Genomic DNA, 115,343 nt, shown 5'->3' with positions numbered 1-115,343 from the left:
TGGATATTTTGTCACATTAAATCCTGGTATCATTTTATATCTGACAAGTAATTTACTGTCGCTATAGAAGTTGCGGTGTTCAGGTTCAAGAATCCATTTTATAGTATTGGTAAAACCTGACAATTCTTCAACAGGCATAACTGTAATAGCCATTTTAACAATTGCTTTGAAAACGGCAATTGGGCAACATTTACCAACTGGTTTGGAGATCGTGATGGAGTTATTTGAAAACCTTATATATTTGTTTTCAACTTCTTTACATCTGCGTATCTGAGGTTTATTGCCGTCAAGAGAAATTTCAACGCAGTATTTAGCACATTCATCAGTACGAGCTTTGCAAGGTACTTTGAATTTACACTTTGGAACGCCACTTTTCCCATCAATTTGCATTATACTGTGATATAGATTAAAGAAATTGGCATAGTCATTTTCTGTCGTATTTCCAAAAAACTGATTACAGGTGTCGCACTCATAATTTGATGCTAAGGCATTGTTGCCAATAGATTCTGGGAATACGTGAGCTATTTTTGTAAAATGGACTTCTGGCTCATTCTTTTGGCAAAACCGGCATCTTTGATTCTTCTTTGATCCGATTATTTGTATGCCATGTTGAGGGCGTAGCAATCGTAAGTGATCATCAAAATTGGGAGTACGCAAAACATCATAGAATAAATCGTAATATCGAATTGTCGATTCGTCTAATTGTGTGTTAATACCGACATTCATTCGAGCACCTCCTTTTTACTGCAATGCTATCTATTTAATAATTGTGACGTTTCTGCAAGTAAGGCAGCCTGTCCCATCTCTTTTTCATAATCGCCCTTGGCATAAGCCACATTGCTCAATGCCCGGAGCATCTTATCTTTTGCCAGCTTTTTCATAGCTTCTGTAAGATCTTCGTCCAGAGTACCACGCTTTACATAGCGGTTTATGGTGTTCAGACGCTTTTCGTGTATCTGATTCACCGGATGATCGTCCGCAAGCTCCCGCTGTTCTCTGCCTTTCAGATTGCCGATCTGCCGGCAAGTGCGGTGCAGTTTATCGCCCGATGCAAAGCCACCACAGTATTTGGTGTGCCGTGCGTTGGTTGTCAGAAACCATTTGCCGCAGATGCGGCATTTCTTCGGTGCATGACCCACGCACAGTCCCTCAAAGAGATCAGAACGGAACATCCCGACAAAAGAAACATAGTGTACTCGCTTGACCAGCTTTGCTACATTTTCTCCGGGGCGAATGGTAGATACATACTGAACAGAGTTGTTCAAGGTAGACATCCAGGCATTTCCATCCGAGATGGAGAACTCCGGCGGGAAATAGCTTCCGAACATTTTTGCGAAGCCCTCTGCGGTGCGGTCTGCTTCGTTGCCATCTGATTTTTCCACAAAATCAAGCATTGCCTTTTGGTATTCCCCAAGGGAGTATGCCAGATGCCCGAATACGGCGGTATAGCGTTGTAGCATCATTGCATCCGCATATTTCGGAACTTCTTCAAACTGCAAGGAGTTGGTTGCGGCTTTTATAGCAAACTCCACATATTTCAGCACATTGTCGGCAGTAAAGACTGTTTCTATCCGTTCTCGGTGCTGTGATATGTTCATGTAGGAGAACGGCGGCGTTTTGCTGAGAATATCCAACATTATCAGAGCAGCTTCCCTTGCCATAGGAAAGAGTGCAGAAGCGTCCTGCCCTGCGTTCAGCAGACCAAGCAGCAGATTGATTTTCTCGCATTGCTTATTCATTTTTGCAATGGTATTCGCAGGAACATTCAGCGCATCACAGGCAAGAGTGCCGACAGGAAATGTTTTGCCCTCATATATGACCGTATTCTGCCAAAAATCCAGTGTCATCAGTTCTTGATTCATACTTGCCCTCCTGTCCTGTTTTTTCATTTCTTTCATTATACCATGCAAATGTGAAGAAATCTACATCCTCCGAAAAGTTGTCCTGTTTTTTGAAATGGGGTTGTCCTCCGATTAGCCTGTTTTTTCAAAAATTCGGCATAACCATAGTAGAAGGAGCGAAGCACCTGCCAATCACGGCGGGTGTTTTATGCTTTCTGAATACTATGAACGGAGGTTTTTCTATGACGATCTATGAAACCATCAAGGCGGCAATCAGCGTAAAGCAAGCCGCCGAACACTATGGGCTGAAAGTGAGCCGCAACGGCATGGCTTGCTGCCCGTTCCACAATGACCGGCATCCGAGCCTGAAGCTGAACGAGGAATATTTCTTCTGCTTCGGCTGCGGAGCCAAGGGGGATGTGATCGACTTCGTGGCAAGGCTGTTCGATCTGAGCAGCTATGATGCGGCGCAGAAACTGGCTGCGGATTTTGGACTTGACCCGAAACCGCCTACTGCCGCTGCATTGCCCAAACTGAAACGTCCCTACATCCGTCAGTTTCGGGAGGACGAAATGCTGTGCTTCCGAAACTGACGGATTATCTGCATCTGCTGGAAGATTGGAAAGTGCGGTATGCACCAAAGACACCGGACAATGCTCTGGATGACCGTTTTGTGGAAGCCTGCCAGATGCTCGATTATATCGAATATCTGGCAGGTATTTTGACCGTGGGTGATCTGGAAGAACGGGTTGCCATGGTGGATGAGCTGATGAAGGAGGGCAAGATGGCTTTCCTTCGGGACTATGTGGCACGGAAACGAAAGGAGGGGATGTCCCATGGGGAAGAAAGGTAAAATGCCGGATATGAATCTGCCAATCTGGTTTGATGTGCAGAACATCAACGAAGCTCTGTTCTGTGAAGAATTTCTGCATGAGCGCAGGATCATCTTTGCAAACGGAGCTTTTTTCACGCCTGATGGTCGGGTGACAGACGATCTCCCTCTGCGTGGGGAGATTTACGACAAGCTGATACTAAAAACCCTTTAAAAAGCCAATTATTTATGGTATAATTATAAAGGGTGATAAAAATGAGTGCATAGCAGTCAATACTTTATACACAATTTTGGAATATTTTTTTGTAAAAATATACATACTTATATCACACCTATATCAAAACTCTTTTCCAATATTGTTCTTCAACTTCATCAGGTGTTAAATAATTAAGCGAACCATGGGGTCTTTTCTTATTGTATCTTTGTATATACTCAAAACAAGATAAATATAAATCTTTTATACCATTATATATTCTCCTTTGTATTTCTTCTCTTTTCATCTGCTTAAAGAAACTCTCTAAACAAGCATTATCATATGGATAGCCTTTCTTAGAAAATGATTGACAAACTCCATAATTTTCTAATAATTTCCTGAATATATCACTATTATACTCACTGCCTCTATCTGAATGAAACATCAAACCTTTTGGATATTTTCTATTTACATAGGCTTTTTCAAATGCCTCTATTACAAAATTTACATCATGCTTAGATGATAAACTCTATCCTACTACTTTCCTTGAAAACAAGTCCATTACTATACATAGATACTTCCATTTTCCATTTACTTTTATATAAGTAAAATCGCTTGCCCACACTTTATTGAGTGCATCTTGATTAAAGTTTTGCTTTAGATGGTTTTCGTATGTTTTATTTTCACTTTTTGTACTTCTCCACTTTGCCTTAGGTTTTGTCATCCTTGGTAGATTCATCTGATTCATAAGCCTGTATACTTTACCTACACTTATTTTTATGCCATAATCACGCTGTAGTATTGTTTTGATTTTATAACCGCCTATGCTTTTTTTGAAGTTTACATATATCTCAAAAATCTTAGATTTTATCTTTTTATTTTCTATTTCTCTATTAGAAGGTTTTGAGAAAAAATGTTTGTAATAGGTGCTTCTATTAATATTTAGTACTCTGCAAAGAGTATTTATATTGTGTTCATTTCTAAGAGTATATACAGCATCTAATCTTTGACTTAGTGAGGCGTGAATATGGCAATGGCTTTTTTTAATTTTAGGTTTACAATATAAGTGCAACACTTAATAAAAAAATAATGACTCATAAAACAAAAACTTGTATAATAGAGTTTACCACAACAAATAATACAAGGAGCCTAAATTTTATGAGTCATTACACTCATCTTAGCATAGAAGAAAGAGAAAAGTCAAGAGTTATGTTTAAGCAAGGTTCAAGTATACGTGCTATAGCACGTATACTTGGTCGCTCGCCCTCAACTATATCTTGTGAATTTAATCGTAATTCATACGCTAACGGCTCTTGCGCCGCTCATCATGCTCAAAAAAAGTATCTTAAAAGAAAATCTAATTGTGGTAAAAAAGCTATATTACAATCTAATGAACAAGTTAAAAACTATGTTATTGATAGACTTAAGTCTATGTGGACTCCTGAACAAATATCAGGTAGAGCAAAGTTAGAAAAACGACCTTTTAGTATTTCATATAACACTATTTATAGAGCTGTCCATTCAGGTATTTTACCTATAGATATAAAGAAGAAAATGAGATTTATGAATAAACATAAAAAACGTAAATCTTCTAATGATAACAGAGGTAAAATACCCAACACCATTAATATTTCTCAAAGACCAAATGGATGTACTAACAGAAGCAGATTTGGTCACTTTGAAAGTGATACAGTGCTTGGTATGAGAAAAACAGGTCTACTTGGAACTCATGTAGAAAGAAAGTCCAGTTTTCTTGTAGCTTTTAAGTTAGAAACTAAAACAGACACTGAGTTTAGTTATAAAACCATACAAGCTTTTGAAACTATACCTGATAAACTCAAAAAGAGCTTCACCGTAGATAATGGTAAAGAGGTACAAATGAAAATACAAACGGACTACTTAGACAATTTTTCCAAAAAGGCAGTTCATTTAAAAATATTACTGATGAATCTCTAAAAGAAGTTGTTGACATGATTAACAACAGACCAAGAAAGAGATTAGGTTATAAAACTCCATTAGAAGTTTTAAGTAAGTTTTTTGAGTAATTAAAAAAAGTGTTGCACTTAACTTGACAATCTATCTTTATAAAACATAAAAATAAGAAGTATGCATATATGTATTTGATTAAAAAAATATAAATAATTCTGATATATATTGCTTTTATATGAAATCATTGTATGAAATTAAATATTAATTGCATATAATGATTTATTGTGTTATAATCTCTTTTGCTAAAAAGTTATAGATACATATTTTTATAAAATTATATCGTCAAAGAAATTTTGCTTAGTTAAATGTTATTATAAAAATTTGTATATCTTAGAGTATTTGCAAATTAATTTAAGAAATGAGAAAGGAAGTAAAAATGAAGAGAAATATGCAATTAGTTCTTGCCTTATCAATGATTATGGCTGTTTCTACAGCGGCAATATCATCATCTTATGCACAAAATGACAGTGCAAAGACTGAGCAGACAACAACAGTAAATAAAACTGATGACAGCAAGAAAAAAGAAGAAAGCAAATATGTAGACGGAGTATATGAAGGTACGGCGAGAGGATATTCATCAGACATAAAAGTTAAAGTTACTGTATCAGGCGGAGCTATAAAATCAGTAGATCTTTTAAGTCAAAATGATACACCTATTTATTTTAATGCGGAAAAAGCAAAAATATTGGCAGATAACATAGTAAAAACACAATCTATAAAAGTTGATGCTTTAGCGGGAGCAACAATATCATCAAACGGATTTATGAAGGCGGTTTCAAATGCTCTTGAAAGTGTTCAGGCGCCGCTTACAGTGGAATCAAATAAAGATTCTGAAGAAAAATCACTTGATGCACAAGAAAAAACATATCCAAGTATGGAAATAACAAATCCTGAAAGAACAAATGAAAAACCTAAAGTAAAAATAAGAAATGCAAAAGTTTCAAAAAATGCTTTAATATCAGACACTTTAAGAGACGGAGCGGTTGTTCTTGAAAATATAACAATAGACGGAGACCTTGTAATAAGAGGAGCGGAAGAAGTTTCTCTTAACAATTGCAAAATAACAGGAAAAGTAATAATAGACAAACAAATTAGAAAAAGAATAAATGTAGTTTTAGACGATAAAACAAAATTGAACAGATTGGTTGTAAAAACACCTGCAAAAATACAAACAAAAGGTGCAGGAGAAATAGCAACATTAGAATTGTCAGATATACTCGGCAGTGAATACCAAACAGTTATAGACGCCAAAGTCAAAGAACTTGACATAAAAACTGTAAATGCTGACATATCGGTAGAAAAAAACAGCAAAGTGGACAGCATAAAACTTCCTAATAATGTAGATAAATTTGAAAAAACTAAAAAAACTTATAAAAATAAAGAAAACACATTCAAGTTGGAAGTGAATTCATCTATATCAAAAGGTTCAAATACAAATGTGCCTTATAAAGTTGTATATGGATATTCAAATGTGGATCAAGCGGAATATCCGAATTTAAAATTATTTTTACGTCCGCCATTTTACGATATGAGAGTAAAAGTAGTACTTGACAAAAATAACAAAATCGTGGAAGTAGCCAATGATTCTACACAAATAAAAGGACTTATGCCTGGAGCGCAGGAAAAAGACTGGATGAAACATGAGCGTTATTGGAACAGAATGACAGCAGGGAATATATATGATAAGTTTGCAGGAAAAACATTAGAACAAGTAAAAGCTATGAAAATGAGAAAAGGTGAGGCTGACGTAGTTTCAGGAGCTACAGCTGACAGCATAGCGATAAAACAGGCGGTTATAAACGCAATAGAAGGTAGAAAAGGCAAAATGTTCCTTACAGATAAACAAACATTGACACCTATTACACCTATAATAGAGATAGGAACAACAACTGTTAAATTTACAAATACACTTCCTAAAGATTTTAAATTAAAACTTCTAAATGTATCACAGGGAGTATTTAATGGTGAAGATATAATAAAAGATGTAAAATTAAGTGAAGACGGAACTGTTCTTACAATACCAAATGATTTAAAACCTGGACATTACTATGTAAACATAGTTGATGAAAGCGGTGCTTATCGTTCACCTGATTTTGTTTCCGGTGAAAGAGATAAAGAAAGAACAAATATGCACTATCCGTATTTTGTTGTAAAGAGTAAAGAAACTTTGAAATTTGAAGGCAATAAACTTTCAGTAAGCGACAACGACCTTGCAAACATATATAAAAATATAGAAAGCATAACAATAACAGATAAAAAAGCAAAAGAAAGTGACAGCAAATACAAACCTGTAAAAGTTGAACCGGTAACTGTAGAAGGAAGACTTAGAATAAAAGCTACAGAAGTATTTGATGAAAACGGCAAGATAAAAGAAACAGCTAAGGATTTAGGAAAAGCGAATATATTTGAAAACGGAAAAGAATATGAAATAGAAGTTAAAGTTTGGGGATTTGATGAGTCTCTTAAATTTAACTATGTAGCCGGAAAATAAAATAATAAAAAAAGCAATCAATGTTTTTGTTGATTGCTTTTTTTTACAATTTTTATTCATTTCTTAAACTTTCAAGTGCTGATAGAGACATAGCTTTTTTAGCAGGTATATATCCGGATACGATTCCTATAAATGTTGAAAATAATATTCCGAACATAACAAGCCATGGCGGGATGTAAGATATATATACGGATGATTGTTCTGCGCCCATTCCCATATAACCGTAAGAATACATATCCATCATTCCCATAGCGCCTCCTCCAAATGTAGAGTATAGAAAATTAAGCACATATGAGATTATTAAGCTCAGTACGGTTCCAAGTATACCGCCGATTAATCCTATAGATGCCGCTTCACACAAGAACAATCTTTTTATATCATATAGACTTGCGCCTATTACTTTCATGACGCCTATTTCTCTTGTACGCTCATAGATTGACATTATCATGGTGTTTGTTATACCTATTGCGGCAACAAGTAGTGATATGGCACCTATTCCTCCAAGAGCGCCTTGTATCATGGCATATGTTTTTTGAGCCTCTTTTATCTCATCCATAATGGAATAGAACTCAAAACCTTCTTCTCTAAGTTTTTTCGTTATATCTGATATTAGATTTATGTCTTCTATATATATCATTATGCTTTGGTATTGGTCGTTATTTCTGCTTTCGTATCTGCTGTTTTTTTGTCCTACGGCATTTTCAGCTCTTTTATTGGATTTTTCTATTAAATTTAAAGTTTCAAGTGTGGTGTATGCTGAAAAAGAATATTCTCCTTCTCCTCTTATAACGCCGACTCCTCCTGCTCTGAACACTTCGTATTTAGGAGGATTTTCACTTTGCTCTCGAGTAATTCCATATCTTCTGCCGGTAACTTTCGCTTTTTTATATTCAGGATCATTTGTAAGTTCTATTTTCGGTACTACAAAATTTATCGGTGTTTTTCCGTCAGGAGAGTAATCTATATATCTGCCTGTTTTATAGTTTTGAAAATTAAAAGCTGTCATAGAACCGAATATAAATTTGAATTTATCTCCTGTTTTTAAATTATGTCCGCTTTGAAATTCTATATGAGCTTTATCAAAAAATTCAGGGTCAATTCCGGTTATATTCATATCTGCAACATAGTCGCCTATTATAACTCTTGTATTAAGATTTTTTACAGGTGTGGCAAATGTAACTCCTTTTATATTTTTTAGATATTTTATGGCTTTATCGTCCATTTTCATAGTTTGACTTCCAGGAGTCTGATTTCTTTTGCTTATACCGAATATCTGTATTACGTGAAGACTTTCATTTTTTTTCATTGTATCCGTAAAATTTTTACTTATTCCAAGACCTATGGATACCATAGTTATGATTGATGCCGTTCCTATCAGCACACCGAGTATTGCCAATATACTTCTGGCTTTTCTCCTAAATAAGTTGGTAAAAGCCATTTTTAAAAGCTGTATTTTATTCATCTAAATCAAGCTCCTGACTTTTTTTGCGCTTATTATGTCTCTTTTTAAGAATTATGCCGATTATTATAACGACTGCTATACCTACACCTATATAAATAATTTTGTTATCATGTTTAGGAGGCTGTATATCATCCATATTGTTATTATCAGGCATTGGAGATATAGGATTAAGAGTGAAATTGAATTTTTTTTGTGCAGTTTCTATTGAACCGTCCAATTTTTCATAAGTGAAGTCTATAACACCTGATATTTTGTTTGGATCGTTTGGCATAGCACTTATTGAAAATGAATCATTTTTTCCGGGCTCTAAATTTCCTACAAAGTATGAATTTTCACCTTGTACTGTAAAATCTCCGCTTGCTACCATTTTCAAATTTGATATTTTAGTTTTACCTAAGTTATAAAAGTTAAGGCTGATATTTACAGGCTCGCCCTCCATTACATCTTGAGGTTGAGCGACATCATCTATGCTTAAGAGAGTTTTTTGCATAACGGGAATTGAGATGCTGTCTTTTGCTGTAAGAGCGGTACCTTTTGTGTCTTCGTAAGTGTAATCTATTGTCATAGCAACAGTTTTTGTGGTTGCATCAGGCTTTGTAACGAAATTTATAGTTTTAGTAACGGATGAGTTTGGAGACATACTGTCAATGTAAAAAGAGTTTGACGAATTTACAGCTATAAATGTCCCTTCTTCTGCATTGAGAGATATTTTTATATTTCTGAGTACCTTTTGTGAGCTTGTATTTACAAAGCTCATAGTAAGAGGGAATTGTTGATTCGGTTCGACATATGTGCCTCCGTATGAATAACTTGATATTATTATTTGCGGATTTTTGACACCGTCAACTTCATCTTTGTCGGGTGCATTATAAAATATACCTGTGTACTGTGTAGATGTAGGCAATATTTTCGGTGTTTCATTTGAATCTTCTGATGATTTTGAATCTGTTTGCTCAGTAGGATTTGTAGGCTCTACAGTCAATTTTATAGAGTAATTTTTCTTTTCTGCCTTGTCCTGTGCGAATAATTTTACATTGAAAGTTTTTTCGCCGTTTGCAGGAAAATTATTTTCTACGAATACTCCTTGAGTTTGATTGACTATACCTTCATCAGGGCTGACGCTTACTTTTATTGAACTCATAGGTTTGTCGTTCGGGTTTTTGATGCTGAATGTCAAGTCGGCTACATCACCTTTGTTTATTATTGCGGGATGTTTGATATTTTGTATTAAAAACGGTTTATATTGTGATTTATCTTTTTCTTTTTCTGTCTTTGTTATATTCAAGTAGAAAGTTTTTGAATAGCTATATGCTTTATAATTGTCTACACTTGTACCGTAGTTACCTGTAAACTCAAATGTTATAGGATATGTGCCTGTCTTTGCGTCTTTGCTTACTTGTACTTCGTAGTTTATGGAAGTTTGGTTACCTACATATATAGTGCCGACATCTTGGGTTGTACTGCTACCGCCTGTAAGTGATATTTCTCCGGGCAATGCGCTTACTTTTATCTTTGATTTTTCTAAATGCGAACCGCCTGTATTTTTTATTTGTAGTGTCAATGTATTTTGTGTATCATTTTTAAGCTTTGGAAAATCTGAGTACATTTCTACTGCTACATAGTAATCACGTTCCTTTTGTCTTCTTTGTTCTTCCTGTCTTTCTCGTTCTTCTTGCTCTCTTTTGTCCTCTTCATTGTCTATGCTTGTTGTTTCTGCATAAGAGTGTATATTTACTAAAAATGGTGTAAATATAAGTGCAGTTGATAATATAAAACAAGCAATTTTTTTATTTATTTTCATTATTCTCCTCTTTATTTATTAAGTATTTTATTTTTTTGGTTAACTAAATTACAATATTATTTATATTCTTGAATACAATCTCAATATATATTATTTGATGATTAATACTCCAACCTTATTGCCTTTTTCCAATATAATCATATTATTTTTAAGCTCGCTGGCTTTATCATATATAGGCTTTATTATTTCTTTTCCGTTCTCATCAATAAAGCCATATTTGTAATCGTTCATCACTCTTGCCAACCCTTTTGAAAATTTATCGACAAAATCATATTTAGGCGGTACAATCTCTTTTCCGTTTTTATTTACAAATCCCCATTTTTCATCTTTTTGCACTTTCGCCAAGCCATCTGAAAATTCATATGCGAAATAATATTTAGGACTTATTATCTCTTTGCCTGTTTTATCAATAAAGCCGTATTTTTTATTTACGGATATAGCTGCAAAACCTTCTGAAAATTCGTGTACAATTTCGTATTTAGCGCTTATCACTTCCTTGCCTGTTTTGTCAATAAATCCCCATTTTTCGTTTTTTTGTATTGCTGCCAATCCTTCAGAGAAAGAAGATGTAATCTGATACTGTGGTTTTATTATTTCTTTGCCTGTTTTATCTATAAATCCCCATTTGTCACCCTTTTGTACTGTAGCTAAGCCTTCTGAAAAGTCAAAAGCATAATCATATTTAGGTGTTACTATTTCTTTGCCTGTTTTGTCCATAAAGCCCCACTTGTAGTCTTTTTGTACTCTCGCTAAGCCTTCACAAAAATTAGGTGCACGTTCATACATAGGTTTTATTATTTCTTTGCCAGTTTTATCAACAAATCCCCATTTATTATCTTTTTGTACTGCTGCCAAGCCCTCGGAAAAATCCAATTCGTAATCGTATTTAAGGCTTATTATCTCCTTGCCTGTTTTATCAATAAATCCCCATTTATCATCTTTTTGTACTCTCGCTAAACCTTCTGAAAACTCATATGCGTCATCGTATTTCGGCTTTACTATTTCTTTTCCGGTTTTATCTATATATCCGTATTTATTATCTTTCGGTACAGGCACTGAGTCTTGCAAAAAGCCCCAATCATCAATAAAACCTGAAATTAAAAACTCTTTATCTGCATATTTATAGTTTATTATAGTTTTTAAGTTATTATCCATAAAATCTAATCTGACGTGTTTAATATTTTCATCTTTTAAAACTCCGACAATAGTTTCGCCTAAATTAAGATATGTATCGTATTTTTTATCGATCCAAACTATATTTTTTTTTGCTTTTTCAATTTTTTCTGCTAAACTTGGACTATCGGCTGATGCTGATTTTGTCTGTAAGATAAAGGATGAAAGTATTGTAATTGCAAAAAATATAATAACTGTTTTATTATTTGGACAAAAATTTTGCCGTTCATTTCGTTTTTTTTGATATTTTGAGCAATACATAATCATTTCCTCCTTGAAAATTTTGTTTTATATTTTCTAATATTATTCATATATCATTGTATATGGATACAACTAAGATTACAGGTTCTAAATCAGGTTTATTTCTCATTAGTTGTATAGTGTTTGATATGGTTATGCAAGAGATTAGTAGAATTTTGTGTTTATTGGTTTTGCTTAGGTCTTGAGACATTTATTATATCTCCGTCTTTTAATTCAACTATGGTGTCTGCATAATCGGCTATCATATTATCGTGTGTTACGAGTATGATTGTCTGGTTATTTTTTTTTGCGATGTCAACTATTATATTCATTACGTCCAAAGTGGTGTTGGAGTCCAAATTTCCTGTAGGCTCATCAGCAAAAATAATTTTGGAGTTACCTACAAGAGCTCTTGCAATTCCAACTCTTTGCTGTTGTCCTCCACTCATTTGGCTCGGTTTTCTATTATAATAGCCTTTAAGCCCAACGTCATCAAGATATTTTTTGGCTACTTTTTGTGACTGTTTTGCCGACATACCTCTAAATACTAATGGGAGTGCTACGTTTTCTATGGCATTAAGAGAGGGTATGAGTTGATATGCTTGAAATATGAAACCTATATTTTTTTGTCTGAACAACGTGACTTCCTCTTCGTCTAACTTTTCTAAGTGTACACCGCCTATGATTATTTCTCCTTTAGTGGGCTTTTCAAGTCCGGCGACCATATTTAAAAATGTCGATTTACCGGAGCCGGATTTACCCAAAAAACAAACAAACTCTCCTCTTTTTATATCAAGCGAGACATCGTTTAATGCAACCACTTTTTCATTACCCATTCGATATACTTTTCTTATATGCTTTATTTGTATAAATGGAGATTTTACAATATCTTGAGACAAATTATCACCTACTTGCTTTTATATTAATGTTCTTTGCTTTATATAACTTGTTTTTTAAAAAAAACATAAATTTTCAGATATATAGTTATAGTTCAGTTTTAATTGGTATTCAGTATAAAAATGTAAATAATAATATGAAAATTTTTTTGAAAACTTTGTTGTTATAGGTTTGTTGGTCTATAGACTACTGATTTAATAATATGTATGAAATTTGTTGTTTACATTATATCAGCAATTTTTCCCCAAAACATTAATATTCAATTACAATTATTTACATATTTGTTATGTTATGTTACACTTATATCATATTTTGCAAGGTCTGTGGTTGCAAGTTCATGCCAGATGCAGGCGAAGGAATCCACGTAAGCTATACAAAAATGATATAGTGAGCATAGTGCATCTTAGGTGTAAGTCCTGCCGTAAATTACGAGAGAATGATTAGTGAGGCAAACCCAAGCAAAAGTTCCAGCAGGCGAGTGTGGGGGTAAAGACCAGTGTCAGCTTGCAAAATAATTATCTATTTAAATTATATTATGTATTTCTTAAACAAAGCTTTATAAAAACATTACAAATATGTTATGAATTAGTAAAATAATAGAAATATTAATAAACAGATTTTTAGGATAAACTCTATTATAAAATTATAATATTTCTAAACTTTATATACTTATTGTTTTTGAAAAAGTACAACTCTTTAAGGAAGTGGGTATAATATAGTTTTAGTTCGTGTTTAGTATTAAATTAAGATATTTTGAAATGTTTTGTGATAAAAGTTATTTAAACATAATATTAATCTATATTTAATCGGATGATAGTATTTATGTAATCGAGGAGAAATAATGTCATATAAGGAAGATTTGGCTATTAAAATAGCTACAGGCAATTCTTGTGAGCTTGTGGCGCTTCAGTATCAGGCTCTAATTGAAAATGTACAAGATTTGGGGAAATATATAAATAAAAATGATAAAGAAAAAACTTTCGCCGCATCAGATAAGATAAGGGATATATTGTCCAATCTCATAGCTACCCTCGGAGATGACAACAATGATTTCAAAAACGCAAGTATTGACTTATATCTATATATAAACAGAGTCGTAAATAATGCAGTGATAAAAAAAGATACAAGTGAGATAAGCGGCATTATAAAGATATTTGAAACGCTAAGAGATGCGTGGTACAGTGCCGGTGCAAATATGAGCGACAAAAATGAACATAAAAACTTGTCCAAGGGTATAACTTATGGCAAGACTGATGTTAATATAAGTGGAAGTACCAGTGATTTGGGCAGAGGATAAAATAATATTAACTAAAATTTATTATATTTTTAATTTTAAATTAAACATTACTGTATATAATTAAATTAAGATATGCTCAAATTATTTTGAAAGAGTGCTTGTTAACAATATTTGTAAAAAAGTGTATCAAGAAAAATAGATTGAGTATCATATTAAAAAATATTCGTGCTTGATTATATAATAGTATAAAATACTATTTTGGCAGAAAGAAGGTAATGATTAATGAGAATAAATATAAAAACTGGAGTTTTTAGAAAATCTTTAGGGGTATTTTTTATAATTCTCGGAATAATTGGAGGAATGTTGCCCATAATGCCGGGATTTATATTTTTTATGACAGGACTGTCGCTTATATCTCTTGATTTTGAGAGAGATGTAAGAAAGAGTATTAGAAAATATAAATGCCATAAAAATAGGTTTAAATTTTTAAAAGAAGTTGTTTTTTCTGCTTTTATAAACATGAAAAAATCCTTGTTAAGTTTGTTTGTGCAAAAACGAGTTTAGACGATATGATTATATAGAAAGGGGAAGAAAATATGCCATATTACTACGGATTCGGATATGATTGGACATTTATACTTATAATTATAGGCGGAATTATATCAATGCTTGCAAGCGGAAGATTAAAATCTACCTTTTCAAGATATTCTATGATAAGAAGTGCATCAGGTATGACAGGTGCTCAAACTGCAAGAGCTATATTGGATGCAAACGGACTTTCGAATATAAGAATTGTACCTATAGCAGGAGAGCTTACAGATCATTATGATCCGAGAAATAAAACGATAGCCTTGTCACAGTCGGTTATAAATTCTACATCTATTGCAGCAGTAAGTGTAGCGGCTCATGAATGTGGACATGCTGTGCAAGACTTGAAGGATTATAAACCTTATCTTTTAAGAGCGGGCATAGTTCCCGTTGTAAATATAGGACAAAATTTGGCTATGCCGATATTTATAGCAGGTATAATATTTGGAAGTTTTAATTTTCTTGTTCCTATAGGTATAGGATTGTTTTCGCTCACACTTTTATTTCAAATAATAACACTACCTGTTGAGTTTGACGCATCAAACAGAGCGTTTGACTTGCTTAGGGAATGTAATGTTCTGAAAGTTCAAGAAATAGACGGTTCAAAAAAGGTATTAAAAGCTGCGGCGTTGACTTATGTGGCAGGAGTTGCGGCATCTTTGTTATCTGTACTCAGACTTATTATGATAGCTAACTCTGGGAGAAGAAGAAATTAATTTAACAAGGAGGACTTATGATTGAAAAAATTGAAATCAGAAGGTTCTCCTTTTTTGTTTTTATAATAATATTATTTACATCAGCTTTCATCACATATAATAATTCAAAAAATATAAATTATACAAAAGAATATACTGAATTTAAAGGAGAGCTTATTGATAAGATAGAAATTCGAAACTCCAAATATTATATATACTCCAAAAATTTTGTTATGGTGAACAATTATATATCAGATGAATATAAAGTCGGAGATTTGATATGTGCAGGCGGATACGGACAGGATTTGCTAAGCATGGGGGATTATGGCTTATATCTTAAAAGCAAAGGCTACGATTATATAATGTATATAGATTATATTGAAAAAATTGGGCACAAAATATCTTTAGCAAGTATTGTGTATGATATAAGGCAAAATTTAAAAAGCGGTATAGATTTTTTGTATAAAGAGTATTCGCCTATAATAAGAGCGCTCATAATTGCTGACAGAGAGTTTATTTCAAAAGATGAGACCATGTTGTTTTCGAGAGCCGGAATAAGCCATATAATAAGCATATCCGGATTTCATATAGTCCTTATTGCCGGAATATTTTTCAATATAACATTTTTTCTTTCTAAAAAATACAGATACATAATTTCTGTTTTGTGCACACTTTTTTATGTGATACTTACAGGTGCAAATCCACCGGCTGTAAGGGCTTATATATTTTATATAACATTTATAGCGAGCATATTTTTAGAAGAGAGATACGATATATTCTCTATAGGTTTCTTGTTGTCGGCATTTTATATGATATTAAATCCTTATGTCATATATGATTTCGGATTTTGTATGTCATTTATGTCGGTGTTTTCCATAGCTATGTTTTATAAAATCATCTTTGAACATTTGGAAAAATTTGTGAAAAATAATTTAGGTAAATTGATTTTGTCTATGATATGTGTAACTTTATCAGCGCAGATACTTACAATTCCGTATGTGTATTACAACTTTGGGATAGTGAGTTTGATAAGTGTAATTGCCAATATCATAAGCGTTCCGCTTATATCATTGGCGTATCCTTTCATATTACTGTCAATGATTTTTGTTAAAGTCCCGTTTTTAAGAGATGTTTTTTGCAATATAGTCAATTTTATGATGTTCTTATTTTATAAATCTAATGAAGTTTTGACATCGCTGTCTTATTCGTATATAAGCTTTGAGCATAAGAGTTTGATTTTTGTAGTTATATCATACATAATAATATTGTTTTTATATACTCTATATATAAATATACAGATTATGAGAAATTATATTTCAAATGGACAAGGTAAGAAAAGAGTTGTATAATTATATCTATAAATTTTAGCTTTTTTTGTGTGGAGGATATGTATGGATAAAAAAGATGGCCAATATTCAAAAAAAGAAATTAGCTATTATTGGATTATATTTTTAGGGCTGGTATTGCATATTTTAGCTGAAGTGGTTTTTATATATGCGAAAGTGCCTGTGTTGATACACTATAATCTGTTCAGTATAGCGTTATTTATCGTACTTTTGACAAAGGCAAAAAATAATAAAGAAATTACCGCATTAGTGGGATTTATTGAAGTTACTATATATTGTATAGTATCTACAACTATTATGGGCTGGGGATACGGTTTTCAAAATTGGCTTATAGTAGTCGTAGTGTTGGCGCTTACAGTTCCGTTTTCAGCAAGACGTAAATTTTATATGCTTGCAATAATTATGGCATTGACATATCTTGTATTATATTTTGCAAAGGGATTGGAAGGAAATATAAACAAACTTACATTTTTGGATATTTTTTTAATTTTAGCAAACAGAGTTGGATTGTTTATTTTGCTTTTCTTTTCGGAAAAAGCACTCGGTTGGTCCAATATAATTGAAAATTTCTTTTTGCAAAATGAAGTAAAAAAGATGAAAGAAATAGTCGGAACGGATGAGCTTACAGGTTTGATAAATAGACATAAGATGAATCTGATACTTGAAGATATGAATAAATCCATAGGTAAAGATAACAGTATATTTTATATAGCGTTTGCAGACTTGGATGATTTTAAATATATAAACGACACATATGGACATGATGTGGGAGACAAAATACTTATACTCATAGCCAATGTGTTGAAACAGGAATTTCGTAATGATGATGTTGTTGCAAGATGGGGCGGAGAGGAATTTTTAATACTTTTAAGAAATGAAAGAGATGACATGGGACAATTAGATTCAAGTAAAGTAATGTCAATATTGAATAGAGTCAGAATAAAGATTGAAAATATGAAGATGAAATATAAGGAGCATAATATCGGAGTTACCATGACGTTTGGAAGTGTAGGCTCAAAAAATTATAAAAGTGTTGCAGATATGATAAATGATGCCGATGCACAGATGTATGAGGGTAAACGTACAGGAAAAAATAAAGTAGTGGTCTTATAAAATATACTTGACAAGAAGAAAAAAAGTGATATAATACTATGAGTATTAAAAAGAAGAAATATCCGTTTCTCACCTTATGGTAATGCTTATAAGGTTTTGATATGAATGTAGTTTTGACGATTCATTATTACATAGTATTGATTTATCATTAAATTAGTAGTGTGAGCGGATAGTATTCTATCCGTTTTTTTATTGTAAAAATTACCCTAAATGGAGGTGTATGATTATTAAAGAGCAACAAATAAATGAGCAAATTCGTGATAAAGAAATAAGGCTTATCGGAGAAGAAGGAGAACAGCTTGGAATAATGTCGGCGAAGGACGCTCAGAATTTGGCTTCAAGCAAAAATCTTGATTTGGTGAAAATATCACCTAATTCAAACCCGCCTGTGTGCAAGATAATGGACTATGGTAAGTACAAATATGAAATTGCCAAAAAAGAAAAAGAGTCCAAGAAAAAACAAAAAGTCATATCTATGAAAGAGGTAAGATTAAGGCCTGTAATAGAAAAGCATGATTTGGAAACTAAAGCTAATATGGCGATAAAGTTTTTGGCAGCCGGAGATAAGGTGAAAGTTGCTGTAAGGTTTAGAGGTAGAGAGCTTGGACACAAGGAAATGGGAGTTCAGGTAATAGAGAAATTTATGGAAATTATAAAAGACCATGGAACAGCAGGAGAAAATAAACCGCGTCTTGAGGGTAACACTATGGTTTTAATGGTAGATCCTGTAAAAAAATAACTATGTTAATTTAAAATTTATATTTTTTGATTGTATTAAGTATTGTTAAAAAATTAGATATTCAAATAATATAATCTATTTGATTATTTAATATAAAAAATAAAAATAATTTGGAGGGAAAGAAAAATGCCAAAGATGAAAACTCACAGAGGTGCCGCAAAAAGAATAAAAGTTACCGGCACTGGAAAACTTAAAAGATTTAAAGCTTTCAAATCACATATATTAACTAAAAAATCACAAAAGAGAAAAAGAAACTTCAGAAAAGCTGCCATTGTGTCAAGTGGAGATACAGCAAGAATTTCTCAATTACTACCATATAAATAAAAACTAAGGAGGATTAACAATGGCAAGAGTAAAAAAGGCAGTAAATGCTAAGAAAAAACATAAAAAGATTCTAAAATTAGCTAAAGGATTCAGAGGAGCGAGATCAAAACTTTTCAGAACAGCTAATCAGTTTGTTATGAAAGCACTTGCTTATTCATATATAGGAAGAAAACAAAAGAAGAGAAACTTTAGAGCGCTATGGATAGCAAGAATAAATGCCGGAACAAGACAATACGGTTTGAGTTATTCTAACTTTATGCATGGACTTAAATTGTCAAACATAGATATAAACAGAAAAATGTTGTCAGAAATGGCTATAAAAGATCCAAGCGGATTTGAAGCATTGGTAAAAGTTTCAAAACAAGCATTAGGAAAATAAATTTTTAAGGTTTTCGGTATTTTAAACAGATGTCGGAAACCTTATTGTTTTTTTAGGGGAGAAAAGTATGATGTCTGTGATATATAGAAAACTTTCTCAAAGTCAAATACTTGCGGGAGGCTTTTTGCTCATAGCGGTAATAGGAGGTCTTATACTTAATTTGCCCATATCAAGTGCAAATAACGAATCTGTCGGTCTGTTAAATGCAATGTTCACGTCTATATCGGCAGTTTGTGTAACCGGACTTATTGCAGTAGACACAGGAACATATTGGTCATTATTCGGTAAAACTGTAATAATAATACTTATTCAGATAGGCGGACTCGGATTTATGACCATAGCTACTATGGGAATCAAATTTATGGGTAAAAAAATTTCTTTTTCTGAAAGACTGGTAATACAAGAGTCACTTAATTCAGGAAAAATCTCCGGAGTTATACGATTGAGCAAAAATATTGTGATAATATCTTTTATTATAGAATTGATTGGGATGTTTTTTCTTTCGTTTGTATTCATCCCTGAAATGGGTATTATAAAAGGGATTGCATACTCAATATTTCATTCAATATCAGCATTTTGCAATGCAGGCTTTGATATTATGGGAAATTTTTCATCGCTTGTAAAGTATTACAACAATATGATTGTAAATTTTACAATAATGTTTCTAATAATATTTGGAGGTTTGGGTTTTTCGACTATTTTGGATATAAAAGATAAAAAGAATTTTTACAAATTGGCATTACATACAAAAATAGTTATAATAACCACATCGTTGCTCATATTAATACCTTCAATAATATTTTTTCTGATTGAAATGAATAACCCTCAAACAATGGGCGAAATGAAATTATGGGAGAAAGTGCTGGTTTCGTTATTTCAAATAGTAAGCCCACGAACAGCGGGATTTAACACGATAGATATAAACGCTATGAGAGACAGCAGCAAATTTTTGACTATAATATTGATGTTTATAGGAGGCTCTCCGGCATCAACCGCAGGAGGTTTAAAGACCACTACATTTGCTATTATATTAATATCAGTTATATCTCTTATAAAAGAAAGAGAAAATATAGAGGCATTTGGAAGAAGAATATCATATAATGTATTGAATAAGGCGCTTGTAATACTTGTGATAGGCTTTTTTCTGGTTTTTACAGGCACGATGATAATATCGCTTACAAATCCTCAGTTTGATTTTTTGACTATATTATATGAAGTTACATCGGCATATGGAACTGTAGGTCTTACTCTCGGTATAACTACAAAATTGAATGCTGTTGCTAAAATAGTGCTTATGATAATAATGTTTTCTGGAAGAGTAGGCTCGCTTACTGTTTTATATACATTTATAACAGATTTGGGACAAAAAAAATATATATATCCGAAAGAAGATATAGCGGTAGGATAGACATATTTGAAAGGAGTATGGATTATGAAGAGTTTTGCAGTTATAGGCTGTGGAAGATTCGGCTCATCTGTTGCAAAGACATTATACAAACTCGGATATGATGTGCTTGCGATAGATTACAGCGAAGAGGTTACTCAAAATATAGCTGATTATGTTACAAAAGCTGTTACTGTAAGCAGTTTTGACGAAAATGTGCTTAGAGAAGTAGGGGTAGCTAATTGTGATGTTGTAATAGTAGGAATAGGTTCAGATATAGAAGCGTCAGTTATAACAACTCTCGCAGTAAAAGAATTGGGAGTCGGATATATATTATGTAAAGCAGGAAGTGAAATACAAGAAAAGATACTTTATAAGATAGGTGCTAATAAAGTTATAACGCCGGAAAAAGAAATGGGTATGAAAATAGCTAATAATCTCGTATCGGAAAATATATTAGATAAGATAGATTTAGATCCTAATTATACAATAGTAGAGATAGGAATTCCTGAAATTTGGGTTGGAAAAACCTTGGCAGAACTTGAAATCAGAAAGAGATATTTGCTAAATGTAGTGGCTACCAAAAAAGATGATGAGCTTAATATAGTTCCTAATCCAAATGAAATATTAGAAGAAGATACTGCAATATTATTGGTCGGAAAAAATGAAGATTTGCAAAAATTTGAAAACAGTTTAAAAAATTGATAAATATAAATAAAGAGATAAAATATTTGAAAAACTTGATATTACAAATAATTAAGAGGTTTTAATCTTAAAAGTTGTAAAATAAAGTATCAGAAAATAAAAAATATATTGACGCTTGTAATTTGAAGTGATATAATTGTAAGGTATGTAAAATATACATTCAAGCTATGGACATAGCTGTTGGCAAACATTAAAAATAAAGGAGGTGCTATAATGCCAACTATTAGCCAATTAATAAGAAGTGGTAGAGAAAAAGTTGAAAAGAAATCAACTTCTCCGGCACTACAAAAAGGATTTAATTCACTAAGAAAAAAACCTACAGATATATCAGCTCCACAAAAAAGAGGGGTTTGCACATCTGTAAAGACAGTTACACCGAAAAAACCTAACTCAGCGCTTAGAAAAGTTGCCAGAGTAAGACTTACAAACTCTATGGAAGTTTCAGCGTATATTCCGGGTGAAGGTCACAATCTTCAAGAGCATAGCGTTGTGCTTATAAGAGGCGGTAGAGTAAAAGACTTACCAGGGGTTAGATACCACATCATAAGAGGTACTCTTGATACAGCAGGAGTAGAAAAAAGAAGACAGGCAAGATCAAAATACGGTACAAAGAAACCTAAAGAAGCTAAAAAGTAGACACCCCGTGTTTACCAAACAGATGTCCACGCTTTTTATAAATAATAGATATAAAAGGCAAGCGGCATAAGTTTCAGTGTCGAGTACCGATGAATTAATTATTATTAAGGAGGGAAGTTAATGCCAAGAAAAGGGAAAATATCAAAAAGAGAAGTCTTACCTGATCCTATTTATTCAAGCAGAGTTGTAACGAAACTTATAAATAAAGTAATGCTTGACGGAAAGAAAGGTACATCTCAAAGAATAGTATACGGAGCATTTGATTTAATAAAAGAAAGAACCGACCAAGATCCTTTAGAGGTTTTTGAAAAAGCTATGAGCAATATAATGCCGGTTCTTGAAGTAAAAGCAAGAAGAGTCGGTGGAGCTAACTACCAAGTGCCTATAGAAGTAAGAGCTGACAGAAGGGAAACTCTTGGACTTAGATGGCTTGTAAGATATTCAAGACTAAGAGGCGAAAAGGGAATGACTGAAAAACTTGCTAAAGAAATAATGGATGCAGCAAACAATACAGGTGCATCTGTTAAAAAGAGAGAAGACACTCATAAAATGGCAGAAGCAAACAGAGCATTCGCACATTATCGTTGGTAATTAACTCTAAAGTAGAGATTGGAAGGAGAGAATCAGTGGGTAGAGAATATCCTTTAGAAAGAACCAGAAATATTGGTATAATGGCTCATATAGATGCCGGTAAAACTACAACTACCGAAAGAATACTTTATTATACAGGTATAACTCATAAGCTTGGAGAAACTCATGAGGGGGCGTCTCAAATGGACTGGATGGAGCAGGAAAAAGAAAGAGGTATAACAATTACTTCTGCTGCTACAACAGCTCATTGGAAAGATAATAGAATAAACATAATAGATACTCCGGGACACGTTGACTTCACTGTTGAAGTTGAGCGTTCACTTAGAGTACTTGACGGAGCGGTTGCAGTATTTTGTGCAAAAGGCGGAGTTGAGCCTCAATCAGAAAATGTATGGCGTCAAGCGGACAACTATAAAGTTCCAAGAATAGCATATGTAAACAAGATGGATATTACAGGTGCTGACTTTTATAGAGTTATAGGCATGATGAAAGACAGACTCGGTTCAAATGCTGTAGCTATGCAAATACCGATAGGAGCCGAAGATTCATTTGAAGGAATGATAGATCTTCTTGAAATGAAAGCTATCATATACAAAGATGATCAAGGTAAAGATATAGAAATAACTGAAATACCGGCTGAATATAAAGAAAAAGCTGAAGAATATAGAGAAAAAATGATAGAATCAATTTCTGAAACTGATGAAGAATTGATGATGAAATACCTTGAGGGTGAAGAAATAACTATAGATGAGTTAAAAACAGCTCTTAGAAAAGCAGTAATTAACACTACTATAAATCCTGTTTTCTGTGGAACTTCATACAGAAACAAGGGGGTTCAATTACTTTTGGATGCAGTAGTTGACTATATGCCTGCTCCGACAGATATAGAAGCTATAAAAGGAGTTCTTCCAAACGGAGAAGAAGCTGTAAGACATTCATCAGATGAAGAGCCGTTTTCAGCCTTAGCATTTAAAATAATGGCAGACCCGTTTGTAGGTAAATTGGCTTTCTTTAGAGTTTATTCAGGAATATTGAACTCAGGTTCTTATGTTTTGAACTCAACTAAGAACAAAAAAGAAAGAATAGGTCGTATACTGCAAATGCACGCCAATACAAGAAAAGAAATAACAGAAGTTTATGCAGGAGATATAGCTGCGGCTGTAGGTCTTAAAGATACTACAACAGGAGATACTCTTTGTGATCCATCAGCACCTATAGTGCTTGAATCTATGGAATTCCCTGAACCGGTTATATCAGTAGCGATAGAGCCTAAATCAAAAGCTGCTCAAGAAAAAATGGGTACAGCACTTGCAAGACTTTCTGAAGAAGATCCTACATTCAGAGTCAGAACTGATGAAGAAACAGGACAAACAATAATCTCAGGTATGGGAGAGTTGCACCTTGAAATAATAGTAGACAGATTGCTGAGAGAATTTAAGGTAGAAGCCAATGTAGGTGCACCACAAGTTGCTTACAGAGAAACAATCAGAAAAGCTGTTGATATAGAAAACAAATATGCTAAACAATCAGGTGGTAGAGGACAATATGGTCATGTTAAGATAAGAATGACACCTCAAGAACCTGGTAAAGGATATGAATTTGTCAATGCTATAGTCGGTGGAGCTATTCCGAAGGAATATATAGGACCGGTAGATGCAGGTATACAAGGTGCTATGCAGTCAGGTGTTGTTGCAGGATATCCTGTTGTTGACGTAAAAGTAGAGCTTTATGATGGTTCTTACCACGAAGTCGATTCATCTGAAATGGCGTTTAAAGTTGCAGCATCAATGGCATTCAAAGATGGTATGAGAAAAGCTGACCCTGTTATATTGGAGCCTGTATTCAAGGTAGAAGTAATAACACCTGAAGATTATATGGGTGATGTTATGGGTGACCTTAACTCAAGAAGAGGAAGAATAGAAGGTATGGAGGCAAGAGTAGGTGGAGCTCAAGCAATATCTGCATATGTTCCGCTTTCAGAAATGTTCGGATATACAACCGATCTTCGTTCAACTACTCAAGGTAGAGCAACACATACAATGATATTTGACCACTATGAAGAAGTGCCGGCATCTATAGCGGCTAAGATAACTGAAAAAGGAAAATAATTTTGAAAATATAAAAAAATTAAAAATTAAAAAAGGAGAATAACAATGGCTAAAGCAAAATTTGAAAGAACAAAACCACACGTTAATATTGGAACAATAGGTCACGTTGACCATGGTAAGACTACATTAACAGCAGCAATAACAAAAACATTACATGAAAGATACGGTACAGGAGAAGCTGTTGCATTTGACAATATAGATAAAGCTCCAGAAGAAAGAGAAAGAGGAATCACAATATCAACAGCTCACGTTGAATATGAAACTCCAAACAGACACTACGCTCACGTTGACTGCCCGGGACACGCCGACTATGTAAAGAACATGATAACAGGAGCTGCACAAATGGACGGTGCAATACTTGTTTGCTCTGCAGCAGACGGTCCTATGCCTCAAACAAGAGAACATATACTTCTATCAAGACAAGTTGGTGTGCCTAAAATAGTAGTATTCTTGAACAAATGCGATATGGTAGACGACGAAGAACTTTTAGAATTAGTTGAAATGGAAGTAAGAGAACTTCTAAATGAATATGAATTCCCTGGAGATGATACTCCAATAGTAAGAGGTTCAGCTCTTAAAGCGTTAGAAGATCCTTCAAGCGAATGGGGAGACAGAATAGTAGAACTATTTGAACAAATAGATTCATATATAGAAGAACCTGTAAGAGATACAGATAAACCATTCTTAATGCCTGTAGAAGACGTATTTACAATAACAGGTAGAGGAACAGTTGCAACAGGTAAAGTAGAACGTGGAGTACTAAAAGTACAAGACGAAGTAGAAATAGTAGGTCTACAAGACGAATCAAGAAAAGTAGTAGTAACAGGAATAGAAATGTTCAGAAAACTACTTGACCAAGCTCAAGCAGGAGATAACATAGGAGCGCTTTTAAGAGGTGTAAACAGAGATGAAATAGAAAGAGGACAAGTTTTAGCAAAACCGGGTTCTATTCATCCAAAAAAGAAATTCTCAGGCGAAATATACGTTCTTAAAAAAGATGAAGGTGGTAGACATACTCCATTCTTCAAAGGTTACAGACCTCAATTCTATTTCAGAACAACAGATGTTACAGGAGATATCCAATTACCTGAAGGAGTAGAAATGGTAATGCCTGGAGATAACGTAACAATAACTGTTGAGCTTATAACACCGGTAGCTATGGAAGAAGGAATGAGATTTGCCATAAGAGAAGGTGGAAGAACAGTAGGTTCAGGCGTTGTATCAAAAATATTAGACTAATTTAAAACTCATATTAAAAATATATAATAATATTTTAATAAAACAAAAAGGTATCTATTTCATATAGGTACCTTTTTTTATGAACAAGATATATTTTTAATTATTATAAAAAATCAAGGACATATGGCACGAATTATACCTATATATTTTATATAAAATGTTGTAATTTTAAATAAAAAGTTTTAAAATTAAATAGATATGATTTTTTATTATATATAAAAACGTTATTCAAAAATTTAATTTTAAGGAGGTTTTTTTATGAATTTAAAAAAACAAATTTTACCTATGGCACTTGCCTTTACAATGGTTATGCCTGTATACGCAATAGCTGATACAAAAACAGAAGTAAAAACTGAAAAAACTGTTGTAGCAAGTGAAAAACCAGCAGTAACAAACGAAACTCTAAGCAGAGAAAATCTTATGGGAACTTTGTGGTATCAATCATCAGTAGAAGCAAAAGCATTGTATTATCAAGGATATAATGTGGCTAAAACTGTACTTGATGCAAAAATTAAAGAAAAGAGCGATAAAACTTATGCTATAGCTCTTGATATTGATGAAACCGTGTTGGATAATTCGCCTCAACAAGCATACTTTGCTTATGCTATGAAGATGTATCCTGAAGGTTGGAAAGAGTGGGTAGATGAAGCAAAGGCAGATCCTGTTGCAGGAGCAAAAGAGTTTTTAAATTATGCAAAATCAAAAGGTGTTGAAGTATTTTATATATCAGATAGAAAAGTAGACCAATTAAAAGCTACAATAAAAAATCTTGAAGATAAGGGCTTGCCTTATGCAGATGAAAAACACGTATTGCTTAAATCAAAAGAAGACAAGAGCAAAGAGGCAAGAAGACAAAAAATTGCAAAAGAATACAATCTTATAATGCTTTTCGGTGATAACATAGTTGACTTCGAAGAGTTTGAAGGACTTACATTAGAACAAAGAGATGAAAAACTTAAAGGTATAGCAGATAAGTTCGGAGAAAAATATATAATATTCCCTAACCCTATGTATGGTAGCTGGGAAAGTGCGATTTATAATCATGACTTCAAAAAATCACCACAAGAGAAAGAAGACTTGAGATTAAACACATTAAAAGTATTTGATTATCAAAAAGATGTTAAAAAAGACGTAAAAAAAGATACGAACAATAAAGAAACAAAGGAAGTAAAAGAAACAAAAGAAGTAAAATAGATAAAAAAATACCTTAAAATTTTATAATTTTAGGGTATTTTTTATAAAAGTTTTAAATTTACACTTCTTTAAATTGTAATTTTCCGTTTTCCATAGATTCTATTATACATAGTGATTGTACGTTTAATCCTAAACCTCTTAGATCTTTTCCTCCTGTTTGGAAGCCTTTTTCAATTACTATGCCTACACCTTCAATTATTGCACCTGCCTGATTTATTACGTCTATTAAACCTCTTACAGCTTTACCTTCTGCAAGAAAATCGTCTATTATAAGTATTCTTTCTCCTTCTTTCAAAAACTTTTCAGCAACTGTGATTGTGAAAGATTTCTTATAAGTGAAGGATTCTACAACACTTGTGTAGCAATCGCCATCTAAGTTTTGACTTTTTGCTTTTTTTGCAAATACTACAGGTACATTGTCAAAATATTGTGCAGCAATACAAGCTATAGCGATACCTGATGCTTCTATTGTAAGTATTTTGTCTATTTTTTTGTCTGCGAATATTCTTTTGAACTCTTTTCCAATTTCGTTCAAGAATGCTATGTCGAGCTTGTGGTTTAAAAATTCATCAACTTTGAGGATATTACCATCTTTTACACGTCCTTCAGATAGAATTTTTTGCTCTAATAATTTCATATACAAACCTCCAAATACAGATACAAATTTTTATGTAATAGATTATTCTGTTTCAAATTTTGTAATTGATATAATAATTTGAAAGATACAGTAATTAGTATACTATAAAATTTGATAAAAAACAATGAAAAGCTATAATAATATAAACTATAAATGATAAAAATATAATAATGTTCTGTTTTTATAAGCTTATATACTTTAGCGGTGTAACTGTATTTAAAAATTAATGCTAATACTATTGCTTAATCAAATGGATATATTTTATTGTTGAAATGGATTTTAGTATAGAAACTACATTTAATACTATAAAATTCATCAAAAAACTTGTTGTTATGTGTAAACTATCTTATAATATAAGAGATAATTGATGGGAAATTTGATTTTATACTAAATACTATATATTAAGATATGCTAAAATATATTTTGGTCTATGCACTTTTTTATAAATACCTATAAAGCGAATATTTATAAAAAATTTGGCAATCCTGCTTGCAAAATAGTTTGAACATAATATCATAATCAGACAATAATATTACAAATAATAGAATTACCATATAAAATCTTATGATATGTATAGTAAAAGTTTTTGATATTTATTTTTTTATATGAAGGTAGAGATATGATAAAGACAATGTTGAGCGAAACTCTAAGACCGAGTACACTTGCTGATGTATTCGGACAAGAGCATATAACATCAAAAAATATGATTATAGATAGGGCGATAAGAACGCAAAACATACCCAATATGGTATTTTACGGTCCGCCGGGAGTAGGCAAGACGACAGTAGCAAAAATAATAGCGGATAATTGCAATACAGATATACATATGTTCAACGCCACTCATACAAAAACTGAGGAGATAAAAAAAATAATATCATCTTATGTGAATGACATAAGGCGTGTAAAACCTGTTATTTATATAGACGAATTGCAGAATTTCAACAAAAAACAACAGCAGATATTGCTAGAATACATAGAAACAGGTGTAATCACATTTATAGCTGCTACCACTGAAAATCCCTACCAATATGTGTATAAAGCGCTTCTTAGCAGGCTTATAATATTGGAATTTAAAGAAGTGTCTTATGAAAAAATAGAGCAGAATATATTACATTGCATAGAAAAATTGAAAAATAATTTTAAAAAAATAGATATATCTCAAAATGCAATAAAACTTATAAGCTCATATGCAAATGGAGATGTAAGACGCTCAATTAATTTGCTGGAGCTTATAATAGATTTGTATTCAGATGATGATGAGCTTATAATAGACGAAAATATTCTAAAGTCTCTTAATATATCAAAACAACTCTTATATGATATAAACTCCGACAGCTATTATGATCTTTTGAGTGCTTTTCAAAAATCTATAAGAGGCTCTGACGAGAATGCAGCGCTACATTATTTATCAAGAGCGATAAAAGCGGGGGATATAAAGCCTATATGCAGAAGACTTCTCGTTATTGCAAGCGAAGATATAGGTTTGGCGCATCCAAGTGCAATATCAATAGTGAAAAATTGTGTGGACAGTGCATTATTCTTGGGATTGCCTGAAGCAAGGATACCCCTTGCTCAAGCAGTGATATTGCTTGCTACTTCACCTAAATCAAATTCTGTAATACTTGCAATAGACGAGGCGTTATCAGATATTGACAATAAAAGCACAGGAGATATACCTAAGCATTTAAAAGATGCACATTACAGCGGTGCAAAAAAAATGGGTAGGGGAATAGAGTATAAATATCCGCACAACTATGAAAATAACTATGTTGAGCAACAATATTTACCTAACGAATTAAAAGATAGAGTTTACTATAAACCTCAGAATAATAAATACGAAAGTCAAATAGAAATATATAGAAGGAAAATAAAAAATAGTTAAAGAACAAAACGTTTATGAAAGTAATAATATAATGTTAATGTACAAGATTTATATAAGTAATTTATTTTAAATATACTTAATTTCACTTAGCTAAATAAATTTTAGTATAAGTTAGTTAATCCCCATTTGAAATGAGAATTAACTAACTTAAATTAAAGTTTCTTAAATATCAAGTGCTATTTCTATCATATTTGAAAAGCCTAATTGTCTTTCTTCGGCTGACAGATTTTCATCCAAATATATATGGTCTGATATTGTGAGTATGCAAAGTGCTTTTTTATTAAGAAGTGCAGCGTTCATATAAAGTGCAGCGGCTTCCATTTCTACGGCTATTACTCCCATTTTTTTCCAAGAGTCGTTTGCAGTAGTATCATTACTATAAAATGTATCTGATGACAATATATTACCTACTACAGCTTTTTTGCCTTGAAGTTTTGCAACTTCTACAGCTTTGTTTAACAACTCATAATTTGCTATAGGTGCAAATGTTCCGTTTAATTTGTATTGTGATACATAGTTTGAGTTTGTGCATGCTCCCATTCCTATAACTATATCCATAACGTGAACATCATCTCTTAATGAGCCTGCTGAGCCTATTCTTATTATTGAGTCTACATCATAAAATTTATATAGTTCGTATGAATATATACCGATTGACGGCATACCCATACCGCTACCCATTATTGATACTTTTTCGCCTTTATATGTGCCTGTATATCCGAACATATTTCTAACTGTGTTGAAGCATACTATGTCTTGAAGGTATTTTTCGGCTATAAATTTTGCTCTTAACGGATCTCCCGGCATTAATACTTTTTTTGCTATTTCTCCATATTTTGCTGTGATATGAGGTGTTGGAATACTCATGTTTTTAGTCCTCCTTAATCTATTTTTTCTGATATATAATTTAACATTTTTTCATATTGTTTTTTTGTTATTAATATTTTTGAATTTTCCTTATTTATAAGTCCTTCTTCTTGCATTTTTCTGATTGAACGGTTGATGGTTCTTATGCTTATACCTGTTCTGTCAGATAATTCCAAACGTGTGAGTTTTACAAGGCATCTGTCGTTTTTGGAATATTTTTCATAGTATTGCATCAATAGGACAAAAAGCCTGTCTCTTCCCTGTAAAAATAGAAATAATCTGTTTTGTCTGTCTTCTTCTAAAAGATATGTTCCTATTGTTTTCATCTCCATTTTTATGGCGTTTAGATCGTTTAATATCCAATTTGAAAACTCTTTTGCAGGGCATACCAATATAGTGCAGGACGTTTCTGTTATAAGCGTGGTGCAGTATTTTTCTATATCTAATACTATTTCCATTGCTCCGAGCATTTTTACAGGATAAAATCGCATAAATTCATACGAAATTCCGTGCATTCGATAATCTACCGCTCTTACAACTCCGTCTAAAAGAATATATACATTGTTTACACTCTCATTTTCTCTTATGAATATGGTGTCTTTGGGTAATTTTTCTACTTTTAGATTTTTTAACATATTTTCAGGAGCGGTTTTTATATAGTTTAAAAAATATTCTTTATTCTCTTTGGGAATATTAGGAAAGTTATCTATGTTAATCATATTTCTCCTTAAAGCAGATGTCTTATACTATAATACTGTTAACTGATTAAAATAAAAAATATTATAAGCAATACACCATTAATCCCAAATATTTTTTATTGCGTTATTTTTAATAGTTTATATAATTTTCTAAATATGATTTAGTAATTAAACTTAAAAATTGATAGTATAATTTTTTTAAAACTAATAAACGAAAACAAATTTGTTGATAAAGTTATTTTGAGGTATAAAGCTATTAACAATAAGTAAAGGTATAATATATAAATTGTAGCTGTATATTTATAAAAAAACCGCCCTCAAATCAGGACGGTTTTTAATTGTTGTATATTATTGTATATTTTCAACTTTTACCAATTCAGTAGGTACTTCTGCAGCGTTTTCTGCGATATCGTCTTTGTTTACAACTACTTTACCATCAACTATGTCTTGATATATTTTATCGTATTCTTCTTTTGTGAAGTTTTTGAATCTTGCTGTATCCATAGCTAATAGCACGTTGCCTGTATCTGCGCCAAGTACAACTGATTTTCCGCCTTCAAATTTATCATCATATACAGTTTTTAATGTTTCATATACTGAGTTTTTAAGGTTTTTCATTGCTGATGTTATAACTGTTTCTGATTCGCCTGATTGGTCAACGTCAACACCTATAACTGCTTTTTTAGATTTTTCTGCGGCTTTCATTACAGAGTTTCCAACTGCTCCACCACAAGCAAATATTACTTCTGTTCCGTCTGTGAACCAAGAAGATGCTTTTGTTTCATTTTCAGGAGTTGCGTCGAAATTTCCAACGTAAGTATATTTTATTTTTACCTCATCTTTTGCTAAGTTAAGTTCTTTAGCAGCTGCGTCTGCACCTTGTATATATCCGTATCCGAATCTTATAACAGCCGGTACGGCTATTCCACCCATAAATCCTAATTGTCTGTATCCTTCTTTAACTGCTGCATAACCTGCAAGGTATCCTGATTGTTCTTCTGCATAGAATATAGATGCTGTGTTTTCAGTGATTTCTGCGTCTTTATTCAAATCATGTGGTGCACCGTCTAATATTATGAATTTTGTATCAGGGTATTTTGTTTGCATTTTATAAATTGGTACTTCAAATAAAAATCCTGGACAAACCACAACTTTTGCTCCACCTTTTATTGCAAGCTCAATTGCTGTTATACAAGCTGCATCTGATTTTTCAGTCGGTTTGTAGTATTTATGAGTTTTTCCGGCTTCTTTTGCAAATTGTTCAACGCCTTCCCAAGCTCCTTGGTTGAATGATTTGTCATCAATTGTTCCAACGTCTGTTATTAGAGCTATTTCTGCTCCATCAGCTGATTGTTCGTCATTTTTTGCGTCTGATTGCTCAGTTTTTGTTTCCTCTTTTTTCTCAGCAGTTTGGTTTGAACCACCGCAACCTACTAATAGTGTAGATGCCATAACAACTGAAAGCAAAACACTAAAAAGTTTCTTTTTCATAATAAATTGCCTCCTAAAATAAAAAATATTTTTTTAATCTATCAGTGAAATAGCTGAACTTGTACCTATTCTGCTACAGCCTGCGTTAATATAGTTCTCCATATCAGATTTTGTCTTTATTCCACCTGAGGCTTTCATTTTGACATCATTTGATATGTGTTTTTTAAACAGTGCTATGTCTTGCAAATTTGCACCGCTTGTTCCAAAACCTGTGCTTGTTTTGATGTAATCCGCCTTTGCATCGCTTACTATCTTACATAGCTTTTCTTTTTCTTCATCAGTTAAATAGCAAGTTTCCACTATTACTTTAAGTATTACATCTTTGGCAGCCAGTCTTATTTGTTTTATTTCGTTTTCTATGTAAGAAAAGTTGTTGTTTTTTACTTCACAGATGTTTATTACCATATCAACTTCGCCCGCTCCGTCTTCAATAGCTTTTTTTGTTTCAAAAACTTTGACATCTGTTGTATTGTACCCAAGTGGAAATCCTATAACTGTGCATACATTTATTTTATCTCCATAGGTATCTTTTATTTTTTTTATGTAACAAGGTGGTACACAAACACTTGCCATACCATATTTTATAGCTTCATCACACAACTTTGCTATATCGCTCCAAGTTGTGAAAGCTTTTAATACAGTATGGTCTATTTTGGGAAATATTTCTTCATTTTTCATAAACTCTTCTCCTTTAATAATAGTACAATTTGGTGTAATGGTCAACATTTAATTTTGATTTATCATCTTGTCTAACTTTGTTAGACTTAACGTATTTCTTAAGCTAAGTAATATAAGTACGCTCATTTGTCTTTCGTTCGTCTATCTCCACTATACAAGTGATAAATCAAAATTGATATTCTCTTTAACAAGTGTAAATTGTAAGTTATTTCTTGATAAATTGAAACTAAAAAATTTAATATTCAGACAATATAAATTATAATGTTTTTTTAATATTTTGATTTTTTATATTATTTATTTCTACTTGAGTAAAATTTGTTCTATAAAACGTGTAGAACGAGGCGGACAAGTAGAGCTTGAGTGCGTGTACTGAAGTTATACAAGCGAAAGTTCTGCGAAGTTAGGCGAAGTAAATTCACAGTTTTAGGGCAAATTTGGGTAAATTAAAATTTAGTGATATTATCCTTTTCAATTCTTGCCAATACAAGTTTTTCTTCTTTTGGTTTATCTTTGCTGAATTGTAGAGCTTTTATATAGTTTTGCTCTACAGAATTTATGCAGTTTTCATCATTTGTGTAAAACTTAGCAAGTACATCGCCTTTATTTACATAATCTCCCACTTTTTTTGACAGTATTATCCCTGCTGAATAATCTATCGGAGAATCTTTTGTCATTCTGCCGGCTCCTAAGTGCGAAGAGCATAATCCTATTTGTTGCGTATTCATTTTTGATATATAACCGCTTTCAGTTGATTTTACTTCATAGATTATTTTTGATTTTTCAAAATTGTCTGTATTTTCTATTACAGATACATCTCCACCTTGAAGTGCTACCATTTTTTTGAGATATTCATAGGCTGATTTATTTTTTATTGCGTCAGTTGCCATTTGTCTGCACTTATCCAAATCACCTTTTTGTGCTAAGTAAAGCATATTAGCTGATAATTCTATGCAGACGTCAGTTAAGTCTTTTGCACCTTTTCCAAGTAAAACATCTACTGCTTCAATTACTTCAAGTGAGTTGCCTATATTATTTCCAAGAGGTATATCCATGTCGGTTATAAGCGCTACTGTTCTTTTTCCTGAACGCTCACCTATGTCAACCATAGCTTCTGATAATTCAATCGAACCGTCCAATGTTTTCATAAATGCACCACTTCCGGTCTTTACATCAAGAAGTATGCAATCTGAACCTGCTGCCAATTTTTTGCTCATAATTGATGATGCAATTAGAGGTATAGAGTCTACAGTTGCGGTTACATCTCTAAGTGCATATAATTTTTTATCGCAAGGTGCTAAATTTCCGGATTGTCCTATCACAGAAAATCCAGCTTTATTTACTACATCGAAAAATTCTTTTTGTGTCAGTGTAGTTTTCATATTAGGTATGGCTTCAAGTTTATCTATTGTTCCGCCTGTATGGCCAAGTCCTCTTCCTGACATCTTTGCAACTTTTACACCATAAGATGCTACTATAGGAGAAATTATTAGAGTTGTTTTATCTCCAACTCCGCCTGTAGAGTGCTTATCAATTTTTATGCCTTGTATTGCGGATAAATCAACTATATCGCCTGAATGTGCCATTGCATCTGTCAATACAAATGTTTCTTGACTGTTCATACCTTTAAAATATATAGCCATAAGCATTGCAGACATCTGATAATCGGGTATATTTCCCTCTACATATTCACTTACCATTTCTCTTATTTCTTTTTCACTTAATACATTTCCATCACGTTTTTTCATAATTAAATCATACATATACATCGGTATCACCCCTTTTTTATAGGTTGTTGTAAATTTAATTAAGCGAATTTTTTATATAGAATATTTGAATTGTAATGCTAAAAACTATTTAAAATAATGAGATTTTTAAAATGTTGTATTTCCTTAACTTTATAAACGAATTAAATAAGTCATGGTTTTTAGTTGTAAATATATTTATTTAATAAATAAAGGTATTGCTCTTAACCAACTAAATTATGAATATTTTTTTGTTTTTTGTAAGTTTATAAACTTAGTTTTATCTCACTGATTTATCATATGGGATACCTTCTGCTTTAGGGGCTTGAGAGTTTTTGGACATAAATACAAGCACGAGCAGTGTTATTATATATGGTATCATCTTGAACACATTGGCTGATATAGGTAAGTCTTTTAAAATTGGTATGCCTGAGTATGCAGCCGCAAAAGTCTTCATAATACCAAAGAAAAATGCTGAGAAGAATATTTTTTGACATCTCCATTGACCGAATATCAAAACCGCAAGTGCCAAGAAGCCATAACCTGCAACTGTTGCATTGAAATTTGTAGAAGTAGGTACTACAAAAACTATTCCACCAATACCTGCCAATATTCCTGATATTAAAACTCCCATATATCTTATGAAATATACATTTATACCGACAGAATCAGCTGCTTGAGGATGCTCTCCGCAAGCTCTCAACCTTAAGCCGAATCTTGTGTGTGTGATAAGTATATAAGATATTACATATATTATCAAACCTACATAAGTAGTTATATAAGCGTTTTTGAAGAACATTGAGCCTATTATAGGTATGCCTGACAGAACAGGTACTTCTGTTATGTGAAATTTATCTGCAAATTGTACTTGTTGTACGCTTTGTAATATTCTTGCTGTAAATATTACAGCAGCAGGTGCAAACATATTAAGTGCTGTGCCTGATATTGTTTGATCGGCTTTTAGATTTATTGAGGCAAAAGCATGAAGTAGGGAAAAAATTCCACCGGCAATGCCTGCAATAATTATAGCTACTAACAGCATAAGCTGAGGATTCATAGGAGAATCATTCATTTGCATTAAAGCTATAAATCCTATGCCGAAGAATGCACCGATTACCATTATTCCTTCAAGTGCTATATTTATAATTCCGCTTCTTTCTGAGAACATACCTGCGAGAGCGACTATTAAAAGAGGAATTGCAAAAAACATTGTCTGTTGAACTATATAATAGATTGTGTTCATTATTGTTTATCCTCCTTTTTGTCTTTTTTATCAAAAAATAATTTTAATATTATAGTTTTAAATACTAAAGAGAACGCACCGCAATATATTATAGCAGCAACTATCATATCTATTACTTCCGGAACAAAACTTAAAAGTTGTAAATTATATCCGCCTACTGTTATGTGTGCAATGAATAGGCCTGCGAATAATATACCTATAGGGTTTGATACGCCGAGCAATGCGACTGATATACCGTTAAAGCCTTCAGGAGCTATTACGTCAAGCACCTGCATATATTTACCTGTAGAGCCAAGATACATAAGTGCTCCACCGATTCCTGCAAGTACACCTGATATTGACATTGCAAGTATGATATTTTTTTTGTCATTTATACCTGCATATCTACTCGCATCTTTGTTCATACCACAGGCTTTTAATTCAAAGCCGAAAGTAGTTTTTTCGATAATTATATATATTATTACTACTGCCATTATTACTATTAAAAGTGCCATATCCAAGTTTGCATCAGGAAACAGTATATCAAGACCGATCCTTGGTGTTTTTGCAGATTCTGCTACAGGCAGTGTTTGGTTTTTTAACTGGTCATATAATTTTAGTTTAGGAATCATCATATTTACGAAAAATATTCCTATATAATTTGTCATAATAGATGATATAACTTCATTTACATTTGCTACGGCTTTTAAAAATCCCGGTATGAATCCCCATAATCCTCCGGCAATTCCTGCAAGTATAAGAGCTACAATAAAATGTATTACAGGAGGCAAAAATGTAAATTTTATACCGACTAAAACAGCTACAAATGAACCTAATGTAAATTGTCCTGCCGCCCCTATGTTAAAAAGTCCGGTTCTAAAAGCAAAACCTACAGCAAGACCTGTCATTATAATAGGTACTGCTAAATTTACTGTTTGACCTATTCCTGTCATACCGTTTACAAGTCCGCCTTGTAATATTGTGATAAAACCTGCACTCGCTTGCTTGGCATTTGATACCAAAAGAATTATAAGTCCGAAGAGCAAACCGGCAAGTATAGCCATTATAGATGAAGAAAAACTTATTATTGATTTTTGAAAATTTTTGTTATTGTTTTTCATATCCTATACCTCTCTTTGTTCCAGCCATATATAATCCAAGTTCTTGTGTAGTAGTAGTTTTAGGATCTATGTCTGCAACTATCTCGCCCTCATACATTACAAGTATCCTATCACTTAAATTCATAACTTCATCCAATTCAAAAGATACTAATAAGACTACTTTTCCTTTATCTCTTTGCTCAACCAATTTTTTGTGAATGTACTCTATTGCACCTACGTCTAATCCTCTTACAGGTTGTACTGCTATTACAATATCAGGATCTCTGTCAAGTTCTCTTGCTATTATCGCTTTTTGCTGATTGCCTCCGGACATTCCTCTTACGATTGACTCTTCTCCCTGTCCGCTTCTTACGTCATATTGCTCTATAAGTTTTTTTGCATATTTTGATATTTCGTCAAATTTTATAAAACCGTTTTTTTGAAACCTGTCATCATAATAAGTTTGTAGGACAAGATTTTGGGCAAGAGTATAATCAAGTACAAGACCGAATTTATGTCTATCTTCAGGAATATGAGCCATTCCGTCCAAACATCTTTTTCTTATACTCTCGTTAGTTATATCTTTTCCGTTTAAAATAATTTGACCTGATTCCACATGTATAAGACCTGTTATTCCGTATACAAGTTCCGACTGTCCGTTTCCGTCTATACCGGCAATTGTTATTATTTCACCTTTTCTTGCTGTAAATGATACATTGGATACCGCATTTTTTCCTGCGTGTATTTGGTCTTTTATAGTGAGGTTTTTTACTTCAAGGACTGTATCGCCGGCTTGCTGTTCTTTTTTATCAACATTCAGATTGACTTTTCTGCCTACCATCATTTCCGACATTTCTTCTTTTGAGGTAGATTTTACATCAACAGTTCCTATATATTTGCCTTTTCTCAGTACGCTACATCTGTCTGCAACAGCCTTTATTTCATTGAGTTTGTGAGTTATAAAAACTATTGATTTACCTTCTTTTGCCATTTGCTTCATAATTTCCATGAGCTCATCTATTTCTTGTGGAGTAAGTACAGCTGTAGGCTCATCAAATATTAATATATCATTGTCGCAGTACAACATTTTGAGAATTTCAACTTTTTGTTGCATGCCTACCGTTATATCTGATATGTACGCATCAGGATTTATGTTGAATTTATAATTTTCAGAAAGCTCAACTACTTTTTTTCTTGCCTCTGTCATCTTTAAAAATCCGGCATTTACAGTTTCGTGACCTAATACAATGTTTTCAAGCACAGTAAAATTATGAACAAGCTTGAAATGTTGATGTACCATACCTATACCGAGATCATTGGCTATATTTGGGTTGTTTATATCTTCTTTTTTTCCATTTATATATATTTCACCTTCTTCAGGCTGATATAGACCGAATAATACACTCATAAGAGTAGATTTTCCGGCGCCATTTTCACCCAACAAGGCATGGATTTCACCCTTTTCAATATGCAATGTAACATCGTCCAGTGCTTTGAAATCACCAAATTTTTTGGTAATATGATTCATTTCAATTACATTACTCAATTAGTGTTCGCCTCCTTATTTTATATTTCAAATTAATAATTTATATGGTTTGAATACTAAATTATTTAGTTTGAATTTAATAAAAAATAATTTCCAATTTATAGTTATAAATATAGTATTAATTTTAATTTAGCACTTGGATAACGAGACAGACAAATGAAAGGCGAAGGAGTGTACTAATGTTACGTGACTGAGCCTTGATATGAAGTCTAACGAAGTTAGGCAAGCTGATAAATTAAAATTTAGTTGTTTAAATTATTTTTATTAAAGCCAAGTGGCATTATTTCACTTAACTTATACTCCTTATAATCTTGCTCTGATTTTGCAAGGATTATGATAAAATTATTATAATCACAAAATTCCATCATAACCTGCCTGCATACACCGCAAGGAGGAGTATATTCAAATTCACCTTCCTTTGTAGTTTCAAGACCTCCTACAATGGCAATAGCGTCAAACTCTCGTACACCTTCAGAGACAGCTTTGAAAAAAGCTGTTCTTTCTGCACAATTGGTAGGTGAATATGTTGCATTTTCTACGTTGCAACCTTGATATATTTTTCCATTTTTTGCGAGCAGAGCTGCACCTACTTTAAAATTGGAATAAGGGGTGTATGCGTTTTCCCTTGCTTTAAACGCAAGTCGTATTAATTCACTTTTATTCATAATCATTTCCTTTCGATTGGAAAATATAATTATATTTTATTTATATATTGAAACATACAAATTAATTACATCTATTATAACAATTGTATTATAATTTAATTACAAAAAACAAAAAAGGACATATGGCATATTTGGGAATAATTATACCATATTTTTTAAGAGTTTTGAAGTAATTTACTATAAAATAGTCAACGTATATACAGATAAATTTGAATAAATGAAAAAAGTATGGAAGTAAAATATGTTATTTACAATATACTATACAATAAGTATTTATGATATAATAATATTATAAAATCAAATAATAAATACATATAAACAATATATTTTAAATAATAAAAATTGCAATTTTTTTTAACAAGGAATCAGTATTATAAAAAAGACGAGGAAGGAGCGAGAGATATGTGTAGAATATCAGAGATGTTGAGAGAAGAAGGCAGATTGGAAGGAATGGCTGAAGGTAGATTGGAAGGAGAGGAAAAAGGAATACAAAATATAATAGAAGTATATAGAAATGAATTATTTTTAGATAAAGAAGAGATAGTGTCAAGAATAAAGGCGAAGTTTGATTTGACATATGATAATGCACAAAGTTATGTAGATAGATTTTATAAAAAATAGACATAGGGATAAAAGTGAAAAATATTTGGATATTAAAATATTAAAAACCGCTCATATTTATAAATAATACTAAAAATCAATAGAATTATAGAAAAATAGTGTTGTGTAAATTTCATTAAAATATAACACTGTTTATAGAGTTTTCAGATAAATTATCTATTATTCTATTATGGATTAGTATAAAATATAGATGTTGAGCGGTTTTTTACACTTATTCTTTATCTTCTCTCCATACGTCTGCTGATTTTTTCCAACCGAATACTTTTGGGGATATGGAGTATGCAACACCTATGCCCATACCTATAGAGAGTGCCAATTTTATGCTTTCAAAGCCTTTGCGTATTGCTTCTGTTTCATTTCCTATTATTCCATAATATGCCGTATAATAAATCCAAGCACCAGGAACTATTGTAAATATACCACAAAGCAAAAACATAGTGGTCGTTGCTTTATACTGTACAGATAAATATCTTGATACTACGGTAAGCACCAAACTTGTCATAAATGTTGCTATTATAGGTCTGTGAAAATTAAGGTTTACAGCGAGATATACAGCCCATCCTATACTGCCAACAAAACCGCAATGTAGATAATATTTTTTCGGAACGCTGAAAAGTACGGAAAAAGCACTTGTTCCTATAAAAGCGGCAATGAGCTGAAGTACTACATAACTCATATAAGACCTCCTATAATAATCCAAATTCTAAGAGCAACACCTACACCGGCAGCTATACAAGTGGCGGTTATAAGTGCATCTACCATTCTGATAAGTCCTGATACATGATCGTTTTCCAAAAAATTTCTTATTGCATTGGTTATAGGGATACCAGGTACCAATGGGAATATCGCTCCTATTATTATTTTATCCAGATAGTTTCCGATGCCGAGGCTGTATAATATATGACAAAGCAGTGTTACCAGAGCACTTCCGGCAATATAACTCATAATTTTAGGTATATATAATTTCGGAACTATATACAATAAGAAAAAATAAAGTGCAACTCCGGCTATAAAAGATACAAAAGTATCATAAAAACTTCCTCCGAACAAATAACAGAAACTTCCGCTTCCAAGACCGGAGCATACAACTTTTGTCAGCTTTGATGATGATTCCAAATTTTCTATATGTTTAAGCTCATCTTTTATATCTTCGTATTTGAAATTTTGGCTTGCCAGTTTTCTTGAAAGCTCGTTTAGAGCTTCTACTCTGCATAAATTTGTGGATGCCAAGGGTACATAGCATATGCGAGTTGAGTATAGTTCACCGTCTATAGTTATTGATGCAAATATAGCATTTGCGATAACATAAGCATTAAAATCGTTTAAACCGAGACTTTTTGCACCATAATTCATAGCGGCATTAATTCTAAAAATTTCACCGCCGTTGGACAGCATAAGAGAACCCATATGGGTAACAGTTTTGAAATATTCAAGTTGTCTTTTGCTATCAGTCATATGTCTACCTCTTTTATATTAATACTGATATTTGTTTAATTAATGGATAAAATGTATATAGTTTTTTTACTTTGAATATACTTATACTAAAACTCAATAGAGCTATAGAAAATATCATTGTGAAAATTCATTAAAATATAATACCGTTTATGGACTTCTTGTATAAATTATCTATTATTTCATTAGGGATTATAGTAACTTTTAGTATAAGCTTATAAAAAATCAGGCTTATTGATAATTATTGTATAAAATATCAACAAGCCGAAATTAAAAGTTTGATGTGATACAGTTATTTTTTCAATAACTCATCAGAGTCCAGCATTATAGTTACTGGACCATGATTTTCTATATTTACGAGCATATCTGCGCCGAAGATGCCGGTTTTGACTACTATGCCATTTTCTTTCAGCTTAGATGCAAATTTTTCATACATTTCGTTGGCATATTCTGGTTTTCCTGCCTCTATAAAGCTCGGTCTGTTGCCGTGTTTGCAGTTTGCGTATAGAGTGAATTGAGATATGAGAAGTATTTCTCCATTGTAATCAGCTATAGATAAATTCATTTTGCCGTTTTCATCCTCAAATACTCTGAGTTTGGATATTTTGTCAACAAGTTTGTTCAAATCATCATCAGTATCTGTGTCACATACGCCGAGTAATACGACGAAACCTTTTTCTATACTTTCTTTGAGTTTATATTCTCCGTCTGTTTTTATTGATACGCTTGATTTAAGAGATCTTTGCACCAATGCTCTCATAGTCTTTCCTTTCTATTTTTACTCTATTTTTTTGCAAGCTTTTTGCCTTTTTTAGCAAACTTCATACGTTTTTTTACATCAGCAATGAATGCTTTTTCGTCTTCAATCTTGTTTATATATACGGTATCGCTCAATCCTTTTTTTTGCATTTTTATGTTTATACCTTTTTTTGTCAGTTTATCTATAGATTCCATATCTTGATACAGCAAGAATTTACCTGAATATATCAAACCGTTTTCGTACATAAGTATGTTTTTGATAGAGATAAATGATACAAGTGTCACAAAATATACAAATAAGGCAAATGTAAAAATCATGGTAGGAGTCTTTTTCTCCTGAAGTATGAACATAACCACATAAAATGCACCTATTGCAAGCATTACATATCCCATAGTTTTCACCGTGGACTTGTGTTTATATTCACCAACCTTATTACCGGCTAATTTTTTGAACCTTAAAAAATGATTACCTACGAAAATAGTGTAGCCTAATACAACGGCGATCATAAATATATTGCTTATAAGTATGTCTCTCAAAATATTACCTCCTAAAATAAAAACTTCATCTTATATATTATACTATATAATTTACAAAATATTAACATTTATATGTAAATTTATTCCATATTACGAGTTTTTAATATATAATATAAAATATATATGTTAAAAGATTGACAGTATATAACCTTTAAATTATATATTTTTTTCTTGAATTTGTATAGCTTTTTATATCAAAATTTGAGAAAATGGATACAGACTAAGTCTGAGAGTATAAATTTTTTGATTGGCTTATGATAATTTAAGACTTAGCTTTACTGTGGAGGTATTTATGAATAAAAAATTTTTGATTGGAATAATAGTTGTACTTGGAGTTATAGTTTCGTTAATCGTAGCAAAGATATTTTTGGACTTTGCAGATAAAAATACGGAAATACCAATAAATGCTAAGAATTGGGATGAGCAAATATATGCTATGCGTACCAATTATATAGGAGAAAATTCAAAAGTATCAAAGATAGTTAATTCGCTTAAATTTCCTGAAGAATTGAAATATTCAGGGATAGAGTTGCAAACATCTGACAGCTTGCCAAAATCTCTCAATATAATATTCAGCTCATCAAACGAAAATCAGGAAACTACAAAAAACATCAAGTCCAATTTCAGTTACAATGCAATGATAATATTGTCACTCATCGAAAATTGTGACAAAGTTGAGCTGTCTATAAATAAAAATGGAGCATTGTATACAATAGAGTCGAGACAAAGACAATGGGCGACAGAATTGGTTGGAAAAGATCCGTTTGAATCTACAGCAACACTTGAAGATTTCAAAGAATATATAAAACAGATAGACTCGATAGATTTTAATGAGGTTCAAACATATACTCCAAATTTAGAAGAAAGTATATCAAATGCCATATTATCTCATAATAAGGACAAAGTGTATAATGGAGAATTTGCAGCTCAAGGACATATAACATTAGGAACGGAAGTGGATGGTATAAATACAACAGCTTATGTATATATGACATATGCTCAGTTTCAATTTCAAAATGGAATATTTGAAGAATGTGCGGGGCTAAGCTCACCGGCAGTTATAACTTTTACAAAAGATGAATATGGTAATTATAAGTTGTCAGAATTTACAGAGACGAAAGACGGTTCATTGTATGAAATAAGCCTGCAAGAATTGTTTCCCGATGACATAATAGATATGATTAAACTCTACAGTTCCAATACTAAACAACAAGAAAATGTGAACAATCAGATAGTATCATCAGCAAAAGAATACCTTACAGAAATAGGCAGAGAGGATGCTAAGATAGCATTAAGCTATCAGGAAAAAAACTATCCCCCTCTATCACCGCAAAACTCTGAAATATATGATATACTTTACAAAGCGTATGCAGATTTTCCATATTATGTAGGAACTTTGGAAAAACTCGAAAATCATATAAGATATGAGTACAAGACAAGCTATGAAAAACAGGATTTATCAGATATATTTTCATATACAAAGACTAATATGAATACAGGAGATATAGAGGAGCATGTAAAGGTGCAAATATCAGGTGGAGATATAAAAGCATTGGAAGGGGAAATAAGGAGTACTTTCTACGAATTTAAAAAATCATATGATGCGGACAGACAAGCCGCTCAAGGATATAACAATTAAAAAATGTAAAAATAAGTGTATTTGTAAGATTCTGACTTTATAAATAAAAAATAAATTTTAACCCGAAAACGTTGATTTCAGAGCATTTTTTGTTTTTTAAAAATATCCTTATTGTATATGATTATCTATGGTATAGTAAGTATTATGTCATATATAAAACAACAACAAATAAATAAGTTAGGCATGTATATATTTTGTAAGGATATCATGTATATGGACGTGTTATCCTTACAAAATATATTTAAAGATAAATCCTTATTTGTTATAATCAAATGTATGAAAAAATGAGTATGAAGTATAGAAGTAGGAAATAATAGAAATTTAAGCGCTGAACAAACTATATTAATCATTATAAGTGTAAAATGTAATTAAGTATGTTGTTAACATTATGGATAGTTTTTCAACACTATTTGGATAAATACCATTTTTGCCAGAAATAACAATTAGAGTCTCTTTATATCAACTAAGTTAGAATAAATTACCCTATCTCATTATAAAATCTATAGATGTGGGCGATTCTAATAGATATACTGTAGTAAGTAGATTACATAAATATCCAAATTGATAAAATTATAATAAGGGGAAAAATGAAAAAAAATATTAAAATAGTTTTTTTATATATAATTTTTGTATTATCTACTAAAATTGCTTTATTGAGTATTGATTCAATAATTTTTAATGAAGCTGATTTTACAAAGAAAACTTACTTTTTATCAGTGTCAATAATGAATATTTTACCAGTAATTTTTGTGAAAATATTTAATATAAAAAAAGATCATATACTTACACTATTAGTGATAGATGCTTATTTAATAACACAATCCCTTTGGGTAAATTCTAATTTACTTTGGATTGTTACATTAATATATTTTATAATAAATTGTATATTACTTTATAGATTAAATAAAAAAATAAAAATACTTTAAAAATAGAGAATTTATTATTCTATAGATAAATAAATTCTCTATTTTTGTCTTTTTAAACCCCAATGTGAGCTTTTAATTTTATGTTTATTCAATATATCGTTCATCTATTTTCGTATTTATCTTATTTCAAAATAAATTAATGTTTTAGGTTTACAGTATAATTTATCCATAATCTTATTAAAAATAGTATAATATTTAATTAATGGATAAAGATTTATATAAGTTAATTTATTTTAAGTATACTTAACTCTACTTAGCTAAAACATTTTTAAAAACAGAAATATCAATTATTCTATTAACTTTTATACTAAAAATCTTTTAAAAAGACATATATCATATAGAATAATGCGATAGATAGTCACAAAAAATATATAATATGGAAATAAAAACTGTGTGATATTTAAAATTGAAAATAGTATTAGTATAATTAAACATAGATTGAAAAAAAATAAACCCCCATTTGAAATGGGGGTGAGATAACTTAAACAGAGTTAATATAAATATATTATTCTTCTATTTTATCTATAAAAAACATTTTTATACTTGAAATTATTTGTAATATGAATATGAATAAAACTACGAAACCTCCTGCGGCTGCAAGTGATTTAACACCTTGAACACCTTGCTCTCCACCGCCGAATGCAGCCATTATTATAGCTATTATACCTATTGTAACTCCCCATAATATTTTTAAAGATCCGGGAGCTTCAGAACCTATAGGTATGTCTTTTATGCACATAGATGCTACGTTGTTTGCAGTTGCATCGGCTGCTGTAACGAATGAAATAAGGATTACAAATATATTTATAGGTATTAATATTGTTCCAAGACCGAACGGCATATTTTCTATGAACTGATATAGAGCCGTAACCGAATTGGCATTTTGTATAGTGCTTACAAGATCCACTTGGTTTGTAATTTGCATATTTATAGCTGCATTACCCCAAACTCCGAACCAAATTATACCGAATATTGCAGGTAATATAAGATTTATTATCAAGCATTGTCTTATAGTTCTACCATAAGATATTTGTCCTAAGAATATTCCTGTAACAGGAGCATAAGCAATCCATACTGACCAGTCGAACAGTGTCCATGAACGAGTAAGTGCGGCTCCACCTATATCTATAGGGTCCAATCCCCAAGACCAGAAATTTTGCAACCATTCAGCCATACCTGCTGTTGTATTTCTAAGTATGAAAAGTGTAGGACCTGTAACTATTATAAGTATTAAAAGTCCATAATAAAAATATGCATTTAATCCTGCCAATTTTTTAAGACCGTTGTCAAGTCCGACATAAGAAGATAATGTAAATGCCGCAATTATAAGCACACCAATTCCTATGAAAAGTGGAAGTGTGACATCTACTTTATATGAATAGCTTATACCTGTACTTATTAAAACTATGCACATAGTAAGACCTGAGCAAAGACCAAGAACTATAGCAAGCATAGAAAGAGTATCTACCACACTTGCAAAAGCGCCTTTTCTAACTTTTTCGCCAAATAAAGGCTCTAATGTAGATGTTACGTTTAATTGTTTTTTCTTGTTGAAGTATACATATGCAACTATTACACCTGTCAAAGCATATAAAGCGTATGGTAAAAATGTCCAGTTGTAAAAGCATCTGCCTATTGCAAATCTTACAGCCTCTGCACTTCCCGGTTCTATTCCGAGAGTTTCAAGTTCTCCGTAAATATTTCCTAAATATATAAGAGGCTCATTTACTCCCCAAGTAACTATACCTGTTGCAACCCCACCTGTAAGTGTCATTGCAAACCATGTGCCGAAAGAGTATTTAGGCTTTGCATCTTTTCCGCCTATTTTTATACTTCCGATTTTAGAAAATAATAATGCGAACACAAGAAATAAAGTTATGATTGTAACCCATTGATACAGCCAACCGAAGCTTTCAAGAGACCAGGCAAAAAATTTGTTTGATGTTTCTGTCAAAGCTTGATTATTTACTATACCTATTATTGCAGCTAATGCTACAAGTATAAAAGACGGTACGAAAACTTCCCATCTTATATTTTTCTTTTGGTTTTCCATTTTATAGCACTCCTTTTTATGTATTAAATTTAATTATCTTATAATTTCAAGAAGTTTATTTGATTTAATAATATTGTATATTTTTTGAATATCTTTACTCAAATTTCTGTCTTTATCCAAAAATGGTATTTCTTCTCTTATTATTTTGTATGCTTTTGATGTAACCTCACCGAGTTTATGGTTACCTCTTAAATCTATTGCTTGAACGGCGTGCATAGCTTCTATTCCGATTATATATCTTATGTTATCCACTATTTTGTATAATCTTGATGCGGCAAGCGGAAGGTTTGATGCATGGTCTTCTATTGTGCCGGCAAGTGAATAAAAATCCATTGAATTCGGATTTGCAAGTCCTCTGTTTTGAGTATCAAGCATAGTGAATGTTTTTTGTATTGTTCCATATGCTATACTTTCTACTTCTTTGGCAGTTAAAAATCTTGTGAGTTTTGTAAATGCCGGATCTGCAAGTTTTATAGTTCTGTAGCAGGATGATTTTGATAAATGGCTAAGTCCTGTTGCAAGCATTTCTATACCTACTGCAAGAGTTGTAGTTTCAAAATTTGCACTTACAAATGATGAGTTTTCTTCAAGTATTATACAAGGGTTGTCATCAGTAGTATTAAGCTGAATATTAAGGTATTTTTTTACAAATTCGAGTTCGTCTAAAATACTTCCGTTTATTGAGTGTGCGCATCTGAAGCTTAGAGGATCTTGAAGTGCTCTTTCAGGGTCTTTATCGTGAAGGAAACTTCCTTTTAAATAATTTCTGCAATCTCTTGCAACTTTTATTTGTCCATATATTCCTCTTGTAACGTTTACATCTTCTCTTAATTGTTCCATAACTCCGTTTAGACCTTCAAGGCTTAAACAAAATATTATGTTTGATAAATCTACTATTTCTTCGATTTCTCTCAGTGCCATAACAGCCATAGCCTCACCTTGTGCATTTGATGACACTATGCTAAGACCGTCTTTAGGTCCTAATATTATAGGTTTCAGTCCTTCCATATCCATAGCTTTTTTGGAATTCATGACTTCACCTTTATATGTAACGTCTTCTTCGCCTATAAAAGCAAGTCCTATATGACTTAGTGTTGTTATATCGGCTTCACCTATTGAACCTCTCATAGGAACTCTTGGATGAATTCTATGATTTAAAAAATCTACATATGCTTGCATAAGTTCAAGTGACATACCTGTATGACCTGACAAAACCTTGTTAAGTCTTAAAAGTAAAATTGCTCTTACATCTTCTTCGCTGTGATAAGGCGGTACTCCTAAGCAGTGTGTATTCAGAAGATTTTTATTATATTGAGTGAAAAAATCCTGATCAAATTCTTTGTCCTTGTTCCAACCTACACCTCTGTTAAGTCCGTATACAGGCTTGCCTTCAGCCGCCATATCGAACAATACTTGTCTTGCTTTTGCAACTCTTTCTTTTGCTTCTTCATCTACATCCACTTTCTGATAGTTGAACGAAATGTTGTACACATCTTCAAGTGTGAGATTACTTCCATTTAGAATTTTTGTATCCATATCTCCCTCCTAAAACATTTTTTACATTTTCAAATAAATAATTTTTATAAATTTTGAAACATTTACAATTAAATTTAATTATTATAAAAAATTACGTTTTAATACTTGCATTTGGATAATTGTGTATGAATATTTATTTGAAAATAATTATATAAGATATATCTTTAAAATTATCAAGCTTAACATATAAAATTATTGTTTTATACATATTTTAGGCAAGATAATTTTTAAGATATATTTTTACAAAATTGGTAAATCTACATTAAAATCTAACTTTAATAAATAAGTGTAAAAATATTAAAATTTGATATATTGTTTATTATAAAGCGTTTTGATGCTTGTTTAATAATATTTTAATTATTTATACTACTTTCCTTTTCTACTATAGCTTCGATTATTTTTTCAGGTGTTGCAGGATAATTCGTGATATTTGTTCCAAGAGCGTTATTTATAGCGTTTATAACAGCCGGTGCCGGAGCAACACAGCTCATTTCGCCCACGCTTTTGATGCCGTACGGAGCGGATTCATCTTCCGACTCTATGAGTAATATATCTATTTTAGGCATATCCTGAGAGTTTAATATATGATATTTGGATAAAGAATTTGTCTTTACATTGCCTTTTTCATCATAGACAATTTCTTCGCTTAATGCCATGCCGAGACTCATATGCGCTCCACCATAAATCTGTCCTTCTACGAGTGAAGGGTTTACAGACTGACCTATGTCATGAACAGCTAACGAATCTGTTATTTCAACTATTCCTGTGTATTTATCAATTTTTACTTCTACAAAAAATACTGCAAATGATGCAGGATTTGCCTCCTGTTCATGATGCACGTATACTGTCATGGCTTCAAAATTATTTTTTTCGGCAAATTTTACAAGTTCGCTGTAATCTACACTTTCACCTGTTTTTTTACAAAATACTTTTCCGTTATCTGTATATACATCTTTTCTATCAAAATTTTTTAATTGAACTGCTGTATCGATTAATTTTTCTCTTAATTGCTCGCCTGCTTTTTTTATTGCGCCACCGTTTACAAATGTAACTCTGCTCGCTTGAGTTCCAGCAGCATCATAAGGTGTGTATAAAGTATCCGCTTCTGTCATTCTGATTTTTGCAGGTTCAAGATCAAGTGCTTCAGCAGCTATCTGAGTCAATGATGCTATTGTACCACAGCCTTGTTCATGAACGGATATTTTCACAAGTGCGGTTGAATCACTGAAAAGTGTAAATTCAACATTACAAAAATCAGGAAATGCGCCTTTATATCCGTTTCCATGAGTCGCAGCAGCAACTCCAATACCGTATGCGTATCTGTCGGTATTTTTTTTGTATATATTTTCTTTTCTTTTGTACCAATCGAATCTTTCCATACCTTGTTTCATACACTCTATTACTTGTGCATTTCCCAAATTCGGTCCGCCTGTAGGGTCATCTTGATATGGTTTTGCTAAATTAAGTAATCTTAATTCGCAAGGATCCATATTTAATTTTCTTGCGACGTCATCAATATTCAACTCGCTGATTGCATGTGACTGCGGTCCGCCGTATGCTCTTGCTGCGCCGCCTGGAATTGTATTGGTATAATATGATTTACCTTCTGCACATTGACTTGGTATTTCGTACAATCTGAAAAGTTTTTTCATAAAAGCGTTTACTATACTTGTGGCATTTGTATCATATGCTCCGCCGTCTACATATGCATCTATTTTTCTGCCGAGAATCTTTCCTTCTTTAGTAACCGCAGTTTCAATATCCACTTGTACAGGATTTCTTGAAACAGTGCCTACTAATGTGTCATATCTATCCATATAAAGCATTATAGGTTTTTTCAAATCAAGTGTTATAAATGCTGATAACGGCTCTAATATCGGCTGTTGTTTGCCTCCGAACGAGCCTCCCATATTGGACTTTATGACTCTTACCTTGTTGTAAGGAAAATCGAGTATTCTTGATATGTGCATTTGAACGGCAAAAGCCACTTGACATGGTGTCCAAACTATAAGATTACCGAAAATATCTATTTCACTTAAACATATATGAGGTTCTATTGCCAAGTGATGAATTTTTTGAGTAGAACCGCTTGTCTTTACTATATAGTCGGCATCCTTTTTTGACTGCTCGAAATCCCCATAGGCTATTGATTTTTTATAACATAAGTTAGTATCATTTTTAATTATAAATTCATCTTTTATAGAATCTTTGAGATCTACGACCGCTTTTAATTCTTCGTAATTTACTTTTATTTTTGCAAGTGCTTTTTCAACGGAATCTTTGCTTTTTCCGACTACTATTCCTATTCTGTCACCTACAAATCTTGCCACATCGTTTATCAGTTTTTCATCTCTTTTTCCCTGTATGCCTGTGAACCATTCCATAGAGTTGTAATAGTTGGTATGCTCTACGTCTTTAGATGTATATATTTTTACTATACCGTCCACTTTTACAGCTTCACTTATATCCAAGCTGTACTTTGCGTGGGCTTTTGTGGATAATATAAGTTTTGCAAATAAGACATCTTTTCTCTCCATATCGAGAGTGTACTGAGTTTTTCCTATGGCACGTTCATATGAGTCTTCTCTCATAATTCTTTTACCTAAATATTTATATTCCATTGTCATGCCTCAATTCTTCCAATATATCGCTCAAAATACCATAAATTGCTTGTCTTTTATAATACTTTGACTCTCTGTTAGGTATAGCTTTTTCAACTATATCAAAACCTATTTTTCTAATTTGTTCATCTTCTATTTGACGTATATTTTTTCCGTTAAAATATTGCTCCAATTCTATTGCGTTTATAGCCTTTATTCCAATAGCCCCTATATATATATGAGATTTTTCTATTTGAAAATCCTTCAGTATAAACACACTGCCACAGTTTATTTTTGAAATTGTAACTTCTTTTCTTGAACCGAGTTTGGAAAAGTAGTTGTATTTTGAAGTCTTAGGTATGATTATTTTTGTAATCACTTCATCTTTTTCAAGATTTGTCTTACCTCTTCCTATTATCAAGTCATCAACTTTTAATGTTCTTTTAATGCCGTTTGAGTTTATAACTTCACATAGTGCATTCAAGCTGAATAATACCGGTAGTGTATCTGCACTTTGAGAAGCATTTGCTACATTGCCGCCTATTGTAGCTCTGTTTCTTATCTGTTTTGAACCCACATGTCTTGTTGCAGTGGCAAGAGAATGAAAATTATCTTTTATTATATCGTTGTCAGCAATGTCTTGTATTTTTGTGATAGAGCCTATTTGTACATTGTCATCAAATTCTTCAATAAAATTAAATTCTGATATTTTTGTCAAATCTATAAAATCTTTATTAAATATTCTCTTTTGTTTCATTTCTACCATAACATCAGTGGCACCTGCTAAAAGTATTGTGTTTTCATCTTTCAGTTTTAACACTTCTACAAGTTCTTTTTCATTATTTGGCTGATAAAAATTATTCATTTTGAGCCTCCGCTAATAATGCCCTTGTTGCATCGAATATGCTCGCATATCCTGTACATCTGCATAGATTGCCTTCGATTGCTTCTTTTACATCTTCCATAGTAGGATTTTCATTGTTCATCATAAGAGCTTTTATACTGAGTATCATTCCGGGTGTGCAAAATCCGCATTGTATTGCACCGTTATCTATAAAAGCTTTTTGTATTTTGTCAAGCTGTCCATTTTTTTCCAAGCCTTCTATTGTAATTATTTCCGTATTATTTATTTGCCCTGTAAGAACTGTACAGCTTGTAACAGCTTTAGAATCCATAATCACAGTACAGGCGCCGCATTCTCCTTCGGAGCAGCCTTCTTTTACACCTTTTAAATTTAAATCGTCCCTCAAAAAATCTATAAGTCTTTTTGTAGGATCTACTTCCATATTCATCTGCTTTTCATTAATTTTAAACTGTATGTTCAATTTTCTTCACCCCTTAATTAAAAAGCATATTTGTTATATTATTAACATAGTATTAAACAAATTTATAAAATTTTGTATAAAGAAATATCTAAATAAGTATAGATATTTTTTTGTATTTTTATTCTAATATATAAATTTAAAAAAAATGTCAAATATTTTTCAATATTTGACATTTATAAAGCAAATTGCTGTCATTTTGACTTATATATTTTATCAATATGAGAATACAGTTGTTCTTTTCCCCAAGAAAATCCTACTGTGTTATACTGTTTTAGCGATTTTTCGAAGTAATATTTAGCTTCGTCAAATGATTGTTGCTTTAATCGTACAAGACCTAATCTTGAAAATAACAGGGCAAGAGATGGATGTATTTCTTTGTCATGGCAAATGGAGATTGCGTCCATATAGTATTCAAAAGCGTCATCAAATTCATTTTGTAAAAACTTTGCTTCTCCTTTTACAAAGCTACAAGCGGCTATATTGAATTTCATCTTATAAAGTTTATGTTGTTTTTTGAATATTTCTTGCGCTTCTTCTACTTTTTGTATACCGCTTTTAAAATTATGTTCAAGAACGTCATAATATCCTTTAAATCTTAGGTAAATAGCATATTGTACTTCGCTCATCATATCTTTGTAATCGTTGTGGAGGGTTTTTAAATGTGATTTCATCATTTTCAAATCATTTATATTTATGGAATATTGAATGAATTGAAGATGTGCCTGGAAGATTCCTATAAAATAATCCAATGATTCTGATAGTCTGAGTATCTCATTTAATTTTTCCTGAGCTTCGTCAAACTTGCCTATACTCTTATAAAATCTTGCATAGCAAAAGAGCATATTTATTTTGACTTTCAGTATGGTTTCACTATATTTGTTTTTAAGATTATCCATTTCTTCCATAAGCTCTTCATATTTGTTTTTAAACATATTTTCATCTATATTGAAATTTACGGAATAGCTGTATTCTTCATCAAGCGCAATAGGGAAAAATTCGTGCGAAATATTATATATTTTGTTAAATTGTTTACATTTATATATGAATGCTTTATCCATATATTTTGCCATGGTAAGATGATATATTATTATGGTGTAGTATTTGTTGTCTATGCTATAATTATCACATAGTATGCTTTCATAATAATCAGCAATCTTTTTGTGAATATATTGTTTTTCTATATTTTTGATAGACGAACAGATGTACTCTTTTTGTAGATTGTTGCAAAATTCAATTTCGACATAATCCTGCTCTGTATTTTCTATGAGTATTCCTCTGTTTATAAGCTGTGATACTTCTTGTACAACTTTATCGACATCAATATTCAAGATGTCTGATAGTGTATTTATATCAACTCGGTTTTTCATTATAGATAATAAATTGAGTATTCTAAGAGATGTCTGTGTTTTACAGGAAAGATTTACGCTCATAAAAGCGTTATACATCTCTTTTGTAACTCCGTTATTCATCAAATAATTTATTAAAAACGGATTTCCTCCGCTTTGAACAATGAGATTGTTTATTTGCTCATCACTTAAATTTGAATATGCTTTTTTTAAATCGTTAAAGTTGAGATTTCCGAGTTTTATTTCTGTAAAAAGGTCTTCTGTAGAAAGTGAGTTTAAAAAATATGTGAGTTTGTTATCTAAGTCCATACTATAAGTAGCTATAAGAAGTATTTTATTTTCAGAGCGTATTATGAAGTTGAACAGTTCTTCTATCGATTCGACATCCGACAAATCTAAATTATCTATTATGAGTATAACTTTTTGTCCGTTTGCCACTATATCATATAAAGATGAAGAATCAAGCAATAAATTGTTTCTTATTTTATTTATTATATAGTTGAAAACTTCGTATTTACAAGGTGTATATCCATTGGAAATACTATAATCAATTATCTTTGTGTCATTGTTTTGTTGTAGCTTGATACTGTTTAATATTTCGGTTTTACCGCTGCCGCTTGCTCCTTTTATTCCTATATGCCTGTATTTTTCACCTTGATTAAATTTTGTTATCTCTGAAAGTGTATAAAATATTTGATCATCTCTATAATATTCGTTACCTATATTGGCGATTTTATCAGCGTTTGCGTCATATCCGAAAATATCTGACATTTTCTTGTCTATTTCAGCTATTTTTGAGAATATGCCAAGTGAATTATAGGCGGTTATAAGATTTTTATAAGGTGTTTCGTCATATTCATTGAGCTTAATCATAAATTCGCAAGTTATAATTACATTTTCATAATTCATTACATGCATAAAATGTTGAGATATTTCGATTAATTTTCTGTATATATTTTCGTTATATATATTTTTGAAATTTCTTATGTAATCATCAAGGGATATACCGTATTCAAAATTCAAATCTTCAAAAATTTCATCAGAAAAATACGAGTATATATTCTGCAAATCATCTTTGCACATATCTTTATATTCCAAAGAGTTTATAATGTCCAAGTCATTTAAAACGGATATGTTTTCATTGAGTCTTATTTTGGAATTTTTCTCCGTTAAAATAACATCTCCTCCCAATTTTTGTTTTATTACGTATATTGTATTTCTCAAATTTCTGTCAGCTTTTTGCTCGTTTTTATCATGCCATAGCATAAGTTGAAGTTTTTTTCTGCTGTATGATTTCTTATCAGATAAAATTATGAGCAGCAAAGCAGACTTCATAAAAGGAAACTCTATTTCCTTTCCATCAGCCAATATGCGTGTTCCACCATATAGCCGTACTTCTAAAGTTTTCATAGTTCTTTCTCCCATATTTATTCTCACAAGGTATAATATTGTAATATATTTATTTTAAAAGACGTTAAGTTCATAGCTTATCACTCATTTCGCTATGAAAGTCTTAAAAATAATTTCCAATTTTATAGACTTGTCATAAATTTTTATTTGTTGACAAATATAAAATGTAGGTAAAAAATTATGATATATTATAACATAAATTTTATATTTATTTGATAATTATATCTAATTTTGCAAAAATAATGCCAATGTTGAATTAGATTTCTTTATTACTAAATATTTTTGGCAAATATAATTTCTGTTTTCAATTAAGTTATAAACAGGTAAAAATTTCTGATATTGTCAAGTGACAAATAAGGAAACTTAATTGACTAAAAACGTCTGTATTTCTATAATTAAAAGTAGGAAAACACTTTTTATAGTTTATTTAAAAAGCGTTTTTTAAACATAAATAATAAAAAATAAGGGGGTAAAAATTATGTTTAAAGTAAATTATTTTAAGAAATTGTGTTCTATACTTACGGCATTTGTACTGTGCGCAGGAATGATGGTACATATTTCATTTGCTTACGGAATAGACGATTATGATGTTTTTTTGTCAAGCTTTAAAACTGATGCTACACAAAACAATCCTAAAGGATACACCAGTTTTATGTTTGAAATTACAAAAAGGTACAGTTTGAAGTCAATTACCACTTATCACTGGAACAACGGTAGAGGTATGGATCCCGGAACGATATCACTTTATGATGATAAAGGAAACAGCATAGGTTCGTGGAATGCTGAGGCTCGTGGCAGTTCAGGCGCACAAAAGGTAAACTGGGATGTATTTCCGGATATAATAATAGAACCCGGACAATATTATATATATGACTCTTCTCCTGAAACATGGAGTTCAAGCGTTGCATCAAACTTTATTCCGTTTGTTGAATTAAAAGGAGTTCAAGACAACAGTTCTTCTTCTCAGATCACTCCTAAAGAAACGAATGATGAGTATTTAAGTGGAAGCACTGAAAATATTCCTAAAAATGCAGATTTAAGGACTTTTAACGGGCACACATATCTGATAGTTTCAGAATCTGTAACTCCTGAAGTTGCAGAAAAGCGTTGTAAGGAAATGGGAGGATATTTGGCAACTATAACAAGTGAAAGCGAAAATGACTTCCTTAAAACTCTTTTTTCAGAACAAAATGCAATAGCCTATATAATAGGCGGAACTGACAGAGAGCAGGAAGGTGAATGGAAATGGATGAACGGTGAAGCTTGGAGTTTTACGTATTGGAATTCTCCGATAGAACCTAATAACGGTCTTGGAAGAGGAGAAAATTATCTTATTGCTGCCAGAGCTGAAAGTTGGAAATGGGTAGACTTTTTCGGAGGTTATGATAATTATTCTACAACATTCCCATTTGTATGTGAATGGAGCAGCGAGTTACCTTCAGCTAAGAAAGTCAGCGAAAATCAAAGCGGTACAGTTGGAGAAAATCTTCTTAAAAATCCAAGTTTCGAAGAGGGACTGTCATATTGGGTAGAGGCTGAAGGAACTTGGAATTCCCAAGAGATGGTAGAGAATGAGAGATATAAAGCTGTTCACGGTAAATATTTGGTATGGTCTCCTCAAAATAATCCATGTATATATCAAGATGTTTCTTTAAGCGGATATAATGCAGGTCAAACTGTTGAATTAAGTACACAAAGTTGTAATTGGGACCAGAATCCGCCGGATGAGAGCCAAATAGTATTGAAATTTCTTGATAATTCAGACAATGTAATAAAACAATCAAAAGCACAAGGTTCAAAAAGTAGCTGGTACAGATTAAATATTTCTGAGAGAATGCCTGTAGGAGCTGTAAAAGCTCGTGTAGAACTTTGGGGAATACGTAAAAATGGTGAGACAGACGCATATTTTGACGATGTTTCATTGACGGTAGGAGGAAATGCTAAACCTGCTTCTCAGATAAACGAGCCTGTAAATAAACCTACACCTACTGAAACTAAAAAACCTGCAAATACAGGTAAACCGGCTGAAAATAAAGCGGTTCCAATAGAAATAACAGACGGTACTGCAAAATCAACTACATCCGCATTTAACGGAGTTACAGGGGTAACTGTTGATTTTAAGAGAACTGGAGCAATAGGATATCGTCTATATCGCTCTGAAAGTGAAGACAGTCTTGGAATTTCTGTAACAGATTTTTATATAACTTCTACAAACTTTACAGATGTAAATGCTGAGCCTAATACCACTTATTATTACACTTTAAAGGAAATTCTTGCTGAAGCCGATCCTTTGAACGGAAAGAGAGAAGAAATAGGCGATACTCTTGCAAGATGGAAAACAACAACATCAGAATTTATAGGACAGGGATTTAAAAATAAATCAGCTACACGTCATTTCATTATGCTTAAGATTGATGATCCTAAGATGAGTGTAGACGGTATTATTCAGGAAGTTGATCCTGGCAAAGGAACAGCACCGATTGTATTAAGAGGACGTACTGTTGTTCCGATTCGTGCGATTGTTGAGGCTATGGACGGTACTGTAGGTTGGGAATACTCAACGCAGGAAGTTTCTCTGAAAGCAAGTGGAAATTCAGTTAAGATGTGGATTAATAAAAAGAAACTTGTTAAGAACGGAAAAAACGAAAAAATGGATATAGAGCCGAAAGTTATTAATGCACGTACTTTTGTACCACTACGTTTTGGAGCTGAAAATCTCAACTGCCAAGTGGACTGGATTAATTCTACGAATTCTATCATTATTGTTTGGAGTGAGTAATATTAATGCTGTTTGGAAATAGCACTATTTATTTTTAAAAATGTGATTTTCATTTATTTCAATATATGTGCAATAACATAAATTTGTAATGGGATGAGACTATCGTAAATCTGTAAAAAGGTTTGCGACAGTCTCATTTTTTGTTATACTGAAAATTGTTTAAATCAATATATGAGTATTATATTAAAAATATCTATATTTTAATTAGTTAATAGTATTGAAACATAGATATTTTTTGAACGGTGAAACTATTTATTTTGTAAGAAGTTGATTGCAAACTTCTTCATAATCATTTAAGCTGTTAATGGATTTTTCCTGCTTTGATAGAATATAAGTCTGAAATTTTGCAAGCAGTATATCGCTTTCATATTGAATAGCGGATACAGGGAATTTGTTTTTGATTGCAAAAATACTGTTACTTTCAAATTGAAACAGTTTTATGCTGTCGTATATTGGTTTATCCAACAAAACTATATGATAATTTTTATATGTTTCTAATGTTTTTGCAATATTTATGAGTTGTTTTTTATATTGAGTTTCAGTATAGTAAATCCTATCTTGTCCAAGTATATTTAAAAAGTCGAAAGGCTTTTTTTCATAGATACGTTGTTTGGGAATATAAAAGTATTCAAAAAAAGAGTTATTTTTTAAAACTTTTTTGTAAAAAGAACGAAGTTTTTTAATATATTCACATATATATTCATGTTCTTTTTTAGAAACATTATTTTCCGACAAAATTTCTGCGAGAAGGTCTTCGTCAATATGCCATATGGGAAGATTTTGCTGCATTAAATGTACGGAATGATTTATTTTTTTCTCTGTAGGAATAAAGAAATCAATGTCTTTTATTGACTTGATATTTAGAGTTTTTAAAAGTTTTTGCGAATGTTTAGTTAAATCTTCAAATGCTTCTTCCAATTTTTGTATAGTGTTTTGTTCTTGAGTGAAATAGAAATCAGTTTCGTTTTCTAAACTGTCTATAAAATTTCCGTATACAGCAAAACTACCGGAGCTGAATATGGTATTGGAGAACGGATTGGAAAAAGATGCGGTATAATAATAACTTTCAATATTTCCTGACAGATGTAAAGGCAGCCAGCCTTCTATTGCTGAAAACATTTCTTTATCTTTCCGTTCAATGTTGTGAATAATAAAAATTTTATGTCCGCATTCCAATATTGTAAGCATCAATGCACGCCATGTTTGGAAAAATTCGGGGTCTTCTATCATCCATGACATATTTTGGTTGGAAAACAACTTTAATTCCAACTTCTTTTCGGATTTGCAACATAGAGATAAAAATAAAAGTACAAGCTGTCTCAAACCTTCATTTCCTTGTTTTTTTATTATATGATATGGAGGAATGTAAGTGTCTTTGAGAAGATTGGAAACTTTTTTGAAATCCGGAACAAATGAGTGATATTCTTCCATCATATGAAATATTTTGTCCATAAGTTTTGTGTCGAGATCTTCGTTCATAAACCAAGAAAATATTATGGAGACAAAATCTTCCTTTTTACAAGCATTTACAGATTTTACACCTATATATTGCAATAGTTCTTCTTCGCATTTTCTCTCAAGTGTCAGGTTAGCAAAGTAATCTACAATTTGGTTTATTATTTTATTATCTGTTGACGGAATTCTGTCTCCTGTCTTATATCTGCTGATTAGTGATGGGTCAAAATTCAGCTCCTTTGCTAAAGTTTTGTTGGAAATATCAAAAAAGTCCATAAGCTTATAAAGACAGATAGAAAATTTCGGTAATGATTTTATGCAATCTTCACATATCCATGTAGAAAAACTTTTTTTATCCCATGAAAGATTGTATTGTTTTTTCAAATCCATAATCTGTTCATCAGATAGAAGATGATCAAAAGCGTAGTATAATTTGTCATAGATATCACTGTAAGGCGGGAGTGTGGCAATTCCTCTTCTTATTTTACTTACAAAAGAAGGAGAAATATTCATTTCTTTCGCCAAATCAATGTTTTTAATATTGTATTGCAGCATGAGTTTATTTAATTTTTCAGAAAATGACATAATGGCCTCCAATATTAATAAGAATTTATAATATCCATTGTTTTATATTTGATGAAATTATATATTTTGTAGATTATAAATAATTTTGTTTTAACTTACTTATATTACTGTTCAATATATTTTTAGTATAAGGCATATTTAAGAAACATATTGAAGCAAAAAATACGAGCATTTTATAATAAAATACATTAAATTTAGTATTATATGTCTATTTGATTAGATACTATTATAAGTTATCTTCATTGCTTTTTTATCAGATATATAAATTTATTTGTCATACTTTATATATCTGATAAGTTTTTAATTATTCCGCAACATTTGTAATGATTCAAATTGTAATATTGTATAGGCACATTTTTTTCTTCGGATAATTTGACTATGTGTTGTAATTGTACTGAGTTTTTATATTTTTCATCTATCAATATCAGATGAGGCACTCGTCTTAACAGAACTCTGGTAGTTTCGCCTATACCCGGTTTTATAAAATTGATGTCTTTTATGTAGAATTCTTCGGCTATTTTTTTTACTTCATCTATTCCGTATCCGTCTATTATGGCTGTATCTTTGACGTTATTAATTTTAAAATGTCTTTCAACTTCGCTTATAAATTCGTATGATAAGTCATAGGGTTTTAATTCTTCGTAATATAATGCTCCATGAAAATCATTTTTTCCGATTATGTCTTCTCTTAAAAAGGTTCTGCTTATAAGACCGCTGACTGTGGAATTGAGGCATGAACTTGGGATAAGTATGTCTTGATGTGTTCCGCATAACTCGGTTACATTTGCGGGGTCTGCTACAACTGCTATATCAGATGATACATTTTTATATAAGGATACAGCTTTTTTCAATTCATTAAGTATTGCTCCTTTTCCAATCCAACCGTCAACAAAAAGTAATTTTTCTGCTGAATATTTTGACAAGAGATATTTCATAGCATTATCATCTATGCCTTTTCCTCTTATTATAGATATAGAAAAGTGAGGGGTATCTATATTATATTTGAATTTTATATATCTTTTTATGAGTATTCCAATTGGTGTGCCTGCTCTTGCAAGTGATACCAATACTATATTTTTGCCTTTTTGTGTGATTATTTCATCTGATAAATTGCCTATTGCGTTTGCAACTTCATCTGAATATAATTCGAGCACTTGATTGTAAACTGTCATATATTGACTACTCGGTGTATATTCTATCGGTAGCATCTCGCTGTAATGCCTGCCGATTTGGATAAGTTTTTCTCTTTCTTGTGTGGACATAGGCTTGATTAAACCTGTTATGTCTTTTAATAGTAAAATTACGTCGTTTTTATCGTATGAAGTTTTGATATTAACACCACCTAAATATTATAATATTATCATTTTTGCATGATACAAGTGCATTTACAAGTTCTGTATATGAGTTTTTTTGATTTTTAGAATCTGTAATTATTATGACCATATCGTATTTTTTCAGGTCATATATGTATGTAGTCCTATTTTCATCATAAAGGCTTGATATTTCGTATCTTGTGTGAAGAGGATAATCGGATGTGTTGCTGACTTGTATAGGACTTCTTGTAGTTGCATGAAATTTGACATTCTTATCATTTTTTTCGATTTCATTAGCTGTAAAAAGGGCGGGATACATAAATTCTTCCGTACCTAATACGAGTATGTCTTTTACATTTTGTAGTTTGATATTTTGCAATATTTGATTAGATAATTCATAGCATAATTTTTTATAAGACATAGGGTTTATGAGTTTTCTTGAATTCACATATGAATGTATATCCGTTATTTTTATTTTTTTTGAATTATCACTGAAATTTTTTAGTTCGGTTTTAGTAAAATATTGTCCGTCGTCTTTATAAGTATCTGCTATTTTTGGATAATTTTGTGAGTTTATCTTTACAAGATAATATATGTCTATGTTTTTGTTTTTATAAATTTCTTCGGATTGTTCATCCATTGAATTGAGAACTGAAATTGCAGTATATTTTATATCTTTTTTATAGAGGTTGCTTAATTTATTTATGATATTGAGTATAGTTTTGCCTGTTGTTATCTCGTCTTCTACGAAGATAATTCTGTCTGTTTTATCAATTATACTGTCAACGTCTGATTTTACCAATTTTTGCTCTGTGGCATGGCTGTGGTCTTCTGTGAAGTGTATATATTCTTCTCCTTGTATATTTTCTCTTGTCGTGTGAATATATGGGGCATTTATTTTGAGTGCAACCGATGCTCCGATAGCTGTTGCGGTTTCTGCAAATCCTATCACCAATATTTTCTCGTCTATATATTTATGTGCAAGCAGGTTTGCCAAATCGTCAAACATTTTGAGAGCTTTGCTCGGTATTACAGGTATATGCTTACCTTGAAGTTTATTTACTATTAGATAGTTTCTTTTTTTGTTGTTTTGCCTTTTTGCAATTTTTATTAAATCTTGTTCTGTATACATAGGTTCTCCTGTTTTATTGTGGAAAAGTGATTTTATTTGTGTATTAAATTATATTAAAAAAAATATCTATGTTTATTAAATGCCGGTGTTTAAAATATATTCAAACAATCAAGTAACATTATAATAAAAATATATTTAATTTAGTATTTTTATTATAAGCTTGTTTAATTAGGTAATAGTATGAAACTGATTGTCAAGCATACTTTCGATTTTTTCGAGCATGGTTTCAGAAAATAATGAAAAATTGTCTATTAATATTGTATTTTTCGGTAGTTTGTGTATTTTTGACAATTCTTGAGGCGCTATGGAAATGTCTGTTTTATCAAACATAGATATGTCAAATTCGCTGTCGCCTGCTGATATAAAAATTTTTTTATTGTCTGAAATACTGTCTAAATATCGCTTAAATCTAAGCAAAGCATTTCCTTTACTGAGATTTTTTGGAATTACATATAATTTTTCTTTGTTGTTAAATACATCAACTTTGCTTGTATCTAAGATATTTTTTAAATCATTGACTACATTTTGAGAATTTTCGCATTTTGTAAATACGAATAGATTTTTAATAAATCGGAGTTCAAAATTTCTTCTGTTGTCGTTTTGTAGATATGTGAGTGATTTTTCAAGCTCATTTTTACTGTTTTCTATGAGAGAAAGTGAGGTGTTATACCACATTTCATCTTCCTTCCCGTCTATAAGCAATATGCCTCCGTTGCATACAAGTGCATATTTTAGCTGTCCTATATCCAAATCTATTCTTTTGTACTGCTCCTTGGTGCGAGTTGTAGTAGGGACGATTAACAGTTTTTTACTCAGTTTTTTCAAAAGATGGTATGTTTTATCAGTTATGAATGAAATCTGTCTGCCGTTATATATTTCTACATTTTTTTTGTTTTTTCCTATATCTTTTTTGTATGAGTATATGAGTGTGTTGTCTAAATCTGTGTTAAATATGTTCATTTTATCGCCTTTATTTTATATGAAACCTTTTACAAAGGTATTTATTGATTCGTAAGATACTGCCAAATTTATATTTTGAGCATTTCGTATGCCTGCCGTACTTATGCCTATTACTTCTCCGTACATATTAAGCACTGCACCTCCGGAGCTACCTGCCGATATAGGTGCTGTGAATTGAATCATATCCACATCATCTATTATTCGAAAGCCTGATATTATACCGTCAGATACAGAGTTGAAAAATCCGTATGGACTTCCTATGGCAACAACTTTTTGCCCTCTTACCAAATCATCTTTTCCGTCATATATTTTAAGGGGATGGAGTTTTTTTTCGATTCTTATTATTGCCAAGTCTAACAACTGGTTGTATTTTATTATTTGAGTTGTAGAGTATAAGGTTTCATCATTTTCTATTCTTATTACAAATTCTCTGCCTCCTCCGGTTACATGATTATTTGTAAGTATGTATCCGTCTTGTCCTATCATAATACCGGAGCCTGTGCCTATTATTTCATTGTAATCATTTTTTATAGTAATCATAACAATAGAAGATGCCATACCTGCCAACTGTTCAAAAGTTTTTTCCTGTTTTTTATAATCGTCGGAAGATATGTATTGAGGTTTTATGCTTACATTCTTTTCTGTTTGAGAGCCGGTGTTATCAATTTTAATATTTGCATTATTTTGTATAAAATCAGCTTTTTGTTTGTAAATAGGTAATGAAATATCACTGTAACTACCGATATATAGTTTTTTTGAAAGATTTAAAAAGCATTCTTCTATTTCTATGTCATTTTTGCTTTGAAGCATTAATACATCTGCACCTATCAAGGTAAGCATATAAAAAAACAGATAGTCCTGTAATTTGACAATATTGTCAGTTATTACTTTTATATTTATTTTTTCGCTCCAAGTTTTCAAGCAATCGGAAAATATTGTGTCAAATCTATAAAATAGTTTTATACAATAGTTTTTTTCCATTGACAAAGAAATATTTTTATTTGAAAGTTTATATAATTTAAGTACTTCTTTGCAAGCATCGCTAAAAGTCTTGTCTAACGCAGGGGTTATGCCGGATACTTTAGTAGATATATTTTCATCTTTCAGAAATCTCTGATAGCATAACTCATAGTAATCAATTTCTTGTATATTGTTTGGTAAGGCTTCTATCCTTTTATATACAAGTATATTTTTGCTCATATTTTCATATAGAGTTTTTTCCGCTTTTTCCAAATCTAAGATTAAATTTTCATCTATGCCTAATGTCCTTATAAAGTATACATCTCTGCAATTTTTACCTACTCCTCCATGTATGTTTACAAACGCATTTATGGAGTTTATATTTATAATATTGTGACGGTATTTTATATTCTCACACATAGCACTTTTCTCACTTTACTTGTTTTTATAAATATTATCATATATATTACATTTTTTCTATCTTTTTGTTCAAAATTATGCTACAATGATAAATAAAATTTAATTTAACGGAGTTTGTATGAAAGATAATTTAATATATTATAGTGTAGGGGCTTTATTGTATTGTCCTGCAAATAGCGACAGCATTGCCGATTCCATAATAAATGGAAAATTTTCGTCAAATTTTTCTCTTGCATTATGCCTTGAAGACACAATACCGGATAATTGTGTATTGGAGGCAGAGCAAAAACTTATACAGTCAATAAGTAATATTTATGAGAAATATACATCAGATGGTATACATATTCCTAAGATTTTTATAAGAGTAAGAAATTATGCTCAAATCTATGAATTATGCGAGAGTTTAAAAGATTGTATGGATATTGTAACAGGATTTATAATACCTAAATTTTCGCTTGAAAATGCAGACAGGTATATAGAGGCGATATTTAATGTAAATCAAAAAAGTAATAAAAAAATATATATGATGCCTATTTATGAAAGTGTAGCAATAGTAAATTTACAGATGCGTTATGATATTTTATATGAATTGAAATATAAACTTGATAGAATAGAAGAACTTGTCCTAAATATTCGTGTGGGCGGTAATGACTTATGCCATATATTCGGTTTTAGAAGGCATGATGATGAATCCATACACGACATAAAGCCTATATCATCTATATTTTCAGATATTGTTACGGTATATGGAACAGATTATGTAATATCCGCACCTGTATGGGAATATTATGACAGCAGTAATTGGGAAAAGGGATTGCTTGATGAAATTAAAGGAGATATATTGTGTGGCTTTGTAGGAAAAACTGTCATACATCCAAAACAAATTGAAGTTATAAATGAAGGGTTTAAGGTACATAAAAAAGATTTTGAAGACGCAAAAGCCATATTGAATTGGAATGAAAACTCCAAATTGCTGGTATCAGGCAGTACAAAAAGCGAAAGAATGAACGAGTACAACACTCATCACATATGGGCTGAAAAAATAATGCTTATGGCGGAGGCATTCGGTGTAAAAGAGTTGGTTGATTAAATAAATTATGCATACTTGTAAAATTAAAGACGATTATATTTATGTTTTTCACATAAATAAAAAAATGCTTATAAGCAATGCAAATATTCGTTTTTAAGTAGGTTTCAGTTGAAAATGTATCAGAATTTTAAAATTTATAATTGATTTATCCAAACTGTATTTTAGTCTATACTGTAGTGTATCTTAAAAGTTTTAAAGCTTCAATGATGAAAATTATTTTAAAAATTTAATAATAAAAATTGTTTTAAAGTTATTATATTTTTGATATTAATTATATTAAAATATAACATTTTTCAGATATGTTTTAATATCAATTTATTATATAATTGTAGCTTAAGCAAAATAAACCTCCAGTTTTACTGGGAGAATAAAAATCTTTAGATAAAAGAAAACCTCCTTTTGATATAATAGAATTGGTCCGCCAAAACCAAAATAAAATCAAAAGGAGGTTTTTGTTCATTTTTTAAAGTCAGTCATAAAATTAAACTTTCTAAAATCATTTAAGTTTATAATAATTACATAAATAAAGATAATTAAATATTAATAATATAAATGTTTGCAGAACAGTATAAAAAGAAAGTTTATATTTACTATAGGTACGAAGCACGGATATTAATAGAAGAACTTGTAAAAGGAAATAAAAGAGTGTCTTAGGATCAAAAAGAAATTCAAAATTACGAAACATCATCTATCTGCGTCCTGACCAATGTACAGTATCTATATATCTGCCGCTTTTATCATAAAGTTTTGCATATCTTCTATATTCTATAGAACTTCCAACTGTTCTCCATTTACCGCCAATTATAATCTTTAAATTCATATATCCACTTGCCTGCATACCAAGTAATACGCTTGCTGCTCCAAAAAAAGCACCAACAGGACCGCCACAAACACCGGCTAAAGCACCGGCTAAAACAGCTTGAGTTACACTCATATAGAAAAGCTCATAATTTTCAATTTCACTAAAATAGTTCCAATCATCTGAATTAGCCATTTTATACGAAAACGAGAAAATATCTCTATTATTTTTTATAGGAGCTTTAATAGTTATATTTTCAGCACCACTTATTTTTATTATGTTAAAACCGTTTTCTTCCTTGTGTTCATATCTATAAAATTTACCATCAATAATATATTCTTCTGTAAGATAGATACCATTATTTTTTTGAGGATTCTGATAATCCATTTTTAGACAAACAACATCTGTTGAATTGTTATTAGTTCCAAAGGCAAATATTGAATTACTAAAAAACATAGAAAATATCAATATGAACGCCATTATTTTTTTTAGTATTTTTTTCATTTCTATAACCTCTCTTCAATATGATTATAAAAAATATATTTTTTATAAAATTAATTTAAAATAAAAGAATAAAAATTTAACTTATTGTGAAATTTATTATTAGTGCATTGATTACTAAATAGAGTACATTGGTCTAATCCCACCTAACAAAAATATATTACAAATATGTGGAAAATATATAAACTATATAGAAAGCATAAGTTGTTTTATCAATTTTGTCAATAGATAATATGAAATATTTTCAAATAATTTATGATAGATTGTCAAGATAAGTGCAACACAATTATCTTGACAATCTGTCTTTTGTAGTTTAATAACGGCATTAATGTTTTTCTCTCAAATATAAAAACCAGTAAAATGCACCTATAAATATACTTCCGCCTATTATATTGCCTATTGTAACAGGAAGTAAATTGTTTATAAAAAATGAGCCTATATTTAATTTTTCTATGTGTATATTGTGCTCAACAGCCATTTTTACATATTCACTGTTAGAAAGTGCCATCATTCCTGACGGAATATAATACATATTTGCTACACAGTGTTCAAATCCTGATAATATGAATAACAGTATAGGGAAAAATGTACCCAACACCTTATCGCTTAAAGTTTTACCTGAAAATGCCATTATTACAGCTGTGCAAACGAGGATATTACATAGTATACCCATAGCCAAGCCTTGAGAAAATGTATAAGATACTTTTTTTACGGCTACTTTTATAGTTGTAAGTGCCAATTCATTATTAAAAAATGAAAGTTGTCCGGACATATTGATAAGTCCTGCAATAATAACTGAGCCTATTAAATTGCCTATATATACAAAAAACCAGCATCTTAACATTCTAAATAAACTAATTTTTTTCTTAAGTAGAGATATTACTAAAAGACAATCTCCTGTAAAAAGTTCAGTTCCACAGCAAAGCACCATAATGAGCCCACCGGGGAAAACAAGACCTGCAAGCAATTTTGCTATAGAGCCGCTTTCTACAGTAGCCGATACGGTATTTGATGCAACTGATGCAAGTGCTATAAATATTCCGGCAAGTATAGCAAGACCTATCATCTTATATAAGGGATAGCCGGATTTTTTTTCTCCCAATTCTATGTACTGCTCTGCTACTTCTTTTGCTGATAACATAATTCTCCTTTCGTTAGTGGTAGTAATTAAACTTAAAAATGGAAAGCATAATATTATTTTAAAATGAATATGCGCAAAATAATTCTGTATAAAAATAAATTAGTTTTTTTATAAGTTGAACTACTATATTTGATTTGTAAAATATAGATATGCCTTAAAAGATATATGATATTTTTAAGACATATCTTAGCAAAAATCAGTTTTTAATTATAATTTTCTATTCTATTTATTTTTCCAAACAACAACGCCGTCTTTTATAGTCTTTTCTACTATGTTTACTGCTGTGTGATATGGTAAGAATTTGTATGAAGGGAATTTTAATATTACTATATCTCCTTTTTTTCCGACATCTATTGAGCCTATTTTATCGGCTTTGTCAATTGCAGCAGCGCCGTTTATTGTCATAGCTGTAACAGCTTCTTCTATGCTCATGTTCATATATATGGATGCAAGTGCAAACATAAGAGGTATAGAATTTGTAAAGTTGCTACCGGGATTGAAGTCTGTTGCAAGTGCAACTGCACAACCGCTGTCTATCATAAATCTTGCTCTTGCAAATGGCTCTTTTATACAAAATGCAGTTGTAGGAAGCAATGTGTTTATTACTTTCTTATCAGCCATTGCTTTTATGCCTTCGTCTGATGCATGCAATAAGTGGTCTGCTGATATCATTTCCATTTCTGCAGCAAGATCTGAGCCGCCTAACTGTACTATTTCATCAGCGTGGATTTTTAGTTTCATACCGTATTCTTTGGCTTTTAGATACATTTTTCTTGATTCTTCTACTGAAAATACACCTTTTTCACAAAAAACGTCAAAGAATTCGGCAAGATTTTCTTTTACAACTTCAGGTAATACTTGTTCCAACAATAAATCTATGAATTCATCAGTTTTTCCTTTGTATTCTTTAGGTACTGCATGAGCTCCCAAAAATGTTGTGGATATGTCTATCGGATGTATTTCATTAAGTTTTTTCATAACTCTGAGTTGTTTCAGCTCAGTATCTTTATCCAAGCCGTATCCACTCTTGCCTTCCACAGAAGTTACACCAAATGACAGCATAGAGTCAAGTCTTTGTTTTCCAAGCTCGATGAGTTCCTCTTCGCTTGCTTGTCTTGTAGCAGTAACGCTGTTTACTATACCTCCACCTCTGTTCATAATGTCCATATAACTGTCGCCACGAAGTCTCCAAGAAAACTCTTCAGCTCTATATCCTCCGAATACGAAATGCGTATGAGAGTCTACAAATCCGGGCATAACTGATTTACCTGTAGCATCTATGACTTCATAATTTTTTTCATCATAATCTTTTAAAATGTCATCAGTTTTTCCAACAGCTTTTATTATTCCGTTTTTTATGACTACACTGCCGTTTTCTATAACGTTTATTTCTGACATTTCTTTGCCGAATTTGGCTCTGTTTCCACTACAAGTTACGACTTCGCTTGCATTTTTTATAAGTAAATTTTTCATAGTATCCTCCTTGTTTTGATATAAACATAATTTAATGCCGATAATTGATTAAAATAGCATTTTTTATTTTATAATTTATGATGCTTTTTTATACTATTTTCTAATAAAATTATTGATAACTTGTATAATTATATAAGATTAATATAGATAGTGTGTTGGAAAAATTAATTATTATGTTTTTTCGTTATTCTATAAGATTTTAGTATAAGTTGTAAATTATATTTTTAATATAGCTATTGGTATAAGTTTAACAAAGTATAATATTAATTTCAAATTATTTTTTATAAAATATTGTATAAATACAAAATTTGCAGTATATAATTATACTGCAAATTTTAGATTATGATTTATTTGTTGAATATTTTTGCAACAGCGCTTTTAACTTTATTTTCATCTGCTATATATGGTATAGTTATGTGATCTGTACCATGATTAGCTTCGTTGAATTCTAACACTGTTTCTATTGAGTGTTCGTTTCTTGCCCAAGAACGTCTTGCAACTCCGCTCATAACGTCCCAAGATAGAGCTGATTTTACTATTTCGTCTGCTCTGTGGCTACCGTCTAATACCAAGCCGAATCCGCCGTTTATAGATTTACCTATACCTACACCACCACCGTTGTGGATAGCAACAAGGCTCATACCTCTTGCGCAGTTACCTGCAAAGCATTGTATAGCCATATCTGCCATTACATTACTACCGTCTTTTATATTTGATGTTTCTCTAAATGGTGAATCTGTTCCTGAAACGTCATGGTGGTCTCTACCCATCATTACAGGACCTATTTCGCCTTTTCTAACCATATCGTTGAATTTAAGTGCTATTTTTATTCTGCCTATTGCATCTTGATATAATATTCTTGCTTGTGTACCTACTACCATTTGATTTTTTTCTGCATCTTTTATCCAGATGTAGTTATCTCTGTCTTGATATCTTCTGTCAGGATTTATGCAGTCCATAGCAGCCTTATCAGTTTTTATCAAATCTTCGTGTTTTCCGCTTAAGCAAACCCATCTGAAAGGTCCGTATCCGTAATCGAATAATTGAGGTCCCATTATATCCTCTACATATGAAGGCCATATGAAACCGTCTTTTTCATCTATTCCGTTTTTAGATATTTCTTTTACTCCTGCGTCATATATAGCTTTCATGAAAGAGTTACCGTAATCGAAGAAGTAAGAGCCTTTTGCTGTAAGTTTTTTGATTACGTTGAAATGTGCAACAAGAGTTTTATCTACTAATTCTCTGAATTTTTCAGGATCTTCAGCAAGAAGTCTTGTTCTTTCTTCAAAAGTTATTCCTTGTGGGCAATATCCACCTTCATATACGTTGTGGCAAGATGTTTGGTCAGATAAAAGAGGTATATGAATGTCGTGCTTGTCGGCATATTCAAGCAAGTCTACTATATTTCCGTGATAAGCTATTGATATAGGCTCTTTCTTGTCTTGATATTCTTTTGCTAAAGCAAAAACTTCGTCAAGATTTGCAGAAGCTTTTCTTATCCAACCTTGATCTAATCTTGTTTGTATTCTTGAATAGTCAACTTCTGCAACTATTCCAACACCGTTTGCTATTTCGCAAGCTTTTCCTTGTGCACCACTCATTCCGCCAAGACCTGATGTAACAAATAATACACCTTTTAAATCTCCTTCATTAGGTATACCTAATTTCATTCTTCCTGCGTTAAGTATTGTATTGAATGTTCCATGAACTATACCTTGAGGTCCTATGTACATCCAACCTCCGGCTGTCATTTGTCCGTAGTTTGCAACACCCATTTCTTCAGCTATTTCCCAATCGTGTAGGTTGTCAAACATACCTATCATCATTGCGTTTGATATTATTACTCTTGGAGAGTCAGGTTTAGATTTGAATAATCCAAGTGGATGTCCTGATTCTATAACCAATGTTTGATCTTGAGTTATAACTTCCAAATATTTTTTTATAAGTCTGTATTGCATCCAGTTTTGGCAAACACTTCCTGTTTCACCGTAAGTTACTAATTCATATGGATAAAGAGCAACGTCGAAATCGAGGTTGTTGTCTATCATTACTTGGAAAGCTTTACCTTCTGTGCAATTACCTTTATATTCATCAATAGGTTTTCCGTATAATTTACCTTCAGGACGGAATCTGTATCCGTATATTCTTCCTCTTGTTGTAAGTTCTTCTAAAAACTCAGGAATAAGTTCTTCGTGATATTTTTCAGGGATATATCTAAGTGCATTTTTAAGCGCTATTTCAGTTTGAGCCTGAGTTAATCTGAATCCTCTGTCCGGAGCTCTTCTTATACCTTCTACAAATTTAGGCATTTTTGGAAGTTCATCGTCCAATTTTATTGTCATAGCATTCGCAATATCAAGATTTTGTATCATTTCATACACTCCTTTTAATTTTTTTACATAAATTATATCAAAAAACCTTTGTCACAAATTTTATACTATTTTTTATGATAAAGTTTTTTATTAATCTTGACTTCATTATACATATATGTAGTCTTTAAATAGTCTACTTAAAAATTTTATTTTAAAATTTTTTTTGACGGATATGAAAAATATATGGAGAGCTTTTATATTTTTCATAATATTTTCCTAATTTATAAAAAATTATAAAACGTGCATATTGCAATATTTATATTTGTTTTATTTTGCGTCTAATTTAAGTTTTACCTTGTAATTATTCTTAATTTTTTTGCTTGAAAACATTTTATAAATTATTTTTGAAATGTATTTGAGCATCATATTAAAAAATATAAATTTTTAAGCATATAATTATAATGCACTTTTATATATATGCTGTGAGTTATACCAACGTATATTTTTTGCCATATATTAAGGCATGAATCATCATTAAATATACATATAATTTTATTAGGTTTTAGTATTAATTAGAATTTAGCATTAATTAGAATTTAGCATTGGTATAATCGACTAAAAAATTAAAATATTTATAAATGTTTTGTCGCACAAAAAAATAAGTGATTAAGACGGCTCTTAGTCACTTATTTAATGATATTTAACATTAATAGTTATTGTTTTATTGATTTTTATATATTGTCTTTATAGTTTGCTCTAAAATCGGAGCTTGCAAATAAGGAGTTTATCTTATTTTTAAGTACGGATATAGGAATTCCGTTGTATTGCTCAGTTTCTTGTATATCTCCATCTTGTATAATGTCTGATTTTCTGTTGAATTTTTCTTGTACGAGATTTCTGGACAGTGTGTTTTCAGGTGATGTGTTTTGTTTGTATAATTTAGTTTGAGATGATATATCGCTTATCGTATTGGTGATATTTTCTCTTTTGATAGAGTCTGGTTTGTACAGCTTGAGAGATACACTGTCATTTTTTTTTGATACTTCATCTACTGCTTTTTGTAAATTTTCGTCATTAAAAACAAGTTTTAAAAAAGTTTTTTCAGGATTTATTTTTTTTATGTGTTTTGAAGATATTTTTTTGAATTTTTTGTTTTTTATTTTTACAGGGGATATTGGCTTTTTCTCTTTTTTGATTATTGTATCATTATTTTGTTTTTTGGAGAAATCATGCTCCTGTATATATTTAGAATATTCGGCTTTTAAGTCTATACATTTTTGTGGACGATTGTTGTCTTTGTCAATTTTTTTTTCCGCTTTTTTCATATACCAGGGTGTTTCGTTTTTTGTGTTTTTTTTGTTCAAAGAAAAATCGTCACTTTCTAAATCGTCAAAACCGCTTAATATATTGTCTAATTGTGCAGTTTCTTGTATTTTAGGGTTTATTTTGCTTTGATTTTTTTCTTTTGGAGCATCAGGTTTTTCTGCTATCTCATCCTCATCGCTGTCAAGCGGTTTGATAGACAACAGTTTTGTGATATTTTCGTAAGCTACGTTATTTTTAGCATATACTTTTTGTCCATAAGTCGAACCGTTTATAATGGATATCTCTTTTTTTAATTTGGAAATATTTTTATTTTTTGATTTTATTATTTTTTTGTATTTTATTTCTTTAAAAACGCCAAAACCTAAACATATTATATATCCTATTATTATAGTTGCAACTATGAGAACGGAGGCAGATATATGGAATTTGAAAAATAAAAAGTTTACTTGAATATCTTGAGGGTTTTGGATTGCAAATATTCCCATTAAAAATGCAAATATGAGCGATGTAAAAAATTTAATTTGCATAGTTTATTTCTCCTTTAGGAATTATGTATATTTTAAGGTTTAAAGCTGTCGTTACTATTTTTATAAAATTATCTATGTTTTGTGATATAATTGTTGATATAAAATACTTGAAAATTTTTATAAAAAAATGATAGTAAACTATTTCTGCTATTATTTGATAATTATAACAAGTTTTTACAATAATTAAAAGACTTTTTTTAAAAAATATTACAAATTTTCAGCTAAATTACAAATACTTCACAAGTTTTTAAAAATATATATCCTAAACAATATTGAAATTTCAATAAAAATTGATTGTTTTCTAAATATGTTGATATTTACCTGTTTTTATATAAAAATATAAATATAATCATGCTTGAGAACAAAATTTATAAAAAAATAATATAATTTAAGCGGGGATTGGAAAAATATACGGGTTTTTATGCGTATAATTCGGGGTATATAAATTAAAATTTATTAAGGAGGACATATGAGATACGAAGGAATGGTGTATAGACCGCCAAGTGAGGCTTACAGTTTGATAGTTCAAGTTACAACAGGATGTTCACAAAATACCTGTACATTTTGTGCAATGTATAAAGATGCAAAGTTTAAAATAAGAAAAGTGGATGATATAAAAGAAGATTTTCTTTATGCAAAAAATCATTATTATGATGTAGAGAGAATATTTTTGGCTGACGGAGATGCGCTTATAATGCCTTTTGAAGATTTGCTTGAAATATTGAAATATATAAATAAATTGTTTCCTAATAACGATAGAATATCTTTATACGCATCGCCACGTTCCATACTTGGAAAAACGGATGAACAGCTTAAAATATTGCGTGAAAATAATTTGAAAATGGCATATCTCGGTATAGAAAGCGGAAGCGACAAGGTTTTAAAAGACATTAAGAAAAGAGCTACAGCAGATGAAATAATAACAGCCGGACAAAAAATAAGAAGAGCGGGTATACAATTATCTGCTACGCTTATAATGGGGCTTGGAGGAATAAAAGACAGCAAAAAGCACGTTGAAGGCTCAATAAAAGTTTTAAATGCTATAAATCCTGATTATCTTGGACTTATGACGCTTCTTGTAAAATCAGGCACTGAAATATATGATGAAGTGATGGCGGGAAATTTTGAACAGCTTACACCGGAAGAAATAATGCACGAAACTATGGAACTTGTAAAAGGTTTGGAACTGAAGGATACAGTTGTAAGAAGCAATCACGTTTCAAATTATGCACATATAAAAGGAGTGCTTAACACAGATAAAGCGTCTATACTTAAACAAATTGAAAATGCTTTAAAAAACAGCGACTTTGAAAAAAGTAAAAGAATAAGACAGATGTATGCAAGACAGACGGGTCTGTAAATAATTGTTGAATAAAAAATATAGGAAGATAATTAAAAGCGGAATTTAAAATTTAATTTTTATTATGATATGAATAAAACTTTAAGAAAACAATAAATTTATCGAATTTATTGTTTTTTTTTTGCATAAATGATAGACTATTTACATAAATAAAAATAATTTTGATTTAAGTTAAAATACTGAAGATAATATTAAGTTAAATATATTTGCTTTTTAAAAGATTATTAGCATTAAAAATATAACAGGAGGAAAAATGAAACTTATACTTTCGTCATCTTCACTAAGAAGACAAGAGATAATGAATATGTTTGATATAGAATATATTGTTGATACGACAGATGTTGAAAGGACTTTGGTACTTACAGCAACACCGCACATAAATGCTATGGTGAGTGCTTTTATGAAAGCTTCAAGCGTGTATGACAAGAATATAGATGAAGAAGATGATATTGTTGTGCTTGGTGCGGATACAACAGTTACAATAGGAGATTATCAGTTTGGGAAACCTAAAGATGACGATGATCAGTTTTCTATGCTGAAATATCTGTCAGGAAAAACACACGATGTTATTACAGGTTATGCAATAATTAAAAAAGATTATAAATATGTAGATTATGTGGTGTCAAAAGTGAAATTCAAAGAATTGAGCGATGAAACCATAAAAAATTATATAAAAACCGAAGAAGGCGGTGACAAAGCCGGTTCGTATGCCTTGCAAGGTATAGGCTCAATATTTATAGACAGTATAAATGGAGATTATCAGAATATAATAGGCTTACCTATAAGCAAGATATATGACGTGCTTAAGACAAAATTTTCTTTGGATTTATTGGATTTTGAAAAGTTTGAAAATCAGTAGCGGATTTTTATTGAAAACATATGAAAATAATTTTGAGTAACCTATTAGTAAGAATAGTATATAAGATTTCAAAAGTTAAGGAGAATTTATGGATAAAGATGTACAATATAAAGATAAACAAAAAAATACCATAAAAAATCTCGATATTTCTCAAAGACCCAGAGAGCTGTTGTTGGAAAAAGGAGTTGAATTTCTGTCAGATGAACAGTTGCTTGCAATACTTATAGATACGGGAACGAAAGAGCATAATGCGATAGAAATTGCAAAACAGCTCATAGAATATGCAGGCAGTTTGGAATCTTTAATCAGATGCGATATAGATATGATTAAGAACATAAAAGGCATAGGTACTGCAAAAGCCTGTAAAATAATAGCATCTATAGAATTTGCCAATAGGGTTGCAAGAAAAAGAACAAATTCAAGAGCAAGTATAAGCTCTCCGGCTGATTTAGCCGAGATGTTTTCGTTTGAATTTGATAGGTGCAATGTAGAAGTATTTAAACTCATATGTTTGGATGTGAAAAATCACATAATATATTCAAAAAATATAACTATGGGAGTAGCAGATTGCTCTGTGATAACACCCAGAGAAATTTTTAAAGAGGCGTTGTTAAGGCATGCGGTAGGTATAATTGTAATGCACAATCATCCGTCAGGAAATCCGAAACCGAGCAAAGAGGATATATCCGTGACTATAAAAATAAAAGATGCAGGCGATATTATAGGTATAAAATTGCTTGACCACATAGTGTATGGAAGTGCCAAAAACTATTACAGCTTTAAGGAAAACGGATATATATAAATTTTTTATAGCCGGAAAAGTGAACAAGAATATAAGGAGCAGTAAGAAATAGATGTTTAATGTATTTATAAAGGGTTTAGTTAAATGGAAAAAAGTTATAGCGGCTGTAACAGTTTTTTTGGTTTTAGCTGTGATGCTCATAAACTCAATAAGATATGAAAAAACTTCGTCAATAAATAATAAAGGCTTTGATGTTTTCACGCAAATGTCTCTTATAGGAAACAAGATAAGAAATAAATTTATTTCTGACTCGACAGACAGCGAGCTTGAAAAATTAAAGGAAGAAAACAGAAGTTTAAGAGATCAGTTAATAAAAAATACCATGCAAGAAGAAGAAGTGCAAGAGCTTAACAATCTTAAGAATGCACTAAAATTTGTAACGGATAAAACTGCGAGCGATTTTATATCTGCTGACATAGTTGCGAGAAATGACGGCAATTATTATAATAGTTTTACAATATCGGCAGGAAGCGACAACGGAGTGAAATCCGATTCTATTGTAGTAAACGGTGACGGTTTGATAGGTAGAGTTTATCAAGTTTCGCAAAAATATTCAAAAGCCGTGTCAATAATAGACAGCAGGTTTCCTGTAAGTTTTCAGATAATAGGCAGGAGCAGTGATACCGGTATGCTAAGTCAAGATGTGTCAATTACTCAGATAGAAGATGCAAGTCTTATAAAAGGATATATGTTTGACGTGAATTCACCTGTAAAAATTGATGATATAGTTACTACATCAGGTTTAGGGCTTTATCCGGCCGGAATACCTATAGGAAAAGTTCAACAGATAATTCCTGATGAGCAAAATATATTGAAATACATAGTAGTACAACCTTATGTAAATTTCAAAAAACTTGATAAAGTTATGGTATTTAATAAAAAAGATTTATAAAAAAGGAGTAATTTTGAAAAATATATTTAATTTCATATTAGGTATTTTAATAATAATATTTTCAAATACTGTATTCAATTTTTTCAAATTTTCTCCAAAAATTGATTTTATCTTAATATATATAATAATATTATCATTGTATTGGGAGCAGGACGACTATGCACTTTATATAATATCCGCATTGCTCGGATATTTTGTAGATGTATCTGTAGGTATGTATCAAGGGCAATGTACAATATTGTTTTTATCCATATCCATAGTAGGAGTTTTGATTAAAGACAAGATAAGAAAAGATTATTTTATAGTACCGTTTTTCATTTCATCACTTATTATAGTAGCCAGTTCCATTTATAATACTATTATATCAAGCATAAATATTAACCATGGTTTTGCGCATATTTTTGTGACGAATGTATTTTATATTATTGTCAATATTATAGCTCTTGCAGTTATTATAGGCATAGTGAATATGAGTGTGAATTATTGGAGAAATAATAAATGAACAACAATGATTTAACTAACAGATTTTATTATATATACAGGTTTATAGTAATTGTATGTATTATACTTTGTGTAAGAATAATATATATAAATGTAGTAGAAGGAGAATATTATAGTAATATAGCTAATGACAGCATATATAAAGATATTACCATACCTGCCCCGAGAGGAGAGATAAGGGACAGAAACGGCATATTATTGGCAGGAAATAAACCTATATTTACAGTAAAAATATCAAAAAATGAAATAGACAGATTAGGAAAAACAGACAAGCAGAAAAAAGAACAGATAAACATTATTGCACTTAAACTCAGTAATATACTTATAAAAAATAAAGAAAAAATAGAAGACTCACTTCCGATTTTAATTCAAGATTCTGATTATAAATTCACTTTTGATGAAGATATAAGAAAATGGAAAGAGTTGAATAAAATTCCGTTGGAAAAGACGGCTAAAGAATCTTTTTACATCATAGTCGAAAATTATCAAAAAGAAAACGGGATAACATTAAATTCTGATTTGAGTGTTGTAGAAGTACAAAAAATTTTAAATGAAGCAGGAATATACCCTCCAATTTCTGTAAAAGATAATATGGAGTTTACAAGGCAACTGGACAAAGAGCAATGGCTATATAAATATGGCATACAAGATAAAAATATATCAGCAAAAGATGCTTTTATAAAGATAAGAGAAAATAGAAGAATAGATGAAACTTTGACAGATTTAGAGGCAAGAAATATACTTGTGATAGTTGATGCGGTAGAGTCGAAAGGGTATTTACAATATGAGCCGGCACTGATTGCAAAAGACATAAGTCAAAAGACGGTTGCATTAATTCAGGAAAACAGAGTTGACCTGACAGGAGTAAGCGTTCAGGTGGAACCGCTAAGATATTATCCTCAAGGCAATTTGGCATCACACATAATAGGACAGATAGGCAAGATTTCTTCACAAGACGAATATTTCTTGGAAGATGAAAGATATTCAAAATCAGATTATGTAGGAAAATCAGGAATAGAATATATATACGAGAAACATCTCAAAGGTACAAACGGCTATGAAAAAGTTTTGGTAGATTCTGCCGGTAAAAAAATCAGAGATATAGACCATAAAGAAGGAGTATCAGGTAATAAAATATTTTTATCTATAGATGCAAAACTTCAAAAGGTAGCGGAAATTTCATTGGAAAAAACACTTAAAACACTCCAAGTTGGTGGAGTGTATGAAAGTAAGTGGGGAAATACAAACATGGCAGGTGCTACCAAGATATACAAAAATGCCAATGCAGGTGCGATAGTAGCCTTAGATATAAAAACAGGAAAAGTTTTGGCTATGGCAAGCTATCCATCATATGATCCCAATATTTTTACAAACGGGCTTACAAAAGCTCAATATGACAGTTTGCAACCTGAAAATCCCAATGATCCTCTTTCTCCTAAACCACTCTTCAATTCAGCTACTATGACAGCTGTACAACCGGGTTCAATATTTAAAATGGTGAGTGCTCTTGCAGGATTGGAAAACGGATTGGATCCATATTACTCCATTCAGGATAAAGGATATATAGATTTGGGAGGAGGAGCCGTATACGGTAACTGGCTATGGAATCAATCAAGACAGACACAAGGTTATGAGAACGTAATAACTGCACTTAAAGATTCCAACAACTATTATTTTTATTGTATATCGGTAGGATATAATTTTGCAACAGATCAAAAAATACCTATGGGGGATATGAAAAAAGGTAAGGCCATATTGGATATGGCAAGAAAATTTAAGCTGGATCAAAAAACAGGAATAGAAATATATGAAGTTGCAGGAACAGTTCCGGATCCGAAAGTAAAATATGAACAGAAAAAAGCTTTGCTAAAAGATGATATAACAGAAAAGATGAAAGATAAATTCAACGATATAACACCGTCATCCAATGAAGCGGAATACAAAAAAAGAGTAGATACGATAATAAGCTGGATAGACGAAAATCCTTCAAGAGCAGAAATAATATCAAGGCTGTCAAACCTGAAAGTTAAAAGTTCAAAATTGGAAGAAATTGCAGATTTGTTGAAATATACTTATTTTATGCATGCAGATTGGACAACGGGAGATATATTTAATATGGCGATAGGTCAAGGAGAGCACCAATATACACCTATACAAATAGCCAGATATATAAGTGCGATTGCAAACGGAGGATATCTTAATACGGTAAGTGTGGTTGACAAACTCGTTAATAAGCAAACGGGAGAAGATACCTTTATAGAAAATGAAAGATTAAGAGTGGAGCTTTCCAATTACGGTAATTTAGAATATATAAAACAAGGTATGATTGACGTTACAGACGAAGGAACTGCAAAAGATATATTTTCAAAATTTCCTATAAGAGTTGCAGCCAAGACAGGTACAGCAGAAACACAAGGAAAGATACCTACAAAAGATGAAGTAAATTATTATTTATCACATCTCGATTACTACAATGTAGACAGAAGTGAAGTTTTAAAATTGGCTGGAAAAATAAAATCGGAATCAAAATACAAATATAAAGAAGAATATTATATTAAATCAGCAATTCTACAATTAAATCCGAGACTTAAATTAGACAATCTTGATACTTTCAAAGAAACATACAGCGATTATTCGTGGTTTGTCGCATATGCACCGTATGACAATCCGCAAATAGCAGTAGTAACTTTATTGTTTCAAGGAGGCTCCGGAGGACATGCGGGACCTGCGACAAGAGATGTAATTGCACAGTATATGGGTATATACGACGGTGAGATAAAATTAAATGACGAAAAAGACGATTTAAAAATAAAAGTAGAGCAGACAGAAGAAAATAAAGACAAAATCACAACATATACTTTGCCTACACAACAGACTTATGTTCAAGAGTTTTATTCACAACCTAAGGTAGAAAATAAACCAAGTCAAGATGTTAATATACCGAAAAAAGAAGAACCTAAAATAGAACCTAAAGTAGAGCAAAAACCATCTGAAAATAAAGCACCTGTTGAAAATGAACAACAGCAGGAACAACCAGCATCTTATGAAGATGAGGCGGTTATTTTTGATGAGAGTAGCACACCTTAAATTTGAAGTTGTATAGGAAGTGATATAGAAATGTGCAAGGAATGCTATGTTGATGAAAAAAGAATAACTCCACTTTTAAATCCATTGGACTGTTTAGAAAATCATACACAATATATCTGTGGTACTTGTGGTAGGTGTATTTGTATTGAGCATGATCAAAATCGAGGTTTACAGCGATGGAATTTCCCTTTTAAGTCATTAGAAATTGCCAAGTTATATTTGAGAACTGCCGACTATACAACAAAAAAGTCATGTGGAATCTATGAAATCAAAAGTAAAAATGGCAGATTATCATACAAAATCTTTGAAGATTGTGAAGACTTGCGAGTATATCTGAGAAAGAATAAAGGTAAAATCTGTGAAACAATGTCTCCTGTTTTTCAAGCGGAAGGATATAAGGAGTATCCTAATACACAGATTAGAAAATTAACTTCTGACGAAATACAAAAATATATGTCAGAAAGATAAATTGAATTTTATCTATGAAAGGGAAAGTAATGTGAAAGAAATTACGAGTTTTGTATACGATAATCCTTGGATAATATTTGTTGTCATGACTATAATGTTCTATGTAAGTATAGGATGCTTGGCATATCGGCAGTCTAAGTGTAAGAAAGCTTTTAACATGATTAAGAGTATGAGAAACAACAATGAATTATCCAAAGTGTATCTTAGGATAGATAACGGATATGGAGATTTCTATGATGTTATGGTTAGTGCTGATGGTGAAACGTGGCATAAAGCCCTATTTTCCGAAGAAGTATTAACACCATCAATACTACTCCCACAGGGACAATATAAGATAAAGTTTTCCGTAAAATCACGTTCAGGAGTTTCAGCATATCACAGCAAAAAGGGAGCTTTTTATACTGAAGTTACAGTAGAACCGTTTATTGATACGATGATCGTATTTGATAATGATACATTATATAGTTGGCAAGAAGATTATAAGGAGGAAAATTTAAATGAGTAACCTAAGAATCAATTTCATTGACAACTGGGAAAAGAAAGATGTAAATTTAGAAGAACTTACACGTTCATTAGAGGATGGCAATTCATCTGTTTATACTGATGCGAGTTTTAAGAAGGTATCAGGCAAGTGGAAAAAATTCAAGGAAAGAGGCGTTTCAAACCTTTACCTGATTAAAGAATTGGATGATGATGGTGTGGCATGTGCATACTATGCGTATTCAATTACTGACGGTGTAATTGATGATGAGACTTTGGAGAGAATTAGAGAAATATGCGCACAGAAGTTATCTTCTGGTGAGATGAGAGCCGACGGTTCATTTTCAAAGCCGGATGAATGGTGGGATACACATCCTCTACGTTCGATAAAGGCGGTTGAGTCCGGTTCAGCAGACAGCTTACACCAGTATTTATCAGCTGAGTTATATCCAAAGGGTATCGTGCTTGATACCAGAAGTATCAAGGCAAAGCATGCAAATGAATTAGCGTGCTCAGCAGTTGCATGGGGTGTAAGTACATCACTTTTCAAAAAAGGTGCATATATGAGTGTTCTTATTCATAACGATTTGTTGTAAATATTGATTTTAGTAGATTGCTAAAAGCGAGTTATTAAATTAGTTATTTAAAATAAATATGAAATAAAAAAATCTACGACAAATTAGAATTTGTGGAGGCAACTATGATTGGCAAGACTGTAAAAGTTAAAGTGGATTGTCCACTTGGAAGTTCTCACCCTGATTATCCAGAACATATTTATCCAATCAATTATGGTTATGTTGAAGGAATAATCGCTCCTGATGGGGAAGAACAAGACGTGTATATACTTGGGGTTGATAAAGCAGTAGATGAATATGAAGGAGAATTAATTGCTGTTATCAAAAGGGACGATGATGCAGAAGAAAAATGGGTTGTTGCCCCAATAGGAATAAAGTTTACAGTAGAAGAAATTGAAGAAGCTGTTAGATTTCAAGAGAAATATTTCAAGTCTTATATTGAAATATTATGATCAAATCAGTATTTGTAGAGGAGGGTTGATGAAAGATATTAGACCGGATTTTAAAGATATAAAATCATTTGAAGAATTTAACAGATACTATTGGTATCGAGAAGAACTTTCACAAATTTGTAAATTCCTTGGATTAGAGTATAGATGTACAAAGCAAGAGCTGAACTTAATTATAGAACAATATTTTAAGGGAAATAGAATAGAAAAGTCTGTAAGGAAAGTAAACAAAAAACAAGCCGAAGCGATAACCTTAAATTCACCGTTACTTGAATGTGGTTTTTCCTTCAATCAAAAATTTCGCGAGTATTTTTCAGCTGTAACAGGTATTAATCCATTTAAATTTAATGCTGATATGGCAACTGCATGGAGAAAAGTAAAAGCAGAAAATGACTTAAACTTTACAATTCAAGATATGCTTAAAGTATATTATGGCGAGTCAGACTACGCTAAGTATGATAATTCAGCTTGTCAATGGAATCAATTCCTAAAGGACTTTTGCTCAGACGAATTTAGCGACTTTTATTCTAATAAGTTAAAAGTTGCTGCTATTCTATGGAAAAAAGTCAGAGATTCAAAAAACAAAAAAAATTATTCACGGGAACTTCTAAAAAAATATGAAGAGAAAATAGAGGAGTATCAAAAATAAACAACTCCCAGTTTCGTAAAACTGTTCTGGAAAGAAAAATATAAATTTGAAGGAGGTAATCATAGTGAATGAATTTAATGAATTTGTTCGTGAGGTTTTTTCTGCAGCAGGTGATATTGTCATAAAATCTATGATGGGCGGATACCTTGTATATTTTAACGGTAAGCTGATAGGTGATATTTGTGATAATGAACTGTTTCTGAAGAGAACGCCGACAACTGATAAACTTCTTGCAGACTCAGAATTGCGTTATCCCTATGAAGCTTCAAAGACATTGATGTATGTATTCGACAGATTTGAGGATACGGATTTGATTACAGAACTACTGGAAGGTATGTATACGGAACTGCCAGAAAAGAAACCCAAGAAAGCTAAATGAGACAGACAAGCTTCGGTTTGTAAAGATAATATAAACAAATGAAAATTGTTGATTTTTATAAAAGGAGAACTATGCAATATCAAGACTTTAATTTTCATACACACACATATAGATGCGGACATGCCGTAAAAACTGAAGATGATTATATACAATCAGCGATACAAAGCGGATTTAAAGTTCTCGGGTTTTCTGAGCATTGCGGATATGACGGTTTTGACAGTTCAAGGGAGAGGATACCGTTTAAAGAAATGGACAATTATTTTAGCGATATAAAAAAAGCCGAAGAAAAGTACAAGTCAGATATAAAAATATATGTAGGATTGGAATTTGAATATTTTGACGATTTAAACAGCTATTATACAGAACTTAAAGAAAAATATGACTACCTTGTAATAGGTCAACATCTAAAGGACAGAAAAGGCTACGATTACACATATAGATGTACTGATAAAGACGTGAGATATATGGCATATCAAGTATGTATGGCACTTGAAAATGGCTTTGCAAAATATGTTGCACATCCTGATTATTTTATGCTGGCAAGAGATAATTATTCCAAAGAATGCGAAAAAGCAGTGAGAGAAATAGTACAGTGTGCCAAGAAAAATGATGCTTTTGTGGAAATAAATTTAAAAGGAATGAGATACGGTATACAACAATATGACGGTTATAAATCATATAAATATCCCCATAATAAGACAATAGAGATATATAAAGAAGAGAATGCAAAAGTTGTAATAGGCTATGATGCACACAATCCTCAGGTTTTGCTACAAAGAGAATATGAAGATATTGCAAGACAAATGGGAGAAGGTTTAGATTTTTTACAGGATTACAGAGAAATTTTATTTGATAAAAAATGATAAAATTTCAAGTTTTATAAATTTTTAAAGAATTCTATGATATTAAAGCATTTTAAATTGTATAGAATACGAGAAAGGAATATTTATGAACATACTTGCTATAGACACATCATCAAGTTCAATGTCCGTATGTGTTATGTCGGAGGGAGTTATAAAAGGAGAAATTAATCTGAATAACGGGCTTGTTCATTCGACTACTCTTATGCCTTGCATAGAAGATTTATTCAAGGTAATAAATTTTGATAAAAAAACATTGGATATGATAGCTGTTTGTGTAGGACCCGGTTCGTTTACAGGTATAAGAATAGGGGTTGCGACTGCAAATGCTATGTCTATGGCGTTTAATATTCCTGTTGTATCCGTAAGCACCTTAGATGCTTTGGCTATGAATTTTTTGTACTTTGACGGTATTATAATATCGACTGTAGATGCTCAAAGAGATAATTTTTATGTTGGAGTTTATAAATCAGATGGAAATAGAGTAGTACCTGTTAGAGAAAATGAAATTATGAGCGATGAGGAATTGACAAATTATATTTCAAGTTTAAGAGATAAGGTTATATTATCAGGGGATGCAATAGAAAGCATAGATGTAGACGGTTTTATATTTCCAAATTCGGCAAATAATTTTATAAGAGCTTCTAATGTGGCTGTTATTGGAGAGATTATAGGAGCAAAGGACAAAAATTTTGCAAATCCTGTATATATGCGTAAATCTCAAGCTGAAATAGTATATGAGCAAAAACATAATATTGAGTAGTTTTAAAATAAGTCTGATATTTTGTAATATGCTACTCTAATACACTAAAAATATTATAAAATATAAAATTTCTATTTTTTGTATATTTATTATTTGTGGAAAATATAATTTTTTAGATATATAATTATAATATGCTTTTAATTGGTTTTTGAAATTAATTTAAAAATAGGATTTAATATATTTGAAACTATTTTATTAGGGTAATTGCTGTTTTAAATGGAAATCTGTATAGATAAAATATAAGGAATGATTAAGTTGAAATATTATATAGATGAAATGGGAGAACACATAAAGCTACATAATATGAGATCATATGAGACTAAATTGACGCAAGGTTGGGGTAAACACAAGGACAGATTGTATGCCGATTATGATTTTCCAAGTTTAAGTATGGTGGAGCTTGTGGAGTGGCTTGAGCTAAAAACAAGTAAAGGCAGAGCAATTATATCAATATCTACTATGAATGACAGAATTATCGGATATATTTCTCTTAGAAACACGAACAAATTTTTTAAAAGAGGCGAGCTGGGTATAGTTCTAAATCCTGATGAGATAAACAAAGGTTACGGAACGGAGGCTTTAAAAACTTTTATAAATTGGTATTTTAAAAAATTAAAGTATAAAAAACTGTTTTTAAGTGTTGCAATGTATAATGACAGAGCATATAGAGTATATAGAAAATTGGGGTTTAAAAGTAAGTATACATTTTGGGAAAGGTTTGACAATGAAGAAATAAATCCTTTTTTAGACGAAGAATATGAAGATATAAAACGATATTTTAAAAAAGTAAAAGATATTACATATGTAAAATGTATGAAAATGGAATTATCCACATTGTCCACAAGATAAAATTGCTTTTCTGTGGATAATGTGGATAATTTATTATTTTAACTTTACAAGTTCTTCATCTATGATTTTTTTAAACTCATCTTTTTCTCTTGCACCTAAGAAACTTTGCAGTATATTGCCTTTGCTGTCTAATATAAGCGTTTCAGGTATTGCCTGTACGTTTTTAAGGTATATGTTTATTAAATCTGATGACGGTAATAGGTTTAAGTATTTTACATTTGATTTTGATATTATATCTTTTGCAACATTTATTTGGTCTTTTGAATATTCTCCGTTTTGATCAAGAGTATCTATGACTATGCCTACAAATTGAACATCCTTATCTTTATATTCTTCTGATATTTCTGCAAGATATGGCAGTTCTCTTAGACAAGGGCCGCAAAATGTTCCCCATATATTTACTACGGTAAGTTTTTTGTCTTTTAATATATCTTGATTATATTCTTTTTCGTCTAAATCCTGAGCAGTAAATTTTGACCAAGGACCTTCTTTTTCATCTGGTTCTATATCATTTTTAACTTCATTTGAAACATCAGCTTTTGAAGTAGCTACAGGCGTATTTTCTTGATTTTTTAAATCATCTGAACTTGTTTTGGCATCCTGTTTATTACAAGACGATATGAACAGTATTGATAATATGAATATAGATAATAGAAGTAATTTATTTTTTTTCATAAGACCTCCGGCAGTATACTTATACTGAAATTTAATTAAATAATGAGAAAATGTTTTTTAATTCAATGAATTAATCTTAATTATAATATATTTCTCGATAGTCATAAAGAGTATCGGTATTAAAATTATTATACGACTAATTTTAGCATAGATATTTGAAATTCACCTTAAAAAACTATAAAAATATAAAGAAAAACTGTATTTTCAAAAATTTATTGTAAATACAGTTTTTTATGTTTAATATTATTACTAAATTAAACAGTAATATAATAAAAAGTCTAAGTTGAACATATTTTTTGTATTCTAACAGTATATGGTATTTTATAAATAACATATAATATAAGCTGTTAGAATATTTGTATCTTAATTTAAATAGGTTTTCGTGTTAAATATTTTCGTCTATGTCTAAAAATTCTTTTGAATATATAGTATTTATACTGCTTGTATATGAGCCGTCATCGTTGTGTACATATATATCATCTAACATTTTAAGTTCAGGCTTTGAATTTTTTGTGAATTGGATGAGAGCTAAATTTGCAGGTTTATTTATTTTTGGATGTATGAGTTGTAGAGTTTTGGGTTCTAATTTATTTTTGCGTGCTTCTACAAATATATCACATAACCTTGAAGGTCTGTGTACCATATACATTTTGCCGTTTGGTTTAAGCAAATCACTACTTGTCTTCATTATATCAGATAGTGTGCAATATATTTCATTGCGTGATATTTTCATCATTTCATTTGTGCTTAAGAGCTTATCTTTCGGCATATATGGTGGATTGGAAGTCACTATATCGACTGAATTTTTTTCTATATATTGCAGGCTTTGTGTAAGATTTATGTTCAGCACTTCTATTTTATCTTCGAGATTATTCAATTTTATGCTACGTTTTGCCATATCTGCTATTTGTTTTTGTATTTCTATGGCATATATTTTTTTGATATCGGATTTGGCTGATATAAGTATAGGTATAATTCCTGTACCTGTTCCCAAATCTGCAATCACATCATTTTTTTTGTATTTTACAAAATTGGCTAACAATACGGCATCTATTCCGAAACAAAATCCGTTTGTATTTTGTATTATTTTGTAGTTTTTGACTTGTAAATCGTCTATTCGTTCACCTTCTAACAGCACTTAATCCTCCAATTGTTTGAGTTCTTCTTCGCTAACGTGATCGTGTAAATCATTCATAACTTTTGCCATTTTTAAAACTTTTATTTCATCTAAATTAAAGTCTTTAAAGCTTACATTATTGTCATTTGTTTCTATAACAACTGTGACTTTTTCGAGTAGAGTGTGTTGGCTTGTAACTTTTCCAACTCCTTCAGGTGTTTCTACTATTGAGCCTAATGTAGGCATTCTTTTTATTATTCCTTCATAGTTGTCGTTTTCATATTTTAAACAACAAAACAATCTTCCGCAAGAACCTGAAATTTTGCTTGGGTTAAGTGATAATCCTTGGTCTTTTGCCATTTTTATCGTTACAGGCTGAAAATCTCCAAGCCATTTTTTACAGCAATATTCTCTACCGCAAGGACCATGTCCTCCGAGTTTTTTTGCTTCATCACGCACTCCGATTTGTCTTAGTTCTATTCTTGTCTTGAATATGTTGGCGAGATCTCTGACTAATTCTCTGAAATCTATTCTTCCGTCAGCGGTAAAATAAAATATAAGTTTACTTTTGTCGAATGTATATTCATTTTCAAGTAAATTCATATCAAGGTTGTGCAAGGATATTTTTTCTTTGCATATTTCAAAAGCTTCTTCAGCTTCTTTGATATTGTTTTTGTGTTGTATATGGTCATTTATGTCTGCTATTCTAAGAACTGGTTTTAGGGGAGCCACTAATTCACAGTCTTGTATGTATTTTTCCGGTATAACTACGGTAGCATACTCAATTCCTCTGGAAGTTTCGACTATTATTTTTTGACCGATTTCAAAACTAAGTTGATCTGTACATTCAAAATGATAGATTTTACCTACATTTTTGAATCTTACTCCTACTACTTTTTTCAATTCATAACCTCCATTATATTCATTAGCATAAGCTCTATCGTCATCGAGAAACTGCAATTTCGATTTAGTTTTTTTCTTGTATCTTCTACTATGTCTATTATTGTTAGCAGTTGATAGTATGTGAATTTGTTTATTATGTCGTGTATATATTTATTTTGTTTGTGTTTGTCCGGTAAGAGTGCTATGCTCTCTTTTGCAATCATTATGTTTCTTGAGTTGTCCAATATATATGTCAAGATGTCATCTATGTCATCTTTCGATTTTTTTAAATCCTCCATATATTGTATCATCTTTATCTTGTCTTTTGCTATTAATATGTCGAATAATTGTCTTGTCTTTATATTTATGTCTTCTCTTTGTGATAATTCGCTTACTTCTTCGTCAAAAAAATATATTATGCATCTTGAACGTATTGTTTCAAGAAGTGAGTTTGCATTTTCTGTAAGCAAGATGAATATGACATCAGGAGGAGGTTCTTCGAGTGTCTTTAAAAATGCATTTTGCATAGGGATTGTGAATTTCATAGAATCTTCAAATACATATATTTTTTTTGCTTTAAATGGCTGTACAATAGAATCTTTTGTAATATCTCTTATAGTCTGTACGTTCATATCTTCTTTTTTTATAAGATGATAGTCGCTTATCATAGAAAGATTAGAAGTTTCAAGTATCTTATTGCATAATTGTGTAGACAGCTTAAGTGCAAGAGATAAATCACTGCTCTCAAATATATATGCATGCCTCAATGTATTTTGTTCGTGTTCATCGAATAATAAATCTCTTATTTGTTCATATTTACTCATAAATTTACCTTGTTTTTATATAAGATGCTAATCTTAAATAGTTGATTAAAAATAATTCGGCAAATCAATTACAGATTTTAGATTATAAATGTTCTATATAAATGATTTACAATAATGTTGATTCAATAAAAATAATATATTAGGTTTATAACTTTTTAAAATGAGAATATAATAAATTATTATATTTTTTCCATTATCATAGAATGTATATTTTCTATACTTTTTAAACCGTCATTTTCAGAGCAGTCTATATTTATCCAACCGTATTTTTCAGATACAAATTTGGCATTTTTATACACTTTTTCGAGATATGCTTTGTTGTTTTCGTGTATATCTCTTTTCAATAATTCATTATGTCTCTTATTTTCCACGCTTCTTTTTTTCATTAGATTGTATGAAATCTCAAACGGCAAATCCAAAAAGAATACTTTGTCAGGAACAGGCAAACCGTACAAATTGAACTCAAAATCGTATAACCAGTCTAAAAACTTGTTTTTTTCTTCAATGCTGTCATATTTTCCTGCCTGATATACCATATTCGAAGTTGTATATCGGTCTGCTATTATTATGTAGCCATTATCATAGTACCATTGAATTTCTTTTTTAAAAGTGGCATATCTGTCTATTGCAAAAAAAGTTGAAGTTATATATGGATTTATATCTTCAGCTTTAGAGCCGAAATCTCCGTTTAAGTACATCTTTACAAGAGATGAAGATGGACTTTTGTAGTTGGGAAATTCCACTTTCATAATTCGGCTGTTCTTTTTCAAAAGATTTTCATATAAAAGTTTGGTTTGCGTAGCTTTACCACAGGCATCGCTTCCGGATTCCATAACGTAAATTTTACCCAATTATTTCACCTTTTTCTTTGTGATAATCAAAAATTTATTATAAAATATTTTAAATACTACTATTATAATTAAATATATATTTTTTAATATAATGCGAAAATATATTTTATTTAGAGAACTTTTTTATAAATATGTGTAAATCAGATATTTATAAAAGCGTCATTAATCCTGTTTTTAAAACAGTTTGAAAATATCTTGATTTAAATAGGTTTCATTATAAAAAGATTTAAGAGTATTTATAGAATATTTGTATATAATTAATATGATTGTTTGTGTATGTTCAATATCTTTTATATTATACAAAATTAATTATACTTTGTAAAATATTTTAAACTAATAAAAAGATATTTTATTTTTAAACTTGGGTATTAATGTTAAAGTAAAATTGTATTTATTTAAAAATATGTTGTAATTTATTATAACTTAGGTTAATATATTAGTCAGGTGATAAAATGAAAAAAAACAACAATAATGATAACAACTTGAAGAAATATTTCACTAAATCAAGAATATTGACTATAATAGCAGTTTTGTTATTTGTGGCAATGTTTTTTAAGGATAGTATGATTGCTAACAAAAAGGTGCAATCCGATACGCAATATATACCGTATGACAGTTTTGTGAACATGGTTGATAAAGGTGAAGTGGAGTATGTTTTTATAAACGGTGCATCTCCGTCAACAGTACAGTTTTTGCCTACACAGGATTATCTTAAAAGTAAGAACATTTTACTGACACAGGACGGATATTATAAACTTACAGATGAACTTTCCAAAACAAAAGAGACAACAGTAGATTACAAGATTATACCTACAGACGGAAAACTGAGATTTATAACTGAAAATCCTAATTCTCAAAGTTTTAAAGAAGACTTGTTAAAAAAGGGCATAAGGGTTTTTTCTGTAAAAACTTCAGAAACGCTTAGTTTTATATTTATGTTATTACTTAACTTCTTTCCGTTTATATTAATGCTTGCTTTTATCATGTATTTTCAAAGGCGAATGGAGCCTGCAGACAGTGAGGTTGTAACAACTGTACCGGATACAAAGTTTCAAAATATAGCAGGATATGAAACATTGAAAAGCGATTCTAAGTTTATATTGGATTTTTTGAAAAATCCTCAATCATATGAAAAAATAGGTGCAAGGTTGCCCAACGGTGTACTTTTTTATGGTCCTCCGGGAACAGGTAAAACGCTTATGGCAAGGGCGATAGCAGGAGAGGCGAGTGTACCGTTTTATAAAGTAAACGGTTCAGACTTTGTGGAGCTGTACGTAGGACTTGGAGCAAGACGTGTTAGAAAATTGTACAAGACAGCAAGAGAAAATGCACCTTGTATAGTTTTTATAGACGAAATAGATTCAATAGGTGGAGCAAGAGGAGCACATAGAGGTTCATCAGAAGATGACAAGACACTCACAGCACTGCTCAATGAACTTGACGGTTTTTCTGCAAAAAACGGAGTTATAACAATAGCGGCTACTAACAGATTACAGGATTTGGATCCTGCGCTTGTAAGACCGGGAAGATTTGACAGACAAGTGGCAGTTCCTCTGCCTAACAAAGAAGAAAGAATACAGATATTGGATTTGTATAAAGAAGGCAAGAAAATGTCTCCGTCTATAGATATTGATAAGCTTGCAGCAAAAACTATAGATTTCAGCCCATCAGAATTGGAAAACCTGTTAAACGAATCAGCTATAAAAGCAGTTACAAGAGGTAGCGATATAATAGAACAGGAAGATATAGACGATTCATATCTAAAAATAATAATAAAAGGTGACAAAAAAGAAGATAAGCATCAAACAGAAGAAGAGAAAAAGATAATTGCTTATCATGAAGCCGGTCATGCAGTAATAGGACATTTACTCGGAAAACCTATTTTGGAAGTAAGTGTGATAGGAACTACATCAGGAGCAGGCGGATACACATTATCTCAACCTAAAGAAGGTCTTAGAACAAAGTCGGATATGAAAAATGAGATAAAAGAGCTGTACGGCGGAAGAGCAGGTGAAACTATGATAGCGTCAAGCGATGATGAGATAACTGTAGGAGCTGTAAATGATATACAAAGAGCTACAAGGATAATAAACAGCTATATAAAGATACTGGGGCTTAACGGCTCATTAATAAATCTTGAAGAACTCGGTATGAAAAGACCTACAGATGAGATAATAGAGCAGGCTGAACAGATATCAAACGAACTTTTTGAAGAAACTTTAGATATGCTTAAAAAGAATAAAAACAAATTGGATACGTTGGCAAATATGCTTATGGATAAATCACTTATAGACGCAGATACCTTCTTATCAATTATGAACGATACAAAAGAAGAATGGGAAAAAGAAGAAAAAGTGGTAGATTTAGTTAAATCGGATGACAAGTCCGATGAAACTTATATTTAATTTTAAAATATAAAAATAGGCACAGTTTTAAATAGTGGCTTTAGCAATTTTTATAAATAAAATTTAATTATATATCTCTTAGGTAATAGCACAAATTTAAAAAATTTTCAGTATGAAGAATTAAAATTAATAAAAAAGATGAGCTTAATGCGAGTTGAAGTGTTAAGCTCATTTACTTGGAGGAATATATGTCGAAAAATAAAAAAGAAGACTTTGTAAAAGATATTACAAATATGGAAGATGACTTTGCACAATGGTATACAGATGTGATAAGAAAAACGGATTTAGTAGATTATTCACCTGTAAAAGGATTTATGGTAATAAAACCATATGGATACGAAATATGGGAAAATATACAGGCATTTTTAGATATAAGATTTAAGGAAACAGGACACAAAAATTGTTATTTTCCTCTACTTATACCTGAAAGTCTGTTAAACAAAGAAAAAGAGCACGTAGAAGGCTTTGCACCTGAAGTTGCATGGGTTACACATGGAGGTAGTGAAGAGCTTGCAGAAAGATTGTGTGTAAGACCTACATCAGAGACTATAATATGCTCAATGTATTCAAAGTGGTTGACTTCATATAGAGAATTACCATATTTGTATAATCAATGGTGCAGTGTTGTACGTTGGGAAAAATCAACAAGACCGTTTCTAAGAACATCAGAATTTTTATGGCAAGAAGGTCATACTTTACATGAAACTTATGAAGAAGCTCAAAAAGAAACTTTGCAAATGCTTGATATATACAGAGAATTGGCAGAGGATGTGCTTGCTATACCTATGATTCTTGGGGAAAAATCAGAAAGCGAAAAATTTGCAGGAGCATATGCGACATATACTATAGAAGCGCTTATGCACGATGGAAAAGCTCTTCAATCAGGTACATCTCATAACCTTGGACAGCATTTTACGAAAGCATTTGACATAACATATCAAAGCAGAGAAAGTAAACTGGAATATCCGTTCCATACGTCTTGGGGAGTAAGTACAAGATTGATAGGCGGACTTATAATGGTACATGGAGATAACAGAGGACTTGTATTGCCACCGAGAGTAGCGCCTATACAAGTGGTTGTCATACCTATTCAACAACAAAAAGAAGGCGTACTTGAAGCTACACAAAAAATATCCGACAGTCTTAAAAAATTGGGTATAAGAGTTCTGTTAGACTCAGATAAAAATACAACACCGGGTTGGAAATTTAATGAATATGAGATGAAGGGCGTGCCTTTAAGAATAGAATTAGGGCCGAGAGATTTACAAAATAATATTGTGATGGTATCAAGAAGAGATACATTGGAAAAATTCCAATTAAGTATAGAGGAATTAGAAACAAAAATACCGGAGTTATTGGACAACGTGCATAATACAATGTTTGAAAAAGCTCTAAAAAATAGAGAAGAAAAAACTTTCTTAGTAGAAGATTATGAGCAGTTCAAAAAGATGATGTCCGAGAAACCGGGTTTTGCAAAAACTATGTGGTGCGGTGATGCGGAATGTGAAAAGAAAGTAAAAGAAGAAACTGCCGCCACTATAAGATGTATACCGTTTGAACAGGAAAATCTCGCAGATGTTTGTCCGTTCTGTGGCAAACCTGCAAAACACATGGTGTATATAGCAAAAGCATATTAATTTTATAATATGGACACTAATAAATATATTCTTTTAAATTAGCTTATTAATAATTTATTAATAAGCTAATTTAATTTGATATTAATAATATTACAAATTATAAAGTTTAGAAATTCTATAATTTCCGGTTTAAAAAAATATCGATATTCAATTAGATAATCGCATAAATACTTTTTAATATAAGTATAGGTTTAAAAATCAGTGTAATATATAAATCAAGGAGATTTTATGGAAAAGGGATACGTTCAAGTATATACAGGAAACGGTAAGGGTAAGACTACCTGCGCTTTAGGGCTTAGTTTAAGGGCTGTTTGCAGCGGTAAAAAAGTTTTTTTCGGTCAGTTTTTGAAAGGAATGGATTACAGTGAATTAAAAGCACCGAATATATTGCCTAATTTTACTCTCAAACAGTATGGTGCAGACAGGTTTATAGGAAAAAATCCGAGAAAAGAAGATTATGAAATGGCAAGAGACGCATTTGAAGATGCAAAAAAAAATCTGCTTTCCAATAATTATGATATAATAGTATTGGATGAGATTAATGTCGCCTGTTATATGGGACTTATAAGTGTTGACGAACTCATAAATTTGATAAGTATAAAGCCTGATAATGTAGAATTGGTGCTTACAGGCAGATATGCAGATGAAAAAATAATAGAGATTGCGGATTTGGTTACGAATATGGACGAGATAAAGCATTATTATAAAAAAGGCGTACAGGCGAGGGTTGGAATAGAAAAATAAAAGGTGATTTATGAAAATATATATTACAAGACATGGTCGGACTATATGGAACGAAGAAGGAAAACTCCAAGGCTCTCTTGATTCTCCACTCACACAAGAGGGCATACAAATGGCAAAGGATTTGTCAAAGAGGATATTGCCCTATAACATAGAACTTATTGTAACATCAGACTTGAAAAGAGCAAAAGATACGTCTTCCTATATAAGAGGGAATATGGATATTCCTATATGGTATTTTGAAGAATTAAGGGAAATGTCATATGGTGTATGGGACGGTATGAAAATGGAAGAAGTTTACGAAAAATACGCAAATGAATTTGAAAAATTCAAAAAAGACCCATATAATTACAACAACGGAAGTGGAGAAACGTATCATCAGTTGATAGATAGAGTTAAGGCGTCGCTTGAAAAAATAAAAAATTGTGGATACGAAAACGTACTTATAGTTTCACACGGAATAACTGTTAAAGCGCTCAGAATAATACTTGAAAATCAGCCATTTGAAAATATAGGAAGGTTGCCGGTCATAACAGGATGCACTCTTATAGGATATGAAGTTTTAAAGGATAAAGTAAATAAAATAATGCAGGAAGAAGTGTATGATGATATTCCTATGTAAGTTGAAAAATACTTGTCTTTAAAGTAAAAAATGTGTAAATTTAGTATAAGAAAGTTTTAAAATATATTAATTTGGTATAAATAGACAAAATATTTATGCAAATATTTAATAATTATGATTTATAGTATATATTTTTAAAAAATCTATATTATCTTAAAATAAATGGCAGCATTAAATATAAAGTTGAAGCTTATTGAATTTATTATAGTCTATTTTAATAAAAATTATTTGCACAAATTGTTTGTTGATTGTAAGTGTGTATTATTTTACATATAAAGTTTATGACTTTTATAGTTTGAGGCAATATAAGATATATTGATGTCTTTGATTTTGCCTGTGGAGGAAATATGTTGGACGTAATAAACATAGGAATAGACATAGGTTCTACGACTGTGAAATTGGTTGTGCTTGATGATAATAACGAGATTTTATATTCAAGGTATGAACGACACCATGCAAATATTAATGAAACATTGAAAATGCTTGTTACAGAGGCGTATTCCAAGTTTGAAAATGTAAAAGTGACTGTAAGTATAACCGGTTCAGGCGGAATGAGTCTTGCTCAGGCATTGAGAGTAAGTTTTGTTCAAGAGGTTATTGCTTCTACAAAAGCAGTAAAAACTTTTGATCCGGATACTGATGTAGCTATAGAATTAGGTGGAGAAGACGCAAAAATCACATATTTCTATGACAGTGTTGAACAAAAGATGAACGGAACTTGTGCAGGAGGTACAGGCTCTTTTATAGATCAGATGGCATCACTTTTACAAACAGATGCAACAGGACTTAATGAACTCGCTAAAAATTATACAACTATATATCCGATAGCTGCAAGATGTGGAGTTTTTGCAAAGACAGATGTGCAGCCTCTTTTAAACGAAGGCGTTAAAAAAGAAGATATAGCAGCATCTATATTTCAAGCAGTTGTAATTCAAACTATAAGCGGTCTTGCTTGCGGTATGCCTATAAGAGGAAAGGTGGCATTTTTAGGAGGTCCTCTATATTATTTATCAGAGCTTAGAAAAAGATTTATAGAAACTTTGAAATTGAGCGATGAAAATATAATATTCCCTGCTAATTCTCAGCTTTATGTCGCAATAGGAGCTGCACTTTTATCAAAAGAAACATCTGTAATCAGATTTTATGACCTTGTTCAAGCATTTGATAATATGAAGTTAAATGCACTTATAGAAAGTGACAGATTAAAGCCGCTTTTTAAAGATGAAGAAGAGTATGAAGAATTTAAGCAAAGACATTCTAAAGAAAATGTTAAGAGAAAAGATTTATCGGCTTATAGCGGAAATTGCTATCTTGGAATAGATGCCGGCTCTACCACTACAAAAGTGGCTCTTATAGATGATGAAGGTGCGTTGCTTTGGACACATTATGGAAGCAATAACGGTTCACCGCTAAAATCTACCATAAATGCACTTAAAGAAATGTACAAACTTATGCCCAAATCTGCTAACATAGTTTATTCGACTGTTACAGGCTATGGAGAAGGTCTTTTGCAAAAGGCGCTTAAAGTGGATTTTGGAGAAATAGAAACTGTTGCACACTATAAAGCGGCAGATTTCTTCTTAAACGGAGTTGATTTCATACTTGACATAGGCGGTCAAGATATGAAATGTTTGAAAATAAAAAATAATACAATAGATTCTATAGCACTGAATGAGGCGTGTTCATCAGGTTGTGGTTCATTTTTGGATACATTTGCAAAATCTCTCAATATATCAATACAAGATTTTGTGAAAGAGTCGATAAAAGCAAAAAATCCGGTAGATTTAGGCTCAAGATGTACAGTTTTTATGAATTCGAGGGTAAAACAATCTCAAAAAGAAGGTGCAAGTGTAGGAGATATAAGTGCAGGTTTATGTTATTCAGTAATAAAAAATGCTCTTTATAAAGTAATTAAGATAAAAAATAAAGAAGATTTAGGAACAAAAATTGTCGTACAGGGCGGTACATTTTATAATGACGCAGTGCTAAGAGCGTTTGAACTGTTATCCGAAACAGAGGTTATAAGACCTGATATAGCAGGTATTATGGGGGCATTCGGTTGTGCCATAATTGCACGTTCAAGATATGAACAAGGGTATCAGACAAAGTTATTACAAGCTGAAGAACTTGATAATTTTGAAATGCAAACTGAAATATCAAGATGTGCCAAATGTTCAAATCATTGTCTGCTCACTATAAATCAATTTGCAGACAAAGAAGTGTTTATATCAGGAAACAGATGCGAAAAGGGACTTGGAGAAACATATAAGAAAAATAATTTGCCTAATATATTTGATTATAAATATAAGAGGTTATTTTCATATAAATCTCTAAAAAAAGATGAGGCTGTAAGAGGTAAAATAGGTATCCCGAGAGTGCTCAATATATATGAAAATTATCCTTTATGGCATACATTTTTTACTACCTTAGGCTTTGAAGTAGTGTTATCAGACAGGTCAAGTATGAAGATATATGAAAAAGGAATAGAAACTATACCGTCAGAATCGGCTTGTTTCCCTGCGAAATTAACTCACGGTCATATGATGAACCTTGTTGAAAAAGGGATAGAAAAAATATTTTATCCAAGTGTAGTATATGAAGTAAAGGAAGATAAAGTAGACGCTACAAACAATTATAACTGTCCGATAGTAATATCATATCCTGAAGTTTTAAAGAACAATATGGATATTTTAAGAGAAAAAAATATTACGGTATTTAATCCGTTTTTGGCATTGGATCAAAAGAAAGCGGTTATAAATCAATTATATACTATGCTTAAAAAAGACTATGATATTGCGAAAAATGAAGTGGAAAAAGCTTATGAGAAAGCTTTGGCAGAGTATGATGATTTCAAGAAAGATATAATGCAAAAAGGCGAAGAGACTTTAAAATATATTGAAGAGACAGGTACGAAGGCAATAGTCTTATCAGGAAGACCATATCACTTGGATCCTCATATAAATCACGGAATACCGGAAGTAATAACATCACTTGGAATGTGCGTTCTTACAGAAGATAGTATAGCACATCTTTCAACAGATGAGAAAAAATTGAGAGTAGTCAATCAATGGACATATCATTCAAGACTTTACAGAGCTACAGATGTCGTTTCAAAGAGGAAAGATTTGGAGCTTGTACAGCTTAATTCCTTCGGATGCGGATTGGATGCAGTAACTACTGATCAGGTTGCTGAAATGCTTGCATACAACAACAAGATATACACTTGTTTGAAAATAGATGAAGTAAGTAACTTGGGTGCAGTAAAAATAAGACTTCGCTCGTTGAAGGCAAGTATGATAGAAAGAGATAAAAATTGCATATTGCCGGAAAAAATAGGTGAAAACAAAGAAAGAATAGTATTTACAAAAGATATGAGAAAAACTCATACCATACTTTGTCCGGAAATGTCGCCAATTCACTTTGATTTGTTAGAGTCAGCATTTAATTATTCCGGATATAAGCTTGTGCTTTTAAGAGATGATACAGGTGCTATAGATGAAGGGCTTAAATATGTAAATAATGACGCTTGCTATCCGGCTATAATAGTAATAGGTCAGCTTATAAAAGCGTTAAAATCAGGCAAATATGATTTGAATACCACATCAGTGCTTATGTCGCAAACAGGTGGAGGTTGTAGGGCAACAAACTATATAGCATTTTTGAGAAAAGCCTTGAAAGATTCGGGTTTTGAAAACATACCTGTAATATCAATAAATCCTAAAGGTTTTGAAAAAAATCCCGGATTTAAATTGAATTTAAATACATTGGACAGAGCATTACAGGCGCTTATATATGGTGATTTGCTGATGCAACTATTATATGCTTCAAGACCGTATGAAAAAACTGTAGGCTCAGCTAATGATTTGTACAAGGAAATATCAAATACATTTAAATCAGACTTAAAAGAACATAATAAGAAAAAATTTATAAAAAATATATATAATGCAGTAAATAAATTTGATCAATTGGAAAGATATGATATTAAAAAGCCTAAAGTAGGTATAGTGGGAGAGATACTTGTAAAATTCCATCCTACAGCTAACAACTCTGTTGTAAAAGTAGTAGAAGACGAAGGTGCAGAGGCAGTGGTACCGTCATTGCTTGACTTCATACTATATACATTATACAACTCCAATTTTTCAAAAGAACATTTGGGAAGAAGTAAAAAAGGTAATTTTATAAGTAATTTGGTATTAGGCTATATTGAAAATTATAGAAAACATTTAAGAGATGCACTTGAAAAATCAAGATATTTTGAAAAACCTTCAACTATAAATGAAATAGCAGATGGAGCATCTAATGTTATGTCACTTGGACATCAAACAGGAGAAGGTTGGTTTTTAACAGGTGAGATGATAGAACTTATCAACAGTGGAGTGAAAAATATAATCTGTGTTCAGCCGTTTGCATGTTTACCTAATCACGTTACAGGCAAAGGAATGGCAAAAGAGCTTAAAAGATTGTATAAAGGTACTAATATAGCACCTATAGATTATGATCCCGGAGCATCGGAAGTAAATCAGCTTAACAGGATAAAACTTATGATGTCAAGAGCATTCGAGAATTTTAAAGAAGAAAACGGACAAATAGCTGAACTGAAAGGACTTATAGAGCAAAAAGATGATTTACTTGTATTGCTTAAAAACAAAGTAATACCTGAAAAACAACATAAATTAAAAGTATAGAACAATAGTAAAACGGACTGTTGCAAATTATGAAAATAACAGCAACAGTCCGTTTTTATTCGGATATATTTACTTTACCATAATATAATTAATGTAATTTATTATCCATAAATGAACAGGATAGAATATATAGAAGAAATATTTTGAAAAGGCGTTGTTAAGCCCTTGCTTTCTGTTATATATCTTCAGTAGAGGTATTATAGATATGAATAAAAATTCGCAGCGCTTCAACATAAATATAATCGGATTTGGTGATTGTAAAGAAAAATTAAGAGTAAGTGCAAATAAAACGGCTGAAAATATCAAATATGCTATATTTCTCTTCTTCTCATCATCGTGATATATATAAGAAAAATACATAAATAGTAGTATTATAAAGCCGCCTTCAAAGAAATCTGATATATAAAACAGTGCAAAGCAACAGATAAATCTTATAAAAAAATTCTTTTTGACCTTGCTTAATATGAACAGCATTGTTAAACCTATTGCGTATGTCATAATTATACTGTTTCTTATGACTATGTTATATGGAGCATACAAAGCGTTGAAAAAGTGATTGCCTATAAGCATAAATATTGCAAAGCCGTATAATCTCAAAAGGTATTTTTTTAGATTTTTTGTATATAAAAATCCGTCTACAACCAAATACGCAAAACCGACAGCAACACATCTTGAAAGTATTTTAAATAAAATATTCAAACTGTCGGATACAAAAAAATCTATATGGTCAAGTACCATTAAAAAAGCAAGCAATAATTTAAATTGAAATCTGTTGAGTTGCAGCATATAAATCTCCTTGTTTAAGGCAAATAATTTATAAGGATATTTTTTACAAGCGGTAATTGTTTTTAATAAGATACCGATATAAAACCATAATTTACTAAAAAAACTTGCCAATATGTGATATAATAAAAATTATAACAGTATTAAAAGATTATTTCAAATAAATTTTTGGAGGAAATTATGATAGTATATATAGTGGAAGATGATGAAGATATAAGACAAATAGAAGAATATGCTCTTAAAAATAGCGGATTTGATACATATGGCTTTGAAAATTCAATATCATTTTATGAAAAAATGGAAGTTAAACTTCCTGACATAATAATTCTCGATATTATGCTGCCTACAGAGAACGGATTTGAAATACTTGAATATTTAAAAAGTAAAGAGAGATATCAGGACATACCTGTTATAATGATAACAGCAAAAGATATGGAGATAGATAAGGTGAAATGTCTTGACTTGGGAGCAGATGATTATATAGTAAAACCGTTCGGTCTCATGGAATTTATATCAAGAGTCAAGGTAGTGTTAAGACGTGCAAGAAAAGATATGGAATTGGACGAGATAAGGTATGAAAATGTAGTTATTGAACCTAAGAGCCACAATGTTTTGGTAGATGGTGAAAAAATAGTTTTGACAAACAAAGAGTATGAACTTTTAAAATATTTGATGGTAAATAAAAATATAGTTTTAACAAGACAAAAATTGATGAACAATGTGTGGGGGTTTGATTTTGAAGGGGAGACAAGGACAGTAGATGCTCATATAAAATCTTTGAGACAAAAATTAGGCATTGCAAACAATATAATAAAGACGGTAAGGAATGTGGGATATAAAATAGGTGAGTAAGATTATGAGAAAAAAGTTGTTTGTGTTGATGGCTACACTATCACTTTTAGGGGTTACAATAACAAGTGTTGTAATATATTTTATAATGCAAATGAATATAGGCTTGTTTATGAGAAAGAGCGGTATATTGCTTGACCAAGTCTATTATATAAATAAATACGTCAGCGAATCACAAAATGAAATAATGTTATTTATAATCATATTTATCGTGATATCATTTTTTCTAATAAATATGATAACTAATCATATAATAAAAGATATAAATGAAAACTATAAATCCCAAGACTATATAAGAGCATTGGAAGGAGATATAAAAAATCAAAAAAACGAGATAATGTCTTTGCAGGATTTGATGATTGAAGAGGCGTATAAGACAAGGTATATATTCAATAAAATTCACGAAGGTTTAATACTTTTGGATGATGAAAAAAGAATAATACACATAAATGAAAGTGCAAAAAACTTATTGAATATAGACAAAAACTATGATTTTACAGGAAAACATATGTTGTTTGCTGTAAAAAGTGTGGAGCTTAACAACCAACTTGACAATATATTAGAAGAATCGAAAATGCCGACAACTATGAAAATAAACGACAGATATTTGAAATCATATGTAAATGCTATGGTTGAAAATGGAAAACTTCAAGGAATTTTTTGTGTTATAGTTGATGATACGCTTATGTATGAAAATGAGTTTGCAAGACGTACATTTACAACCAATGTTACTCATGAGCTGAAAACACCACTTACATCTATAGCCGGATATGCAGAAATTATGAAAAATATGGATGTTACAAAAGAAGATATAAAAGTATTTTCTGACAATATAATAAAAAATACAAACAAGATGATAAATATGATAAACGATATAATAAAATTATCTTCTTTAGTGGATATTAACAATATAGAAAAGAAAAAAGTGAGTCTTGATACAGTTATCAAAAAATGTATAAAAAATCTTGAAATTCAAGCGAAATTAAAAAACATAGATATATCTACTAATATACAAGAAGATGTGTTTGTATATGCTAATGAGAGCCTTATGTACGATATGGTCAACAATATAATAAGCAATGCAATAAAATATAATGTGCAAGATGGAAAAGTGATGATTGATTGCAATAGAGACGGAAATAAAGTTATATTTAAGGCAAGAGATACAGGAATAGGAATTTCAGAAAAATATAAGGAAAAAGTGTTTGAAAGATTTTTCACAGTAGATAAAAGTCGCTCAAAAAATCTTGGAGGCTCCGGTTTGGGGCTTTCTATAGTTAAGCATATAGCTAAAGTGCATAATGCCTATATAAGACTTGACAGTAAAGAAAATGAAGGTACAGAGATAACAGTGGAGTTTAACCTAATATAAATAGAGTGTGTATGAAAAATTTGATTTTTATTTTCGTACACACTCTATTTTATATATATTACGAATCTTTGGTAGTCTTTTTAAACATTTCTTTAAAGAGGTTTTCTGCTCTTTTGTAGTGATATTCATTTAATTTTATGCATTTATCTATATCATTCTCTGAAAAAGCCTTTATCATATCCTCGTGAGTTTTTATACTGCCTTTTTGCATATCTACAATCTCTTTTTCATAATAACATCTGAGCAATATTTCGTGCAGGACGTTATATTGCTTATACAATTTTTTTAATCTTGAATTATTTGAAAAATCTATAAATGTTTTGTGAAATTCATAGTCATATTTAAAATATTCTACAGTACCCACATTATCTTTTTGAAGGGCAACATATTTTTTCAATGTCTTAACAACTTCTTTTATATCTGATTTTTGCATTGAAAGTTGGATTCCTGTATTTGTTATACCCATAAGTATTTCATTTACTTCCAGATAAAAATCAGCATCGAATCCTACGACTAATGCACCTGTATTATCTATGCTTTCTATCAAGCCATCTGAGAAGAGTCTGTTTATAGCATCACGAATAGGAGAGGAACTGACATTAAATCTTTCTTGTAAAGTTCTATTTACTATTTTAGAGCCAAAAGGAATGTCTTGATTTATAATTTGCATTTTCAGTTCATCATATATCTGATCGCTGAGGAACCTTTTGATAATAGTCATAATATACTCCTTAAAGAATCAATTTTATATGATATTAGGCTGTATTATATTTATGTACTTTTATAAAAAACTAATAAAATTATTTTTGTAAAATTTAAGCACTAATTAAAAATTATCATATATTATAAAAAATAAGCAAAAATTTTATGAGATAACGTTATTATGAGTAAAACTTATATAGAGTTTTATAAACATAATTATTTTAGAATAAAAAAACTCATATCAATAATACAGTATTATAACATTATTTATATATTTACACAATAGTTTAATGCCATTATCCGATTAAACGCAGATATTTTTAATATGTCGGGACATAGCTCAATTTAATGCTAAAATTCAACAAAACTATATAAAAATAGAATTGTATAAATTTAGTGAAAATATAAGACTAATTATAGGCTTATCATATAAATTATATATTATTTCATTAGAAATTAGTTAAACAGTAATAAATTTTAAAACTTAACAAAGTATTAAATTTTATTTAACAATTTATGTAATGTGTTAAAAATAAAAATAATTGTGATATAATTACAAATATAAAAGTGATTATAGAAAATTAATAGAATAAATAATTAAGGAGATGATATTTTGAAATCAAGATTAACAGCCATAGTTTTAAGTATAGCTATGTTAATACCGTCATTTTCATATGCGCAAAACAAGTTGACATATGAAGATGCTTTTAAAAAAGCTGTACAAAATAACTTACAATTAGAAAAAGTACAAAAGAATTTAGATAAAGTAGATGAAACTTTAACGACAGGCACAAATAAAGATGAACAAATGCAAAATTTCAATCAAAGCGGTCAAGCATCAGAACAAGGTATGGAAAATGCTATTGCATCCATAAATTCCTCTTTGCAATATCAAAATCTCATAGATGATGAAAAAGCGTTGAAGATGAGCTATGAAGCGCAAAGTGATGCAATAAGCGTGGGGCTTAAAAATATATTTTTGAAGATAGAATACCTTGAAAAAAATGCGGTTCTTATAGAAGAAAAGATTGCCAATATGGGCAAAAACATATCCATAAATACGATTAAATACAAATACGGTATGATTAGTAAATTAGATTTTGAAAATTCTCAATTAGAACTGGATAAATTAAAAAACTCTCAAAAAGAGAACACTCTTCAATTAGAATCAGCATATAAAGACTTATCCAATATAGTGGGTAGCAAAGTGAATCAAAAAGTGGAATATATAAAGATAGAATATAAAACTCTATCATCACTTGGCATATCAAAAGAGTCAGCAATAGGCACAGCTATATCACAAGCACCTGCCATATTTAGACAAAATGCAAACATAAGAGCATTAGAAGAGCGTATTAAATACGATTTATTGGACAAATCACAAACTTCGCTTCCGAGAGAAGAAACATCGACAAGTGTAGGAATACAAGACGTAAATTTGAGAATAAATAAGCAGTCAATAGAAAATGCAGTAATTGAAACAGCAAATACTATAGAAAATTTAGAACTCAATATAAATAATATCAATAATCAAATTGAAAACTTACAAAGACAATCAAAAAATATGGCACAATTGGTAAAATTAGGAATGAAAACAAACATAGAGTTGGAAAATCTAAATTTGCAAATAGAAGATCTAAAAATGCAAAGAAGAAACTTATTAAACAATCATAATATATCATTAGAAAGATATACAAAACCATATCTTTTGAGCTTAACAGGTGAATAATATGAAGAAAAAAATAATAGCGTTATTATTGGTAAGTATGCTCGGCATATCAAACTCATATGCCAACGAAGTTAGCTATACATTCGATGAAGCAAGACAGATAGGAATATCGAATTCGAAAGAGATAAAACTGCAAGACGAAATAATAAATTCGCTAAAAAATAAAAATGATATACAAAAAAAGGATTATTTACAGAATAATCCGGATTATGAATATAACGGCATGACAAAAACAGAAGTATATAATAATACTTATAAGACATATGATTATGAAAAGATATTAAAAAACAACATCCAGACAAAAAAAGAAATGATAATAGCCAATGAAAAAAAGACGCTTACGCTCTTTACTAACATAATAAATTATCAAAACGAAATAAAAAATAAGCAAATGCAGATAGATAACCAAATTCAAGCGCTAAATCACGCACAAGTAAAACTAAAGACAGGTATGATAACACAAGTTGATTATGACAGTGAAAAAACTGCACTTGACGCTTTGCAGACAGAATTAAAAAATCTTAATTTTAAATTGGATTTGGAAGAAAAAAGATTTAAACAACATCTTAATATAGACCTTAAAGATAAAGTGAATCTAAAACTTACACAACCACAGTTAGACCAGTTATTACCGCAAGAGGCACTTGAAATAACCGAAAAAAATAAAAAGACATTTGAGGACATAAAAAAAGAATTGGACGATTTGAATAAAGATATGAAGTGGATAGAACAGGTCAATTATGGTGCAAATTACAAAAAATATAAAGATGAACAGCAAAAACTCATAGACGAAAAAGAAAAAGATATTAAAGAGTTGAAAAAAAACACTTTATATAATTATGACAAGATATATTATAATATACTGATAAAAGCAAATGAACTTAGCTTGGAAAAATTGAATAAAATGCAACTCGACATAAAGAAAAAACAGATGTCAGCCTTATACAATCAGGGGGTTGATAAAAAATTATCGGTAGATGAGATAGATGCACAAATACAATCAAATTTATTATCGCAGATAAAAAAGCAACTGGAAATAAGATGGATGCTATTAGACTACAATACAAGTACCATCTGATAATTTGATTAAAAATTAAAATACCATATATACAAAATAGATTACGTATTTGTATATATGGTATTTTTGATGGAATTAATTATACTTGCTTATTATTGCTGAATTAAACAGCCATATAAATAAAGTGATAAATTGAATATACTTAATTTTACTCAGCTAATAAGTTTTTAAAAACAAAAATGTTCATTATTCTATTGCCTTTTGGTATTAGATGTCAGTAATCCAATTAATCAAACGCATTCAAATGAATTTTTTATAGTTTAAGATTATGTGAGATCTTAAATATGGTTTAGTACTATATAATAAATTTTCCGGCTTCATCATCTACATATACTGAAACATCAGGATGCAGTCTTAGTATTGATGCCGGCATTTTAGGAGTTATCTCTCCATATACCGAATCGTATATGGCTTGCGCTTTTTCTTTTCCTGAAGCTATGAGTATTATTTTTTTAGCTTTCATTATAGATGCTATACCCATAGTTATCGCTTTGGTAGGCATTTGCATGTCTGAGAAATATTTTGAGTTGGAATCTATCGTGCTTTGAGTAAGTTTGACTATATGTGTTTTTGCAGATATTTTATCTGAAGGTTCATTAAAACCTATATGTCCGTTAGTACCTATACCTAATATTTGAAGATCTATTCCTCCTGCTGAATCTATAGCTTTTTCATAGTTTTCGCATTCTTGTTCAAGGTCATCTGCCAAGCCGTTTTCTATATTACATTTATTAATATCTATGTCTATATGAGAAAATAAATTATCTTTCATAAAATATGCATAGGAATTTGGGTGAGTTTTTTCGATGCCTACATATTCATCAAGATTAAACGCAGTCACTTGCTTGAAAGTCACGAGGCCTTCTTTGTAGTATTGTATAAGATATTTATATATCTCCATAGGAGACGAACCTGTTGCAAACCCCAATACACTGTCTTTTTTTATAAGAACCTGCCTGCATATTTCGAGTGATGCTTTTTTTGATGAACCAAAATGTGTTGCACTTCTTATTATTTTCACTTCAATCTCCTCCTTGTTTGATGATTAAAACATATTTAAAATCTCATTTACTTCTTTTTTGCTGTGTACAAATCTGATTTTTTCAGATATTTCTTTGCATTTTTCAAAATCGGATTCTCTGATGATGCTTTTTATTGCAGCTACTTGCGTAAAAGCTACGCTGAATTCATCTAAGCCCATACCGAGTAACATTTTGCATGCTCTTTCATCGCTTGCGAATTCTCCGCACATGCCTACTACAATATTTTCTTTATGTCCTGCATCTATTACTTTTTGTATTGCGTGTAAAACAGCCGGATTAAAAGAGTCGTACATATCGGCAATTTTATCGTTGCCTCTATCAACGGCAAGCATATATTGTGTAAGGTCATTAGTACCTATGCTGAAGAAATCGACATATTTTGCAAACGCCTCAGCTTCCATTACAGATGCCGGAGTTTCTATCATCATACCCACTTTTATATCTTTGTTGTAAGCTATATTTTGAGAGTCAAGTTCTTTTTTGCATTCATCAAGTATAGAGTTTGCTTCCAACAATTCTTCTAAAGATATTATCATAGGATACATTATGCTGACATATCCGAATGCGCTCGCTCTAAGTAATGCTCTAAGTTGTTCTTTGAACATATCTTTTAGATGCAGTGAAATTCTTATAGCTCTGAAACCTAAGAAAGGATTTTCTTCTTTGTCAAATTCGTAATATGAAAGTTCCTTATCTCCTCCTATATCAAGTGTTCTTATTATAACCTCTCCGGTACATATCTGAACAGCTTCCTTATATACTTCGAATTGTTCTTCTTCTGTTGGGAAATGAGAGTTTTCCATATATAAAAATTCGCTTCTGAAAAGACCTATACCATCTATATAACATTTTACAGCATTTTTTATATCCTCGATATTGCCGACATTGGAGTATACAAGAACTCTTTTGTTATCTTTTGTTATTGCTTCTAAATGGGCATTTTCTTTTAGCAATTTTTCTCTTTTTTCAAAATCTGATTTTTTATTTTCAAACTCTTTTATTTTTGCTTCATCCGGGTTTATATATATATCACCGTTTGTAGCATCTATTATTATAATATCGTTATCGTTTACTTCTTCCAATAAATTATCCGCTCCAACAAGAGCAGGTAATCCCAAATTACGAGCCATTATGCAAACGTGGCTTGTAACTCCACCTCCTTGAGTGGCAAAACCCAATATATAATCAAGATTCATAGTGGCTGTATCAGATGGAGCTAAATCTTTTGCTATTACTATTGTCGGTGTATGTATTGAAGCAAGATTTTTAAGCTCTACATTTTTTATTTTAGCCATTACTCTTTGATATATATCTTTTATATCGTCTGCTCGAGCCTTCATATATTCGTTATCCATAGCTTCAAACATGGCAACGAATTCATCTATGGTATCTCTAAAAGCTATTTGCACATTTTTTTTGTCATTTACTATTTTATTAGTCACTTCATCAAGAAGGGCAACATCATTTACAAGCTCTAAATGCCCTGCAAATATATCGTTTGTTTGCGCCAATTTCGTAAGTTCATCAGATACCTGTTCTGTTGCGTTTTTGTATATTTTTATTTCTTCATCTTTATCATTATATACATACATATCCGGAACGAAAGATATTTTTTCATATTTATATGCTTTTCCTATAGCTATACCTTTAGATGAAGTTTTATCAACAGAAAGTTTCTTCATAAAATATATCCTTTCAAAAATTTAATATTTATAATTATGCTCCTACTTAAAGTAAGAGCATAACGAAAAACAAGAGCTATAACAATTATTCGCCTAAGCCGCTTTGTATTGCTTCAACTATTGTTTGCAGATCATCTGCTTCGCTTTCGCCTTCGCATTCTACAACTATTTCATCGCCAACATTTATTTGGGCTGACATTACATTTAGTACACTTTTTGCATTTACTCTTTTATCGCCTTTTATAAGAATTACAGAAGATTTACAGCCACCTGCTATTTTCGACAAAACTCCTGCCGGTCTTAGATGTAGACCTGTTTTATTTGTTATTTTTACTTGTTTGCTTACCATATTAATTTTCTCCCTTCAAAATATAATTGAATTATGACTAAATTGAGCAATAGATATGTATTTATATTTACTCAAATAAATACCTATCCGGTAAGTATATCTATAATTATATATATTTAGTTTGTTATTTATTATACTATATATTTTGAAATATTGGAACCCATTTTATTATGGTAATTTAAGTTGATTGCGTGAATAAAAAGCTGTAAGTTAGTGTTACAATTATATTGCAAATTTAGAAAGTATATTTTGTCTGTCAGTAATATTATTAAAATTTAAGCGGTGAGAGATAAATTGTTATATAAATAAACATATTATAAGTTTGTATAAATGTACAAAGAAAATGTTTACTTTTTTTAAAAAAAGTGTATAATATATTTAAGATAGAAAATATGATAAACTATTTTTTGTTAATTATATTTTTATAAAACCTATATAAAAATACATATCTATATAATTAAATTAAAAAGTAGGTTTTATGTTTCTATCAATACCATTTGAAAGGGGCATTAAATATGAACATCATTTTAAGTGGAAAACAAATTAACCTTTCCCAAAAACAAAAGGACACAATCGAAACAAAACTATCAAGATTGGAAAAATATTTTGATAAGGATATGATTGTAAGAGCTACAGCATCTCATAAAAAGGATAAAAGCTGTGTAGAGGTAACAATACCAGTAAACAAGTCGGTAATAAGAGCTGAAGCCACAGACTATGATATGTATTGTGCGGTAGATGAAGTTGTTAGCAAATTGGCAAGACAGCTTAGAAAATATAAAACAAAATTGAAAAATAGAGGAACTGAAACAATAAGATTCGAAAACATTGACGATTCAAGTGTATCGAATGAAGAAGAGCAAAAGATAGTAAGAAGAAAAAAATTCGATTTTTTGCCTATGTCTGAAGAAGAAGCTTGTTTACAAATGGAAATGATTGGTCATGACTTTTTTGTATTCGTAAATGCCGATACAGATAGTGTAAATGTGTTATATAAGAGAAAAGACGGACATTATGGTATAATAGAGCCTGAATAAAAGAGAGATTTTTTAGTTATATAAAAATTTAATATATGGATTGTGTGTAAATGTTACAACAATCTAAAAAGTATAAATAAAGCAAGCTGATTAGCTTGCTTTATTTATACTTTTACAGAAATTAACGCTAATATTAAAAAGTTTTTAAAAAGTCATATATAATATTAGATACGGTAATAATCAATCACATAAAAATATACAATTTATTAGTATTAATTAGTGTTTTGTATAAATCAAGATATGCTCAAATATATTTTACATAAATTTATAATGAATTGTTGTTAAAACTAAGGAGAAACGATGATAGATTATTCATATGCTTTTTCTAACAAAATAGTTCCATTACATCAAGAAAATGGCAGTATTACAATTCTTTCAAAATATGAGCCTTCGGATAAAATAAAAAATGAACTTCAAAAATTGACAGATAAAAATATAAATGTAATGCAAAGTCCTGTTTATAATTTCGATAAATATTTTGAAGAATATTACAGCATAGTAGAAACGAATCTTGATATAAAAAGAGAATTTGAAGATATATTAAAGTCTGATATAGATACCCTATTTACATATATACTCAAAAAAGCACAGGATTTTTTATCAAGTGATATACATATAATAGGTGAAGAAAAGTCTTTTATAATAAAATTCAGAATTAATTCAATACTTCGCAGTTTTGTGAAAATAGACATAAACAGGGGAGAATCTCTTATACGGATAATAAAATTAAAATCCAATATAGATATAAGCAGAACGTTAACTCCACTTGAAGGAAGGTTTGATTTTGTTATAAATTCACAAAGCATAGATTATAGAGTTTCTATAATGCCGACGATAAGCGGAGAAAAAATAAGTATACGAATACTTGGAAACACAAGAAAGATATATACTTTAAGAGATATAGGTTTAAATTGTGAAGAGGAAAAAATAATAAAAGAGAAGATAAATAAAAATGCAGGATTTATACTCATAACAGGTGCTACAGGCTCTGGAAAATCAACAACTCTGTTTACAATGATGCATTATTTAAACGATGGTACAAAAAATATAATATCAATAGAAGATCCGGTTGAGTATAAAATTGACGGTGTTACTCAAATAGCGGTGAGCAAAGAAAAGAATATAGAGTTTCACAATGTGCTTAGATTTGTATTAAGACAAGATCCGCAAATAATAAACATAGGTGAAATAAGAGATGAGGAGACGGCAAAGCTGGCAATAAGCTCCGCCAACACAGGGCATTTGGTGTTTTCTACAATGCATACTAACAGCAGTGTATCATCAATACAGAGATTACACGATTTAGGCTTGGAAGGATTTGAAGTTGTGAGTGCACTTTCTCTTATCATATCACAGAGATTGATCAGAGTTTTATGCCCTCGTTGCAAACAAGAATATGAAGTGAAAAAAGAAATTTTGAATTACTATGGACTTGAAGACAAGCGTTATTTTAAGGCAGTGGGATGCAATGAATGTTACGGCAGCGGATATATTACACAAAAAGCTGTATTTGAAATACTTGTAGTGGATGATAATGTAAGAAAACTTATAAAAAATGGCGAGATTAATGAAGATAATATAAATATAAGAACGTTAAAGCAAAAGCTTTTGGATGAATTTGCAAAAGGAGAGACATCTATTGAAGAAATTTCCAAATATATTTAAGAGAAGCAAACTTTCATATGAAGAGAATGCCATATTTTTTGAGAGTATGTCGGAACTCATAAGCACAGGTGTGCCTATAGTAAAAATATTTGACATAACCGATATCAAGGTGAAAGATAAAAAAATATTATCTGATATAAAAACGAATATAAGTAATGGAGTGTCTTTATCGACAGCATTGCAAAATACGGATATATTTAGCGATTTGACGATATCAATAATAAAAATGGGAGAGGAAACCGGAAATTTAAAAATTTCTTTTGAAAAATTGTCAAAATATTACTATAAATTGAGTGAGAGCAGAAAAAACATAAAGACAGCTTCATTTTATCCTATGATATTATCCGTATCAATATTATTTTTATTGATATTCATAAATTATTATTTTATACCTCAAATAGTCAATCTGTACAGTTATGATTTGTCCAAATTGAATGTATTTAGCAAGACATTATTTATGATTTCATTATTTTTGAATGACTATAAACTTGAAAGCTCTTTAATGATGATTTCTTTAATAAGCGTTATATATTTATTTTTTAAAGATTTATACGAAAATAGAGATGACAATAATTTTTTGCAAAAAATACCGGTAATATCTAAGCTTGCGGTTTCAAATGCGATGGCTAATATATTGTGGTCATATTCTATTATGACATCTGCCGGAATAGATATAATAAAATCTACAGAGATATTGTCAGAGAGTACAAATAATAAATTTATAAAAATAAAACTGAAACAGCTCAAAGAAAATATAAATTCGGGAAAATCTATAAGTTACAGTGTAGAAAGCCTTAATCTTGACGACGATATGCTTAAATATTTTATATCTATAGGGGAGAAAACCAGTAATATGGACAAATATCTAAGCATATTGTCTGACAGGTATTCAAAAAATTTGAGCAATGAAATAAAATATATAAGTGAGATAATTCAA

Annotated in this window: 99 protein-coding genes and 2 pseudogenes (2 of these 101 cut by a window edge); 53 read left to right on the top strand and 48 right to left on the bottom strand. The window is 31.0% G+C overall.

Annotation, left to right across the window (positions count from 1 at the left end; genetic code table 11):
- On the bottom strand, nucleotides 1-624 hold the 5' portion of the coding sequence (locus tag HMPREF9630_RS06045; RefSeq protein ID WP_176662121.1) for an HNH endonuclease. It extends 294 nt beyond the left edge of the window; 624 of the gene's 918 nt are visible here — the first part of the coding sequence; it begins with the start codon at nucleotides 622-624; its stop codon lies beyond the left edge, outside the window.
- 128 nt (nucleotides 625-752) lie between these two features.
- On the bottom strand, nucleotides 753-1,862 hold the full coding sequence (locus tag HMPREF9630_RS06040) for a DUF6076 domain-containing protein (RefSeq protein ID WP_009527626.1): 1,110 nt from the start codon (nucleotides 1,860-1,862) through the stop codon (nucleotides 753-755).
- Between the two features lie 221 nt (nucleotides 1,863-2,083).
- Here HMPREF9630_RS06040 and HMPREF9630_RS10715 point away from each other — a divergent pair, with 221 nt between their 5' ends.
- The 3 genes from HMPREF9630_RS10715 to HMPREF9630_RS06030 are packed head-to-tail and all read left to right on the top strand — an operon-like array spanning nucleotide 2,084 to nucleotide 2,887.
- Entirely contained in the window at nucleotides 2,084-2,434 is a 351-nt protein-coding gene (locus HMPREF9630_RS10715) for a CHC2 zinc finger domain-containing protein (protein WP_330364358.1), read from the top strand.
- Nucleotides 2,419-2,694, top strand: coding sequence for a hypothetical protein (locus tag HMPREF9630_RS10710; RefSeq protein WP_330364357.1), 276 nt, complete (start codon nucleotides 2,419-2,421; stop codon nucleotides 2,692-2,694). The genes HMPREF9630_RS10715 and HMPREF9630_RS10710 overlap by 16 nt, the downstream gene beginning before the upstream one ends.
- Nucleotides 2,678-2,887: a hypothetical protein gene (locus tag HMPREF9630_RS06030; RefSeq protein ID WP_040465186.1), complete on the top strand. Its 210-nt coding sequence runs from the start codon at nucleotides 2,678-2,680 to the stop codon at nucleotides 2,885-2,887. Before HMPREF9630_RS10710 ends, HMPREF9630_RS06030 begins: the two co-directional genes overlap by 17 nt.
- A 118-nt stretch (nucleotides 2,888-3,005) precedes the next feature.
- Here the strand turns inward: HMPREF9630_RS06030 and HMPREF9630_RS10210 are convergent.
- Nucleotides 3,006-3,380, bottom strand: a pseudogene (locus tag HMPREF9630_RS10210) (transposase); the annotation flags it as partial.
- A gap of 15 nt (nucleotides 3,381-3,395) precedes the next feature.
- Nucleotides 3,396-3,941, bottom strand: a complete 546-nt coding sequence (locus tag HMPREF9630_RS10600; protein ID WP_009527623.1) for an IS3 family transposase — start codon at nucleotides 3,939-3,941, stop codon at nucleotides 3,396-3,398.
- 83 nt (nucleotides 3,942-4,024) lie between these two features.
- On the opposite strand from HMPREF9630_RS10600, the pseudogene HMPREF9630_RS06020 reads away from it, so the two are divergent.
- Together HMPREF9630_RS06020 and HMPREF9630_RS06015 are read left to right on the top strand one after the other, a co-directional pair.
- Nucleotides 4,025-4,911 (top strand): annotated as a pseudogene (locus HMPREF9630_RS06020) (IS30 family transposase).
- 320 nt (nucleotides 4,912-5,231) lie between these two features.
- Nucleotides 5,232-7,346 carry an FMN-binding protein gene (locus HMPREF9630_RS06015; RefSeq protein WP_009527621.1) on the top strand — a complete coding sequence of 705 codons (2,115 nt, stop codon included), beginning with the start codon at nucleotides 5,232-5,234 and terminating at the stop codon, nucleotides 7,344-7,346.
- Nucleotides 7,347-7,398: 52 nt separating this feature from the next.
- Here HMPREF9630_RS06015 and HMPREF9630_RS06010 read toward each other — a convergent pair whose 3' ends face one another.
- From HMPREF9630_RS06010 to HMPREF9630_RS05995, 4 genes are all read right to left on the bottom strand, one after another.
- Entirely contained in the window at nucleotides 7,399-8,808 is a 1,410-nt protein-coding gene (locus tag HMPREF9630_RS06010; protein ID WP_009527620.1) for an ABC transporter permease, read from the bottom strand.
- Complete coding sequence (locus HMPREF9630_RS06005) at nucleotides 8,801-10,609, bottom strand: COG1361 S-layer family protein (RefSeq protein ID WP_009527619.1); 1,809 nt, start codon at nucleotides 10,607-10,609, stop codon at nucleotides 8,801-8,803. Before HMPREF9630_RS06005 ends, HMPREF9630_RS06010 begins: the two co-directional genes overlap by 8 nt.
- A gap of 90 nt (nucleotides 10,610-10,699) precedes the next feature.
- Nucleotides 10,700-12,043, bottom strand: coding sequence for a WG repeat-containing protein (locus HMPREF9630_RS06000; RefSeq protein WP_009527618.1), 1,344 nt, complete (start codon nucleotides 12,041-12,043; stop codon nucleotides 10,700-10,702).
- A gap of 161 nt (nucleotides 12,044-12,204) precedes the next feature.
- On the bottom strand, nucleotides 12,205-12,921 hold the full coding sequence (locus HMPREF9630_RS05995; RefSeq protein WP_009527616.1) for an ABC transporter ATP-binding protein: 717 nt from the start codon (nucleotides 12,919-12,921) through the stop codon (nucleotides 12,205-12,207).
- An 839-nt stretch (nucleotides 12,922-13,760) separates the two neighbouring features.
- Between HMPREF9630_RS05995 and HMPREF9630_RS05990 the strand changes: the two genes are divergently transcribed.
- From HMPREF9630_RS05990 to HMPREF9630_RS05920, 15 genes are all read left to right on the top strand, one after another.
- Nucleotides 13,761-14,216: a flagellar export chaperone FliS gene (locus tag HMPREF9630_RS05990; RefSeq protein WP_009527615.1), complete on the top strand. Its 456-nt coding sequence runs from the start codon at nucleotides 13,761-13,763 to the stop codon at nucleotides 14,214-14,216.
- A 222-nt stretch (nucleotides 14,217-14,438) separates the two neighbouring features.
- Nucleotides 14,439-14,720, top strand: a complete 282-nt coding sequence (locus HMPREF9630_RS05985; RefSeq protein ID WP_009527614.1) for a hypothetical protein — start codon at nucleotides 14,439-14,441, stop codon at nucleotides 14,718-14,720.
- Between the two features lie 32 nt (nucleotides 14,721-14,752).
- The gene (locus HMPREF9630_RS05980) at nucleotides 14,753-15,460 is read left to right on the top strand and encodes a zinc metallopeptidase (protein WP_009527613.1); all 708 of its coding nucleotides are present in this window, start codon (nucleotides 14,753-14,755) and stop codon (nucleotides 15,458-15,460) included.
- 17 nt (nucleotides 15,461-15,477) lie between these two features.
- Nucleotides 15,478-16,788, top strand: coding sequence for a ComEC/Rec2 family competence protein (locus HMPREF9630_RS05975; RefSeq protein ID WP_009527612.1), 1,311 nt, complete (start codon nucleotides 15,478-15,480; stop codon nucleotides 16,786-16,788).
- Between the two features lie 42 nt (nucleotides 16,789-16,830).
- Complete coding sequence (locus HMPREF9630_RS05970; RefSeq protein ID WP_009527611.1) at nucleotides 16,831-17,898, top strand: GGDEF domain-containing protein; 1,068 nt, start codon at nucleotides 16,831-16,833, stop codon at nucleotides 17,896-17,898.
- 220 nt (nucleotides 17,899-18,118) lie between these two features.
- The gene (gene infC / locus HMPREF9630_RS05965) at nucleotides 18,119-18,637 is read left to right on the top strand and encodes a translation initiation factor IF-3 (RefSeq protein ID WP_009527610.1); all 519 of its coding nucleotides are present in this window, start codon (nucleotides 18,119-18,121) and stop codon (nucleotides 18,635-18,637) included.
- Between the two features lie 126 nt (nucleotides 18,638-18,763).
- Nucleotides 18,764-18,961 (top strand): 50S ribosomal protein L35, encoded by a 198-nt coding sequence (gene rpmI, locus HMPREF9630_RS05960; protein WP_009524495.1) that lies wholly within the window; start codon nucleotides 18,764-18,766, stop codon nucleotides 18,959-18,961.
- Nucleotides 18,962-18,980: 19 nt separating this feature from the next.
- Entirely contained in the window at nucleotides 18,981-19,340 is a 360-nt protein-coding gene (rplT, locus tag HMPREF9630_RS05955; RefSeq protein WP_009524494.1) for a 50S ribosomal protein L20, read from the top strand.
- A gap of 67 nt (nucleotides 19,341-19,407) precedes the next feature.
- Nucleotides 19,408-20,748, top strand: coding sequence for a TrkH family potassium uptake protein (locus HMPREF9630_RS05950; RefSeq protein WP_009527609.1), 1,341 nt, complete (start codon nucleotides 19,408-19,410; stop codon nucleotides 20,746-20,748).
- A gap of 24 nt (nucleotides 20,749-20,772) precedes the next feature.
- Nucleotides 20,773-21,429 carry a potassium channel family protein gene (locus HMPREF9630_RS05945; protein WP_009527608.1) on the top strand — a complete coding sequence of 219 codons (657 nt, stop codon included), beginning with the start codon at nucleotides 20,773-20,775 and terminating at the stop codon, nucleotides 21,427-21,429.
- Between the two features lie 213 nt (nucleotides 21,430-21,642).
- Entirely contained in the window at nucleotides 21,643-22,065 is a 423-nt protein-coding gene (rpsL, locus tag HMPREF9630_RS05940) for a 30S ribosomal protein S12 (RefSeq protein ID WP_009524491.1), read from the top strand.
- Nucleotides 22,066-22,185: 120 nt separating this feature from the next.
- Nucleotides 22,186-22,656 (top strand): 30S ribosomal protein S7, encoded by a 471-nt coding sequence (gene rpsG / locus HMPREF9630_RS05935; RefSeq protein ID WP_009524490.1) that lies wholly within the window; start codon nucleotides 22,186-22,188, stop codon nucleotides 22,654-22,656.
- A 35-nt stretch (nucleotides 22,657-22,691) separates the two neighbouring features.
- A complete protein-coding gene (fusA, locus tag HMPREF9630_RS05930) occupies nucleotides 22,692-24,764 on the top strand; it encodes an elongation factor G (RefSeq protein ID WP_009527607.1) in 2,073 nt (690 codons plus the stop codon).
- Between the two features lie 45 nt (nucleotides 24,765-24,809).
- Complete coding sequence (gene tuf / locus HMPREF9630_RS05925; protein ID WP_009527606.1) at nucleotides 24,810-26,003, top strand: elongation factor Tu; 1,194 nt, start codon at nucleotides 24,810-24,812, stop codon at nucleotides 26,001-26,003.
- Between the two features lie 258 nt (nucleotides 26,004-26,261).
- Nucleotides 26,262-27,197, top strand: a complete 936-nt coding sequence (locus HMPREF9630_RS05920; protein ID WP_009527605.1) for a 5'-nucleotidase, lipoprotein e(P4) family — start codon at nucleotides 26,262-26,264, stop codon at nucleotides 27,195-27,197.
- A gap of 58 nt (nucleotides 27,198-27,255) precedes the next feature.
- Here HMPREF9630_RS05920 and HMPREF9630_RS05915 read toward each other — a convergent pair whose 3' ends face one another.
- Complete coding sequence (locus HMPREF9630_RS05915; RefSeq protein ID WP_009527604.1) at nucleotides 27,256-27,834, bottom strand: xanthine phosphoribosyltransferase; 579 nt, start codon at nucleotides 27,832-27,834, stop codon at nucleotides 27,256-27,258.
- 619 nt (nucleotides 27,835-28,453) lie between these two features.
- Between HMPREF9630_RS05915 and HMPREF9630_RS05910 the strand changes: the two genes are divergently transcribed.
- The gene (locus tag HMPREF9630_RS05910; protein WP_009527603.1) at nucleotides 28,454-29,716 is read left to right on the top strand and encodes a replication-associated recombination protein A; all 1,263 of its coding nucleotides are present in this window, start codon (nucleotides 28,454-28,456) and stop codon (nucleotides 29,714-29,716) included.
- Between the two features lie 162 nt (nucleotides 29,717-29,878).
- Here the strand turns inward: HMPREF9630_RS05910 and deoD are convergent, their stop codons facing one another.
- From deoD to HMPREF9630_RS05865, 9 genes are all read right to left on the bottom strand, one after another.
- On the bottom strand, nucleotides 29,879-30,583 hold the full coding sequence (gene deoD / locus HMPREF9630_RS05905) for a purine-nucleoside phosphorylase (protein WP_009527602.1): 705 nt from the start codon (nucleotides 30,581-30,583) through the stop codon (nucleotides 29,879-29,881).
- A gap of 14 nt (nucleotides 30,584-30,597) precedes the next feature.
- Nucleotides 30,598-31,302 carry a Crp/Fnr family transcriptional regulator gene (locus HMPREF9630_RS05900; RefSeq protein WP_009527601.1) on the bottom strand — a complete coding sequence of 235 codons (705 nt, stop codon included), beginning with the start codon at nucleotides 31,300-31,302 and terminating at the stop codon, nucleotides 30,598-30,600.
- 327 nt (nucleotides 31,303-31,629) lie between these two features.
- Nucleotides 31,630-32,772, bottom strand: coding sequence for a BMP family lipoprotein (locus HMPREF9630_RS05895; RefSeq protein ID WP_009527600.1), 1,143 nt, complete (start codon nucleotides 32,770-32,772; stop codon nucleotides 31,630-31,632).
- 33 nt (nucleotides 32,773-32,805) lie between these two features.
- Complete coding sequence (gene deoC / locus HMPREF9630_RS05890; protein ID WP_009527599.1) at nucleotides 32,806-33,450, bottom strand: deoxyribose-phosphate aldolase; 645 nt, start codon at nucleotides 33,448-33,450, stop codon at nucleotides 32,806-32,808.
- Between the two features lie 443 nt (nucleotides 33,451-33,893).
- Nucleotides 33,894-35,216, bottom strand: coding sequence for a pyrimidine-nucleoside phosphorylase (locus HMPREF9630_RS05885; RefSeq protein WP_009527598.1), 1,323 nt, complete (start codon nucleotides 35,214-35,216; stop codon nucleotides 33,894-33,896).
- A 256-nt stretch (nucleotides 35,217-35,472) separates the two neighbouring features.
- Nucleotides 35,473-36,435, bottom strand: a complete 963-nt coding sequence (locus HMPREF9630_RS05880) for an ABC transporter permease (protein ID WP_009527597.1) — start codon at nucleotides 36,433-36,435, stop codon at nucleotides 35,473-35,475.
- The gene (locus HMPREF9630_RS05875) at nucleotides 36,435-37,535 is read right to left on the bottom strand and encodes an ABC transporter permease (protein WP_009527596.1); all 1,101 of its coding nucleotides are present in this window, start codon (nucleotides 37,533-37,535) and stop codon (nucleotides 36,435-36,437) included. The genes HMPREF9630_RS05880 and HMPREF9630_RS05875 overlap by 1 nt, the downstream gene beginning before the upstream one ends.
- The gene (locus tag HMPREF9630_RS05870; protein ID WP_009527595.1) at nucleotides 37,522-39,060 is read right to left on the bottom strand and encodes an ABC transporter ATP-binding protein; all 1,539 of its coding nucleotides are present in this window, start codon (nucleotides 39,058-39,060) and stop codon (nucleotides 37,522-37,524) included. Before HMPREF9630_RS05870 ends, HMPREF9630_RS05875 begins: the two co-directional genes overlap by 14 nt.
- A 242-nt stretch (nucleotides 39,061-39,302) precedes the next feature.
- Nucleotides 39,303-39,725 carry a cytidine deaminase gene (locus HMPREF9630_RS05865; RefSeq protein WP_009527594.1) on the bottom strand — a complete coding sequence of 141 codons (423 nt, stop codon included), beginning with the start codon at nucleotides 39,723-39,725 and terminating at the stop codon, nucleotides 39,303-39,305.
- A 402-nt stretch (nucleotides 39,726-40,127) separates the two neighbouring features.
- Between HMPREF9630_RS05865 and HMPREF9630_RS05860 the strand changes: the two genes are divergently transcribed.
- On the top strand, nucleotides 40,128-40,346 hold the full coding sequence (locus HMPREF9630_RS05860) for a hypothetical protein (RefSeq protein WP_009527593.1): 219 nt from the start codon (nucleotides 40,128-40,130) through the stop codon (nucleotides 40,344-40,346).
- A gap of 211 nt (nucleotides 40,347-40,557) precedes the next feature.
- On the opposite strand, the gene HMPREF9630_RS05855 is transcribed toward HMPREF9630_RS05860, so the two are convergent.
- The 4 genes from HMPREF9630_RS05855 to HMPREF9630_RS05840 all read right to left on the bottom strand — a co-directional run bounded on the left by HMPREF9630_RS05855 (nucleotide 40,558) and on the right by HMPREF9630_RS05840 (nucleotide 43,094).
- Entirely contained in the window at nucleotides 40,558-41,022 is a 465-nt protein-coding gene (locus tag HMPREF9630_RS05855; RefSeq protein ID WP_009527592.1) for a threonine/serine exporter family protein, read from the bottom strand.
- On the bottom strand, nucleotides 41,019-41,801 hold the full coding sequence (locus HMPREF9630_RS05850) for a threonine/serine exporter family protein (RefSeq protein ID WP_009527591.1): 783 nt from the start codon (nucleotides 41,799-41,801) through the stop codon (nucleotides 41,019-41,021). Before HMPREF9630_RS05850 ends, HMPREF9630_RS05855 begins: the two co-directional genes overlap by 4 nt.
- 289 nt (nucleotides 41,802-42,090) lie before the next feature.
- Entirely contained in the window at nucleotides 42,091-42,558 is a 468-nt protein-coding gene (gene dtd / locus HMPREF9630_RS05845) for a D-aminoacyl-tRNA deacylase (protein ID WP_009527590.1), read from the bottom strand.
- Between the two features lie 23 nt (nucleotides 42,559-42,581).
- On the bottom strand, nucleotides 42,582-43,094 hold the full coding sequence (locus HMPREF9630_RS05840) for a hypothetical protein (protein ID WP_009527589.1): 513 nt from the start codon (nucleotides 43,092-43,094) through the stop codon (nucleotides 42,582-42,584).
- Between the two features lie 292 nt (nucleotides 43,095-43,386).
- Here HMPREF9630_RS05840 and HMPREF9630_RS05835 point away from each other — a divergent pair, with 292 nt between their 5' ends.
- Both HMPREF9630_RS05835 and HMPREF9630_RS05830 read left to right on the top strand, forming a co-directional pair.
- Entirely contained in the window at nucleotides 43,387-44,733 is a 1,347-nt protein-coding gene (locus HMPREF9630_RS05835; protein ID WP_009527588.1) for a DUF4825 domain-containing protein, read from the top strand.
- 587 nt (nucleotides 44,734-45,320) lie between these two features.
- A complete protein-coding gene (locus HMPREF9630_RS05830) occupies nucleotides 45,321-45,659 on the top strand; it encodes a hypothetical protein (protein WP_009527587.1) in 339 nt (112 codons plus the stop codon).
- Between the two features lie 505 nt (nucleotides 45,660-46,164).
- On the opposite strand, the gene HMPREF9630_RS05825 is transcribed toward HMPREF9630_RS05830, so the two are convergent.
- From HMPREF9630_RS05825 to HMPREF9630_RS05800, 6 genes are all read right to left on the bottom strand, one after another.
- Nucleotides 46,165-47,712 (bottom strand): BCCT family transporter, encoded by a 1,548-nt coding sequence (locus tag HMPREF9630_RS05825; RefSeq protein ID WP_009527586.1) that lies wholly within the window; start codon nucleotides 47,710-47,712, stop codon nucleotides 46,165-46,167.
- A gap of 33 nt (nucleotides 47,713-47,745) precedes the next feature.
- On the bottom strand, nucleotides 47,746-49,248 hold the full coding sequence (locus HMPREF9630_RS05820; protein WP_009527585.1) for an HAL/PAL/TAL family ammonia-lyase: 1,503 nt from the start codon (nucleotides 49,246-49,248) through the stop codon (nucleotides 47,746-47,748).
- 353 nt (nucleotides 49,249-49,601) lie between these two features.
- Nucleotides 49,602-51,869, bottom strand: a complete 2,268-nt coding sequence (locus HMPREF9630_RS05815) for a xanthine dehydrogenase family protein molybdopterin-binding subunit (RefSeq protein WP_009527584.1) — start codon at nucleotides 51,867-51,869, stop codon at nucleotides 49,602-49,604.
- Nucleotides 51,859-52,713 (bottom strand): FAD binding domain-containing protein, encoded by an 855-nt coding sequence (locus tag HMPREF9630_RS05810; RefSeq protein WP_009527583.1) that lies wholly within the window; start codon nucleotides 52,711-52,713, stop codon nucleotides 51,859-51,861. The genes HMPREF9630_RS05815 and HMPREF9630_RS05810 overlap by 11 nt, the downstream gene beginning before the upstream one ends.
- Complete coding sequence (locus HMPREF9630_RS05805) at nucleotides 52,706-53,173, bottom strand: (2Fe-2S)-binding protein (RefSeq protein WP_009524450.1); 468 nt, start codon at nucleotides 53,171-53,173, stop codon at nucleotides 52,706-52,708. The genes HMPREF9630_RS05810 and HMPREF9630_RS05805 overlap by 8 nt, the downstream gene beginning before the upstream one ends.
- A 191-nt stretch (nucleotides 53,174-53,364) precedes the next feature.
- Entirely contained in the window at nucleotides 53,365-55,929 is a 2,565-nt protein-coding gene (locus HMPREF9630_RS05800; RefSeq protein ID WP_009527582.1) for a serine/threonine protein kinase, read from the bottom strand.
- Nucleotides 55,930-56,407: 478 nt separating this feature from the next.
- Between HMPREF9630_RS05800 and HMPREF9630_RS05795 the strand changes: the two genes are divergently transcribed.
- Nucleotides 56,408-58,708 (top strand): stalk domain-containing protein, encoded by a 2,301-nt coding sequence (locus tag HMPREF9630_RS05795; protein ID WP_009527581.1) that lies wholly within the window; start codon nucleotides 56,408-56,410, stop codon nucleotides 58,706-58,708.
- Nucleotides 58,709-58,960: 252 nt separating this feature from the next.
- On the opposite strand, the gene HMPREF9630_RS05790 is transcribed toward HMPREF9630_RS05795, so the two are convergent.
- The 5 genes from HMPREF9630_RS05790 to HMPREF9630_RS05770 form a co-directional block, all read right to left on the bottom strand.
- Nucleotides 58,961-60,748, bottom strand: coding sequence for a helix-turn-helix domain-containing protein (locus HMPREF9630_RS05790; protein ID WP_009527580.1), 1,788 nt, complete (start codon nucleotides 60,746-60,748; stop codon nucleotides 58,961-58,963).
- Nucleotides 60,749-61,029: 281 nt separating this feature from the next.
- Nucleotides 61,030-62,079 carry a cysteine protease StiP family protein gene (locus HMPREF9630_RS05785; protein WP_040465185.1) on the bottom strand — a complete coding sequence of 350 codons (1,050 nt, stop codon included), beginning with the start codon at nucleotides 62,077-62,079 and terminating at the stop codon, nucleotides 61,030-61,032.
- Between the two features lies 1 nt (nucleotide 62,080).
- A complete protein-coding gene (locus tag HMPREF9630_RS05780) occupies nucleotides 62,081-63,193 on the bottom strand; it encodes a phosphoribosyltransferase domain-containing protein (protein ID WP_009527578.1) in 1,113 nt (370 codons plus the stop codon).
- Between the two features lie 168 nt (nucleotides 63,194-63,361).
- Nucleotides 63,362-64,153 (bottom strand): HAD hydrolase family protein, encoded by a 792-nt coding sequence (locus HMPREF9630_RS05775; RefSeq protein ID WP_009527577.1) that lies wholly within the window; start codon nucleotides 64,151-64,153, stop codon nucleotides 63,362-63,364.
- 15 nt (nucleotides 64,154-64,168) lie between these two features.
- Nucleotides 64,169-65,533 carry a trypsin-like peptidase domain-containing protein gene (locus HMPREF9630_RS05770; protein ID WP_009527576.1) on the bottom strand — a complete coding sequence of 455 codons (1,365 nt, stop codon included), beginning with the start codon at nucleotides 65,531-65,533 and terminating at the stop codon, nucleotides 64,169-64,171.
- Between the two features lie 118 nt (nucleotides 65,534-65,651).
- Between HMPREF9630_RS05770 and HMPREF9630_RS05765 the strand changes: the two genes are divergently transcribed.
- Entirely contained in the window at nucleotides 65,652-66,623 is a 972-nt protein-coding gene (locus HMPREF9630_RS05765) for an HpcH/HpaI aldolase/citrate lyase family protein (protein WP_009527575.1), read from the top strand.
- A 688-nt stretch (nucleotides 66,624-67,311) separates the two neighbouring features.
- Here HMPREF9630_RS05765 and HMPREF9630_RS05760 read toward each other — a convergent pair.
- The 5 genes from HMPREF9630_RS05760 to HMPREF9630_RS05740 all read right to left on the bottom strand — a co-directional run bounded on the left by HMPREF9630_RS05760 (nucleotide 67,312) and on the right by HMPREF9630_RS05740 (nucleotide 74,705).
- Complete coding sequence (locus HMPREF9630_RS05760; RefSeq protein ID WP_009527574.1) at nucleotides 67,312-67,926, bottom strand: hypothetical protein; 615 nt, start codon at nucleotides 67,924-67,926, stop codon at nucleotides 67,312-67,314.
- Nucleotides 67,927-68,248: 322 nt separating this feature from the next.
- On the bottom strand, nucleotides 68,249-69,064 hold the full coding sequence (locus tag HMPREF9630_RS05755) for a formate/nitrite transporter family protein (RefSeq protein WP_009527573.1): 816 nt from the start codon (nucleotides 69,062-69,064) through the stop codon (nucleotides 68,249-68,251).
- Between the two features lie 222 nt (nucleotides 69,065-69,286).
- Nucleotides 69,287-70,537 carry an imidazolonepropionase gene (gene hutI, locus HMPREF9630_RS05750; RefSeq protein WP_009527572.1) on the bottom strand — a complete coding sequence of 417 codons (1,251 nt, stop codon included), beginning with the start codon at nucleotides 70,535-70,537 and terminating at the stop codon, nucleotides 69,287-69,289.
- 347 nt (nucleotides 70,538-70,884) lie between these two features.
- On the bottom strand, nucleotides 70,885-72,912 hold the full coding sequence (locus HMPREF9630_RS05745; RefSeq protein WP_009527571.1) for a urocanate hydratase: 2,028 nt from the start codon (nucleotides 72,910-72,912) through the stop codon (nucleotides 70,885-70,887).
- A gap of 671 nt (nucleotides 72,913-73,583) precedes the next feature.
- A complete protein-coding gene (locus HMPREF9630_RS05740; RefSeq protein ID WP_009527570.1) occupies nucleotides 73,584-74,705 on the bottom strand; it encodes a LapA family protein in 1,122 nt (373 codons plus the stop codon).
- Between the two features lie 469 nt (nucleotides 74,706-75,174).
- Here HMPREF9630_RS05740 and HMPREF9630_RS05735 point away from each other — a divergent pair, with 469 nt between their 5' ends.
- The 15 genes from HMPREF9630_RS05735 to HMPREF9630_RS05665 all read left to right on the top strand — a co-directional run bounded on the left by HMPREF9630_RS05735 (nucleotide 75,175) and on the right by HMPREF9630_RS05665 (nucleotide 87,678).
- Nucleotides 75,175-76,065: a radical SAM protein gene (locus tag HMPREF9630_RS05735; protein ID WP_009527569.1), complete on the top strand. Its 891-nt coding sequence runs from the start codon at nucleotides 75,175-75,177 to the stop codon at nucleotides 76,063-76,065.
- A 253-nt stretch (nucleotides 76,066-76,318) separates the two neighbouring features.
- Nucleotides 76,319-76,924, top strand: coding sequence for a Maf family protein (locus HMPREF9630_RS05730; protein WP_009524430.1), 606 nt, complete (start codon nucleotides 76,319-76,321; stop codon nucleotides 76,922-76,924).
- Between the two features lie 88 nt (nucleotides 76,925-77,012).
- Entirely contained in the window at nucleotides 77,013-77,726 is a 714-nt protein-coding gene (gene radC, locus HMPREF9630_RS05725; protein ID WP_009527568.1) for a RadC family protein, read from the top strand.
- A gap of 52 nt (nucleotides 77,727-77,778) precedes the next feature.
- On the top strand, nucleotides 77,779-78,618 hold the full coding sequence (gene mreC / locus HMPREF9630_RS05720) for a rod shape-determining protein MreC (RefSeq protein ID WP_009527567.1): 840 nt from the start codon (nucleotides 77,779-77,781) through the stop codon (nucleotides 78,616-78,618).
- Between the two features lie 13 nt (nucleotides 78,619-78,631).
- Nucleotides 78,632-79,120 carry a hypothetical protein gene (locus HMPREF9630_RS05715; protein WP_009527566.1) on the top strand — a complete coding sequence of 163 codons (489 nt, stop codon included), beginning with the start codon at nucleotides 78,632-78,634 and terminating at the stop codon, nucleotides 79,118-79,120.
- Nucleotides 79,117-82,206, top strand: coding sequence for a penicillin-binding transpeptidase domain-containing protein (locus HMPREF9630_RS05710; RefSeq protein WP_009527565.1), 3,090 nt, complete (start codon nucleotides 79,117-79,119; stop codon nucleotides 82,204-82,206). Before HMPREF9630_RS05715 ends, HMPREF9630_RS05710 begins: the two co-directional genes overlap by 4 nt.
- A 30-nt stretch (nucleotides 82,207-82,236) precedes the next feature.
- Nucleotides 82,237-82,674 carry a hypothetical protein gene (locus HMPREF9630_RS05705; RefSeq protein WP_009527564.1) on the top strand — a complete coding sequence of 146 codons (438 nt, stop codon included), beginning with the start codon at nucleotides 82,237-82,239 and terminating at the stop codon, nucleotides 82,672-82,674.
- A 31-nt stretch (nucleotides 82,675-82,705) separates the two neighbouring features.
- The gene (locus HMPREF9630_RS05700) at nucleotides 82,706-83,179 is read left to right on the top strand and encodes a hypothetical protein (protein ID WP_009527563.1); all 474 of its coding nucleotides are present in this window, start codon (nucleotides 82,706-82,708) and stop codon (nucleotides 83,177-83,179) included.
- Nucleotides 83,172-83,750, top strand: a complete 579-nt coding sequence (locus HMPREF9630_RS05695; protein ID WP_009527562.1) for a hypothetical protein — start codon at nucleotides 83,172-83,174, stop codon at nucleotides 83,748-83,750. Before HMPREF9630_RS05700 ends, HMPREF9630_RS05695 begins: the two co-directional genes overlap by 8 nt.
- A 104-nt stretch (nucleotides 83,751-83,854) precedes the next feature.
- On the top strand, nucleotides 83,855-84,181 hold the full coding sequence (locus HMPREF9630_RS05690; protein WP_009527561.1) for an inorganic diphosphatase: 327 nt from the start codon (nucleotides 83,855-83,857) through the stop codon (nucleotides 84,179-84,181).
- Between the two features lie 28 nt (nucleotides 84,182-84,209).
- Nucleotides 84,210-84,827 (top strand): SAP domain-containing protein, encoded by a 618-nt coding sequence (locus HMPREF9630_RS05685; RefSeq protein WP_009524421.1) that lies wholly within the window; start codon nucleotides 84,210-84,212, stop codon nucleotides 84,825-84,827.
- 64 nt (nucleotides 84,828-84,891) lie between these two features.
- The gene (locus HMPREF9630_RS05680; RefSeq protein WP_009527560.1) at nucleotides 84,892-85,206 is read left to right on the top strand and encodes a TfoX/Sxy family protein; all 315 of its coding nucleotides are present in this window, start codon (nucleotides 84,892-84,894) and stop codon (nucleotides 85,204-85,206) included.
- A gap of 71 nt (nucleotides 85,207-85,277) precedes the next feature.
- Nucleotides 85,278-86,069: a PHP domain-containing protein gene (locus HMPREF9630_RS05675; protein ID WP_009527559.1), complete on the top strand. Its 792-nt coding sequence runs from the start codon at nucleotides 85,278-85,280 to the stop codon at nucleotides 86,067-86,069.
- 85 nt (nucleotides 86,070-86,154) lie between these two features.
- Nucleotides 86,155-86,829, top strand: a complete 675-nt coding sequence (tsaB, locus tag HMPREF9630_RS05670) for a tRNA (adenosine(37)-N6)-threonylcarbamoyltransferase complex dimerization subunit type 1 TsaB (protein ID WP_009527558.1) — start codon at nucleotides 86,155-86,157, stop codon at nucleotides 86,827-86,829.
- A 255-nt stretch (nucleotides 86,830-87,084) separates the two neighbouring features.
- Complete coding sequence (locus HMPREF9630_RS05665) at nucleotides 87,085-87,678, top strand: GNAT family N-acetyltransferase (RefSeq protein WP_009527557.1); 594 nt, start codon at nucleotides 87,085-87,087, stop codon at nucleotides 87,676-87,678.
- 33 nt (nucleotides 87,679-87,711) lie between these two features.
- Here the strand turns inward: HMPREF9630_RS05665 and HMPREF9630_RS05660 are convergent, their stop codons facing one another.
- From HMPREF9630_RS05660 to HMPREF9630_RS05640, 5 genes are all read right to left on the bottom strand, one after another.
- Complete coding sequence (locus HMPREF9630_RS05660; protein ID WP_009527556.1) at nucleotides 87,712-88,353, bottom strand: TlpA family protein disulfide reductase; 642 nt, start codon at nucleotides 88,351-88,353, stop codon at nucleotides 87,712-87,714.
- Between the two features lie 385 nt (nucleotides 88,354-88,738).
- Nucleotides 88,739-89,491, bottom strand: a complete 753-nt coding sequence (locus HMPREF9630_RS05655; RefSeq protein WP_009527555.1) for a tRNA1(Val) (adenine(37)-N6)-methyltransferase — start codon at nucleotides 89,489-89,491, stop codon at nucleotides 88,739-88,741.
- A complete protein-coding gene (locus tag HMPREF9630_RS05650; RefSeq protein ID WP_009527554.1) occupies nucleotides 89,492-90,373 on the bottom strand; it encodes a PSP1 domain-containing protein in 882 nt (293 codons plus the stop codon).
- Nucleotides 90,370-91,176 carry a DNA-directed DNA polymerase III subunit delta' gene (locus HMPREF9630_RS05645; RefSeq protein ID WP_009527553.1) on the bottom strand — a complete coding sequence of 269 codons (807 nt, stop codon included), beginning with the start codon at nucleotides 91,174-91,176 and terminating at the stop codon, nucleotides 90,370-90,372. Before HMPREF9630_RS05645 ends, HMPREF9630_RS05650 begins: the two co-directional genes overlap by 4 nt.
- Before the next feature lie 179 nt (nucleotides 91,177-91,355).
- Entirely contained in the window at nucleotides 91,356-92,027 is a 672-nt protein-coding gene (locus HMPREF9630_RS05640) for a dTMP kinase (RefSeq protein WP_009527552.1), read from the bottom strand.
- 452 nt (nucleotides 92,028-92,479) lie between these two features.
- Between HMPREF9630_RS05640 and HMPREF9630_RS05635 the strand changes: the two genes are divergently transcribed.
- From HMPREF9630_RS05635 to HMPREF9630_RS05615, 5 genes are all read left to right on the top strand, one after another.
- Nucleotides 92,480-94,432 carry an ATP-dependent metallopeptidase FtsH/Yme1/Tma family protein gene (locus HMPREF9630_RS05635; RefSeq protein WP_009527551.1) on the top strand — a complete coding sequence of 651 codons (1,953 nt, stop codon included), beginning with the start codon at nucleotides 92,480-92,482 and terminating at the stop codon, nucleotides 94,430-94,432.
- 188 nt (nucleotides 94,433-94,620) lie between these two features.
- Nucleotides 94,621-96,069 carry a proline--tRNA ligase gene (gene proS / locus HMPREF9630_RS05630; RefSeq protein WP_009527550.1) on the top strand — a complete coding sequence of 483 codons (1,449 nt, stop codon included), beginning with the start codon at nucleotides 94,621-94,623 and terminating at the stop codon, nucleotides 96,067-96,069.
- 228 nt (nucleotides 96,070-96,297) lie between these two features.
- On the top strand, nucleotides 96,298-96,813 hold the full coding sequence (locus tag HMPREF9630_RS05625) for a cob(I)yrinic acid a,c-diamide adenosyltransferase (RefSeq protein ID WP_009527549.1): 516 nt from the start codon (nucleotides 96,298-96,300) through the stop codon (nucleotides 96,811-96,813).
- A 10-nt stretch (nucleotides 96,814-96,823) separates the two neighbouring features.
- Nucleotides 96,824-97,432 (top strand): histidine phosphatase family protein, encoded by a 609-nt coding sequence (locus HMPREF9630_RS05620; protein ID WP_009527548.1) that lies wholly within the window; start codon nucleotides 96,824-96,826, stop codon nucleotides 97,430-97,432.
- 347 nt (nucleotides 97,433-97,779) lie between these two features.
- Nucleotides 97,780-102,117: a 2-hydroxyacyl-CoA dehydratase gene (locus tag HMPREF9630_RS05615; RefSeq protein WP_009527547.1), complete on the top strand. Its 4,338-nt coding sequence runs from the start codon at nucleotides 97,780-97,782 to the stop codon at nucleotides 102,115-102,117.
- A gap of 69 nt (nucleotides 102,118-102,186) precedes the next feature.
- Here the strand turns inward: HMPREF9630_RS05615 and HMPREF9630_RS05610 are convergent, their stop codons facing one another.
- Nucleotides 102,187-102,903 carry a TraX family protein gene (locus HMPREF9630_RS05610; protein ID WP_009527546.1) on the bottom strand — a complete coding sequence of 239 codons (717 nt, stop codon included), beginning with the start codon at nucleotides 102,901-102,903 and terminating at the stop codon, nucleotides 102,187-102,189.
- Nucleotides 102,904-103,080: 177 nt separating this feature from the next.
- On the opposite strand from HMPREF9630_RS05610, the gene HMPREF9630_RS05605 reads away from it, so the two are divergent.
- The gene (locus tag HMPREF9630_RS05605; protein WP_009527545.1) at nucleotides 103,081-103,752 is read left to right on the top strand and encodes a response regulator transcription factor; all 672 of its coding nucleotides are present in this window, start codon (nucleotides 103,081-103,083) and stop codon (nucleotides 103,750-103,752) included.
- Between the two features lie 4 nt (nucleotides 103,753-103,756).
- Complete coding sequence (locus tag HMPREF9630_RS05600) at nucleotides 103,757-105,121, top strand: sensor histidine kinase (protein WP_009527544.1); 1,365 nt, start codon at nucleotides 103,757-103,759, stop codon at nucleotides 105,119-105,121.
- 58 nt (nucleotides 105,122-105,179) lie between these two features.
- Here HMPREF9630_RS05600 and HMPREF9630_RS05595 read toward each other — a convergent pair whose 3' ends face one another.
- Entirely contained in the window at nucleotides 105,180-105,842 is a 663-nt protein-coding gene (locus tag HMPREF9630_RS05595) for a GntR family transcriptional regulator (protein ID WP_009527543.1), read from the bottom strand.
- A 594-nt stretch (nucleotides 105,843-106,436) separates the two neighbouring features.
- Here HMPREF9630_RS05595 and HMPREF9630_RS05590 point away from each other — a divergent pair.
- Together HMPREF9630_RS05590 and HMPREF9630_RS05585 are read left to right on the top strand one after the other, a co-directional pair.
- A complete protein-coding gene (locus HMPREF9630_RS05590) occupies nucleotides 106,437-107,552 on the top strand; it encodes a TolC family protein (protein WP_009527542.1) in 1,116 nt (371 codons plus the stop codon).
- A gap of 1 nt (nucleotide 107,553) precedes the next feature.
- On the top strand, nucleotides 107,554-108,630 hold the full coding sequence (locus tag HMPREF9630_RS05585; RefSeq protein WP_009527541.1) for a TolC family protein: 1,077 nt from the start codon (nucleotides 107,554-107,556) through the stop codon (nucleotides 108,628-108,630).
- Nucleotides 108,631-108,925: 295 nt separating this feature from the next.
- Here the strand turns inward: HMPREF9630_RS05585 and nagB are convergent, their stop codons facing one another.
- The 3 genes from nagB to HMPREF9630_RS05570 form a co-directional block, all read right to left on the bottom strand.
- Nucleotides 108,926-109,651 (bottom strand): glucosamine-6-phosphate deaminase, encoded by a 726-nt coding sequence (gene nagB, locus HMPREF9630_RS05580; RefSeq protein ID WP_009527540.1) that lies wholly within the window; start codon nucleotides 109,649-109,651, stop codon nucleotides 108,926-108,928.
- Between the two features lie 24 nt (nucleotides 109,652-109,675).
- Nucleotides 109,676-111,355, bottom strand: a complete 1,680-nt coding sequence (gene ptsP, locus HMPREF9630_RS05575; RefSeq protein ID WP_009527539.1) for a phosphoenolpyruvate--protein phosphotransferase — start codon at nucleotides 111,353-111,355, stop codon at nucleotides 109,676-109,678.
- Nucleotides 111,356-111,440: 85 nt separating this feature from the next.
- Nucleotides 111,441-111,704 (bottom strand): HPr family phosphocarrier protein, encoded by a 264-nt coding sequence (locus HMPREF9630_RS05570; protein ID WP_009527538.1) that lies wholly within the window; start codon nucleotides 111,702-111,704, stop codon nucleotides 111,441-111,443.
- Between the two features lie 515 nt (nucleotides 111,705-112,219).
- On the opposite strand from HMPREF9630_RS05570, the gene hpf reads away from it, so the two are divergent.
- From hpf to HMPREF9630_RS05555, 3 genes are all read left to right on the top strand, one after another.
- Nucleotides 112,220-112,741: a ribosome hibernation-promoting factor, HPF/YfiA family gene (gene hpf / locus HMPREF9630_RS05565; RefSeq protein WP_009524393.1), complete on the top strand. Its 522-nt coding sequence runs from the start codon at nucleotides 112,220-112,222 to the stop codon at nucleotides 112,739-112,741.
- A gap of 300 nt (nucleotides 112,742-113,041) precedes the next feature.
- The gene (locus tag HMPREF9630_RS05560; RefSeq protein WP_009527537.1) at nucleotides 113,042-114,406 is read left to right on the top strand and encodes a GspE/PulE family protein; all 1,365 of its coding nucleotides are present in this window, start codon (nucleotides 113,042-113,044) and stop codon (nucleotides 114,404-114,406) included.
- Nucleotides 114,381-115,343, top strand: the 5' portion of a protein-coding gene (locus tag HMPREF9630_RS05555) for a type II secretion system F family protein (protein ID WP_009527536.1). The gene runs 90 nt beyond the window's last position; the window shows 963 of its 1,053 coding nt (coding positions 1-963); it begins with the start codon at nucleotides 114,381-114,383; the stop codon falls past the right edge of the window. The genes HMPREF9630_RS05560 and HMPREF9630_RS05555 overlap by 26 nt, the downstream gene beginning before the upstream one ends.

Source organism: Peptoanaerobacter stomatis (assembly GCF_000238095.2).
Lineage (GTDB): Bacteria > Bacillota > Clostridia > Peptostreptococcales > Filifactoraceae > Peptoanaerobacter > Peptoanaerobacter stomatis_A.
This window is presented reverse-complemented; position numbering and strand designations above follow the sequence as displayed.

What these genes read in the sequence shown, in the direction of transcription:
- HMPREF9630_RS06040 (WP_009527626.1), bottom strand. Translation starts at nt 1,862, where the DNA reads ATGAATCAAGAACTGATGACACTGGATTTTTGGCAGAATACGGTCATA.
- HMPREF9630_RS10715 (WP_330364358.1), top strand. Translation starts at nt 2,084, where the DNA reads ATGACGATCTATGAAACCATCAAGGCGGCAATCAGCGTAAAGCAAGCC.
- HMPREF9630_RS06030 (WP_040465186.1), top strand. Translation starts at nt 2,678, where the DNA reads ATGGGGAAGAAAGGTAAAATGCCGGATATGAATCTGCCAATCTGGTTT.
- HMPREF9630_RS06015 (WP_009527621.1), top strand. Translation starts at nt 5,232, where the DNA reads ATGAAGAGAAATATGCAATTAGTTCTTGCCTTATCAATGATTATGGCT.
- HMPREF9630_RS06010 (WP_009527620.1), bottom strand. Translation starts at nt 8,808, where the DNA reads ATGAATAAAATACAGCTTTTAAAAATGGCTTTTACCAACTTATTTAGG.
- HMPREF9630_RS06005 (WP_009527619.1), bottom strand. Translation starts at nt 10,609, where the DNA reads ATGAAAATAAATAAAAAAATTGCTTGTTTTATATTATCAACTGCACTT.
- HMPREF9630_RS06000 (WP_009527618.1), bottom strand. Translation starts at nt 12,043, where the DNA reads ATGTATTGCTCAAAATATCAAAAAAAACGAAATGAACGGCAAAATTTT.
- HMPREF9630_RS05990 (WP_009527615.1), top strand. Translation starts at nt 13,761, where the DNA reads ATGTCATATAAGGAAGATTTGGCTATTAAAATAGCTACAGGCAATTCT.
- HMPREF9630_RS05985 (WP_009527614.1), top strand. Translation starts at nt 14,439, where the DNA reads ATGAGAATAAATATAAAAACTGGAGTTTTTAGAAAATCTTTAGGGGTA.
- HMPREF9630_RS05980 (WP_009527613.1), top strand. Translation starts at nt 14,753, where the DNA reads ATGCCATATTACTACGGATTCGGATATGATTGGACATTTATACTTATA.
- HMPREF9630_RS05975 (WP_009527612.1), top strand. Translation starts at nt 15,478, where the DNA reads ATGATTGAAAAAATTGAAATCAGAAGGTTCTCCTTTTTTGTTTTTATA.
- HMPREF9630_RS05970 (WP_009527611.1), top strand. Translation starts at nt 16,831, where the DNA reads ATGGATAAAAAAGATGGCCAATATTCAAAAAAAGAAATTAGCTATTAT.
- infC (WP_009527610.1), top strand. Translation starts at nt 18,119, where the DNA reads ATGATTATTAAAGAGCAACAAATAAATGAGCAAATTCGTGATAAAGAA.
- rpmI (WP_009524495.1), top strand. Translation starts at nt 18,764, where the DNA reads ATGCCAAAGATGAAAACTCACAGAGGTGCCGCAAAAAGAATAAAAGTT.
- rplT (WP_009524494.1), top strand. Translation starts at nt 18,981, where the DNA reads ATGGCAAGAGTAAAAAAGGCAGTAAATGCTAAGAAAAAACATAAAAAG.
- HMPREF9630_RS05950 (WP_009527609.1), top strand. Translation starts at nt 19,408, where the DNA reads ATGATGTCTGTGATATATAGAAAACTTTCTCAAAGTCAAATACTTGCG.
- HMPREF9630_RS05945 (WP_009527608.1), top strand. Translation starts at nt 20,773, where the DNA reads ATGAAGAGTTTTGCAGTTATAGGCTGTGGAAGATTCGGCTCATCTGTT.
- rpsL (WP_009524491.1), top strand. Translation starts at nt 21,643, where the DNA reads ATGCCAACTATTAGCCAATTAATAAGAAGTGGTAGAGAAAAAGTTGAA.
- rpsG (WP_009524490.1), top strand. Translation starts at nt 22,186, where the DNA reads ATGCCAAGAAAAGGGAAAATATCAAAAAGAGAAGTCTTACCTGATCCT.
- tuf (WP_009527606.1), top strand. Translation starts at nt 24,810, where the DNA reads ATGGCTAAAGCAAAATTTGAAAGAACAAAACCACACGTTAATATTGGA.
- HMPREF9630_RS05920 (WP_009527605.1), top strand. Translation starts at nt 26,262, where the DNA reads ATGAATTTAAAAAAACAAATTTTACCTATGGCACTTGCCTTTACAATG.
- HMPREF9630_RS05915 (WP_009527604.1), bottom strand. Translation starts at nt 27,834, where the DNA reads ATGAAATTATTAGAGCAAAAAATTCTATCTGAAGGACGTGTAAAAGAT.
- HMPREF9630_RS05910 (WP_009527603.1), top strand. Translation starts at nt 28,454, where the DNA reads ATGATAAAGACAATGTTGAGCGAAACTCTAAGACCGAGTACACTTGCT.
- deoD (WP_009527602.1), bottom strand. Translation starts at nt 30,583, where the DNA reads ATGAGTATTCCAACACCTCATATCACAGCAAAATATGGAGAAATAGCA.
- HMPREF9630_RS05900 (WP_009527601.1), bottom strand. Translation starts at nt 31,302, where the DNA reads ATGATTAACATAGATAACTTTCCTAATATTCCCAAAGAGAATAAAGAA.
- HMPREF9630_RS05895 (WP_009527600.1), bottom strand. Translation starts at nt 32,772, where the DNA reads ATGAAAAAGAAACTTTTTAGTGTTTTGCTTTCAGTTGTTATGGCATCT.
- deoC (WP_009527599.1), bottom strand. Translation starts at nt 33,450, where the DNA reads ATGAAAAATGAAGAAATATTTCCCAAAATAGACCATACTGTATTAAAA.
- HMPREF9630_RS05885 (WP_009527598.1), bottom strand. Translation starts at nt 35,216, where the DNA reads ATGTATATGTATGATTTAATTATGAAAAAACGTGATGGAAATGTATTA.
- HMPREF9630_RS05880 (WP_009527597.1), bottom strand. Translation starts at nt 36,435, where the DNA reads ATGAACACAATCTATTATATAGTTCAACAGACAATGTTTTTTGCAATT.
- HMPREF9630_RS05875 (WP_009527596.1), bottom strand. Translation starts at nt 37,535, where the DNA reads ATGAAAAACAATAACAAAAATTTTCAAAAATCAATAATAAGTTTTTCT.
- HMPREF9630_RS05865 (WP_009527594.1), bottom strand. Translation starts at nt 39,725, where the DNA reads ATGAATAAAAGTGAATTAATACGACTTGCGTTTAAAGCAAGGGAAAAC.
- HMPREF9630_RS05860 (WP_009527593.1), top strand. Translation starts at nt 40,128, where the DNA reads ATGTGTAGAATATCAGAGATGTTGAGAGAAGAAGGCAGATTGGAAGGA.
- HMPREF9630_RS05855 (WP_009527592.1), bottom strand. Translation starts at nt 41,022, where the DNA reads ATGAGTTATGTAGTACTTCAGCTCATTGCCGCTTTTATAGGAACAAGT.
- HMPREF9630_RS05850 (WP_009527591.1), bottom strand. Translation starts at nt 41,801, where the DNA reads ATGACTGATAGCAAAAGACAACTTGAATATTTCAAAACTGTTACCCAT.
- dtd (WP_009527590.1), bottom strand. Translation starts at nt 42,558, where the DNA reads ATGAGAGCATTGGTGCAAAGATCTCTTAAATCAAGCGTATCAATAAAA.
- HMPREF9630_RS05835 (WP_009527588.1), top strand. Translation starts at nt 43,387, where the DNA reads ATGAATAAAAAATTTTTGATTGGAATAATAGTTGTACTTGGAGTTATA.
- HMPREF9630_RS05830 (WP_009527587.1), top strand. Translation starts at nt 45,321, where the DNA reads ATGAAAAAAAATATTAAAATAGTTTTTTTATATATAATTTTTGTATTA.
- HMPREF9630_RS05825 (WP_009527586.1), bottom strand. Translation starts at nt 47,712, where the DNA reads ATGGAAAACCAAAAGAAAAATATAAGATGGGAAGTTTTCGTACCGTCT.
- HMPREF9630_RS05820 (WP_009527585.1), bottom strand. Translation starts at nt 49,248, where the DNA reads ATGGATACAAAAATTCTAAATGGAAGTAATCTCACACTTGAAGATGTG.
- HMPREF9630_RS05815 (WP_009527584.1), bottom strand. Translation starts at nt 51,869, where the DNA reads ATGGAATATAAATATTTAGGTAAAAGAATTATGAGAGAAGACTCATAT.
- HMPREF9630_RS05810 (WP_009527583.1), bottom strand. Translation starts at nt 52,713, where the DNA reads ATGAATAATTTTTATCAGCCAAATAATGAAAAAGAACTTGTAGAAGTG.
- HMPREF9630_RS05800 (WP_009527582.1), bottom strand. Translation starts at nt 55,929, where the DNA reads ATGAAAACTTTAGAAGTACGGCTATATGGTGGAACACGCATATTGGCT.
- HMPREF9630_RS05795 (WP_009527581.1), top strand. Translation starts at nt 56,408, where the DNA reads ATGTTTAAAGTAAATTATTTTAAGAAATTGTGTTCTATACTTACGGCA.
- HMPREF9630_RS05790 (WP_009527580.1), bottom strand. Translation starts at nt 60,748, where the DNA reads ATGTCATTTTCTGAAAAATTAAATAAACTCATGCTGCAATACAATATT.
- HMPREF9630_RS05780 (WP_009527578.1), bottom strand. Translation starts at nt 63,193, where the DNA reads ATGTATACAGAACAAGATTTAATAAAAATTGCAAAAAGGCAAAACAAC.
- HMPREF9630_RS05775 (WP_009527577.1), bottom strand. Translation starts at nt 64,153, where the DNA reads ATGAACATATTTAACACAGATTTAGACAACACACTCATATACTCATAC.
- HMPREF9630_RS05770 (WP_009527576.1), bottom strand. Translation starts at nt 65,533, where the DNA reads ATGTGTGAGAATATAAAATACCGTCACAATATTATAAATATAAACTCC.
- HMPREF9630_RS05765 (WP_009527575.1), top strand. Translation starts at nt 65,652, where the DNA reads ATGAAAGATAATTTAATATATTATAGTGTAGGGGCTTTATTGTATTGT.
- HMPREF9630_RS05760 (WP_009527574.1), bottom strand. Translation starts at nt 67,926, where the DNA reads ATGAAAAAAATACTAAAAAAAATAATGGCGTTCATATTGATATTTTCT.
- HMPREF9630_RS05755 (WP_009527573.1), bottom strand. Translation starts at nt 69,064, where the DNA reads ATGTTATCAGCAAAAGAAGTAGCAGAGCAGTACATAGAATTGGGAGAA.
- hutI (WP_009527572.1), bottom strand. Translation starts at nt 70,537, where the DNA reads ATGAAAAATTTACTTATAAAAAATGCAAGCGAAGTCGTAACTTGTAGT.
- HMPREF9630_RS05745 (WP_009527571.1), bottom strand. Translation starts at nt 72,912, where the DNA reads ATGATACAAAATCTTGATATTGCGAATGCTATGACAATAAAATTGGAC.
- HMPREF9630_RS05740 (WP_009527570.1), bottom strand. Translation starts at nt 74,705, where the DNA reads ATGCAAATTAAATTTTTTACATCGCTCATATTTGCATTTTTAATGGGA.
- HMPREF9630_RS05735 (WP_009527569.1), top strand. Translation starts at nt 75,175, where the DNA reads ATGAGATACGAAGGAATGGTGTATAGACCGCCAAGTGAGGCTTACAGT.
- HMPREF9630_RS05730 (WP_009524430.1), top strand. Translation starts at nt 76,319, where the DNA reads ATGAAACTTATACTTTCGTCATCTTCACTAAGAAGACAAGAGATAATG.
- radC (WP_009527568.1), top strand. Translation starts at nt 77,013, where the DNA reads ATGGATAAAGATGTACAATATAAAGATAAACAAAAAAATACCATAAAA.
- mreC (WP_009527567.1), top strand. Translation starts at nt 77,779, where the DNA reads ATGTTTAATGTATTTATAAAGGGTTTAGTTAAATGGAAAAAAGTTATA.
- HMPREF9630_RS05710 (WP_009527565.1), top strand. Translation starts at nt 79,117, where the DNA reads ATGAACAACAATGATTTAACTAACAGATTTTATTATATATACAGGTTT.
- HMPREF9630_RS05705 (WP_009527564.1), top strand. Translation starts at nt 82,237, where the DNA reads ATGTGCAAGGAATGCTATGTTGATGAAAAAAGAATAACTCCACTTTTA.
- HMPREF9630_RS05695 (WP_009527562.1), top strand. Translation starts at nt 83,172, where the DNA reads ATGAGTAACCTAAGAATCAATTTCATTGACAACTGGGAAAAGAAAGAT.
- HMPREF9630_RS05690 (WP_009527561.1), top strand. Translation starts at nt 83,855, where the DNA reads ATGATTGGCAAGACTGTAAAAGTTAAAGTGGATTGTCCACTTGGAAGT.
- HMPREF9630_RS05685 (WP_009524421.1), top strand. Translation starts at nt 84,210, where the DNA reads ATGAAAGATATTAGACCGGATTTTAAAGATATAAAATCATTTGAAGAA.
- HMPREF9630_RS05675 (WP_009527559.1), top strand. Translation starts at nt 85,278, where the DNA reads ATGCAATATCAAGACTTTAATTTTCATACACACACATATAGATGCGGA.
- tsaB (WP_009527558.1), top strand. Translation starts at nt 86,155, where the DNA reads ATGAACATACTTGCTATAGACACATCATCAAGTTCAATGTCCGTATGT.
- HMPREF9630_RS05660 (WP_009527556.1), bottom strand. Translation starts at nt 88,353, where the DNA reads ATGAAAAAAAATAAATTACTTCTATTATCTATATTCATATTATCAATA.
- HMPREF9630_RS05645 (WP_009527553.1), bottom strand. Translation starts at nt 91,176, where the DNA reads ATGAGTAAATATGAACAAATAAGAGATTTATTATTCGATGAACACGAA.
- HMPREF9630_RS05635 (WP_009527551.1), top strand. Translation starts at nt 92,480, where the DNA reads ATGAAAAAAAACAACAATAATGATAACAACTTGAAGAAATATTTCACT.
- proS (WP_009527550.1), top strand. Translation starts at nt 94,621, where the DNA reads ATGTCGAAAAATAAAAAAGAAGACTTTGTAAAAGATATTACAAATATG.
- HMPREF9630_RS05625 (WP_009527549.1), top strand. Translation starts at nt 96,298, where the DNA reads ATGGAAAAGGGATACGTTCAAGTATATACAGGAAACGGTAAGGGTAAG.
- HMPREF9630_RS05620 (WP_009527548.1), top strand. Translation starts at nt 96,824, where the DNA reads ATGAAAATATATATTACAAGACATGGTCGGACTATATGGAACGAAGAA.
- HMPREF9630_RS05615 (WP_009527547.1), top strand. Translation starts at nt 97,780, where the DNA reads ATGTTGGACGTAATAAACATAGGAATAGACATAGGTTCTACGACTGTG.
- HMPREF9630_RS05610 (WP_009527546.1), bottom strand. Translation starts at nt 102,903, where the DNA reads ATGCTGCAACTCAACAGATTTCAATTTAAATTATTGCTTGCTTTTTTA.
- HMPREF9630_RS05605 (WP_009527545.1), top strand. Translation starts at nt 103,081, where the DNA reads ATGATAGTATATATAGTGGAAGATGATGAAGATATAAGACAAATAGAA.
- HMPREF9630_RS05600 (WP_009527544.1), top strand. Translation starts at nt 103,757, where the DNA reads ATGAGAAAAAAGTTGTTTGTGTTGATGGCTACACTATCACTTTTAGGG.
- HMPREF9630_RS05595 (WP_009527543.1), bottom strand. Translation starts at nt 105,842, where the DNA reads ATGACTATTATCAAAAGGTTCCTCAGCGATCAGATATATGATGAACTG.
- HMPREF9630_RS05585 (WP_009527541.1), top strand. Translation starts at nt 107,554, where the DNA reads ATGAAGAAAAAAATAATAGCGTTATTATTGGTAAGTATGCTCGGCATA.
- ptsP (WP_009527539.1), bottom strand. Translation starts at nt 111,355, where the DNA reads ATGAAGAAACTTTCTGTTGATAAAACTTCATCTAAAGGTATAGCTATA.
- HMPREF9630_RS05570 (WP_009527538.1), bottom strand. Translation starts at nt 111,704, where the DNA reads ATGGTAAGCAAACAAGTAAAAATAACAAATAAAACAGGTCTACATCTA.
- hpf (WP_009524393.1), top strand. Translation starts at nt 112,220, where the DNA reads ATGAACATCATTTTAAGTGGAAAACAAATTAACCTTTCCCAAAAACAA.
- HMPREF9630_RS05560 (WP_009527537.1), top strand. Translation starts at nt 113,042, where the DNA reads ATGATAGATTATTCATATGCTTTTTCTAACAAAATAGTTCCATTACAT.